The sequence below is a fragment of the Streptomyces sp. NPDC002276 genome (genome assembly GCF_053891435.1).
In genome coordinates this window covers 1-115,343 of sequence record NZ_JBSFCQ010000024.1, presented here as the reverse complement: position 1 = coordinate 115,343, position 115,343 = coordinate 1, and the positions used below count along the sequence as shown (strand labels likewise).

Here is a 115,343-nt window from a genome sequence, read left to right as displayed (position 1 = left end):
TGCATCAACCGGCCGCGCGCCGCCACCAGCGAAGCCGCGTCGGACAGCGTGAGCACCCCGGCCGCGTGGGCGGCGGCCAGGCTCCCGATCGAGTGCCCCGCGACGAGATCGGGCCGCACTCCCCAGGACTCCAACAGGCGGAGGAGAGCGACTTCCACGGCGAAGATCGCGGGCTGCGCGTATTCCGTACGGTCGAGCAGGTCGCCGTGCTCCTGGGACAGCACCGCGTCGCGCACGGAGTGGGTCAAGTGCCCGGCGCAGTACGGGTCCAGGGCGTCGGCCACCTCGTCGAAGGCACGGGCGTAGGCGGGGAACCGGGTGTGCAACTCCCTTCCCATTCCGGCCCGTTGACTGCCCTGGCCGGTGAAGAGGAACGCGGTTCGGCCGGAGTTGCGGGTGGTGGTGGCCGGGGTGCGGCCCTCGGCCAGCGCGCGCAGACCGGCGAGGACCTCCTCCCCCGTGTCGGCCACGACGACCGCGCGATGGTCGTGGCTCGCGCGGGTGGTGAGCAGGGACCAGGTCACATCGACCGGGTCGAGTTCGGGCCGGGCCTCCATGAACTCCGCGAGCAGCGCCGCCTGTTGGCGCAGTGCGCCCGCCGATCTGGCGGAGAGCAGCCAGGGCAGGGCTCCGGTGCGGGAGGCGGTCGGGGTCCGCTCGTCGGGGGCGGGCTCCTCCTCGGGTGCCTCCTCGACGATCACGTGTGAGTTGGTGCCGCTCACGCCGAACGCGGAGATCCCGGCCCGGCGCGGTCGGCCCGCGTCCGGCCACGGGCGGGCCTCGTCGAGCAGCCGTACCCCACCGCCCGTCCACTCGACATGCGGGGTGGGGGCGTCGACGTGGAGGGTCTTGGGCAGGACGCCGTGGCGCAGCGACTGGACCGCCTTGATCACACCGGCCACTCCGGCGGCAGCGGCCGTGTGTCCGATGTTGGACTTGAGGGAGCCCAGCCACAGGGGCCGGTCCTCGGGGCGTCCGGCGCCGTACACCTCCTGGAGCGCCTGGGCCTCGATCGGGTCGCCGAGTGTGGTGCCGGTGCCGTGGCCCTCGACCAGGTCGATGTCGTGCGGGGAGAGGCCCGCGGCCGTCAACGCCCGTCGGATGACGCGTTGTTGAGCCGGGCCATTCGGCGCGGTCAGCCCGTTCGAGGCACCGTCCTGGTTCACCGCCGTACCCCGCACCACCGCCAACACGGGATGCCCCTGGCGTCGCGCGTCCGACAGCCGCTCCACCAGCAGCAGCCCCACGCCCTCCGCCCAGCCGGTTCCGTCCGCCGAGGCGGCGAAGGCGCGGCAGCGGCCGTCGGGCGACAGACCGCGCTGGCGCGAGAACGCCACGAAGCCCGCCGGGGTCGACATCACCGTGGCACCGCCCGCGAGCGCGAGGTCGCACTCCCCCGACCGCAGCGCCCGTACCGCCAGATGCAGGGCCACCAGCGACGACGAGCACGCCGTGTCCACCGTCACCGCCGGACCCTCGAACCCGTACGTGTAGGAGATCCGCCCCGACGCCACGCTCGCGAGGTTGCCGATGCCCAGGTGGCCCTCCAGTTCGGCGGGCACCTCGTCGAGGCGGGTGTGGTAGTCCTGCCCGGCCAGTCCGACGAAGACGCCGGTGGCGCTGCCGCGCAGTGTGCCGGGGTCGATGCCCGCCCGCTCGAACACCTCCCACGAGGTCTCCAGCAGCAGCCGCTGCTGCGGATCCGTCGCCAGCGCCTCACGCGGCGAGATCCCGAAGAAGCCCGCGTCGAAGTCGGCCGCGTCGTACAGGAATCCGCCGTGCCGGGCATAGCTGGTGCCCGGCCGGTCGGGGTCGGGGTCGTAGAGCGCTTCGAGGTCCCAGCCGCGATCCTCCGGCCAGGGCGCGATCGCGTCGCCGCCCGTCGCCACCAGCTCCCACAGGTCCTCCGGCGAGGCCACGCCACCAGGGAGGCGGCAGCCCATGGCGACGACGGCGATCGGTTCGCGCTGCGCCGACTCCAGTTCCCGCAGGCGCTTCTGCGCCTCCCGGTTCTCGGCCAGGGCGCGCTTGAGGTAGTGGCGCAGCTTCTCGTCATCGGCCACTGTCGGCCACCTCCCGCGTCACTCGGTCGTCGTCCATCACGCCTCGCTGTCCATGAGTTCGAAGAGTTCGTCGTCGGTCGCGGACTCCAGGTCGATCTCGTCGCCGTCGTGCGGCCGGGGCAGGTCGCCGCCGAGGCGGGTGACCAACTCCCGTAGCCGGGTGAGGAGTTCAAGCCCGTCCGGGTCGGAGGCCGTGACGTCCGGTGCGACCCGTTCCAGCAGGGCGAGCGCGTCCCGGGCCGTGCCGGGGCCGGTTTCGGGACCGGCGGGCAGCAGCGTGGCGAGGTGTTCGGCGACGGCCTCGGGGGTGGGGTGGTCGAAGACCAGGGTCGCCGGGAGCTTGCGGCCGAGGGCTGCGGAGAGTCGGTTGCGCAGGTCCACGGCGGTCAGCGACTCCAGGCCGAGTTCCTTGAACGGCCGTTGCGCGCCCACCTCTTGGGGATCGTCGTGGCCCAGTACGTCGGCGGTCTGGCGGCGCACCAGGTCGAGCAGCGCCTCGGTGCGGTCGGCCGACCCGAGGGCCGTGAGCTGCGCCAGCAGGACGGCGGAGGGTTCGGGTCCCGTCTCGTCCTCGTCGACACCCACCAGGGCTTCGCCCGCACGGACGAGCGGTCCGGCCGGGGCCGCCGCCGCGTCCAGCCAGAACCGCCGCCGTTGGAAGGCGTACGTCGGCAACTCCACTCGCGCGGGGCGCAGTTGCCGGAAGGCCGGGGACCAGTCCACCGGTACGCCACGGGCGTGCAGGACGGCGGCCGAGGCGAGGAAGCGGTCGAGGCCGCCGTGGTCCCTGCGCAGGGTCTCGGTCACCACGACGCCGACGGCGTCCGCCTCCTCGACGGTGTCCTGAATGCTGCTCGCCAGCACGGGGTGCGGGCTGACCTCGACGAAGACCGTGTACCCGTCGTCGACCAACTCCCGTACGACAGGAGCGAAACGCACGGTCTGTCGGATGTTGCGGTACCAGTAGTCGCCGTCCAGCTCCGCCGGGTCGGCGAGCGCGGCGGTGACCGTGGAGTAGAGCGGCACGCTTCCCTGACGGGGCGTCACAAAGGCGAGGCGGTCGAGGAGTTCGTCTTTCGCCTCGTCGATCACCGGGGAGTGTCCGGCGACCGTGGCGGCCCTGATCCGCCGGGCGCGCTCGCCCCGTTCCTCGCACTCCGCGAGGAGTTCGTCCAAGGCGGTCTCGTCACCGGCGACCACGACGGCCGACGGCCCGTTGACCGTCGCCACCGAAAGCCGCCCCGACCAGGCCGCGAGGCGCCGCTCGGCCTCGGCGAGCGGCAGGGCCAGGGAGGCCATGCCGCCCTTCCCGACGAGACCGGCCAGGATCCGGCTGCGCTCCACGACGATCCGCGCGGCGTCCTCCAGGGTGAGGATCCCGGCCACGCACGCGGCGGCCACCTCTCCCTGGCTGTGCCCGACCACCGCGTCGGGCCGCACTCCGTAGCTCTGCCACTGCGCCGCGAGCGCCACCAGCACCGCCCACAGCGCCGGTTGGGCGACATCGACCCGGTCCAGCGTCGGCGCCCCCGCCACCTCGCGCAGGACATCCGTCAGCGACCAGTCGACGTACGGTGTCAGCGCCCGCGCGCAGTCCTCGATCCGCTCGGCGAACTCCGGGCAGGAGTCCAGGAGTTCGTGGGCCATTCCGGCCCACTGCGAGCCGTGTCCGGGGAAGACGAAGACCGTTTTGACGCCTTCGGTGGCGACTCCCCGGACGAGGTGTCCGGACGGTTCGCCGCGGACCAGCGACTCAAGGCCCTCGGTGACGGCGTCGGGGTCGGTGGCGACCACGACCGCGCGGTGGTCGAAGTGCGAGCGGTCGGTGAGCAGCGAGTGCGCGATGCCGGCCGCCGCCGACGGTCCTTCGGCGGGGTCCAGCACGGTGAGCAGGCGCGCGGCCTGGGCCGAGAGGGCGGCCGAGGTGCGCGCGGAGAGCAGCCAGGGCAGGGGCGGTGCCGTATCCGGGGCCGAGGCGTCGGCCAACTCCGTTTCCTCGGCCGACTGTTCAAGAATCACGTGCGCGTTGGTGCCGCTCACGCCGAAGGAGGAGACACCGGCGCGCAGTGGCCGTCCGTCCGCCTCCCAGCGTCGCTCCTCGGTCAGCAGTCGTACGCCACCCAAGGCCCAGTCCACGTCCGGGGACGGTTCGTCGACGTGCAGGGTCCTCGGCAGGACACCGTGCCGCATCGACTGCACCATCTTGATGATTCCGGCGACCCCGGCGGCGGCCTGGGTGTGTCCGATGTTGGACTTGAGGGAGCCGAGCCACAGGGGCCGGTCCTCGGGACGTCCGGCGCCGTACGCGGCCAGCAGGGCCTGGGCCTCGATCGGGTCGCCGAGCGTGGTGCCGGTGCCGTGGCCCTCCACCGCGTCGATGTCGTGCGGGGAGAGGCCCGCAGTCGCCAACGCCTGCCGGATGACGCGCTGTTGAGCCGGACCGTTCGGCGCGGTCAGCCCGTTCGAGGCACCGTCCTGGTTCACCGCCGTACCCCGCACCACCGCCAACACGGGATGACCCTGGCGCCGCGCGTCCGACAACCGCTCCACCAGCAGCAGCCCCACACCCTCCGCCCAACTCGTGCCGTCGGCCGTGGCCGCGTAGGCCTTGACCCTGCCGTCCGGGGCGAAGGCGCGGTGCCGGGAGGTGGCGACCATGCCCGAGGGCGAGGCCATCACCGTGACACCGCCGGCGAGCGCGAGGTCGCACTCCCCCGACCGCAGCGCCCGCACCGCCAGATGCAGGGCCACCAGCGACGACGAGCACGCCGTGTCCACCGTCACCGCCGGACCCTCGAACCCGTACGTGTAGGAGATCCGCCCCGATGCCACGCTGGCCGCGCTGCCGTTGTGGAGGTAGCCCTCCAACTCCGGCGGCAGATCGTGCAGTCGGGAGGCGTAGTCGTTGTACATCACCCCGACGAAGACACCGGTACGGCTGCCGCGCAGGGTGTCGGGGGCGATACCGGCCCGTTCGAACGCCTCCCACGAGGTCTCCAGGAGCAGCCGCTGCTGCGGATCCGTCGCCAGCGCCTCACGCGGCGAGATCCCGAAGAAGCCCGCGTCGAAGTCGGCCGCGTCGTGCAGGAATCCGCCGTGCTGGGTGTAGGTCCGGCCGGGGCGTTCGGGGTCGGGGTCGAAGAGGCCGTCGTTGTCCCAGCCCCGGTCGGTCGGCCAGGGGGTGATCGCGTCGCCGCCGGACGCGACCAGGTCCCACAGGTCCTCGGGCGAGGCGACCCCGCCGGGCAGGCGGCAGCCCATGCCGACGATGACGACCGGGTCGTCGTCCGTGTCCCGGGCCGGGGCGGCGGCGGGCCGCACGGGTTCGGCGGATTGCTCGGTGTGCCGCTCGGTGTGCTGCTCGCCGACCAGTTCGGTGAGCAGGTGGCGGGCCAGGGACTGGGGGGTGGGATGGTCGAAGACGAGCGCCGGCGACAGCCGCAGGCCGCTGGCCGTGCTCAGCCGGTTGCGCAGTTCCACGGCGGTGAGCGAGTCGAAGCCGAGATCCTTGAACGCCCGCGTGGCGGCGATGCCTTGACGGTCGTCACGGCCGAGGACGGTCGACGCCTCGGCCCTGATCAGCCCGATCAGAAGCTCCTCGCGGGCCGCCGCGTCGAGAGGGAGCAGACGTCCGGCGAGGGTGGAGCCCGTCGTCTCGGCCGCCGTCCGCGCGATCGGCCTGCGGGTGCGGACGAGGTCCCGCAGGACGGGCGGGAGTTGTGCGGGGTCGGCCTCGTGGAGCAGGGCGAGCGGGACGAGCAGGGGGTGGTCCGTCGTCCGGGCCGCGTCGAAGAGGGCGAGGCCCTCGGGGGTGGTGAGCGGGCGGGTGCCGTGGCGGGCGTTCCTGCGGTGGTCGGCGCCGTCCAGGTGTCCGGTCAGCTCGCCGCTCTCGGCCCACAGTCCCCAGGCGAGGGAGGTGGCCGCCAGCCCTCGCGAACGGCGGTGGGCCACCAGGGCGTCCAAGAAGGTGTTCGCGGCGGCGTAGTTGGCCTGGCCGGGAACGCCCAGGATGCCCGCGGCGGAGGAGAAGACGACGAACTCGGAGAGGTCCGTGTCCCGGGTGAGTTCGTGCAGGTTCCAGGCCGCGTCGGCCTTGGGCCGCAGCACGGTGTCCAGCCGGTCGGCGGTCAGACCGGCCAGGACCCCGTCGTCCAGGGCACCCGCCGCGTGGATCACGCCGGTCAGCGGATGTTCCGCCGGGATGCCGTCGAGCACCTTCCCTAGGGCGTCCCGGTCGGCCGCGTCGACCGCGTCCACGGTGACGCGGGCACCCAGGTCGGCGAGTTCGTCGAGGAACGCCGTCGCGCCGGGCGTCCGCGCACCCCGCCGTCCGGTCAACAGCAGGTGTCGTACGCCCAGTTCGGCGACGAGATGGCGGGCCACCAGTTTGCCGAGCAGCCCCAGGCCGCCGGTGATCAGGACCGTCCCGTGCGGGGGCGCGAACGCCCGGCCGGGGGAATCGGTGGCGGCGGACACGAGCCGTGGCACGAGCACGGCGCCTTCGCGCAGGGCGAGTTGGGGCTCCCCCGCGCCGAGGGCCGCCGCCACGGCCGTGGCGAAGGAGTCGTCCCGGTCGGGACCGTCCACGTCCACCAGCAGCAGCCGGCCGGGGTGTTCGGACTGCGCCGAGCGCAGCAGGCCCCAGACGGCGGCGGTCGTCAGATCGGGCGACTCCCCGTCGACGGACACCGAACCGGTGGTCACCAACGCCAGCCGTACCGCGGCCAGTTCGGGGTGGGCGAGCCAGTCCTGGACGAGGGCGAGCACACGGTCCAGCGTCGCCCGGGCGAGCACCGGCACCGGTTCGTCCGTCGCCTCCGCCTCCGTGCCGCGTCCCGAGGCCGGCACCTCGTACCGGACGACGTCCGGGACCTCACCGCCCGCGCGGACGGCCTCGGCGACGGCGGCGGGCGTGTCGAAGACCGGCTCATGTCCCCGCACCGGAGTGGACTCGGGATCGGCTGTCCGCAGTGCCCCGGTCGTCGCGACGCCCGGCCCGGTCGTCGACAGCTCGGTCCACCCAAGTCGGTACAGCGGAACGGCGGTTGCGGCGCCCGTGGCGAGCCGGTCCGCCGTCACCGGCCGGTACACGAGCGACTCGACGGACAGGACGGGGGCGCCCGCCGTGTCGAAGGCGTCCAGGGACAGTCCGCCGTCGGCGGCGGGCGCGAGCCGGACCCGCAGGCTCGTCGCCCCCGAGGCGTACAGCCGTATCCCGCGCCACGCGAACGGCAGCAGAGCCTCTCCCGGCTCCGCCCGGAACGTGTCGTCGAGTCCGGCCGCGTGGAAGGCTGCGTCGAGGAGCGCCGGATGCACCCCGAACTCCCCAGCCACCGACCGCAGTTCATCGTCGAGCGTGACGTCCGCGAGAATCTCCGTGCCGTGCCGCCAGGCGGCGCGCAGCCCTTGGAAGCGGGGGCCGTAGACCACACCGGAGTCGGCGAGCCGGTCGTAGAGACCCGTTAGGGGGAGGGAGTTGGCCCCCGGTGGCGGCCAACTCTTCGCCAGGGCAGTGGAGTTGACTGACTGATCCGATCGGGTCAGGGAGCCGGTGGCGTGACGGGTCCAGGGGGCGTCGTCGGGGGCATCCTGAGGCCGTGAGTGGAGAGTCACCGTGCGCCGGTCCTGTGCGTCGGGCGCGGTGACGGCGACCTGGATCCGGACGGCTCCGGTGGCGGGCAGGACGAGCGGGGCCTCGATCACCAGCTCGTCCACCGTGTCCCAGCCGGTCTCGTCGGCGGCTCGTACCGTCAACTCCACCAGGGCCGTGCCCGGTACGAGGATCCGGTCGAGCACCGTGTGGTCGGCGAGCCACGGTTGGGTCCCTACGGAGAGCAGACCGGTCAGCAGCAGGCCGTCACCCTCGGCGGGTCGCAGGGTCGCGCCGAGCAGGGGGTGTCCGGCGGGGCGCAGCCCGAGCCCGGAGACGTCGGCGGACCTGGCGGCGGCGGGTGCGAGCCAGTAGCGCTGCCGTTGGAACGGGTAGGTGGGCAGGTCGGCCTCGGCCGCGCGCGGTCCCGTCAGCACCGGGCTCCAGTCCACGTCGACCCCGCTGACCTGGGTCTGGGCCACGGAGGTGAGGAAGCGGAGAGGGCCGCCCTCGTCCCGGCGCAGCGATCCGGTGACGGTGACGGGCCGCGCGGTCTCCGTCTCCGTCGCCTCCGCCGTCTCCTGTACGGCGGCGGTCAGCACCGGGTGCGGGCTGGTCTCGACGAAGACGTCGTGGCCCTCGGCGACCAGCTTCCGGATCGCCGGTTCGAACAGCACGGTCTGCCGAAGGTTCGTGTACCAGTAACCGGCGTCCATCGTCGTGGTGTCGAGCCAGTCGCCGGTGACCGTCGAGAGAAGGGGGATCCGCGCGGCCCGGGGGGTGACGGGCGCGAGGACGTCCAGGAGTTCGCGGCGGATCAGTTCGACCTGAGGCGAGTGCGAGGCGTAGTCCACGGGGACCCTGCGGGCGCGAATGCCGTCCCGCTCGCAGGAGTTGACGAGTTCGTCCAAGGCGGCGGGTTCGCCCGCGACCACCACGGCGGAGGGCCCGTTGACCGTGGCGAGCGAGATACGGCCCTCCCACGCGACGATCAGGTCCGCGACCCGCGCCTCGGGCAGTGCCAGCGACACCATGCCACCGCCGCCCGAGAGGGCGCCGAGGGCCCGGCTGCGCAGCGCCACCACCAGGGCCGCGTCCTCCAGCGAGAGGGCACCCGCGATGTGGGCGGCGGCGATCTCGCCCTGGCTGTGCCCGACGACCGCGTCCGGCCGGACCCCGTACGACTGCCACAGCCGCGCGAGGGACACCATCACCGCCCACAGCGCGGGCTGTACGACGTCCACCCGGTCGTAGCCGGGCGCGCCCTCGGCGCCGCGCAGGACCTCCGTCAGGGACCAGTCGGTGTGGGGCTCCAGCGCACCGGCGCAGGCGGCGACGCTGTCGGCGAACACCGGTGCGGTGTCGAGGAGTTCGCGGGCCATGCCGATCCACTGCGAGCCCTGTCCGGGGAAGACGAACACGGCACGGGGGTCGGTGCCGGCGCTCCCGCGCACGACGCCCGGCGCGGGTTCGCCCGAGGCGAGCGCGTCGAGTCCGGCGAGCAGCGTGTCCTCGTCGGCGCCGACGACCACGGCCCGCTCCTCGAACTCGGCCCGGCCTACGACGAGTTCGAGGGCGGTGGCCGCAAGGTCGGGGCTGTCGGCGACTCCGTCTCCGGAGCGGAGGTGCGCGGCGAGCGTTGCGGCCCGGTCAGCGAGCGCTGTCGGGGTGCGGGCGGAAAGAACGAGGGGCAGGGCGGTAAAACCAGGCTCCGGCACGGCAGTTGAAATGGGCTCCGGTGAGGTCGCGGAGGTCTCCGTCGTAGCGGGCTCGGGAGCCTGTTCCAGGATGATGTGTGTGTTGGTGCCGCTCATGCCGAAGGCGGAGACCCCGGCCCGGCGCGGCTGTCCCGTCTCGGGCCACGGGCGGTGCTCGGTGAGGAGGGAGACGGCGCCGGACTCCCACTCCACGTGCGGGGAGGGTTCGTCCACGTGCAGGGTCTTCGGCAGGACGCCGTACCGCATGGCCTGCACCATCTTGATGATCCCGGCCACTCCGGCGGCGGCCTGGGTGTGCGCGATGTTCGACTTCACGGAGCCGAGCCACAACGGGCGGCCGTGGGTGCGGTCCTGGCCGTAGGTGGCGAGCAGTGCCTGTGCTTCGATCGGGTCGCCCAGGGTCGTCCCGGTGCCGTGCGCCTCGACCGCGTCGACGTCGGCGGCGGTCAGCCGGGCGTCGGCGAGTGCCTGGCGGATGACCCGTTGCTGGGCGGTGCCGTTCGGGGCGGTCAGGCCGTGCGAGGCGCCGTCCTGGTTGGCTGCGGTTCCCCTGATGACGGCCAGCACCCGGTGGCCGAGGCGCCGTGCGTCGGAGAGCCGTTCGACCAGCAGCAGCCCCACCCCCTCGGACCAGCCGGTCCCGTCGGCGGCGGACCCGAAGGCCTTGCAACGGCCGTCCGGGGAGAGTCCGTGCTGCCGGGAGAACTCCACGAAGGTCGACGGCGTGGTCATGACCGTCACTCCGCCCGCCAGCGCGAGGTCGCACTCGCCCGCGCGCAGCGACCGCACCGCCAGGTGCACGGCCACCGAGGATGCCGAGCAGGCCGTGTCGACGGTGACGGCGGGACCTTCGAGGCCGAAGGTGTACGAGATCCGTCCGGAGGCGACGCTCGCCGCGTTGCCGGGGAGGATGTAGCCCTCCAGGTCCTCGGGGACGGTTCCGGCGGGAGGCGCGTAGTCGTTGCCGTTGGAGCCGACGAAGACCCCGGTGGCACTGGCGCGAAGGGTGGCGGGGCGGATGCCCGCCCGCTCGAAGGTCTCCCAGGCGGTTTCGAGGAGCAGCCGGTGCTGGGGGTCCATGGCCAGCGCCTCGCGGGGCGAGATGCCGAAGAAGTCGGCGTCGAAGGCGCCCGGGTCGGTGAGGAACGCGCCGTGCCGGGTGGACGAGGTGCCGGGTCGGTCCGGGTCCGGGTCGAAGAGCGTGGTGGGGTCCCAGCCCCGGTCGTCGGGGAAGTCGCCGACGACGTCACCGCCTTGGGAGACCAACCGCCACAGGTCCTGCGGGGAGTTGATCCCGCCGGGGAAGTGGCAGCCCATTCCCACGATGGCGATCGGCTCCCGCTCGCTGTCCTCGGCCTCGCGCAACTTCCGCCGGGTGTCGTGGAGTTCGGCGGTGACCCGTTCCAGGAGGTGCCGCATGCGGCTGTCGTTCATGAATCCGTCCTTCGTGCGCGCTGCCCGGTTCAGGGGAGGCAGTCGAGGGGGTGACAAGGGTCAGGAGATGCCGAGTTCCTTGCCGATGAAGTCGATCAGCTCGTCGTCGGTGGCGGACGAGAGCAGCGTGTCGAGGCGGTCGGGCTCGGCCGGGGACTCGTGCGTCGCGCCTGGTGCCGCGCCCTCGCCCTCGTCCCCGGCCCCATCCCCGGCCCCGTCCTTGCCCTTGTCCGTCTCCGTGACGAGCCGTTCGTAGAGCAGTTCGGCGACCGCGTGCGGTGTGGGGTGGTCGAACACCACGGTGGTGGGCAGGCTCAGCCCGGTGCGCCGGTTGAGCCGGTTGCGCAGTTCGACGGTGGTGAGGGAGTCGAAGCCCTGTTCCTTGAAGCCCCGATGGACGTCCACGGAGTCGGCCGACCGGCCGCCCTGGACCTCGGCGACCTGCGTCCGCACGAAGCGGAGCAGCAGCCTGCGCCGATCCTGCTCGCCCTCAAGTGCGGCCAACTCCCCTACCAGGCCCGCGGGTTGGTCGTCCGTCTCCGGTACGACGCCGGTCGTGACGGCACCGGTGAGCGCTTCGAGAAGCGGGTGCGAACGCAACGCGGCGAGGGACTGCCAGTCGGCGCGGCAGACCACGAGGTGGGTCTCGTCCTGGTCAAGGGCCAATTCCAGTGCGCGGACGGCGAGTTCGGGCGCCATCGGTAGCAGTCCGTACCGTTCGCTACGGCGCGCGGTCTCGTCGTCGGCGATGCCCTCGCCCGCCCACAGGCCCCAGGAGACGGAGGTGGCCGGCAGTCCTGCGGCTCGCCGCCGGAAGGCGAGGGCGTCGAGATAGGCGTTGCCCGGCGCGTAGTTGGCCTGCCCGGGGGTGCCGGTGATGCCGGTGGCGGAGGAGAAGAGCACGAACGCCGACAGGTCGAGGTCGCGGGTGAGTTCGTCCAAGTTGCGGGCGCCGACGGCCTTTACGCGCAGAACCCGGTCGAGTCGCTCTGGGGTGAGCGCCGTGAGTGCGGTGTCGTCGAGGACGGCCGCGGTGTGGACGACCGCTGTCAGGGGGTGTTCCTCGGGGATCGAGTCGAGCACCCTGGCGAGAGCGTCACGATCGGAGACGTCGCAGGCGGCGAAGGTCACCTGGGCGCCCAGCGCGGCCAGTTCGGCGCGCGAGGTCTCCGCGCCCGGTGCGTCGGCGCCCCGCCTGCTGAGCAGCAGCAGATGATCGGCGCCCTTGCGGGCCAGCAGACGGGCGGTGTGCCGGGCCAGCGCTCCGGTGCCTCCGGTGACGAGGACCGTGCCCCGGGGTGTCCAGCCGTCCGTCTCCCCGTGGGCGTGGGCCGCGGGTGCCGCGACCAGCCGCCGGGCGAACAACCCCTCGGTCCGTACGGCGAGTTCGGCCTCCCGGTGACGGCCGGTGAGGGCGGCGAGCACCTTGGCGGCGGTGCCGGTGTCGGCCCGCTCCGGCAGGTCGACGACTCCGCCCCAGCCGGGAACCTCGGTGGCGGCGACGACAGCGAGCCCCCAGACGAGCGCCCCGGTCGGATCGGTCACCGGGTCGCCGGTGCCGGTGGTCACCGCGCCGCGCGTGGCGCACCACAGCGGCGCCTGGAGACCGACGTCGTCCAGGGCCTGGAGCAACGCCGTAGTCGCAGCGAACCCTCTTGGTACGGCAGGGAGTTCTGGGTCCGGGTCGTGCTCAAGCGAAAGCAAGGACAGCACACCGGTCACGGGTTCCTCCGCCGCCCGGCCGATCACGTCGGTGAGCCGCGCGGCCAACCAGGCACGGTCCGGGCGGAGTTCGGCGACGATGACACGGTCGACCCGGGCACCGGCCTCGGCGAGGGAGTTCTCCAGGAGCGGCCCCCAGCTGTCGTAGGGCCGTGTCCCGCCGTCGGCGCGGGCGGGCAGCAGGAGCAGCCAGCGCCCCCGCACACTGCGCGGCGCCGCTTCCGGCACCGGCTGCCAGCGCACCCGGTGTCGCCAACTGTCGGTCTCGGCCGCCTTGTTCCGCTCGCCGTGCCATGACGCCAGCAACGGCAGTACGGCGTCGAGTGCCTCGCGGCGGCCGGGATCGGAGATGCCGAGGGTGGCCGCGAGCGCATCGAGTTCTCCCTGGTCCACGAGTTTCCAGAAGCTGTCGTCGTGGGCCGGGGTGACATCGGGAGCCGATCGGTGCTCGGGCGGCTGGGACCAGTGGCGTTGGCGCTGGAAGGGATAGGTGGGCAGATCCACCCGGCTCGACCCCGAACGGCCTACCACCGCGCCCCAGTTCACGTCGACGCCCCGAACGTGGGCCGTGCCGAGGGCGGTGAGCAGGGTCTCCGGTTCGGGACGGCCTCGGCGCAGCAGTGCGGCGAGGGCAGGTGGGGGTGCGTCATCGGCGGCGGGTCCGTCAAGCAGGCTCTCCTGCACAAGTGCCGTGAGGACAGCGTCGGGGCCGAGTTCCAGATAGGTGGTGACTCCGTCTGCCTCCAACTGGCGTACGACGTCGAGGAAGCGGACCGCGCCCCGGGCGTGCGCCGCCCAGTACCCGGGCGGGATCGGCCGGTCGTGGGTGAACAGGGTGCCGTCGAGCGCGCTCAACAGGGGGATGTCCGGCGGGAGATGAGGGAGTCGTTCGGCGACCTCCCCCAGTCCCGCGGTCATCGGGTCCATGAGCGGGGAGTGGAAGGCGTGGCTGGTGCGCAGCCTGCTGGTCCGGCGGCCACAGGCCCGGAAACGCTCCGCCGTCGCGGTCACGGCCGCCTCCTCGCCCGAAATCACCGTCGAGGCAGGGCCGTTGACGGCGGCGATGTCGATCAGTCCTTCCTGACCGGCGAGTTCGGCCAGCACCTCGTCCTCGGACGCCTCGACGGCGACCATCGCGCCGCCCTCGGGGAGGTCCTGCATCAGACGGCCACGGGCCACGACCAGTTCGGCGGCCTCGGCGAGGCCGAGTGCGCCCGCGACATGTGCGGCCGCCAGCTCGCCGATCGAGTGACCGGCGACGACGTCGGGGCGTACGCCCCAGGACTCCAGCAGCCGGAACAGGGCCACTTCCAGGGCGAACAGGGCGGGTTGGGTGTACTGGGTGCGGTCGAGTTCGCCGGCCGCGTCCGTGAAGACGACGTCCCGCAGGCGCAGTGGGGCGGGTGCGTGAGCCGCCAGATGCGTGTCGAGCGCGGCGCAGACCTCGTCGAAGGCTGCGGCGAAGACGGGGTAGGCCTCGTACAACTCCCTTCCCATGCCTGGCCGTTGGCTGCCCTGGCCGGTGAAGAGGAACGCGAGTCTGCCGCGCGGGGTCGACTGCCCTTGCACGACTCCTTCGGTGGACTCGGCGTGGGACAACGCGCGTACGGCGGTGCGGAAGTCGGCCGGGTGCCGGGCCACCACGACGGCACGGTGGGCGAACAGCGGCCTCCGGGCGAGGGCGTGCCCCCACTCGGCGGGATCGGCGGCGGGTCCGGGTGCGAGTTCTGGCTCCGGTTCGGTCGATGCCGTCCGGTCCAGCAACACACCGAACCGCGTGGCCTGATCGCGGAGTGCCTGCGGAGTGCGGGCCGAGAGAACCCACGGGACGGGAAGCCCGCGATCCGGGCCGGGACGCGCGGGCTCCGCCGGAGCCGGGTCCGGGGGCGCCTCTTCGAGGACGAGGTGGGCGTTGGTCCCGCTGATGCCGAACGCGGAGACTCCCGCGCGACGGGGGCGCCCGGTGTCCGGCCAGGGCGTGTTGCGGGTGAGGAGTTCGACGGTGCCCGCGCTCCAGTCGACGTACGGGGTGGGCCGGTCGATGTGGAGGGTCGCGGGCAGCAGGCCGTGGTGCAGCGCCTGGGTCATCTTGATGACCGAGGTGACACCGGCCGCCGCCTGGGTGTGCCCGAGGTTGGACTTGAGGGAACCGAGGTGGAGCGGCTGCCCGGCCGGACGGTGTTGCCCGTAGGTGTTGATCAGCGCCTGCGCCTCGATGGGGTCGCCGAGCGTGGTGCCGGTGCCATGGGCCTCCACGGCGTCGATGTCGCCGGTGCTCAACCGGGCGTCCGCGAGCGCCTGTTGGACGACTCGTTCCTGGGAGGGGCCGTTCGGGGCGGTCAGTCCGTTGCTGGCGCCGTCCGAGTTGACCGCGCTGCCCCGGATCAGGGCGAGCACCCGGCGACCCGCACGGCGGGCGTCGGACAGCCGTTCCAGCAGGACCAGACCGACCCCCTCCGACCAGCCGGTGCCGTCGGCCGCGGCGGCGAACGGCTTGCACAGCCCGTCCGGGGCCAGGCCGCGCTGCCTGCTGAACTCGGTGAACATGCCCGGTGTGGACATCACGGTCACCCCGCCCGCCACCGCGAGGGCGCACTCGCCGGACCTGAGCGCCCGCACCGCCAGGTGGAGCGCCACCAGTGAGGAGGAGCAGGCGGTGTCGACCGTGAGCGTCGGCCCCTCGAAGCCGAACGCGTAGGCGATCCGGCCCGAGGCGACGCTGACACTCGCGCCGGTCAGCCGGTAACCGGCTCCCTCGCCCGTGCCGTCGTGCAGCCGGGGGCCGTACTCCTGCTGCGTGGCGCCCACGAAGACGCCGGTCCCGCTGCCACGCAGCTCGGCGGGATCGATGTCAGCCCGCTCCAACAGTTCCCAGGACGTTTCGAGGAGCAGTCGCTGCTGCGGGTCCGCCGCGTCGGCCTCACGGGGCGAGAGCCCGAAGAACTCCGCGTCGAACCGGTCCGCGTCGTGCAGGAATCCCCCTCGGCGCACATAGGAGGTACCGGACCGTTCGGGGGCGGGGTCGGGGTCGTACAGGTCCTCGTCCCACCCACGCCCGACCGGAAAACCGCTCGTCGCGTCCGTCCCGGACACGAGCAGATCCCAGAGCTGCTCGGGCGTGTCGGCACCGCCCGGCCAGCGTCCCGCGGTGGAGACGATGGCTATGGGGTCGTCATCCGGACCGTCCGCATCCTCCGCGTCGCCGGTCGCCCCGACGTACTCGGGCGTCTCTACGGCGGTGTCGGCGGCCTGTTCCGCCAGGTGCCGGGCGAGGGCGCGGGGCGTGGGACGGTCGTAGGTCAGGGTCGGCGACAGCCGCAGCCCCGTCGCCCGGGACAACCGGTCCGCGAACTCCACTGCGCCCAGCGAGTCCAGCCCGAGCGACTTGAACGTCCGGTCCGGGTCGAGATCTTGGCCCGGAGCCGCGCCGAGGACGTCCGCCGCGGCGGCGAGGACGAGGGGGAGGAGATCAGCGGACGGGGTGGGGGCCGCCAGGGAAGCCACGGGCGCCTGCGGAGCCGGCGAGATCTGCTGAGCCGTCGTCGCGAACCGGAACGGCCGACGCCGGAAGGCATACGTGGGCAGCGCCACGCGTTCTCGCCCGCTCCCCTCGAAGAAGCCTGACCAGTCCGTGTCGACGCCCGCGACATCGAGTTCGGCGAGCCCGCTGAGCAGGGAGAGCCGCTCGGGCACTCCGGGACGCAGCAGCGGGACGACGACGGTCGCGGGGGAAGCGTCCAGGCTGCCTCGGGTCAGTGCGGTGAGGACGTTGCCGGGCCCCAACTCGACATAGGCGGTGACACCCAGGTCGCCCAACTGCCGTACGCCGTCGTAGAAACGGACCGGGCGGCGGATGTGCTCGGCCCAGTAGTCGGGTGAGGTCAGCTCGGCCGGGTCGGCGGGCCGACCAGTGACGTCGGAGATCACGGTGCGGGTCGGGGGGCGGAAGTCGAGCGTGGCGGCGATACGGCGGAACTCGTCGACGGCGTCGTCCATGTGCGGTGAGTGGAAGGCATGGCTGACCCGCAGCCGTCGGGTCCTGCGGCCGAGCGCCGCGAACCGTGCGACGATCTCGTCCGCGGCGTCCGCGTCGCCCGAAATCACCGTCGCCCGGGGGCCGTTGACGGCGGCGAGTGCCAGTCGGCCGGCGTAGTCGGCGAGCGCCGGTTCGATCTCGTCGGCGGTGGCTTCGACCGCGATCATCGCTCCGCCGGAGCGGGCCTGCTCCATCAGGCGGCCCCTGGCAGCGACGAGGGTGACCGCGTCGGCGAGCGAGAGCACGCCCGCCGTGTGTGCGGCGGTGAGGCCGCCGATGGAGTGGCCGAGGACGAAGTCCGGTGCGGGCAGGCGGTGTTCGAGCAGTCGGTGCAGCGCCGCGCCGAGTGTGAACAGGGCCGCCTGGGTGTACTGGGTGCGGTCGAGGAGCGCCGCGTCGGGTGTGCCGGGTGCGGCGAAGAGGATGTCCCTTAGCGGGCGGGCGAGTTGGCCGTCGAAGTGTTCGCACACCTCGTCGAGGGCCTTGGCGAACGCCGGTGTGGAGTCGTGCAGTTGGCGGCCCGCGCCGGGCAACTGGCTGCCCTGGCCGGGGAAGAGGAAGGCGACGGGGCCGTCCGCGCGCGTGGGTGCGGCGCCGACCACGGCGCCCGGGTGAGGTGCACCGGCCGCGAGCGCGTCCAGCGCGCTCAGCAGGCTGTCCCGGTCGTGGCCGAGCGCCACCGCGCGGTGGGCGAACCGGGTGCGCGTGGTGGCGAGCGAGTGCCCGAGGTCGCCGGGCGCGACACCGACCCGGGCCCGGACATGACCGGCGAGTCGCTCGGCCTGCGCCCGCAGTGCGGTGGGGGTGGCACCGGACAGCGGCCAGGGGAGGACGACTCCAACGGCGTCGCTCGCGCCGCTCGGGGAACCGGTGGCCTCCGCGAGCGCGGGCCACTCCCCCAGCAGCACATGGCAGTTGGTGCCCCCCATGCCGAAGGAGCTCACCCCGGCGACCAGTCGCCGATCTGGGCGGGGCCACGGGCCCGCGTCCCGCTGGACGCGCAAGTGCAGTTCGTCCAGGGGGATCCGCGGGTTCGGTGTCTCGTGGTTGAGGGTCGCGGGCAGCCGCCGGTGGCGGATGCTGAGCACAGTCTTGAGCAGGCCCGCGATACCGGCCGCGCCCTCCAGGTGGCCGATGTTGGTCTTCACCGACCCCACCCGCAGGTGCTGGTCACCGGGGCGGCCGGTGCCGTACGCGGCGCCGAGTGCGGCGGCCTCCACGGGATCGCCGACTGGCGTGCCCGTGCCGTGCAGTTCGACGTACTGCACCTCGTGAGGGTCGACGCCGGCGTCCCGGGCCGCCTGGCGGAGCAGGTCCCGCTGAGCGTCGGCGCTCGGTACGGTCAGTCCGTCGGAGGCTCCGTCGTTGTTGACGGCGCTGCCGAGGATCACACTGTGCACCCGGTCGCCGTCGGCCAGGGCCGCCGTCAAAGGCTTGAGGAGTACGACGGCGCCGCCCTCGCCGCGTACGTAGCCGTTCGCGCGGGCGTCGAAGGTGAAGGAACGGCCGTCCGGCGAAAGACCGCCGAAGCGGGCGGCGGCCGAGGTGCTGTCGGGGGCCAGGTTGAGGTTGACCCCGCCGGCCAGCGCGAGCGCGCAGTCGCCGTCGCGCACCGCCCGGTAGGCCAGGTGGAGGGAGACCAGGGCCGACGACTGGGCGGAGTCGACGGTGAGGCTGGGGCCGCGCAGGCCGAGGGTGTACGACACGCGGTTGGCGAGGAGCCCGCGGCTCAGGCCGGTCAGGGTGTGGCGGGTGAGGGGGACGGCGTCCGGGCGGTGGCGGAGCGTCGCGTAGTCGTACGCCATGGCGCCCATGTAGACGCCCACGGCGCTGCCGGCGAGGGTGGCGGGGACGATTCCGGCCTCCTCCAGCGCCTCCCAGGCCAGTTCGAGGAGGAGCCGTTGCTGGGGGTCGGTCTCGGCGGCCTCGCGCGGTGAGACTCCGAAGAAGTCCGCGTCGAAGTGGTCGACGTCGTCGATGAATCCGCCGGGGAGCGCCGCGTCGCGCGGCTCACCGTGAGTCCCGGGTGCCCAACGGCCGCCGGGCGGTGGGCCGATCGCGCTCCCGCCCTCGCGCAGCAGGGCCCAGAAGGCGTCCGGATCCGGTGCTCCGGGCAGCCGACACGCCAGTCCGATCACGGCGACGGGGGCGGCCGTGCCGTGGCCCGCCCGGACCGTAGGGGTGTCAGCCTGCCTGCTCATCGTTTTTCGCCGAACCCTTCTCTCAGGCTGCGCGGAGAATTCCAGGATTGGTTTCACGAACCCCCGCCATTACCTGTCCCATTTTCTCCGCACACCCCATTCCACGCCCACCCCTAACCTCCCCCTAACACCCGAACGACCGCCAGGTGCTGCGGATTTGACGACGTCCCGCGAGACCGGAAGCAGGGTCGGCCGCAGAGACCCCTACCGCGAGAATTAGGGGTTCACATGAAGAAATGGACCACCATAGCGTCGGCCACATAATTCGGCACGGACATTTCCTTTTCACCCCGAGGAGAATGACAGATGGATTCACTGACCGAGGCGGTGCTCCGCGGAGCCTCCGCGGAGGAGCTGGAACGCGCCCCTGTCCCGGCGGACTTCGTCGCCGCCCACATCCGGCAGGAGGACGTCGGCATTTTCGACGGCGCCGCCGACCGCGACGTAAGGCGCTCGCTCAAGGTGGGCCGGGTGCCGATGCCCGAACTCGCCCCGGACGAGGTGCTGGTGGCGGTCATGGCCAGCTCCATCAACTTCAACACCGTCTGGTCGGCGACCTTCAAGCCGATCTCGACGTTCGACGCGCTGAGGCGCTTCGCCAGGGCCGGCGGTTACGCGGCCCGGCACGACCAGCCGTTCCAGGTCGTCGGTTCGGACGCGGCCGGGGTGGTCGTGCGCGTCGGTGTCGGGGTCCGCCGCTGGAAGGTGGGCGACCATGTGGCCGTCAACGCGGCGGTCGTGGACGACCAGGACCCGGTGACGCACTCGGACGGCATGCTCGGCGCCGACCAGAAGGCGTGGGGATACGAGACCAACTACGGCGGCCTCGCGCACTACACCGTCGTACGGGCCAGTCAACTGCTCCCCAAACCGGGCCACTTGACCTGGGAGGAGACGGCCTGTGTACCGCTGTGCGGTGGCACGGCGTACCGGATGCTGGTCAGTGACCGGGGTGCCCGGATCAAGCAGGGCGACATCGTCCTCATCTGGGGGGCGACCGGCGGACTCGGCGCGTTCGCCGTGCAGTTGGTCAAGAACGGCGGCGGTATTCCGGTCGGGGTGGTCAACTCCGAGGCGAAGGCGAAGCTGTTGGCGAAGCTGGGCTGCGACGTGGTGATCAACCGCGAGGAGATCGGCATCGGCGGTGTTCCGGCGCCGGGTGCCGAGACGGTGGAGCTGGCCAAGCGGCTCGGGCGGGCGGTCCGGAAGGAGGTGGGCGAGGACCCGCACGTCGTCTTCGACTACGTCGGCCAGGCCACCTTCGGGATCTCGGTCATCGTGGCCCGGCGCGGCGGCACCGTCGTCACCTGCGGATCGAGCACCGGGTACCAACACACCTTCGACAACCGGTATTTCTGGATGAACCTCAAGCGCATCGTCGGCAGCCACGGCATGAATCTCAACGAGGCCGCGGAGATGATGCGGCTGCTGAAACTCGGCAGCGTCGCGCCGATCCTGTCCGAGGTGTTCCCGCTCACCGAGGTCGGCGAGGCGGCCCGGCTGGTGCAGAACAACGGCCACACCGGCAAGGTCGGCGTCCTCGCCCTGGCGCCCGCGCCCGGCCTCGGTGTCACGGATCCCGGGCTGCGGGCCGCGATCGGCGAGGAGCGGCTCAATCCCCTGCGGTCCGCACCGAGTCCGGCACTTGTCGGATAGGCGACCCGCCCTCGACTCACCCCGCCCGCCCGTGCCTTGCTCGCCGCGCGGGCCACGTACCGAACGCACCACGCCACAGCGAGGAAAGGCCCGACACCCATGACCGCCACGGCCTTCGGCCCGCCGACGACCGCGCTGCCCTCTCTTCCCGACGTACTGCGGCTGCGCGGCAGGACCCGGCCCGACGACATCGCCTATGTCTTCCTGCGTGACGGCGAACACCCCGACCAGTCACTGACGTACCGTCAACTGGACGACACCGTACGCTCCTTGGCATCCGTTCTGCGTTCCAGGGGGCTCCGGGGCAGCGCCGTCGTGCTGCTCTTCCCGTCCGGCCTGGAGTTCGTCTCCACGCTGCTCGCCTGCATGTCCGCGGGGGTCGCGGGCGCTCCCGTGCAGGTACCGACCCGGCGCGGCGGTCTGACGCGGCTGCGGCGCATCGCCGACGACGCGGACACGAACACCGTGCTCACCACGGCGGCCGTCAAAGAGGACCTGGAGCAACGCTTCGGCGACACACCGGAGTTGGCCGGACTCACCCTGGTGGACGTCGCCTCGCTGGAACGACCGCCGGTCGAGGACCGGTCCGATCCCGAGGTCGGTCCCGAAGTCGGTCCCGACGACATCGCGCTGCTCCAGTACACGTCCGGCTCCACCGGAAACCCGAAGGGCGTGCGGGTCACCCACGCCAACTTCCGTGCCAACGTGGCCGAGACGGACCGGCTGTGGCCCTGCCGCCCCGACAGCGCCGTGGTCAACTGGCTGCCGCTCTTCCACGACATGGGCATGCTGTTCGGTGTCGTCCTGCCACTGTGGGCGGGGATCCCGGCCTATCTCATGGCCCCCGAGGCCTTCATCCGCCGTCCGGCCCGCTGGCTGGAGGCGATCTCGCGGTTCCGCGGCAGCCACACCGCCGCGCCGAGTTTCGCGTACGAGCTGTGTGTGCGGGACGCGACCGACAACGGGACGTCCGACGGACTGGACCTCTCCTCCCTGCGGGTGGCGGCCAACGGCGCCGAGCCCGTGCGATGGACGACTGTGCGCGCCTTCACCGAGACGTTCGCGGCGGCCGGGTTCCGGTCCCGGGCCATGTGCCCGGGCTACGGGCTGGCCGAGAACACGCTCAAGGTCACGGGTTCCCTGGAGGACCTGGAGCCCACGGTGCTGCGACTGTCCGCCGAAGCCCTGCGCGAGGGCCGCGTCGAGCACGCGCAGGGTTCCCCGGCGAACATCCTGGGCCATGTCGTCGACGCGGTCGGCTGCGGTACGACGGTGGGCGCGACCTCGGTCCGGATCGCCGACCCCGGGACACTGGCCGCTCTGCCGGACGACACGGTCGGCGAGATCTGGGTCAACGGCCCCTGTGTGGCGGACGGTTACCACGGTCGGCCCGAGGAGAGCGCGGAGACCTTCGGGGCCCGCCTCACGGGTGCGGAGGACCAGGGCACCTGGCTGCGCACCGGCGATCTCGGCTTCGTCCACGCCGGGGAGCTGTTCGTGACGGGCCGGCTCAAGGACGTGATCATCCGCAAGGGCCGCAACCACTACCCGCAGGACATCGAGGTGTCGGCCGAGAGCGCGGACGCCGCCCTGCGCCCGAACTGCGCGGCGGCGTTCTCCGTGGACGACGGCTCGGCCGAGCGGCTGGTGCTGGTGGTCGAGGCCGACGGGCGCGCGCTGCGCGAGGGCGGCCGGGAGGGTCTGCGCGAGCGGGTCCGGAACGCGGTGCTCGACGGCCAACGGCTCGCCCCGGACGAGATCCTGCTCGTCAGAAGGGGCGCGCTGCCGAAGACCTCCAGCGGCAAGGTGCAGCGCCGGGAGACCCGACGGCGTTATCTGGAGGGCGAGTTCGGGCCTCGTACGGTCGTGGTCGCGCGGGCGGAGACACGATGACCGGCGCGAGCGAAGTGACAGAGGTGTCGGAAGCCGTACGCGGGCTGAGGGCTCCGGCGGCCGTCCCCGGTTCCCGGATCCTCGGTGTCGGCGCCTACCGGCCCGCCCGTGTGGTGCCCAACTCCGAGGTGGCGGAGGCGATCGACTCCGGCGACGAGTGGATACGGCGTCGTTCGGGCATCGCCGGCAGGCGCTTCGCCGCCCCGGACGACACCGTCGTCAGCATGGCGGTGGCGGCCTCGGTGAAGGCGCTGGCCCAGGCGGGCATAGCGCCCGGAACGGTCGACACGGTGCTGCTGGCCTCCATGTCGTACCGGGAGCAGTCGCCCCCGGCGGCGCCCCGGGTCGCCCACGCAATGGGCGCGGTCGCGGCGGGCGCGATGGACCTGGGGGCCGCCTGCGCGGGTTTCTGCCACGCGCTCGCGACGGCCGACTCCCTGGTCAGGTCCGGCAACAGCCGGTATGTCGTGGTGGTGGGCTCGGAGCGGATGACCGACATCGTGGACCCCTACGACCGGGGTACGGCCTTCCTCTTCGGGGACGGCGCCGGTGCGATGGTCGTCGGTCCGGCCGACGATCCGGGTATCGGGCCGGTGGTCTGGGGCTCCGAGGGCGACCGGCACGAGGCCATCGCGCACTCCGCGCCCTGGCCTGCGCAGGGGGCGGCCGCCGAGGTGACGCCCACGCTCCGCATGGACGGGCCCGCCGTGTTCCGCTGGGCGGTGGCCACCGTACCGAGGGCGGCCCGGGCGGCCCTGACCGCCGCCGGGCTGACGGTCGCCGACCTGGCCGCGTTCGTGCCGCACCAGGCCAACCTGCGCATCATCGACGCGGCGGCCGACGCGCTGCGGCTGCCGCCCCATGTGGTGGTGGCCCGGGACGTCGTCCATACGGCCAACACCTCGGCGGCGTCCGTCCCGCTGGCGGTGGAGGAACTGCTCGCCCGGGGCGCGGTGCCCCGGGGCGGTCGCGCGCTGCTGGTGGGTTTCGGGGCTGGGCTCAGTCACGCGGCGCAGGTGGTGGTGCTCCCCTGAAGGACGCGGCTCAGGTGAGCCAGGGACCGGTGACGGCCTGGACGGCGGATCCGTCCAGGTCGCTCAGTTTGATCCCGGCGAGTTCCCGTGCCAGGTCGGAGGTCTGCACCCGGAAGGGCGGTCGCTCGGCGGTGAGGGTGGCGACGACTACGGCCGCCGCGTCGGCGGAGCTCTGGGCCTGTTCGAAGAGCGCGGCAGTGGTCTCGAAGTAGGCCTTGAAGGCGGCCTCGTAGGGTCCCGCGTTCTCGATCAGCCCGGGCACGGACGGCACGAGGTGGGCGACGAACTCGCTTGCCACCGGCCCGGGTTCGACCACGGAGACCTGAACTCCGGTGGTCGCCGCGACCGGTGCCAGCGACTCCAGGAACCCCTCGACGGCGAACTTGGCCGCGCAGTAGGCCTCGTTGAACGGCTGCCCGATCAGTCCCCCGAGGCTGGAGACCGTGATGACCCGTCCGCCACTGGCTCGCAGATGCGGCAACGCGACGCGGGTCAGCTCCACGACTCCGAAGAAGTTCGTCTCCAGTACGGCCCTGAAGGCCTCGACGCCGGTCTGCTCGACGGTGCCCAGCTGTCCGACCCCGGCGTTGTTGATCACGGCGTCGAGACGGCCGTACTCGGAGATCACACCGGACACGGCCGCGGCGACGGACGCGGGGTCGGTCACGTCGAGCGGCTCGACGCGGACCCGCTCGGTGACACCGGCCGCCGCGACGGCCGCGCGCAGGGCGTCGGCCCGGCCGGTGTCCCGGAGGGTGGCGACGACGGTCCAGCCCGCCTCGGCCGCCTGGACCGCGGTGGCCAGGCCGATGCCGGACGAGGTGCCGGTGATCAGGACGGTACGCAGGGCGGCGGTCATGGGCGTCTCTCCCGGTCAGCGTGAACGTTGCGCCCACCGTGTCATCGCTCCCGGGACCGGCCAACCCCTATCTTCCGGCTCCCCCACCCCTAGCTTCTCCCGCTGTCCGCCGGTCACTTGACAGTGCGTCGGCTCGCGGGCACCACACCACGACACCGCAGGTCACAGACGTACGGCGGTCGCCCGCGGCCCCACTTGTCCGGACAGGGAACAGCAGGTCAGAGCGATCCGGACGGCCCATCGCCCGGTGTTAGCGTGCGCCGCATGGGACCGGTCTTCGACATCATCGCGCTGCGCAGTCTGGTGGCCGTCGCGGACAAAGGCGGGTTTCACCGGGCCGCCGAGTCGCTGACGCTCAGCCAGTCCGCGGTCAGTCAGCATGTGCGGCGGCTGGAGAAGACACTCGGGCGGCCGGTGGTCGAACGGGCGGGCCGGGCCACCCGGTTCACCGCGGCGGGCGTCCTTCTCCTCGACGAGGCCCGCTGGATCCTCAACGTGCACGACGAGGCGGCGCGCCGACTGCTCGGCTCCGAACCGGCGATCGTCACCGTGGGGTGCGCCGAGCACGCGGCCGACCAGATGATCCCGAGGATCACCGAGGCCATCCACCGGACGCGCCCGTTCTGCCAGGTCAGGTTCCGCATCGACCGCTCCGCCCGGCTCGTCGAGGCCGTCGACCGCCGGTCGGTGGATCTGGCGGTGTACGTGACGGAGGCGGCGGGCGTCGAGGGAGTGCCGGTGGGCGGACTCCCCCTGAAGTGGTACGCCGCCCCGGGCTGGACGCCGTCGCCGACGGCACTGCCGCTGGTGGCGATCGAGGAGCCGTGCGCGGTCCGCCGACGGGCTCTGGAGGTGCTCTCCGCGCACGGTGTCCCCGCCGCGGTCGTCTGTGACGCCGGCTATCTGGCCGGGGTGTTGGACGCAGCCCGCGCCGGGCTCGGGGTGGCCCTGCTGGCGGACACCGGGCGCGGCCCGGACGGCCTGACCGCCTGCACCGGCCTGCCGCAGGCGCCCCCGATCCGTATGAGCGCCCACGCCCGTCCGGGCGCCGATCCGACCCTCGTCATGAACGTCGTCGAGGCGGTCCGTTCGCTGCTCGTCGAACTGGACTCGTCCCGTCCCGCGCCCCGGCCGGACCCGGCGGAGCATCCCGACCCGCCGTCCGGTGACCTCACCGACGACGAGTGGAAAGCGGTCGAGCCGTTGCTCCCGCTCGGGGAGCGGGGCCCGTACCCGGAAGCTCTGCGCCGGCAGTTCGACGGCGTGATGTGGCGGTTCCGCACCGGCAGCCCGTGGCGCAACATGCCCTCGCGCTACGGAGCTTGGCAGACGGTCCATCACCGCTTCCGCCAGTGGGCGCTGGCCGGAACCTTCCAGGTACTCACCGCGGCGGCCACCCAGGCAATCGGACGGGAGTCGGCCGCCCTGGAGAGGGCCGTCGACGAGGAACGGCGCCTCCGCGACAGAGTCGCGACGCACCGCTGAGGATATGCGTGGCCGCAATCAACTCTCCACAACGGCACGACAGTTGACCCCGGATATCGACTTGCGCAGGTGGCCACTTGGCGTAGAACACCGGCATCGCCAAGCACCAGCTACCGGCCGGGGCGCCCGCCGTCGACCCCGCCCTCCAGGCCGCCGTCGAGGAACTGCGCCGACTGGTAGAAACCCCGCGTGAGGGGAACCCTGTGCCACCCCTCCCTCCGGTCAAGCCTCTCCCGGGCCCGGGCCCGGGCCTCGCACCGCGCTGGTCAGCGGGGCCAGAACGCGCCATCCCACCGTCTCGTACAGGCCCCGGCCCTCCAGCGTCGCGCCCAGCACGCCGACCGCGGCCCCCTGTCCGGCCGCGGCGTCGGCGAGCGTGGCCATCACCAGGCGCCCCAGGCCGCGACGTCGGTGCGCCGGGTCGGTCTCCACCTGGTCGACAACGGCCGTGAATCCCGTGGCGGCGATCTGACCGCGCGCGGCGAAGGCGCCGTCCGCGGTGCGCACCAGGGCGCGGGTCACACCCGCGCGGTTCCAGGTGCGCAGCCGGTATCCGTCGGGCACCTCGGCGGGGGAAGCGCGCAGCGGCCCGGACATCAGGAAACTGGGACCACCCGACACGGACCAGCCGGAGGCGAGCCAGGGGGTGAGCGTCTCCGGTGGTACGAACGCCTTCAGCCAGACGTCCGGAGCGGTGGCGCTCTCGGTGATCTTGCGGACGGTCGCCTCGTCGGCGGCGGTCAGGACGTGGCGCATGACGTGCGTGGACAGGCCGACATCGATGGTGAAACCCCAGGTGCGGGGCGCCGGTTCGGCCGCGCCGCGCGAGACGGCCCAGCCTTCGACCCATGCCGTTACGGCTTCGGCCGTGTTCCTGAAAGACAAAGCCCCTCCCCGCGTAAGTAACACTTCCCTGTATCACCCATTACATCAGAGGGGAGGGCGACAGGGCAGTCCGCCTCGCGCAGCGCGGGGCGCCGTCCGCTACCCCGCCGTCGGCTCCCCCCACCCCTCCCAGGGCCTGGCCATTCCCACCAGCGCGGCTCCCGCCGCCGCCACGGCGATGAGCATGATCACCGCCATCGGCAGCGAACTGTCCTCCCCGAACAGCCCGACCAGCGGCGCCGCGAGGGCGCCGAACAGGAACTGAAGGCCGCCGAGGAGGGCGGAGGCCGCGCCGGGGGCGGCGCGGCCGAGGGCCTGGCCGATGCTGAGGGTCGACGGGAAGACCATGCCGATGCCGCCGGCCGTGACGAACAGGCTGATCCAGGTACCGGCGAGGGTCTCCCCCACGGTCAGCACCAGCACGACCTGCGTCAGGGCACCGACCCCGGCGACACCGACCGCCGCCGTGAGAAGGGTGTTCAGCCGTACGCGTCCGGCCAGTTGGGAGAAGGCCGCGCCGGCGATCAGCATGGCGACGGCGTTGCTCGCGAAGATGAGGGAGTACGTCGTGGCCGACACTCCGTGCAGGTTCTCGAAGACGAAGCTGGAGCCGCTGATGTAGGCGAACAGCGCCGCCGAGATGAACGCGAGGACGAGGACGTACCCCATGAACGTACGTCCGCCGAGCAGCGCGCCCATCGCACGGAAGGTCTGCGTGATCCCGCCCGCGTGCCGTCGCTCCGGCGGCAGGGTCTCCGGGACCTTGCGGAGGACGCCGAGCAGCAACAGGCCGCCCAGCACGGTGAGTACGACGAACACCGCGCGCCAGGTCGACACGGCCAGGACCGCCCCGCCGAGGACCGGTGCGGCGACCGGCGCGACGCCCATGATCTGGGAGAGCACCGCGAAGTGGCGCGGCAGGTCGGCGCCGTGGAAGCGGTCGGTGAGCACGGCGCGGGCCAGCACCATGCCGGCCGCGCCCGCCAGGCCCTGGAGGAATCGGGCGCCGGCGAGCAGGCCGACGTTGGGCGCGAGGGCGCAGGCGACGGAGAAGACGGTGAACGCGGCCGTCCCGGAGAGCAGCAGTCCGCGGCGGCCGAGGCTGTCGCTGATCGGGCCGATGAGCAGTTGTCCGACGACGAGTCCGGCCAGGAATGCGGTAATCGTCAGCTGTACGGCCGAGCTGCTCGCGCCGAGCGCGTCCCCCATGGCGGGGAACCCGGGGACGTACATGTCGGTCGCGAGCGGGGCGACCGCGGTCAGCGCGGCGAGGACGGCGACCAGGGCGACGGCGGCGCGCCGGGTCGGGTCGACGGAGGCCGGTGCCGCGGGGCGCGCGGCAGCGGAAGGGGAGGGGGACGGCGATACCATGACCGTAACGGTAACCGATGGTTCACCGGTTAACAATGACGGATCGGTGAAGGACCGCGAAGGACCAGCACCGACCTCCCCGAAGCCCCGATCGACGTCCCCGCAGCCCCGGAAGCGAGAAGACGAGCCGCATGTCCCTCTCCCCCCTCTACGTCCGCACGCAGTGGACCGAGCACAACCCCGGCCTCGACACCTCCCCCATGGAGCTGATCAGCCTGCTCAAGCAGGCCGCCGGGCTGCTGAACCGGGCGGTGGAACCCCTCTACGCGGGCGCCGCGCTCACCGCCCCCGAGGTCGACATGCTGGTCCCGCTGCGGCACGCGACCGAACCCGTGATCGCCCGACGTCTCGCCGAGTGGCTGGGCCTGTCCCGGGCGGGGGTCAGCAAGGCCCTGGGCAAGCTGGAGAAGCGCGGCTTCATCGCCCGTACGCCTAATCCGGCCGACCGGCGGGCCGCGCTGGTGACCATCACGCCGGCCGGGGCCAAGGCCGTGGACGATCTCTTCCCCCGCCAACTCGCCGCCGAAGTGAACCTGTTGGCGGGTCTCGGCGAGAACCGGGACCAGGTGCTGGACGCGCTGGGGCGACTGGTGGAGGCCATGGAGCGCCAAGTGGGCCGCGAGTGAAGGACCCTGACGAAGCGTCAGAACCGTCAGATCACAGCGTCCCAGCGCACATGAAGCGTCGGCGGCTTGCGGAAGACCAGCCCTTCCGGGGCCGTCGGGTGGTCCGGGTCGAGGCGCAGGGACGGGAGGCGGTCGAGCAGGTGGTGGAGGGCGATACGGGTCTCCAGGCGGGCGAGGTGCGCGGCGAGGCAGTAGTGCGGGCCGTGGGCGAAGGCGAGTTGGAGGCGGGCGTTCTCGCGGCGGACGTCGAAGCGGTCGGGGTCGGGGAAGACCGCCGGGTCGCGGTTGGCACCGGTGAGGGAGACGGTCACCAGGTCGCCCTCGCGGATCGTGGCCGGGCCGAGGACGGTGTCCCGGGTGGCGTAGCGGTCCACGACGGCCGCGCCGGGTTCGAGGCGCAGTGATTCCTCGATGGCGCCGTCGAGGAGGCCCATGTCGGCGCGGACGAGGGCGAGTTGGTCGGGGTGTCGGAGCAGGTGCAGCAGCGCGTTGGTGATCATCGCTTCGGTGGTCTCGATGCCGCCGAACATCAACACGGCCGCGTTGGAGGCGACTTCGGGCACCGTCAACTGCCCGGCGGCGGAGACCAGGAGTGAGGCAGCGTCCCGGTCGGCGACGGTGGCCTCGACGGCCGCGCGCAGTTCGGCGTAGGCGGCCGTACCGGCGGCTCCCGCCGTGTGTCCGGCGGTGATGTCCGAGACCGAGCGCACGATGGCGTCGTACCAGGAGAGCACGGTGGACGGGGTGGTGCCGGTCAGTCCGAGTGCGTGGGTCACGACGGCGACCGCGAGCGGGCCGGCGAAGGCGCGGCGCAGTTCGCCGGCGCCCGCCGGTCGCAGTGCGGTGACGAGCCGGTCGGTCTCCCGCTCGATGAACGAGGCGAAGCCGTCCCGTACTTCGCGCGGCCGGAAGGGCGCGGTGAAGGGTTCGCGGTGGCGGGTGTGCCGCTCCCCGTCGAGGGAGAGCATGCTCGGGCCGACGACCTGGGCGGTGGAAAAGCGGGGGTCGTCCACCGTGAACGTGGTCGCGTCCCGCATCACGGCGAGCGCGAGGTCGCGCCGGGTCACCAGCCAGCCGTCCAACTCGGGCAGCCAGGACACGGGTTCGCTCTCGCGGAGCCGCGCCAGGCGTGGATGCGGGTCGTCGGCGAGTTCGGCGAGGGTGGTCCCGGCGCCGAGCGGGTAGGCGGCGGCGACCGTACTCATCGCGCTCCAGGTCGGTGCAGAGGGAAACTGGCCATGGCCGAGGCTAACAATCCGGGCACGGCCGTCCGAGGGCAGGGGCCGTCCGACGGGACGGCCGTCACCGTACGGAAGTTTTCGGTCGCCGTGTGTTCCGCCGTCCCGTCCGTCGTCGCAGACGAATGCGGGCAACAGATCGAATTCGCCCCGCGCGGGGCGGAGTTTGCGCCATCCTGAACGCCACGAGACGCGGACCCGGTCACAGAAGCACGTCGGGCCTCAACTCCTTTGTCCCGACTGCCCACTTAAGGCGCCGGTCCGGTCTCCTCAGGCCGACCCGACGAGACCGCACCCCGCCCTGTACCCGACACCGACACTTGAGTCACTCTTGATCACTTCATCAGACCCCGACGGACCGGCGATACCCGTGCCCCTCCAGCCCATCCCGTCCGCCCAGGTGACCCCGGCCGCGTCCTGGCGCATTCTTGCTGTGTCACCCACCCGGCGCCACAGGGACGAGGTAGAGCCCCGATGACTGGGAGTGCCCAGCGCGAGAAGGGGACGCCCGGACGGCTCGCCGAGCTGCTCATCGACGCCTCGACGGAGGCGATCGACGCGGCCGGCGGCCACTCCGGGGGCGTCTACCTGCGGTCGAGCACGCCCGGACTGCTGCGTCTCGCGGTGCTGGCGGGACTGCCCGGTCCGCTGTTCCGCCCCTGGAACCGGCTGAGCGTCGACAACAAGTTCCCCGTCGCGGACGCCTTCCGGCTCGGCGTCCAGGTGGTCCTGCCGAACGCCGCGGAGTGCATGCGCCGCTACCCCCAGTTCGCCGCGAGTCTGCCCTTCCAGTTCGGCTCGCAGTACGTGCCGATCATGGGCGGGTCCACGACGTACGGCGTACTCACCGTGCTCCGGCCGTCCGCCGCGGACACCACCGAGGTGCTGTCCGGCCTGGACCGCATGACACGGCTGGCCGAGGAGCTGGGCGCGGCGCTGCGGGCCCTGGAGGACGAGCACAAGGACGCGGACGGGCCGTGCGTCGCCTGGGACGGCGAACCGGTGTGCATCCGGACGGCGGCCACGCACCGCCCCGAGGGCCGGATGGCCCGCTTCGTGTGGGACCCGGCGACGGCCGTCGTGACCGGGGACGGCGCTCTGCACACCCTGCTGGGTGTCGAGCCCGGCGAGTCGCCCGCCACGGCGCAAGCCGTCGCGGACGTCCTGGCGCCGGGCGACACGTACCAGGTCATGGCGGCGCTGCGGGCGACCGCCGCCGGGAAGCCGCCGCCGCTGCCCCTGCGGGTGCGGGCGGCGGACGGCTCGGTCCGGCTGCTGGACCTGTGGACGCCCGCCACCGGACCCGCCCCGCCCGGCGGCGGGCACCCCGTCAGCGGTGTCGTCCTGGACCCGGGTCCCGCTCCGGTCGCCGACAGCGCGGCCGACCTGCTGCCGGACGGCGTGTTCTGCCTGGACCGGCTGGGGCTGGTCACCTACGCCAATCCGCGCGCCGCCCAGCTGCTGGGCAGTCCGCGCGAGGAGCTGCTCGGGCGCCCGCTGTGGGAGGGCGTGCCCTGGCTGAACCAGATCGGCTGCGAGGACCAGCTGCGCGGCGCCCTGCTGTCGCTGGGGTCGGTGAACTTCCACGTCCGGCGGCCGGAGGGACAGAAGCAGCCGCCGGAGCCGTACGAGGGCGACTGGCTGGCGCTGGCGGTCCATCCGGGCCACGACCAGCTGACCTGCACGGTCGCGCCGTCGACCCGGGTGTCGGGCCCGCCGATCCCGCTGGTGCCGGTGCACCCCGAGGGCGCCGACGCGCCGGGCAACGGCGTCACCTCGCTCGCCCCGCTGTACCGGCCGATCGTGCTGGCCATCGCGCTGACCGAGGCGGTCACCGCCCGCCAGGTGTCGGCGGTGGTCATGAAGGAGCTGCTGCCCGCGTTCGGCGGCCGGCGCCTCGCGATCTACCTCCTCCAGGAACGGCATCTCTACCTGGCCTGGGAGACCGGCTTCCCGCAGGGCTTCCTCGCCCCCTTCGACGGGGTCGGACTCGACGCCCGGCTGCCCGGTGTCGAGACCCTCACCACCGGACGCCCGCTCTTCTTCGACTCCATGCAACAGCTCGCGGAGGCCTACCCGGGCATCCCGCTGGACGCGGAGGAGGGCGCCCGCGCGTTCCTGCCGCTGATCGCGTCCGGGCGCCCGGTCGGCTCGGCCATCCTCGGCTTCGACCGGTCCCGCAGCTTCAGCTCCGAGGAGCGCGCGGTACTGACCGCCCTCGCCGGACTGATCGCCCACGCGATGGAGAAGGCCCAGCGCTACGACTCGGAGGCCGCCCTCGCCCGGGGCCTCCAGCAGGCCCTGCTCCCGCGCCGGCTGTCGGTCCACCCGCAGGTGGAGACCGCGGGCCGCTATCTGCCGGGCACCCAGGGCATGGAGGTGGGCGGCGACTGGTACGACGTCGTCGAGTCCGGCGACGGGCTGGCGCTGGTGATCGGCGACGTCCAGGGGCACGGTGTGCAGGCCGCCGCCACCATGGGTCAACTCCGCAGCGCGGTAAGGGCGTTCGCGCTCGGGGACCGGCCGCCCGACGAGGTGATGAGCGGCACCAACCATCTGCTCATCGACCTCGACCCCGGCCAGTTCGCGAGCTGCTGCTACCTCCGTCTCGATCCGGCGAGCGGCCTGGTCCAGGTCGCCAGGGCCGGGCATCCCCCGCCGCTGATCCGTACCCCGGACGGCCGAACCCGCGTCTGGGACATCCCCGGGGGCGTCGTACTCGGGGTGGACCCGCACGCGCACTACCCGGTGACGGAACTCCAGCTGGAGCCCGACTCCATCCTGGCGCTCTACACCGACGGTCTCGTCGAGCGGCCCGGCGTCGACATCGACGACGGCATCGCCGCCCTGCGGGTCGCGCTCTCGAAGGCGGGCGGGCCCGCCGCACGGACGGGCGGGCGTTCCCTGGCCGGTGTCGCCGACCGCCTCACCACGGCCGCCCGGCACGCGGCCGACCGCCCCGACGACATCGCGCTGCTGCTCGCGGCCCGGCGCGCCAAGCCCGGCAGGCACCCTTGATCCCGGTTCGGCCCCGGCCTGTCACCGGGTGTGACGCCCCTCGCCTCCTGGGGTCGGGCAGTGTAGACATGGGCTCATGGTCCGCCTGACGGGTCGGCCAAGGGCCCGGTCGACCCACCGCCCCGACGGTCTGCGCGCGCAGCGCCCGTACGACCGTGCCCGTCGGGCGCGCGAACACCGGCACCGGCGGTCCGGTCTCGCCGCGCGCAGCGTCGCCGGACAGGTGTTCATGCTGCAAGTGGTGATCGTGCTGCTGCTGGTCGTGTCGGCCGTGGTGGCGCAGGTCCTCCAGGTGCGGCACGACAGCACGCAGGAGGCCCGCAACCGGTCGGTGGCCGTCGCCGAGACCTTCGCCAGCGCGCCGGGCACGGTCGCGGCCCTGAAGAGCGCCGACCCCACGGCGATCCTCCAGCCGAGCGCCGAGGCCGCCCGCAAGACGTCCAAGGTCGACTTCATCGTCGTCATGAACACCGACGGCATCCGCTACACCCACCCCAAGCCGGACCGCATCGGCAAGAAGTTCGTCGGGGACATCGCCCCCGCGCTGGCCGGGCACGTCGTCACCGAGGAGATCACCGGCACCATCGGGCCGCTGGTCCAGGCCGTGGTGCCGATCCGGGGCCCCGGCGGCAAGGTCGTGGGCCTGGTGTCGGCCGGGGTGACCAAGGCGAACGTCGGCGGCACCGCCGACCAGCAGCTGCCGCTCCTGCTGATCGCGGCGGGCGTGGCCCTGATCCTCGCCACCGGCGGCACCGCCCTGGTCAGCAGACGCCTTCAGCACCAGACCCACGGCCTGGGCCCGCACGAGATGACCCGGATGTACGAACACCACGACGCCGTCCTGCACGCCGTGCGGGAGGGCGTGATCATCGTCAGCGGCGAGGGCCGGCTGCTGCTCGCCAACGACGAGGCACGCCAGCTGCTCGACCTGCCCGAGAACGGCGAGGGACGCCTGATCCTCGACCTCGGTCTGGACACCGAGATGACGGCACTACTGGCCTCCGCGCGGGTCGCGACGGACGAGGTGCACCGCGTCGGCGGCCGGCTCCTCGCCGTCAACCAGCGCCCCACCGACCTGGAGGGCGGCCCGCCCGGCAGCGTCACCACGCTCCGCGACTCCACCGAACTGCGCGCCCTCTCCGGCCGCGCCGAGGTCGCCCGCGAGCGCCTCAACATGCTCTACGACGCCGGAGTCGGCATCGGCACCAGCCTCGACGTCACCCGCACCGCCGAGGAACTCGCCGAACTCGCCGTCCCCCGCTTCGCCGACTTCGTCACGGTCGACCTCTACGACGCCGTCCTGAGCGGCGAGGAACCCCAGCCCGGCACCGAGCTGCGCCGCACGGCGTACAGCGGGGTCCGCGACGACGCGCCGCTCTACCCGGTCGGCAAGCAGATCCAGTTCGTGGAGTCCGCCCCGCAGGCGCGCAGCCTCGACACCGGTGACGCCGTCGTCGAACCCCGGCTCGGCGAGGCCCCCGGCTGGCTCACCCAGGATCCGGAGCGCACCGCGCAGGTCGTGGAGTACGGCATCCACTCGCTGATCACCGTGCCGCTGCGGGCCGGGGCGCTGATCCTGGGCGTGGTCAACTTCTGGCGCTCCGAGAAGCCCGAGCCCTTCGACTCGGAGGAACTGGCCCTCGCCGAGGAACTGGTCGCCCGCGCGGCGGTGTCCATCGACAACTCCCGCCGCTACACCCGCGAGCACGGCATGGCGGTGACCCTCCAGCGCAGTCTGCTGCCCCGGCGCCTCCCCGAACAGACCGCGCTCGACGTCGCCTACCGCTATCTGCCCGCGAAGTCCGGGGTCGGCGGCGACTGGTTCGACGTCCTTCCCCTGTCCGGCGCCCGGGTCGCCCTGGTCGTCGGCGATGTCGTCGGCCACGGCCTGCACGCGGCGGCCACCATGGGACGCCTGCGCACCGCCGTCCTCAACTTCTCCGCCCTCGACCTGCCACCGGACGAACTCCTCGGCCTGCTCGACGAGTTGGTCGGCCGCATCGACCAGGACGAGACGACCGAGGACAGCGGTGCCCCGGTCACCGGCGCGACCTGCCTCTACGCCATCTACGACCCGGTGACCCTGCGCTGTACCGTCGCCCGCGCCGGGCATCCGCCCCCGGCGCTGATCCGCCCGGACGGTACCGTCGAGTACCCCGAGGTCCCCGCCGGGCCCCCGCTCGGCCTCGGCGGACTCCCTTTCGAGACCGCCGAGTTGAAGCTCGACGAGGGCAGCCGGCTGGTCCTCTACACGGACGGACTGGTCGAGGACCGGGAACGCGACATCGACGTGGGCCTGGAGATGCTCCGCACGGCACTCACCCGCGCGGGCGACTCCCCCGAGGACACCTGCCGGGCGGTCCTCGACTCGGAGTTGTCGGTGCGCCCGAGCGACGACATCGCCCTGATCGTCGCCCGCACCCGCGCCCTCGGCGCCGACCGCATCGCCGAATGGCGCGTACCGTCCGACCCCGCGGCCGTGGCCGACATGCGCGCCTCGGTCACCCGCCAACTGACCCACTGGGACCTGGACGAACTGACGTTCACCACCGAACTCATCCTCAGCGAACTGGTCACCAACGCCATCCGCTACGGCAACGACCCCGTCCGCGTCCGCCTGTTGCGCGACCGCACCCTGATCTGCGAGGTCTACGACGGCAGCACGACGTCACCGCATCTGCGGTACGCGGCGATGACGGACGAGGGCGGCCGGGGCCTGTTCCTGGTGGCCCAGCTCTCCGAACGCTGGGGCACCCGGTACACCCCTGCGGGCAAGGTCATCTGGGCCGAACAGGCCTTGTGAGTCCTAGACCTCGCCGAGTATCGGCACCATCACGTCGATGTCGTTCGCGAAGACGGCGATGAGCAGCGGCTCACCCGCCGCCTCGTACTCCAGGATCCGGGACGAAGGGTTGACGGCCATCGCCTCACGCCACCAGGACGGCTCGCGCGATCCGGTGCGGCGCAGCTCGGCCGGGAGGGCGACCTCGGCTCCGCGCGGTGCGGGCGTCCACGTCAGCCGACCGTCCGCGCCCTTCGAGAGCCGTCCGGGGCGCCAACGGCCTTCCCGTTCGGGCCACTTCAGCATGCACAGCGGTCCGCGTCCGGATCGTACGGCCCGGCGCAGTCGTACTCTCCGCCTCGTCCAGTCGGTGACGAACCCGACCAGCACGAGGACCACTGTCGCCATCAACATGCGCACATCAAACCAGGTCGCACGCGGTGCCCGCACCGGCTGCGGGCACCCGCGCACTCCCCCTACTCGTCGATGGCCGACCCGAACCCGGCACCCTTCGCCGTGCCGCCCAGGTCCGCCGCGCCGTAGAGCGAGGAGCCGTCCGCGAGCAGGCCGCCCGGGCCCGCGGGCAGCAACCACACATAGCCGTCACCGGAGTTCTCGCCGGGGGCGGAGGCGACGAGTTCGACGCGGCCGTCACGGTTCGTGTCGGCCAGGCGGACCTGGGCGCCCCAGGCGTCGTCGGCCTCGGCGGTGCCGGGGATGTTCGCGGTGTTCTGGTCGAAGGACTGGGCTCCGGTCGCGGTCACGCCGTCGCGCGAACCGCGCAACAGCCATACCGCGCCCGCGTCCTGGACGGTGCCGACGTCCTCGCCGGGCGCGCCGACGGCCACGTCCGCGTAGCCGTCGCCGTCCACGTCACCCACGGACAGGTCGTTGCCCCAGGCGTCGCCGTGCTCCGAAGTGCCGGGCACGCCCGGGGAGTTCTGCGACCACCAGTCCGCGGGACCGGCGGGGCCCTTCGAACTGCCGTAGTAAACAGCGATCTTGCCGCCGTCGTCGCCCTCGGCCCTGTCGTCGGCGCTGCTGAGCTGGCCGAGCACCAGGTCGTCGTAGCCGTCGTGGTCGATGTCGCCGGAGGCGGTGCCGAGGCCGCCGTTGAGGTCCTGACGGTACGTCAGGGAGGTCTCGCCGCCCGCGTAGAGGGCCGACCAGCCCTGCTGGTAGTCGTCGTCGGGGCTGTAGCCGGAGATGACCAGATCGGCGAAGCCGTTGCGGTCGTAGTCGCCGGTGGTGAGGTAGGCGGGCTGGAGGCGGTGGCCGCCGGGGTGGGTGGTCGTGTTCAGGGCGCCCATCGTGTGCAGGATGCCGGTGTGGTAGGTGAAGATCTGGGCGCCGTTGTCGTCGAGTACGGCCATCTCGTCGGTGTCGGTCGCCCCGGTGAAGCGGGCCGCCGCCACGGACTGGCCGAACCGGTCGCCCGCCTTCGGGGTGGCGGAGGTGAAGGAGTCGTTCGTCTCGGCACCGAGGCCGGCCTTGGAACCGTAGAGGACGGTGACGCGGCCCGCGTCCTCGACGCTGCCCTCGTCCTCGCCGGGCGCGCCGATGATCGCGTCGTCGTAGCCGTCGCCGTCCACGTCACCGGTGGCGATCGCCTGGCCGAAGGAGTCGTAGGTCTCCGAGGTGCCGGGGACGCCGGGCGTGGACTGGCTGATGACGGCCGTACGGCCCTTGGGGACCGTGTTGTTGGTGGCGATGCCGTTCGGGGCGCCGTACTGCACGGTGACGTATCCGGCGCCCTCCTTGCCGTCGACGGTGCCGCCCGGCGCGCCGATCAGGACGTCGTCGTAGCCGTCTCCGTTGAAGTCGCTGTTGCGGTCGACGGCGCTGGTGCCGCCCGGGACGCCCGCGTAGCTGGCCGGTGCGGCGACGATGCCCGCGCCGGCCAGGAGCAGGAAGGTCGCGGACGCGACGGCGGCGGAGACCTTCTTGCGTGACACGTTCGTCATGATGTGTTCCCCCGTGGGTCAAATCTGTTGCGGTCAGGGGGTTCGACACGAGACGTACGGCGGTAGTTGTGGTGCCACCGCGTGCTGTGACACCTCGGTGACGCTTGTTGCGCGCCCCGGACGAAATCAGCCGGGTCAGCCGAGCGCCCGGTCCAGGTTGAACGCGGCGCTGATCAGGGCGAGATGGGTGAACGCCTGGGGGAAGTTGCCCTGTTGCTCGCCGGTGCGGCCGATCTCCTCGGCGTACAGGCCGAGATGGTTGGCGTAGGTGAGCATCTTCTCGAAGGCGAGCCGGGCTTCGTCGACGCGGCCGGCGCGGACGAGGGCCTCGACGTACCAGAAGGAGCAGATGGAGAACGTGCCCTCGTCGCCGCGCAGTCCGTCGGGGCTGGCCTGCGGGTTGTAGCGGTAGACGAGGGAGTCGGAGACCAGTTCCTCGGTCAACGCGTCCAGTGTGGAGAGCCACTTGGGGTCGGTGGGGGCGATGAACTTCGCCAACGGCATCATCAGCAGCGCGGCGTCGAGGACGTCGCTGCCCTCGTACTGCACGAAGGCCTGACGGGTCTCGGACCAGCCGCGGTCCATGATGCGGCGGTAGATGGTGTCGCGGCAGCCGCCCCAGTACGGCAGGTTGGCGGGCAGGCCGCGGCGGTTGGCGAGGCGGATCGCGCGCTCGATCGCCACCCAGCACATCAGGCGCGAGTAGAGGAAGTTCTTGCGGCCGCCGCGGGTCTCCCAGACGCCCTCGTCGGGCTGGTCCCAGTTGACGCAGACCCAGTCGACGAGGGCGCAGACGTCGTCCCACTGGGCACTGGAGATGGGCTCGGCCCACTTGTCGTAGAGGTAGATGGAGTCGATCAAGGCGCCGTAGATGTCGAGTTGGAGCTGGTCGGCTGCGGCGTTGCCGACGCGGACCGGGGCGGATTTCTGGTGGCCTTCGAGGTGGGGGAGTTCGCGTTCGGTGAGTTCGGTGCGGCCGTCGATGCCGTACATGATCTGGAGCGGGCCCGAGGGGTTGCCGTCGCCGGGGCTGATGTAGCGGGACACGAACTCCATGAACGCCTTCGCCTCGGTGGTGAAGCCGAGACGCAGCATCGCGTAGACGCAGAAGGCGGCGTCGCGGATCCAGACGTAGCGGTAGTCCCAGTTGCGCTCGCCGCCGAGCTGTTCGGGGAGACTGGTGGTGGGGGCGGCGACGATCGCTCCCGTGGGGGCGTAGGTCAGCAGCTTCAGGGTGAGGGCGGAGCGGTGGACCATCTCGCGCCAGCGGCCCCGGTAGCGGGACTGGGAGAGCCAGCGGCGCCAGTAGGCGACCGTCGTGTTGAACTCGTCCTCGGCCTCCGTGCGCGCGCAGTTCCGGGGCGTGACCTCGCCGTCGACCTGGTCGAGGGCGAACACCTCGGACTCGCCCTCGTCGAGCTTGAAGTCGGCCCACACGTCGACCTCGTCGCACTCCAGGGGGACCGTGGCGGTCAGTGCGAGGGACTTCTCGGCGGACTCGAAGAGGGCCACGTCGCCGATCATCCGCGCGGTGTGCGGGCTGGCGCCGTAGTCGAACCTGGGCGCGACCTTGATCCGGAACGGGACCGAGCCGCGCACGCACACCACCCGGCGGATCAGCCGGTGCCGGGCCGACTCGTCCGATTCCCCGGTGACCGGCATGAAGTCCTGGACCTCGCCGACGCCGTCCTCAGTGAAGAACCGGGTGATCAGGACGTTGGTGTCGGGGAAGTAGAACTGCTTGGTGCGGGCGGGCACGGCGGCGGCCAGCTCGAAGGAGCCGCCGCGCTCCGCGTCCAGGATCGCGGCGAAGACGCTGGGGGCGTCGAAGGACGGGCAGCAGTACCAGTCGATCGTGCCGTTGCTGCCCACCAGGGCCACGCTCCGCAGATCGCCGATCAGTCCGTGCTCGGCGATGGGCAGATATCCGGGTCCGGTGGGGGTGTCCTGTTCGGGCGGGGTCTCGACCATCGCGGCAGCCTCCCTGGTTCGGGCCCGCGCGGGCCGGTTCCCAGCTTAGGTTCACGTTCTCGTTCGGCCACTCTTCCGGATGCACACTGGAGGTGGGCAGGGAATCGTGGGAAATGGGATCTACGGCACGTGTCCGGTCCCGGACGAGGAGGCACCATGTCGACAGCGCAACCCGATGAAGACGCCGAGCGCACCACTCCGGACGCCCTGCTGCACACCCGCACCGGTACCGAGGTGGCCCCGGAGGACGTGGTCCTGGCGGCCGGCCGGGATATCACCCCGGAGAACCTGGAGTGGGCCCGGCGGAGGATCGCCGCGAAGGGGGCGGCGGCGCTCGACGAACTGCTTCCCTAGCCGCCGTACGGGCATCCAGCTGCCGATTGACCGTCTTGTCGACACCCGGTTACCCGTTCACCCTTTCGGAGAAGGCGCTCCGGCTGACAGACTCCGGAGGTGCCCGACTTCGACATGCTTGTCATCGGTTCAGGACCGGGTGGCCAGAAGGCCGCCATCGCCGCGGCCAAGCTCGGCCGCCGGGTCGCCGTCGTCGACCGCCCGAACATGGTGGGCGGCGTCTCCATCCACACCGGAACCATCCCCTCCAAGACCCTGCGCGAGGCGGTGCTGTATCTCACCGGTCTCACCCAGCGCGATCTGTACGGGCAGAGCTACCGCCTGAAGGACGACATCACCGTCGGCGACCTCACCGCGCGGACCCAGCACGTGGTCAGCCGTGAAGTGGACGTCATCCGCAACCAGTTGTCCCGCAACCAGGTCTCACTGTTCGCCGGTACGGGCCGCTTCGTCGACCCGCACACCATCGCGCTGACCGAAGTCACCGGTCACGAACGGCTGTTGACCGCGGAGAACATCATCATCGCCACCGGTACGCGTCCCGCGCGGCCGGACACCGTCGAGTTCGACGGGCAGACCATCATGGACTCGGACAACGTCCTGGACCTGCCCAAGGTCCCCCGGTCCATGGTCATCGTCGGGGCCGGTGTCATCGGCATGGAGTACGCCTCCATGTTCGCCGCGCTCGGCAGCAAGATCACCGTGGTGGAGAAGCGCGCCGGGATGCTCGACTTCTGTGACCTTGAGGTCATCGAGTCGCTCAAGTACCACCTGCGGGACCTCGCCGTGACCTTCCGCTTCGGGGAGACCGTGGCCGCCGTCGAGCGGCACACCAACGGCACGCTGACGGTCCTGGAGAGCGGCAAGAAGATCCCGGCCGACGCGGTGATGTACTCCGCCGGACGGCAGGGCCTGACCGACGAACTCGACCTGGACAAGGCCGGGTTGTCCGCCGACAAGCGCGGCCGGATCGACGTCGACGAGAACTTCCGCACCTCGGTCCCGCACATCTACGCCGTCGGTGACGTCATCGGCTTCCCCGCGCTCGCGGCGACCTCGATGGAGCAGGGCCGTACGGCCGCGTACCACGCCTGCGGTGAGCCGGTGCACCGGATCGACGACCGGCAGCCGATCGGCATCTACACCATTCCGGAGATCAGTTTCATCGGGAAGACCGAGGACCAACTCACCGAGGAGTGCGTGCCGTTCGAGGTCGGTATCTCCCGCTACCGCGAACTCGCGCGCGGCCAGATCATCGGCGACTCGCACGGCATGCTGAAGCTGCTGGTCTCCCCCACCGACCGCACGCTGCTCGGCGTGCACTGTTTCGGTACGGGCGCCACGGAGCTCATTCACATCGGCCAGTCGGTGATGGGCTGCGGCGGAACGGTCGACTATCTCGTGGACGCCGTCTTCAACTACCCGACCCTTGCTGAGTCTTACAAGGTCGCCGCCCTCGACGCGACGAACAAACTGCGGCAGATCGACCGACTCGGCGACTGATCGTTCACAGGAGATTACTCGCTGGTCAATCTTGAAAGGTCAAGAGCTACGGCTATCATCACACCCACACACGGTGTGACCGTCCGCCGACGCAGCGGTTAAGCGGTATCCGCCATTCCCTTTCGTTGTTCCGACCGGCCGACGACCCGAGGCCACCCCTCTCCGGGTCCGGCGCCGGTCCGCTCAACTCCGCACGTCGTGCAAGACGGAAAGCAGCGCAACCATGAGCAACAACAGGGGCAGAGGGCTACAGGCCAACGCCCTCGGCACGTTCGACACCGTGGTGATGGCCGTGGCGGGCAGCGCCCCGGCGTACTCGATCGCCGCGACCACCGCGGTCCTGGTGGGGGCGGTGGGGCTGGCCAGTCCGGCGGCCCTCCTCTACTGCGCGATACCCATGCTGGGCATCGCGCTGGCCTTCAGCTATCTCGGCCGGATCGACGTGAACGCGGGCGCCAGTTACTCCTGGGTGGGGCGCACCCTGCATCCCTTTCTGGGCTTCATCAGCGGCTGGGCGCTGGTGATCTCCGCGACCATCTTCATGGTCGCCGGGTCGCTGCCCGCCGGGTCGATGACCCTGTCCCTGTTCGATCAAAGTCTCGCGGACAACACGGCGTTGTCGACGGTCGTCGGCGCGGCCTGGTTCGTGATCATGCTGCTCGTGGTGCTCGGCGGCGCCCGGCTCACGGTCCGGGCCCAGCTCGTCATGTCCGGTGTGGAGCTGGGGATCCTGGCCCTGTTCGCGGCCCTGGCGATCGTGCACACCGGCAACGCCCGGGTCTTCGACTGGTCCTGGCTGGGCTTCAGCCACTTCGACGGGGTGTCCGGCTTCGCGTCGGGCGCGCTCATCGCCGCGTTCTACTACTGGGGCTGGGACGTCACCAGCAACCTCAGCGAGGAGACCCGCAACAGCCGTCGTACGACCGGACTCGCGGGCCTGATCGGTGTCGGCATCGTGTTCCTGCTGTTCGAGGTGTTCACCATCGCGGTGAACGTCATCCTGTCCTCGCGGCAGATCGAGAGCAACGACGCCAATGTGCTGGCCGTGCTCGGCGACGAGATCTGGCCCGGCTGGGGCGGCAAGCTGCTGATCGTGTCGGTGATGCTGTCCACCATCGCCACCCTGGAGACCACCCTCATCCAGGTCACGCGCTCGCTGTTCGCGATGGGCCGGGACCGTACGATGCCGGCCGCGCTGGGCCGGGTGCACCGCACCTGGAACACGCCCTGGGTGGCGATCGTCGTGGTCGGCGGGGTGGCGCTGGCGATGTTCATCGCCTCCAACGCGCTCGGTTCGGTGGGCGAGATCCTCGCCGACGCGATCTCGGCGATCGGTCTCCAGATCGCCGTGTACTACGGCCTCGCGGGCCTCGCGGTGGTCGTCGCCTACCGCAAGATGCTGTTCAAGTCGGCGGGGAACTTCCTCTTCGGCGGGCTGTGGCCGCTGTTCGGCGCCCTGTTCATGTTCTGGATCTTCGTCGAGTCGCTGAGCAGCCTGAGCACCGCCGCGATCACCATCGGCATCGGCGGCCTCGCCGTGGGCCTGATCCCGATGCTCTGGTACTGGAAGCAGGGCAGCGACTACTACCGGCCGTCGCGGCTCGACGCCACCCACACCGTGGAAACCGACTACGTCCCCGACGACTTCGTGCCCGAACAGTCCCGGGTCCACCAGGGTCTCCCGACGGACTTCTGAGGGGCACCCGATGGCGCGAGACCGCTACACCCCCGACTTCGATCCCGACTGCGGTGACGCGCCGCTCAGTTCGGCCCGGCACGACATCGTCATCGGCCGCTGGCAGGGCCTGCGGGATCTGCTGCGGAACACCGGTGCGCACTGGCTCGCGCGCGGCCACCGCGTCCGGATGCTCGCACAGGCCTGCGCGAGCAGTTCGACGGTGGAGTCGTGGCTCGCCGCCGAGCCCGGCAGCGGCGACGCGCTCACCCTGCGGGCGGCCACGGAGACCGCCCGGGCCTTCAACCTGGCCATCGCGGCGGGCCGGGGCGTGCCCATCGACCGCAACCGCATCGACGCCGCCGTCATGGCCTGCCTCCAGGCCGCGGAGATCTATCCGGACGACCCCACGCCGTGGATCTCCCTGATCTCCGTCGCCCGTCTCTACCCGGCGGGCGTACGACGGCAGGAACTCGCCCGCTGGTGGGACGAGTTGCACCGGCGCGACCCCTACAGCGTCGAGGGCCACCTCCAGGTTCTGCACTACTACTCCTCCCGCTGGCACGGCAGTCACGGCCTGATGTACGACTTCGCCCGCGACGCGGCGGGCGTGGCACCGCCCGGCTGCGGGCTGCCGGTGCTGGTGCAGTACGCGCGGGTCGAGGAGTACCGCTACGTCCTCGACGCGGCCAAGGGCCAGCAGGCCGCCGTAGGACTCGGCCAGCACTGGACGCACGACGGCGCCGTCAGCGACGTACGCCGGACCTGGCAGCGCTGGATCGCGGCCCGCGAGGAGGGAGCCATCCCGCCCGGTGAACTCCGCGACCTCAACTACCTTGCCCACGCGGCCTGTTACGCGGGGACCAAGGACGTGGCGGCGGCCGTGCTCGGCATGATGGGGCGCCGGGCGACATCGACTCCGTGGTCGTACACCGGGGACGCGGAGAAGCAGATCATGAAGTCGCGGAAGGATCTGGGGGTCCGGACCTGACGGCCTACTCGGCGGGCCGCTCCGCCGACTGGGCCAGGCCCGCCGTCCACTTGTCCTCGATCCGGCCGAACTTCCACACCAGCAGGGCCACGGCCCAGGTCGCGAAGAAGAGGCCGACGATGACGAAGCCGATGACGTTCAGGTCGAGGCCCGCGACCCAGTCCCAGAAGAAGCCGTGCAGGTCGAGCTTCTCGGCGAACAGGCCCAGGAGTTCGACCGTGCCGATGATCAGGGCGACGGCGACGGACAGGCCGGTGATCGTGAGGTTGTAGTAGACCTTGCGGACCGGCTTGGAGAAGGCCCAGCCGTAGGCGAAGTTCATGAACGTGCCGTCGATCGTGTCCAGCAGCGACATGCCGGCCGCGAAGAGGACCGGCAGGCAGAGAATCGCGTACCAGGGCAGGCCGGAGGCGGCGCCCGAACCCGCGAGGACCAGCAGCGCGATCTCGGTCGCGGTGTCGAAGCCCAGGCCGAACAGCAGGCCCAGCGGGTACATCTGCCAGGACTTGGTGATGGACTTCATGAAGCGGCCCAGGATGCGGTTCATGAAGCCGCGGTTGTTCAGGTGCTCCTCAAGGGCGGCCTCGTCGAAGTCGCCCGAGCGCATCTGGCGGAACACCTTCCAGATGCCGGCCAGGATGACGAGGTTGATGCCGGCGATGACGTAGAGGAAGGTGCCCGAGACGGTCGTACCGATGAGGCCTGTGACGTCGTGGAGTTGGGAGTTGTCGTCGCGGACCGGGCCCGCGAGTGCCTTCACGCCGAGGGAGAGCAGGAGCGTCAGGCCGAAGACGATGCTGGAGTGGCCGAGCGAGAACCAGAAGCCCACCGACAGGGGCCGCTTCCCCTCGCTCATCAGCTTGCGGGTCGTGTTGTCGATGGCCGCGATGTGGTCGGCGTCGAACGCGTGCCGCATGCCGAGGGTGTACGCGGTGACGCCCATGCCGATGCCGAAGGACTTCTCGCCGACGCTGTAGTGCCCCGGCGCGACGATCCACACGAGGGTGAACCAGCCGATCACATGCAGCGCCAGGATGAAGCCGGCCATCCCGCCGACCCTGGTCCACTCCTGCCGCGTCATGGACGTACGGACGCGGTACCAGACCGACGGCCGCGAGGTCGCGGCCGTGACGGGGAGGGTCGGAGCGGACTCGGGGGCGGCCGTCATCGAGGGGGTCTTTCTGCCGGGGACGAGGTCGCGGACCGCGACCTCGTGCCATCCTCCCGTACCTGCAACCCATTCGCAGTAACGGTCGGCAAAGCCCACGGCAGGTCTTGGTCAAGGGAAGGGAAAATGCGAGGTCAGGACGCCAGCAGACCCCTTCCGAGCCAGTCCTTGGCATCCCGCACGCCGGGCAGCGCGTAGAAGTAGCCGCCGCCCGTCGGGGAGATGTAGTCGACGAGAGGCTCGTCGATCAGCCGGGTCTGGGTCGCCTCGAACTGCCGTTTCACGTCCTGCTGGTAGCAGCAGAAGACCAGGCCCATGTCGAGGTTGCCGACGGTGTCGATGCCCCGGTCGTAGTTGTAGCCGCGGCGCAGGATGCGCGAGGTGTCGGTGGCGGTGGTGCGCGGGTTGGCCAGACGGATATGGGCGTCGAGCGGGATCGCCGTGCCCTTGGGGTCCTTGGCGTAGTGCGGGATGTCCGTCTCCTTGGCGCCGTCCAGCGGGGCGCCGGTGTCCTTGCGGCGGCCGAACATCAACTCCTGCTCACTGAGCGAGACCCGGTCCCAGAACTCGACCAGCATGCGGATGATCCGGATCACCTGGTAGCTGCCGCCGCTCGCCCAGGCGGGCTCGCCCTGTCCGTCACCGACCCAGATCAGCCGGTCGGTCTCGCGCGCGGACTGCACGTCCGGGTTGGCGATGCCGTCCTTGAAGCCGAGCAGATTGCGCTGGGTGCCGGTGGGGCGCGGGGTGTTCTGGAAGCCGTCGATGCGCCACTTGATCTGCATGCCGCCCCGGGTGTGCCGGGCGATGTCGCGCAGCGCGTGCAGCACCGTGTCCTGACGGGCGGCGCACACCTGGAGCGACAGGTCGCCGTGGCACTCGGCGGCGCGCAGGTTGTCGTTCGGGAAGGTCTTCATGGGGGTCAGCCGACTCGGCTTGGCCTTGGCGAGGCCGTAGCGGTCGTCGAAGAGGGACGCGCCCACGCCGACGGTGACCGTGAGGGCGTCGGCGGGAACCTCGGGTCCGAGGATGCCGTTGTCGGCGGGCGGCGCGCCGACACCGAGGTCGGCGGGGGTGCCGCCGGAGGTGAGGAAGCGGGCCCGTTCGGTGATCGTCCGCAGCAGATCGGCGAGTTCGGCCCGGTTGTCGGCGATCACGTCGAGGGAGACGAAGGTCGCGGCGGCCGGGGCGGGGGTGAGGATGCCCGCCTGATGGGTGCCGTGGAAGGGCACCTTCGCCGCGTCGGTGGTGTCCGCGGCCTGCGCCTGGGCCGTGCCGCCGGTCTCGGCGAGCGCGAACGCCCCGCCGGCCAGCACCGCTCCGGCGGCCCCGGCACCGAGCGCCGTCCGGACGAAGGAGCGACGGCCGGCTCCGGCCGGGCAGCCCGGGGTTTCGGCAGTGGACATCGGACGGTTCCCTTCACTACGGCCAGTGCTGTTCGTGTTCTCGGCGCTCATCAGGCGGACTTCCTGATCTCCAGCAGGTCCGGCACCGGGGCCAGGTCCTCAAGCAACTGCCCAGCCGCACCGTTGAGTCGGGCCCTGTCCGGCTGGCTCAGCTGCTCGACCGGGGTCCAACTGCCGCCCTGGTGCGCCGAGTCGAGCAGCTTCTGCAACCGGGCCACCGCGGCGTCGACGGTCGGAAGCAGCGTCGAGGACTCCTTGGTCAGCAACGGCTTGAGTACGGTGAGGAGTTCGCGGGTGCCCGCGAGGTTGCTGTCGACGGTCGCGAGGTTGGTCCCGCTGCCCTCGTCGGTATCGCCGGTCAGCTCGAACTGAAGGGCGTTCTCCAGGATTTCGTGGGCCCTCAACGGGAGGTCACCCGGGTCGAAGTCCTGGGTGGGGAACGCCTTGCGCAACCCCACGACGGCGGTGGTGAGTTGCTGCGCGGGCACCTTCAACTCGCCCGCCGTCTGCCCGTGCCACAGCCCGTACTCGATGCGGTGGAAGCCCGCGAAGTCCTTGTCGTCGACTCCCCCGGCCAGCCCGTCGGCCCGGCCGTTGATCTTCTGGTCGAAGTCCTCGAAGGTTCCGTAGGCGGCACCGAGCGAGGAGTAGGTGCGGTGCGCGGTCAGCCAGTCGGTGCGCGCCTGGCCGAGGTGGTTGCCCGCGATGTCGGCGCTGAGCCGCCGGGTCTGGGTTTCGAGGGTGGCCAGGCCCTGGTCGACGTACACCTTGTAGGCCTTGAGGGGTGCGGCGAGGTCGTTCTCGGAGACGGGGACGACCGCCTTCACCGTCCCGCCCCCGCCGCTGACGCGCACGGTGGCGGAGGTGACGGCCTTCGCTCCGGTGGGGACGCAGCGCCAGGCGTACGATCCGCCCGCGACGGTGGCGACCAGGTCCCGGGTGGTGCCCGGCGCTATGCCCTCGACCTCGCCGTAGACCGCGCCCGAGGCCGGGTCGATGAGGTACACCTCGGACGTCTTGTCGCCGGTGTTGTGCATCTGGAAGGTCTGGCGGCCGGTGTCGGGCGCGGTGAAGCCCTTGCCGCACTCCGTCTCGGAGACGGCGACCGTCTGCGAACTCGCGGGCTTGGGGCGGGCGAGGGCGACAACGAGCCCTGCCACGACGGCGGGTACGGCGACCACGGCGACGGGCACCACCCAGACGGGGCGGCGGCGCGGGGACGACACGGCCTCCGGTGCGGGCGTGGGCTGCAATACCGGCTCCGGCTGCGGTGCCTTGACCCGCTCGCCGCGAACTCCCCCCAGGAACAGCGGCAGGACCACGGCGAGATAGCCGACGTAGCCGACCACCTGGAGCCAGGTCATCGTGGGCATCAGGTTGAACACGCCCTGGATGAGGGTGCTGTACCAGGAGCCGGCGTCGACGCTGCCGCTGAGGTCGAAGGCGTAGGTCGTCAGGCCGGGCAGGACACCGCCCTCCTGGAGGTCGCGCAGGCCGTAGCCGAGGACACCGGCGGCGATGACGATGAGGACGACGCCGGTGGCGGTGAAGAACTTCGTCAGGTTGATCCTGAGGACCCGGCGGTACAGGCCCCAGCACAGGCCCGCCGCGAGGACGAGGCCGATGGCCGCGCCGGTGAGGGGGCCGGAGGACTCGCCGGCCGCGCGGGCGGTGGTCCACAGGAAGAGGGCCGTCTCCAGGCCCTCGCGGCCCACCGCGAGGAAGGAGGTGAGCATCAGGACGCCCGCGCCCATGCCGAGGGCGCCGGTCACCTTCTCCCTGATCTCTCCGGAGAAGGTGCGGGCCGAGCGGCGCATCCAGAACACCATCGCGGTGACGAACGCGACGGCGATCACGCTGAGGACACCGCCGAACGCTTCCTGGGCGGTGGCGGAGAGGTTGGCCGCGGTGAACGTGAGCACGGCGCCGAAGCTCAGCGCGAGGGCGATCGCGGCCAGCACACCCGTCCACACCTGCGGCAGGCGGGACTTGGCATCGGCGCGGACGAGGGTGGCGACCAGGATCGAGACGATGAGTCCCGCTTCCAGTCCCTCCCGCAGCCCGATCAGAAAGCTCGGAAACGCGTCGTCCCACATTGGGTGCGACCCCTCCTGGGTTAGTGAAGGCATGCCTTACTTCGCGGACCATCATGACTACATGCGTGTAGTCCGTCAGTCATGAATCGGCAACGACCGGGCAAAAGTGCGGAACTCCTCGCGGGTCGCGATCGTCTACAGTTGAGTAGACCGTCTACAGATTTGTAGTCAGACACCGGCGAAGGGGCTCACGACGATGACCACACCCTTGGACCTGGCGTCCCAGCTCGCCGTCAACGTGCTGGACGCCAAGTCGCTGCTGGCCGCCTTCGGTGTGCTGGGGGTCGGCGTGGTGATGTTCGCCGAGACGGGGCTGCTGATCGGGTTCTTCCTGCCCGGCGACTCCCTGCTGTTCACGGCGGGCCTGCTCTGCACGGGCGGCGCGGACAGAGCCGTGAAGCTGTCGCTCCCGCCGCTCCTCGTCGCGGCGGCGGTCGGCGCGCTCGCCGGAGCGCAGTGCGGCTATCTGCTCGGCCGGAAGGCGGGCGGCGCGCTGCTCACCCGCAGCCGCTCGACCCGGCTGCACGAAGGCGCCCGGCGGGCCGAGGAGTTGCTCGACCGGTACGGCCACGCGAAGGCGGTCGTGCTGGCCCGCTTCGTGCCCGTGGTGCGGACGGTGCTCAACCCGATGGCGGGCGCGCTCGGGGTGCCCGTCCGGACGTTCACCGTGTGGCAGGTGGTCGGCGGTCTGGCGTGGAGCCTGGGGCTGACGCTCGCCGGGTACGCGCTCGGTTCCTCGGTCCCGAACGTCGACAAGTACCTGCTGCCCATGGTCGCCCTGATCGTGGTCGTGTCGCTGCTCCCCCTCGTCGTCGAGGTCCGCCGCTCCCGCCGGGCGGCCCGGGCGGCGAAGGCCGGGGAGGCGCACGGATGATCCTCGTCGCCTTCCAGGGGTCCTCGATCGACGGCTCGGCCTACGAGGACGTGGTGAACTCGGCGCAGCAGGCGCCGAGTTGGCTGGACGACACGGTCACGGCCTGGTCCACGTACGGGCTCGCGGTGTTCGCCGTGCTGATGCTCGTGGGCTGGTGGCGGGCGCGCCGGGTGGGTGCCGAGGCGGCGCTGACGGCGCTTGCTGTGCCGCTGGTCGTGGTGGCCGTGTACGGGATCGACACCCTGCTGAAGTCGTTGGTGCGGGAGAACCGCCCCTGTCAGAGCCTGCGGGTGGTCACGCTGGAGGCGTGTCCCGCGCGGGGCGACTGGTCCTTCCCCAGCAATCACGCGACGATCGCGGCGGCCGCGGCGGTCGCCCTGTTCTTCGTCTCCCGCCGGCTCGGCGCGCTCGCGGCCGTCGCCGCGCTCGCCATGGCGGTGTCCCGGGTGTGGGTCGGGGTGCACTATCCGCACGACGTCGTGGCGGGCGTCCTGGTCGGCACGCTCCTCGCGTTCGGCGCGATGGTCCTGGTGCGGCGCCGCCCGAAGTCCCTGGTACGGCGGATCACGGCCGGGCGGCTGCGACCGCTGGTGGTGTCATGAACCGCAAGGACGTCGCCGAGCTGGCGGGCAGTGTGGGGGTCGGGGCCTGGACCGCGTTCGGTGTGCTGAGCATGGTCGTGATCGGGCGCGAGGGCGTGCCGCTGTTCACGGACGAGGACCTGCTGTCGTGGTCCGTCGCCCACCGCCCGGACGTGGCGGTGGCGGTGGCACGCGGTGTGTCGGCGACGGGCACGGGCGTCGTCCCGTACGCCCTCGTCGTCCTCGCCGGACTCCTCACCGGCCGCACCGTGCGCCGGCGGCTGCTCGCCGCGGCTCTGGCCATGGCCTGCCTGGCCGCCGGGCAGGGGCTGCGCCACGGCGTGATGACGCTGATCGCGCGGCCCCGCCCGGCGCTGGCCGACTGGGCCGGACATGCCTCGGGCTGGTCGTTCCCCTCGGGTCACACCACGACGGCGGCGATCACCGCCGGGCTGGTGATCCTCGCGATAAGTGTGCGCGCCCCGCACGGACGGACCGCGCTCTGTCTGGCCGTCGGCTGCTGGGGCGCGCTGGTCGGGCTGACCCGGGTGTATCTGGGCGTGCACTGGTTCACCGATGTGGTCGGCGGCTGGCTGTTCGCCGTCGGCTGGCTCGGCGTGTGCCTGTGCGCGGCGGCCTGGTGGCTGCCGGCGTGGCTGCTCGCGGACTCGCCGGACGGAACCGTACCGCCACGGGAGGAGCCCGCGGCCCGGGGTCCCGTGTCGTAGCCGGTCGGCGTCTCGGGTCGGGGTGGGGGCGGTGCCGGGTGGTGGGTGCTGGCGTTCTCCGCGTTCTCCGGGCCGTCCGATGGGTCGAGTTCGAGCTCGAACCAGACCTCCTTGCCCTCCTCGACGAGACGGCTGCCCCAGCGGTGGGCGAGTGCGTCGACGAGGAGGAGACCGCGGCCGTTCTCGCTGTCGGCGTCGGCTTCGGGGAGCACGGCGCTCTCCGACTGCCGGTGCGACGGCCGGGGCAGGTACCGGTGCTCGTCCGCGACCTCGCAGCGCAGGGTGCCGACGCGCAGGGACAGGGTGAGCCGGTATCGGCCGCCGGCGTGCACGACCGCGTTGGTGGCGAGTTCGCTGACCAGCAGTTCCGTGATGTCCGTCAGGTCCGGGAGACCGTACTCGACCAGCCATTTGCGGACGGCCTCCCGGGCCTGGCGGACCGAGGATCTTCCTGGGCCGAGGATCGTGGTGCGGCCCTCGCCCACGGTCGGCAGGCCGCGCGGACGGTCGTTCGGCATGGTCGTTTCCCTTCGGCCCCGAGGACGTTCGGCCTCCGGGGGTGTTCGGCGCGTGCGGTGCGAGGCCGGGTCCGGCACCGGGCCCGGCCTCGTGTCCACCATGCGTCCGCCGTGCCCGTCCGGTCTCGGGGGGAACTACCCGAATCCGCGCGGCGGTTCGTCAACCCGACGCCACGAGGTCCGTCCCCACGAGGTCCGTCTCCATGCGGATCGTCCAGCCGCCGGTCGTCCCGTCGGCGGACCTCATGTCCACGAACTCGCAGACCTGGCGGGTCTCCCAGAGCCCGTCCTCCGGCCGGGTCTCGGGGCCGGGCGGCCTGAAGCCGAGGAACGGGTCGGTGATCCGGCCGCGCGTGGTGCGCAGTTCGCAGACGATCCGCCGAGGGGTCGACCACAACCGCAACAGCGCGCGGTCGCAGCCCTGGGCCGCCGCGTACCCTGTGGCGCCGGACACGGCCCGTCCGAAGCGGGCCGCCGCGTCGGGCGCCATGCCGCGGGCCCGTGCCTGGTCCGCCGCGAACCGGTGACCGGCGGTCAGGTCACCGTCGAGGCCGACTCCGACCGAGTCGACGGGCGGCGCGGGCAGCGGCCCGAGGCCGAGGGTCGCGTACGCGGCGGGCGCCATGAACAGCGGGCTGGGGCGGACGCCGTGCCGGTCCAGTTCCGTCGGATGGGTGTGCCGGGCGGCGTCGACGACGTCGGGCGGTGCGGTCCGGGTGTCGTAGAGGCACATCAGGTCGGGCGGGGCGCCGGTGAACAGTTCGGTGGCCAGGGCCTCGTACCGCTTCCACTCGGGGATCTGGCGCGGTGTACGGCCCTCCCAGACCGGCTCGCCCGCCATGTGGAGGCGGCCTTCGGGGTTCGCGTGGGTGAGGTAGTAGTCGAGGGCGGTGGCCATGCTGTTCGCGGGACTTCCGCGGTACCAGCGCGCGGAGTCACGGAAGTCGACGTGACGGGCGTCGGGGCCGAGTGCGTTCCGCAGCAGGTCCAGTTTGCGTGTGGTGGTGATGGCCACCGGGTCCGGTTCGTCCTCGGCGGCGATGGCCTCCCTGAGGAACGGCACCACCACCGCGAGGAACTCCTCGTCGGACGAGTGGATTCCGGCGTGGTGCTTGATGGGTGGGCCGGACGGGGTGGTTGTCGTGGGTTCTCCGTGTTCCATCGGTGTGCCTTTCTCTCGCTCGATTCACGGCCGTACGGCCCTGCGTGCATCGGCCCAGACGGCGACCTGGCTGCGGGAGGTGAAGCCCAACTTGCTGAGGATGCGCTCCACATGGCCCTCCGCCGTCCGCAGTGCGACCACCAGCCGGTCGGCGATCTGCTGGTTGGTCAGTCCTTCCGCGACCAGTTCGGCGACCTCGGTCTCCCGGCGGGTGAGCGGGGTTTCGGCCGACTGCCGGGCGGGTGACTCCCGTTCGCCCAGTGCGTGGCGCACCGCGTCGTCCGGGGTGAGCGCGAGGCCCTCGCGGTAGGCGTGGTCGAAGGCGGCGCCCAGCAGCGCGCGGGCGCCTTCCTCGGCCTCGGTGCGTACCGGGCCGTGGGACGGGGTGCGGTCGAGGGCGACATGGGCGTCCCGCCAGATCCGCTTGGCCGCGCCCAGCAGCACCGCGGCCGACTGGCCGTCCCCGTCGCGCGCGTGGACCGCGGCGAGCAGTTCCAGCGTCATGCCGATGCCGAACACGTCACCGACCACCCGCTTGAGCCGCAGGCACTCCCGGGCGTGGGTCCCGGCCGACGCCTGGTCTCCCTTGGCCCATTCGGCGAACGCGAGGATGCGCAGCAGGTAGGAGTGGATCCATTGTTCGCCGTGGCTGAGGCAGATCGGCCGGAACTCCTCGCACAGGGCCATGGCCCGGTCGAACTCGCCCTGGATGGCGAGGACATGGGCCAGTTCGACGTACTTGAAGCCGACCAGGCTCATCGACTCGCCCTCGCGCGGCGGTCGGGACAGGGCCTCCTCGTAGACGGCCCGGGCCCGGTCGTAGTCGCCGCTGATCAGACAGGCGCCGCCCCGGCCGAAGAACGTGTGGGCCGCCTCGGCCTCGGCGCCGAGCCGCAGGGACAGCTCACGGGACTCCTCTACGAGAGGTGCGGCCCGGACGGCGTCGCCCTGGCTGAGCAGCATCAGGGCCAGCGACCACAGGGCCCGGGCGCGGGCGACGGTCGGCTCGGGGGCGGCGGCGAGCAGCCGCTCCAGCCAGAACCGGCCCTCCATCAGGGCGCCGGTCGCGAACCAGAAGAACCACAGGTGTCCGGCCAGCTTCAGCCCCGCCCGCACCTCGCCGGGTGTGGTGAGGCAGTACTCCAGCGCGGAGCGGATCGTGTCCGACTCCGTGTGCAACCGCCGTACCAGCTCCGGCTGTTCGGGGCCGAACCAACGCCGCTCGCAGTCCTCGACGAAGTCCAGGCACCAGTCCCGGACCCGGCGCCGGGCCGTCTCCTCCGCGTCGGCGCCGTGCTCGCGGAGCCGGTCGAGGCCGTACTGCCGGATCGACTCCAGCATCCGGTACCGGGCGTGCACGGCGTCGCCGTCGCGGACCAGCAGCGACTTGTCGACCAGACCGGCCACGGCGTCCACCAACTCGTCGCGGTCCAGGCCGGGTTCGGCGCAGACCTCCTCCGCGGCGCCCAGGTCGAAGCTCCCGGGGAAGACCGAGGCGCTTGCCCACACCGCCTGTTCGTCGGGGGTGCACAGGTCGTGGCTCCAGTCGACGGCCGCGCGCAGGGTGCGGTGCCGGGGCAGGGCGTCCTCGTCGGCCGCCAGCAACCGGTGGCGGCGGTCGAGGCGTTCGAGCAACTGCTGTACGCCCAGGGCGCGCATCCGTACGGCGGCGAGTTCGATCGCGAGCGGCAGGCCGTCCAGGCGGCGGCACAGGGCGGCCACCGCGTCCTGGTTGGCGGCCGTGAGCGCGAACCCGGGCAGTACGACGGCGGCCCGGTCGGCGAACAGAGCCAGTGACGGGTACTCCAGTGCGGGCTTCAGGGGCAGCGGCTCGTCCGCCGGAGGGGTCGGCAACGGCTGTACTTCCAGGACGTGTTGGGCGCGGACGTCCAGCGGATGTCTGCTGGTGGCCAGTACGCGCACGCTCGTCGTCCCGGCGAGGAGCGTCTCGACGAGCCGGGCGCACGCGTCCGCGAGGTGTTCGCAGTTGTCGAGGACGAGCAGCGACTCCCGGTCCTGGAGGTGGTCGACGAGGACGCGCTCAGGTGAACGTCCGGACACGTCACGGATGTTGAGCGCCTCGATCAGCGCGAGCGGCACCAGTGACGCGTCCCGCACACCGGCCAGGTGGACGAGGTGCACCCCGTCGGCGAACGCCCGCGCCAGCCGGGGCACCGCGTGCAGCACCAGCCGGGTCTTGCCGACTCCGGCCGTACCGGTCAGGGTCACCAGTCGATGGGTGGCCATCAGGCGTCTGACCTCGGCGGTCTCCTGGCGCCTGCCGACGAAGCTCGTCGTCCTGACGGGCTGTCCGGTGTACGCCCCTGTCACGGATACCTGCGCATTCGGTCCCGCCTCCGAAAGTGGTACGCCCGGTGCCCGCCCGCCATGGCCTCGTCGCGCATGGGCTTCAGGAAACTCTAGAGGCGAGAAGCGGACGAAGCGCCCTCAGCCCGGCATTGCCGGTTGAAGGCGCCTTTCCGACGGAATACGTACGGAGTCTGTTCCCCGACGATCACCAATGGATCATCCGTGCCAGGCCGGACCGTCGGGTCAACTGCCGCCCAGCCGAACGAGAGCGGCGGTACCGGCCCGAGGCAGCGACACCGTCAGCCGCCCATCGGCCGAGTCCCACTCCACCCCGGCATCGGCGGTCGCCGGATACAGCACCACGGGGTCGACAAGAGCGCCGCGCAGGTGGGGGACGGCGAGCGCGCGGTCCACGGCGCCGTCCGACTCCCGACTCCCGCCGCCAGACGGTCACATAGGTGGCCTTGGTGCCGCGGAGCCCGTGCGCGATCCACTCGTCGTCCCAGCCGGGCAGGCCAAGCGGCCAGAACGGGTGCGCGGCAGCGATCTCGTCCAGGTTCTGGTCGGGCTGGGGGTAGGCCCACACTGCGGCTTGCTCGGGTGCTGCGGCGGTGCCGGCCGAGGCGGCGATGGGCGGGTAGCGCAGCGGGTCCTGCTGGTCGCTGGTGGACTGGATCTGCGCTACGGCGAGTTGGGCGTAGTCCATGCGCAGGCCGCCCGATCCGCAGTTCTCCAGGACCAGTTGAGGATGACGGTCGAGGAGTCCGGCCATCCAGTCGAGGTGGGCACGATGATGCCCAAGCAGTCCGGCGGCCGGGTGCCGCAGGTCCAGATGGTGCCGACCGTGTTCGGTGACGCGCAGCCCGCCGCGCCGCAAGAACGCCTCTGGCGGCAGAGTGTGCGCCAACGGGCTCCGGACGCCGACGGAGTCCCACCAGCCCTGGGCGTCGTCGTCGTACCAGCCCGCGTCGATCACGAACACCTCGGCACCGGCGCTCGCCGCCGCCTCGATGAGCGGCAGGAGCCGTTCGGTGGTGGGGTCGCCCATCAGGGTGTTCATGTAGTCGTTGTAGATCACCGGGAGTTGACGATGGTCGGGGTGGTCGCGTCGGATGCCGCGGCGGTGATCCGTGATCGTCCCGAAGGCGGCGTCCAGGCCACCGTTCTCCGCGCGGACCATGACGGCCGGGACGGTGTGGAACTCCTCGCCGGCGGCCAGGGTCTGCTGCCACTGGTGGTGGGCGTCGTCGGGCCCGAACAGGGCGACGTAGGCGGCGCCTTCGCGCTCTCCGGTCTCGAAGCGCCAGCCCGCGCTGGACTCGATCTGCCACAGCCACGCCCCGCCGTCGCGGTCGGTGAGCACGGCGACCGGCAGATGGCGCTCGGTGGACCAACTCCCCTGCGAATACCGCTCGAAGCAGCCGCGACCCTCATGCCCGTGCGCGGACCGGCTCAACGGCACGACCTCGTCGCGGAACCGGGCCCAGCGCCAACGGCACTCGGCGAGCCAGCTGTTGTCCGCCCAGTGCAGGGTCAGGCCGTCAACTCCGTTGCCGGGATCGGAGATACCGCCGAGCGTCAGGGTCGTCACGCTCTCCAACCGGACCGGTTCGACGCCCTAGTTGACCAGCCGTACCCGCGAGCGCAGGAAGCCCGAGCCGATGGCCGTCTCGATGAAGCGCTCCCCCGACCACAGACGCCCGTGCCCGGTCGCGGCCACCTCGACGAGCGGCACCAGACGGGCCCAGTCCTGACCGGGCGCTCCCAGCCGGACCGCTCCGGCGGCATCGACGACGGCGTGCAGCCCGAGCGTCGGATGCGACCAGACCCGGGACGGCTCGGTTGCCGCTACGGCACTGGTCAACGCGTTCTCCGCTTCCGCCCGGACAGTCTCCCTCAGGGTGCGACGGTCGGCCCGTCCGGGTGACTTTGGCGCTGTGCGACCATCTCGCGGGTCAGTGCCTCGGTCTCCGGTTCCGGCAGCCGTTCGAAGCCGTCCTCGGTGATGACCGAAACGATGGGGAAGATACGGCGGTTGATGTCGGGGCCGCCGGTGGCCGAGTCGTCGTCGGCCGCGTCGTAGAGGGCCTGGAGCGCGGTCAGGGCCGCGTCGCGCCGGGACATGCCCTGGCGGAACAGCTTCTTCAGGGCGCCCCTGGCGTACGGGGAGCCGGAGCCCTCGGCGTGGAAGTCCGGTTTCTCGTAGGTGCCGCCGACGACGTCGAAGGTGAAGATGCGGCCCTTGGCTCCCTCGGGGGCGGTGGGGTCGTAGCCGACGAGGAGCGGTACTACGGCGAGGCCCTGCATGGCCTGGCCGAGGTTCTGGCGGATCAGGCCGGCGAGGCGGGTGGCCTTGGCGTTGAGGGTCATCGGGATGCCCTCGATCTTCTCGAAGTGCGTCAGCTCGACCTGGTACAGCTTCACCATGTCGACGGCGAGGCCGACCGTACCGGCGAAGGCGACGGCCGTGTAGTCGTCCGCGGGGTGCACCTTCTCCAGGTCGCGTTGCGCGATGACGTTGCCCATGGTGGCCCTGCGGTCGCCGGCGATCAGTACGCCGTCGCGATAGGTGAGCGCCAACACTGTGGTGCCGTGCGGGAATTGGCCGTCCCTCGCGCGGACGCCGTCCGGGAAGGGGCGGCGGGTGGGCAGCAGCGTGGGCCGGTGCGCGGCAAGGAAGTCGGTGAAGGACGAGGTTCCAGGAGTGAAGAACTCCTCCGCAAGTCGGCCGTCGTTCTCGTTCCCTGCCATGCAACTCCCCCTAGCCCGTGGGTCGACAACGGTCTCCTACCTGAACCGGTGGGACGGGAAACGCCGTTCGGTGTCAGAGGTCCTTGCGGCGGACCAGTACCCCGAGCACCAACAGGCCGGGGATCAGCGGCAGCCACACGGTGAGCAGGCGGTAGCCGAGGACGACGGACGCGGCGGCCGACGCCGTGGTGCCCGAGGCGGTGAGGGCGAAGACCAGGGCGGCGTCGAGGGAGCCGATACCGCCCGGGGTGGGCAGCAGGGCGGCGGCGCTGCTCGCGGCGAGATACAGCAGCGCCACCCGGGCCGGGGACAGCGGCAGTTCGACGGCCTGCGTGACGCAGATCAGCACCAGCGAGTGCAGCGCGGCGAAGGCCAGTGAGCCGCCCCAGAGTGCCACCGCCCGCTGCGGCCTGGCGTGCACGGCCCGGATGTCGGCCAGCACCGCCACGAGGGCACGCCGACAGCGGGGCCACAGTGGGCAGTTGAGCAGTACGGCCACCAGCGCGACGACCGTGAGTGCGACGCCCACCACACCCATGGAGATGTGCGGGACGCGCAGCACACCCGGACAGGCGGTGGCGAGGACGCCGATGAGCACGATCCGGACGACCACGCCCGCGGTCGCCTTCACGGCGAGGGCACTGGCCGAACGGCCGACCGGCAGGCCGCAGCGCATCAGGAAACGCAGGTTGACGGCACCGGCGCCGAGCCCGGCGGGCAGCACGTGGTTGGCGGCCGACGCGGCGAACTGCGCGGCCACCAGGCGTCCGCCGGGCAGCCGTTGGGGCACCGCGCCCTGCTGGGCGAGCGCCGAGGACACCCAGGTCCCGAACGCGGCCGTCCCGGCCACCAGCAGCCACCCCTGGTCGGCGACGGCGAGTTGCCCGGCCCCGCTCGCGAGCACGGGCCAGTGCCGGCGGAGGAGACAGACCACGGCCACGAGAACGCAGAGCGTCAACGCGCCCTGCCAGTAACAGTGTCGGCGCCGGGTGCCGGTCGTCGCGGTCAGTTCGGGAGGTGCCGTCATGCGCCTCCGCCCGTCTTGGTGGTGGGAGCGACGCGGATGTCCAGTGTGCCGTAGTGGTGGACGGACCAGTCGTGGGCGTACGTGGGTGGGCGGCTGCCGGCCGGTGTGATGTCGGCGACGGGCATACGGCGGGCGGTGCGGTCGATGGCGGTCCGGCTGGTGTCGGCGTTGTGGCCCCCGGTCGCGGCGGAGGCGCAGCCCGTGTAGAAGGCGATCGGGATGGCGTCCTGCCCGGTGAGCAGGCAGGGTGTGCGCACGCCGAGGCGGTGGAGTTCGGCGGCGGTGCGGGACCAGTCGCGGTGCTGGGCGTTCGCGCGGCTCACCGTGCGTTCCAGGACGGCGAGTTGGACCGCCAGATGCCCGGCGAGTCCGACCGCGAGCAGGGTCACCGTGACCCGCCGCCATGCTCCGGTCGGCCTGGTGACCAGGTGGACGAGTGCGTCGGCGACCGGGATCGCCACCAGCGCGTAGGTGGGCAGCAGGAAGCGCGGGGCCGCGTAGCCGATCATGAAGAGGTACGGGAAGGCGGCCGTCGCGGCGCAGGCGAGCGGCACGAGGGTGGGCGCGGTGCGCCGGGCGCGGACCGCGACGACGAGTCCGGCGACGGCGAGCACGGGCAGCACGAGCCACCAGACGTCGACCGCCGGGTTGGGCATGGCACTCGTGCAGGGGCGGCACAGGGCGCGTCCGCCCAGGCTGCGCAGCTGGTCGGTGATCGCGAGGTGCCAGCCGAGGCCGCCCTCGATCGCCGAGGCGTCGTGCAGCCGCTGCCCCAGACCGCCGTAGCTGACGTACGCCTCGACCACCCACTCCACGGCGCCGGACGCGAGCCCGGCGAGGAGGACGGTGAGCAGCCGCCAGTGACGGGCGAGGAGACAGAGCGCGAGGAGGGGCAGGGTCGCCCACACGGCGTCGGTCGGCCGCATCCACGCCATGAGGGACGCGCTCGCCGCCAGACCCCACAGGGTCGAACGGCCGGAGTGGTCGGTCCCGTCGGCGCGGGCCCGCAGGAAGCAGCCCGTCGCGGCCAGGGCGGCCGCGGCGACCCAGTAGTTGGGCATGGCCTGCGGGCCGTAGAAGAGCGTCACCCAGAGGGAGGCGAAGAGGGTGCCCGCCAGGGCCAGGACGCGTACGGGGAACAGGGTGCGCCAGGTGCGGAGCGCGAGGAAGAGGGCGAGGCCGGAGAGGGCGGCGAGGTAGACGCGCAGCAGGGCGGTGGACGAGGACCAGGAGGTGATCGGTGCGACCAGGAGGGAGATGCCACGGGCCCGGGGTGCGCTGAAGAAGGCGGCGGGGGCGTGCGCGCTGATCTGGCTGACGTACACGGTCTCGTCCCAGCCGAGGCCCAACCCGGGGCGTACGAGCACCAGTTGTGCCACGGTGAAGGCAGCGGCCACCAGCGCGAGGGGGTACGTCGCCGAGCGGCCGGACGCGGTCGGCGCGCCGAGCCGTCGGATCCCGGCAAGTGTGGCGTACGTGCTGCCGGACATGGCCCACCCTCCCCCCTACGGTTTGTAGGGTTACTGGCACCCTACAGCCTGTAGGACTGGAGACGGGGGCCGGGGGAAACATGGACAAACTATCCCGCCGCGGGTGTGGTCGGGGTCTGGAATTCACCTCCTTCGTGCAACGACCGCGGGCGGCCCGGGCGGACGCGGGGGCGTTTCACCGCTGTACGTCGGCCACTTCGGCGTCGGCCGGAGGCTCGATTCCGTGCGGCGGGGCAGGCCCGAACGGGCGAACGAGCCACGCTTCAGCCGGTGCTCCATTTCTGGTTGTCCCCGCCGGTGCAGCTCCAGAGTTGCAGCTCCGCGCCGTTGGCCGTCCCCGCGTCGGTGACGTCGACGCACTTGTCGGCCTGGATGTTGACCAGATCGTCCGCGGCGGTGAGCCGGAACCGCTGGGCTCCGGTGCCGTTGCAGGTGACGAGCTTGATCCACGCGCCGTCCGTCCGCGAACCGCCGTCGACGTCCATGCACTTGCCCAGGGCGCGGACCGTTCCGTCCGACGCGAACCGCCACTTCTGCCGGGCGGCGCCCGAGCAGTCCCAGATCTGGAGGCGGGTGTGGTCCACCGGGTTGCCTCCGGTCACGTCGACGCAGCGGCCGGAGCCGTGACCCCGGAGCAGTACGCCCTTGGCAGCGGCGGTGGCGGAATCGGCGGCCGGGGAGGAACTCCCGGACGGCGCCCCGCCGTTCTTCGTACCGGCCTTCGCCGTGGCCTTGGCTTCACCGGTGTTCTTTCCGGATGCCGATGAACCGGGCTTCGGGGTCGGCTGCCGGGTGGAGTCGGCTTCGAGTGCGGACGATTCACTCGACGGCGAGGCGGAGTCGGACGAGTCGGTCGTGTCCTCGTTCTGTCCGCCGCTCCGGACGGTGTCCGATCCGCCGCCGGCCGCCGAGCGTCCCTTGCCGTCGTCGCCGTCCATGAGGAGCAGGGAGCCGGTCAGCAGGACGACGCCGGCAGCGGCTGCGGCGGCTGCAACGAGCAGCATCCTGCGGCGCTGTGCGGGTCGGGGCACGGACGGGCTCGGAGCGGCCGTGATGTCGACGCGACGGTCGGTCCCGTCCCCGGCCGGGGCGTCGGTACGCCCGCCTAACCTGCCGGTGTCCGGCACGCGTTCGGTGAATGCCGCGAACTCGGCCGCCACCGCGGACATGGGCGGCGGGGACGCGGGGCCGGGGTCGGAGCCGGGAGCGGGGCCGGAGACGGGAGCGGGGCCCAGCGCGGCAGCGGCCTCGGCGATCGCGGAGGGTCCCTTCGACCGGCGGGGCAGCGGCCCGGACAGGGGTCGGGACCGGGGCAGGGGCCGAGGCAGGGGCTGCGAGGTGGCGTCGGGCTGGTCGGTCCGGGCCGTGGCGTCCTCCGCCGTCGGATCCTCGGAGGAGGCCGTCATGTGGTCCTTCCGGTACGGGGTGGTGGTTTCCTGCGCGGCCGGTACGACGTCGAGGTGTCGAAGACGTCGTGGCCGTCCGTGGTCGTCCGTGGTCGCCGGTATCGCCTGCGGTGGTCGGCGACGGCTTTGTGCGGGCGCCGGCGATCGCCGTCCTCGCACCCGAGGGCGATTGTGTCGTGCTCACGACCGCCTAGGCAAAGAGCGACACGCGGTGCCAGCTTGGTGACACCGACGACTCGGTCATCCAACTGCCCGTCACGGCAACGTGGTTGAGGGTGGGACGCCGTCGGTGCACGATGGCGAGGGCGTGCGCTGGGCCTCGGTGCACCCGCTCAACTCACGCTTGTCGCACGGCAATCGACCGCGTGTCCGCCCTCTTCCTTCTTCACGGGCCGACTCCCGTGGCGGGGAGGTGAATTGTGTGGACGACCTGCCATGTGTAGGCGGCGTCCTCACGCCTCAGCTCGGCCAGCTCGACGCGGTCGACGAGCAGTTGGACGAGGGTGAGCAGTCGTAGTGGCTCAACAGCGGCCCGGACCGGGGCAGTCGTGGTCGGCCGGTTGCAGTATCCGATGCCGATGTGGGGCCGCAGGCGGCTGCTCGGCTTCATCGTGGGCAGTCCGGATGCCGCGGACGCCGCGACGAGCCGTTGGTGGAGATCGACGACGGGAGTCCACGGTGCCACGCTGTAGCGCAGGGCACCGCGGGACCCGCTGAGCGGGATCGCGGTGAGGGAGAAGGCCGGTGGGGCGTCGGCCTGTACGTTGCGGGCGAGTTGGTCCAACCGGCCTTGGTCCACGGTGTCGGCGGGAGCGATCCGGCCGAGTGTGGCGTGGTAGCCGTCCGAACCGATCAGATCGAAGGCGCCGAGGTCGCGAACGACGTTCTGGCAGTGGGCCGCCTGGTCGAGGAAACCTGGGTCGGTGACCTCCAACAGCCAGTAGTACGCGCGGGTGTTGGCCGACCATCCCGGCCGTTGCCAGTGATCACGCATCTCGGTGACGGCGCCGAACGCCGCCCAGTCGTGCTCGGCGATGACGCGCGGGTCGTCGAGGTCGGGAGGAGGGCTCACGGGAAATGCGTCCGGGTGCGTTGTCAGGAGGGGAGTCATCCCGTGGCGGTGTCCTTCCCGAGTCGTGCGTCGGCACAGGCAGGCATCGTGGCAGGACTGGTCAAGGGCCGAAGCACGCGAGCAGGTACCGACACGGTTCTGATCGCGGGCAAGCCGGTCAGGCGCGGAGGCGCTGCCCCGGCGGATCGCGCGGCCCGGCCCGCAGCACGTCCACATCCGACCGCGCGAGATCAGCCGTTTTCGCGGCCCGGCAAGAGCGCGCCCCTCAGGAAGGCGTGATAGGTCTCGGTGGCGTCCGGCTCGATTTCAGTGTTGGAGGGGCCGTAGCGAGTGTCGGTGCGGTCCCGCTTCGGTCCGGAGACCCAGAACTCCTCGTCGGTCCGCACGTCGTAGAAGTTCGCGTCGGACATTCCCCCTGCCCGGCGCAGTGTCCTCTCGTGGAAATACGCGGTGCTCCAGGTCTTCGAGAAGTCCACCCACCCGATCCAGGAGGGTCCTTGGTCGGTGCCGTGACCGGACTTCAACTGCACGAACATGAGACGACGAGGCATGCGCTCAGGGTCCTGGACGGGCCATGTCCGTGACCAGCCATTTTCCGGGCCCTGACCTCGTCCCGTGATGCGCAAGACTCCGGCGCCTCCGAATGACCCTCGTGGAGTGCCCCTCGTGCCCGGCACTCCACCTCAGCTACGCCCTACACGCTGTAAGGTGACGCCCATGGCTGGCACAGACCCGCGGGCCCGGGCGGAACGGCGCAGCGCCGGTGAGCTGGAGAGCGAGGTCCTCGCCGCGCTCTGGGCGACCGACCGGCCCCTGACACCGGCCGAGATCCAGGCCGAGATCGACGGCCCGCTCGCCTACAACACCGTGCACACCATCCTGAAGCGGCTCTACGACAAGGGGCTCGTCCTGCGTGACGCGTCCGGGCGGCGTGGGGCGTACCGGCCGGCGAAGAACGCGGCCGAGCTGACCGCCGAGGCGATGCACGAGGCGCTGGACCGGGGCCCGGATCCGATCGCCGCGCTCCAGCAGTTCGTGAGCGGACTGCGGCCGGAGGAGGAGCAGGCGCTGCGTGATCTGCTGGCCGGGGGCGCGGGGTGAGGTTCGACGTCTACACGCCGTTGCCGCTGTCGGTGCTGCTCGCCGTGATCAGCCCGGCCATCGGCAGACGGGTGGCTCCGGCGCTGGCGGCGCGGGTGCTGACGGTCGCCGCCGTGGTGACCGCGGCGGCCACCTGCTGGTCGCTGTTCCTGCTGAGCGCGACGCTCGTCGGTGACGCTCCGCCGGTCGTCGCCGAGGCCCGGCAGGACGGGTACCGGCTGGCCGAACCCGTGCCCGAGGTGATCGGGATCGCGGCCGGTGTCGCCCTCGCCGTGCTCCTCGTGTCCGTGCAGGGTGCCGTGAGCGCCGACCGTCGTACGCGGCGGGCGCTGCGGCGGCTGTGCGAGGGACACCCGGCGGACACCGAGCTGATCGTCGCCGCCTCCCCCGAGCCGCGGGCCTTCGCGATCCCCGGCACACCGGGCCGGATCCTGGTCACCGCCGGCATGCTGAGCGCCCTCGAACCGGCGGAACGCCGGGTCCTGCTCGCCCATGAACGTGCCCATCTCGCCCACCGGCACGCCCTGTTGGTGACCGCGACGACGCTCGCCGCCGCGGCCAACCCGCTGCTGCGGCCCGTGCGGGGCACGGTCGCGTTCCTGGTGGAACGGTGGGCGGACGAGCGGGCGGCGGAGGCGGTCGGCGACCGTGCCACCACCGCCCGCGCTCTGGCCCGCGCCGCCCTGAGCGCCGAACACCCGCGCCCCGCCTGCGCGTTGGGTTTCACGGACCGTGCGGTCACGCGGCGGATCGCGGCGCTCCGGACGACCCCGCCCCCGCGCCTGTGGCCCCTCGCGGCGGCCGTCCTCGCGCTGGGCGCGCTGCCCGCGCTCGGCGCGGCCGACGCGACGGACGATCTGTTCCGGATGCTGGCGGGAGTGCTCATCTAGATGGCGAGGGGCGGTTGCCGTCAGCGGCCTCGGGGCTTGCCGCGTTTCGTTCCCTTGGCGCCGCCGGAGGAGCCGCGCGGGTTCTTCCCCGTCGTGCCGGTCTTGCCGGTCGTTCCGGTCCTGCCGGTCGCCTTTCCGGCGGCGGGCTTGCGGCGCGCCGGGGCCTCGGTGCGCTTCCCCTTCGTCTTCGGCTGGGCCGGTGGCGGGGTACGGCCCCGGGTGCTGTTGACCGTGCGGCCCCGGACGATGCCGATGAAGTCCTCGACGAGGTCGGTGGTCGCGTCCTCGGGCCAGGAGAGGGCGACGTCCGACTGGGGGGCGTCCAGGACGGTCCGGTAGGTGAGGTCCTTGCGGTGGTGCAGCCGGGCCAGGGACTGGGGGACGTAGAGGATGCCGATGCCCGACGCCACGTGGTCGATCGCGTCCTCGGTGGTCGGCGGACGCTCGAACGCGGGCTCCCCGGGCGGCTGTTCCCAGCCGAGGACGTCGTCGAGGGGGTGGAGGACCACCTCGTCGGCGAGTTCGTCGAGGGACACCTCTTCGGCCGCCGCGACGACGTGGTCCTTGGGGGCCACGACCACGGTCGCCTCGGTGTAGAGGGGGATCGCGCTGAGCACCGTACGGTCGACCGGCAGCCGTACGAGACCGGCGTCGGCCTCGCCGCGCCGGAGGACATCGGACGCCTCGGCGGCCGGGACCGGTACGAGGGTCAGGGGGACGTCGGGCCGGCGCTCGTTCCAGATCCGCACCCACTTGGCGGGCGTCACCCCGGGGACGTACGCGAGCCGGAACGTGGGGGATGCTTCCGAGCCTGTCACCCCGCAAGGTTACCCGCCGTGGTCGGAGGCCTCTTACACGGTCGATACTCTTGACGGTATGAGTTCGCACCAGACCACCCAGACGATGAAGCCCGCCACGGCGGCCAAGAAGCTGGGTGTGTACCTAGAGGCCACGCCCGCCGAGTTCCAGGAGGGTGACGTCTCCCGCGCCGAGCTGAACGAGTTGCAGGCCAATCCGCCCGAGTGGCTGCGCGAGCTGCGCGCCAACGGCCCGCACCCGCGTCCGGTCGTCGCGGCCAAGCTCGGGGTGTCCATCGCCGGTCTCGCCCGCGGCGGGGTCACGGAGGCCCTCACCACCGAGCAGATCGAGGCGCTGAAGAAGGACGGCCCCGAGTGGCTGGAGAAGGAGCGCGCCACCCAGGCCGAGGTCCGCAAGGAAGCCGAGCGGATCAAGAACAAGAAGAACGCCGACAACGACTGACGGCCGCGGCGTGAGTGAATGGAGGGCATGCTCTCCGACTTCACACACGACCACGACGGTGAACGGCTCAGCGGTGTGTACGGCGGTGATCCGTCCGGGGTCACCGCCGTCGTGCTGCACGGCGCGGGCACCAGCAGCACGGAGCGATTGCTGCCGCTGGTACGGGAGTTCGTGGCCCACGGTTGTCGAGCGGTCGCCCTGGACTTCTCCGGGCACGGCGAAAGCACCGGCGAACTGGGCGAGTTGAGCCTGCGGCGACGGTTCGAGCAGGCCGTCGCGGTGATCGACGCGTACGCGGTGGCGGACGGGCCGCTGGTCCTGGTGGGCTTCAGCATGAGCGGGCAGACGGTGGCCGATCTCGTCCGGCACTACGGGGACCGGGTGGCGGCGCTGGGCCTGTGCGCGCCCGCCGTGTACACGGCCGAGGCGTGGGACGTGCCCTTCGGGGACGGGAACGGCCGGTTCAGCCAGCTCATCCGGCGACCGGACAGCTGGCGGCAGGCGCCCGCGCTTGAGGTGCTCCGGAGCTACGAGGGCCGGGCGGTGCTCGCCGTGCCGGGCACGGACGCGGTGATCCCGTCGGCGGTGACCGAGGCCGTGCAGGATGCGCTGGCCGCGCGTGCCCAGTACTCGCGGTTCGATCTTCCGGACGCGCAGCACCAGTTGGGAACGTGGTTCCGCGAACATGGCGCGGACCGGCGGGAGTTCGTGGCGGCGGTGCTGACCGGCGTCGCCGACCGTGGCTGGACGGCCACGCGTGCATGGGTGGACAAGCAACTGGGCGACGGCCGGTCGGTCACCAACACCCGCCAGCTGGCGGGTGGTTGGAGTTCCCAGATGCGTCGGCTCACGCTCGACGACGACACGGCCCTGGTGCAACGGACCTTCGTGAAGCCGTTCTTCCGCCACCACGGGCCCGGGCTGCTGGCCCGCGAGGCGTCCGTCCTGGCGCTGCTCGCCGGGCAGGAGGGCATCCCGGCTCCCGGGTTCGTCGCCGTGGACGCCACGGCCGAACACTGCGACCACCCGACCCTGTTGATGTCCGCGCTGCCCGGCCGCGTCCGCGTGGACGGTGACAACCTCGACCGGCGCCTGGATCTGCTCGCGGCCCAACTCGTCCGCGTCCACGACGTCGTACCGGCCGAGAGACCGCGCACGTACCAGGCGTGGACGTCTCCGGAGCGTGTCCGCACCCCGGACGGACCGCTGTGGGAGCGCGCCGTGGACGTGATCCGCCGCGATCCGCCGCCGTACGAAGGCTGCTTCCTGCACCGGGACTTCCACCCCGGGAACGTGCTCTTCACCGGAGCCGGGCCGGGGCTGCGGATCAGCGGGGTCGTCGACTGGGTCGAGACCTCGTGGGGACCCGCCGACCTGGATGTGGCGCACTGCTCGACCGCGCTCGCGCTGTTGCACGGGCCGGCGTACGGGCTGGACTTCCGTGAGCGGTACGAGGCACACGGCGGCCGTGTCCTCGCCGACGGCGCCGACCACCTGTACTGGCGGCTGCTGGACGCCCTGCACTACTGCCCCGACGGGGCGAAGTTCGCCGGGCCCTGGCGTGACCTGGGGCGGGACGATCTGACGTCCGGGGTCCTCGGGGCACGGCTGGAGGCGTACGTGGACGGCCTGTTGCGGCGCTACGGCTGACCGGCGGCTGAACGTGGCCTCGCGGGAACCGGACCGACGTCAGCGCGGCAGGCGCAGGCCCGCGACGAGGACGTCTACCAGCCGGAGCGCGTCGTAGCGGTCGTCACCCTCCGCGCCGACGCACAAGTTGCCGACGCCGCGCATGAGTTCGTAGGCGGTGAGGTCGGACCGGACCTCGCCGGCCGTGGCCGCCGCGTCGAAGAGTTCGGCGCACACGGGCAGGAGGCGGTCGAGGAAGTAGGAGTGCAGCGACTCGAAACCGGCGGTGTCGGACCTCAGCACCGCGGCGAGTCCGTGCTTGGTGACCAGGAAGTCGACGAAGAGGCCGATCCACTCCCGTAGCGCGGCGTACGGGGTGGCGCTGCTCGCCAGCAGCGTCGGACCCGCCTCGGCGCAGGCCTCGACCTGGTGCCGGTAGACGGCGATGACGAGATCCGCCCGTGTCGGGAAGTGGCGGTAGATCGTGCCGAGGCCGACGCCGGCCTCGCGCGCGATGTCGCGCACCGGAGCGTCCACGCCCGACGCGACGAAGATCTTGGCGGCGGCGTCGAGCAGGGTCTCCTTGTTGCGCCGGGCGTCGGCCCGCTTCGACTGGCCGTCCCCCTTCTTGGGTTGGGTCGCGCGTCCCGTGTCCGCGTCGTTCTCACTCACCGCGCACTTCCTCCACCCTCGAGGCCTGCCAACCGGAACAGCGTTCCGTATCGTTCCGGAACGAGGTTCCGTTTGACCATGATGTCATGCCGGAGCCCGGCCGGGCGACCGAGCCACGCCTCCCATCCCACCACCCCGCGTTGTCGAAGGACGGACGGCACCATGCCCCACACCCCGCGACCCAGCTTCGGCATCATGACCGCCCCCATGCAGGTCGAGTACGACGACATCCTGCGCGTGTGGCAGGAAGCCGACACCGTCCCGGAGATCGAGCACGCCTGGCTGTTCGATCACCTCATGCCGATCGGCGGCGATCCGGACGGACCGGCCCACGAAGGCTGGACCCTCCTCTCGGCGCTCGCCGCGCAGACCCGCCGGCTGCGGCTCGGCGTGATGGTGAGCAGCAACCGTTTCCGGCCGCCCGCGCTGCTGGCCAAGATCGCCACGACCGTCGACATCGTCTCCGGCGGCCGGCTCGACTTCGGCATCGGTGTCGGCTCCCGCCCGGACCATCCGCTGGCCCGGCGGGAGTACGCGGCACACGGCCTCCCCTTCCACGACTCCGCGGACGCCGTGGCGAGCCTCGCCGAGGCCTGCACGGTGATCCGGCGGCTGTGGACCGAGGAGAAACCGTTCGACTTCGACGGCACCCACCACCATCTCACCGGCGCGTTCGGCAACCCCAAACCCGTCCAGCGGCCCCACCCGCCGATCCTCATCGGCGGACGCTCGGCCGCGACGCTCCGCGTGGTCGCCGAGCACGCCGACCTGTGGAACATCCCCGGCGGCGACATCGAGGACGCCGTCGGCCGCAGCGCGCTCCTCGACCGCTACTGCGCCGACATCGGCCGCGACCCCGCCTCCGTCACGCGCTCGATCCACCTCCCGGTGTCCTACGACAGGCCCGAAGTCACCCGGGACGCGATCCGCGAGGCCGTCGACGCGGGCTTCCACCACATCGTGCTCGGCCTTTCGGCGCCCTACCCCGCAGGTGTCGCACGCTGGGTCGCCGACGAGTTGACGTAGATCCCCCTGCGGTGCGGTCGGTCAGTGTGCCGGGGTGCGGCGCACGACCTCGCCCTGTCCGTCCGCCTCAAGCGAGGCCGTACCGTCGGCGCCGGTCACGCCAACGCGGATGGCGAGACGGTCGGCCGTGATCTGCCAGCTCTGTGGGGAGCGGATACCGAGGGAGGCTCTGGCCTCCGCGACGAGGCCGGGGAAGCGTTCGTACGGCAGGGAATCAGGGTCGAACCCTGTGGCCTCCGTCCCGGTGGGGGCGAACACCACCGACAACAGGCGTTCCTGTACGACGACGGTGAGCGCCTGGCCCGTTGCCTTGCCCTTGGTGAGTGAGTCGACGGCGCGGCGCAGTTCGCCCTTGTCGAGAAACGACTGGCCGGGGCCGAGGGCGACCGTGCCGGACGCCGACGACACGACCGTGGTCGACGACGTGGAGGAGACGGGGGGCCCGGCGCCGGGCGACCGCGCTGTCGTGTCGCGGTCGAACAGGTCGGCGCGGAACAGCAGGAGGACAACGGCCGCGCCGAGCAGCAGACCGAGGAGCCCGACGAAGCCGACGACACAGCCTCCGGACGGTTTGCTCACCATGGCGGACAGGGGCGCCGAGTCGAGGCCGGCCGCCGCGGCCCGGTCCCGCCAGTCCGTCGTCGGCCGCTGCACGATCTTCGCCCGCCACGGCCGGTCGGGCGGGTACTGGACCACCACGATGCCGCGCGGCCGGTACTGGGGCAGGTCGACGAGGTTGATGTCCTGGGTGAGTCCGACGCGGAACGCCGGCGCGTCGTCCGGCGCGACCGTGAGGTGGAACCGCACCGGTACGTCGCTCGACTCACCCCCGACGGCCCGCAGACTCTCGATCATCGCGAGGGCCGTGCGCGGTGGGACAGCCGCCTCGCGGGCCCGCCTCGGCGCACCGGTGAGGAACAACAGCAGACTGTGGACCGCGGGCAGGCCCACACCCGCGATACACAGCGGCACGCTCTCGATGACGCAGCCCGCGACGAAGGCGGCCAGCGACGTCCCGATCACACCACCCGTCAGAAACCCTCGCGCGAGGGCGACAGGGGTGTTGGCCTTGGGCGGCGGGCCCGTCGTGATCGTCATACGGGCGATTGTGTCGGGCCCAGGTGACGGCCGGTAGATCCCGAAGCGTCCTGAGCTGGTCAGTCGTGCGGGAACGAGTGGTGTTCGTGCGCGACCCGCCACCGGCCGTGCTCCTTGCGCAGGCCGAAGGTGAGCCGCAGGCGCAGGGTGGGGTCTGAGGCGAGTTCCTCCGGGGTGCCGCAGCGGAGCAGGGCATGGGCGTAGGCGACATCCGTACCGGCCGTGATGTCGAGGGTGTCGATGTCGAAGCGGGCGCCCTGTGCCTGCCACGCGAAGAACGGCGGCCAGCTGGCGCTGTAGGCGGTGAGACCGTGGATGCCGGCGTGGGGCGGCGGGACGTCGTACATGACGAGGTCGTCCGTGTGGTCCGCCAGTACGCCGTCGAGGTCGCCGCGGTGGACGGCTGCGGCCCAGTCGGTGATCAGGGCGCGGATCTGTGTCGCGTCGTCGGGCATGGACGGCTCCTGTTCCTGTCCCCCACTCCATGGTCTCTCTTCGGACGGCTCCCCGATCTTCGGCGCATCATCGCCCCGGCCGGGCGACCGAGACGGATGGCACACTCTCCCTGTGCCGCTGACCTTCGACGACCTCCTCACCCGTGCCACCGCGCTCGCCCGCCCCGGCAGCCGTGCCGTTCTCGGCATCACGGGCAGTCCGGGCGCGGGCAAGACGACCCTGGCCGAGCAGCTGGTGCGGGATCTCAACGGCGCCGGGGAGCCCTGGGTCGCACATGTCCCCATGGACGGCTTCCACCTCGCCGACGTCGAGCTGGACCGGCTCGGGCGCCGCGAGCGCAAGGGCGCGCCCGACACCTTCGACGCGGCCGGGTACGCGGCGCTGCTGCGGAGGCTGCGGGAGGAGACCGACGAGATCGTGTACGCGCCGGGCTTCGAGCGGGTCCTGGAGCAGCCGATCGCCGGTGCGATCCCCGTGCCGCCCTCGGCCCGGCTGGTGGTGACGGAGGGCAACTACCTGCTGCTGGAGGCGGGTTCATGGGCGCGAGTGCGGCCGGGTCTGGACGAGGTGTGGTTCTGCGAGGTCGATGAAGGCGAGCGCGTCCGGCGACTCGTCGCCCGGCACGAGGAGTTCGGCAAGGACCACGAGACCGCCGTGGCCTGGGTGTTGGGCACAGATCAGCGCAACGCCGACCTGGTCGCCACGACGCGCGGCCGGGCGGATCTGGTGATCCCCCCGGCCGCGCTGCCCGCGCCGTACGGCGTTCGGCGCGGCTGACGGCTCAGGCGTGGAGCGTCAGCTCCGGTTCCCCGTGGGCGTCGCCCGTCGCGTCGCCGATCACCGCGGTGAACGCCTCGGTGCGGACGGTCAGTTCACCGTGCTCGCCGCTCGTGAACTCGGCGGTGAGCGGTTCGGTTCCGGGGCCGTAGCGGACGACGAACACGTTCAGGTCCTCCGGTGCGCCCGGTGCCGGGTCGGCCTCCAGGGCCGTGGAGGTGACCAGGTGGCTCCAGCCCTCGTCGGGGTTGCCGTACCCGCGCGGGTCCGCGGCGAGGGCGAACGCCGCCTCCTGCTGGGAGAGTTCGGAGCGGGCGTCGAAGTGGTCCGGGCCCTCGCCGGTCGGGTGGGTGAGGCGCAGGGTGCCCGCGGAGGTGACATCGCCCTCGGCCGTCCGACGCACCCGGTCGCCGTCGTCCGCCGCGTAGGGCAGTCCGGCGAGCAAGTACGGTGCTCCGTCGAGCCGTTCGACGGCGACCGTCGTCCACAGACGCGTGCCGTCGGTGACGTACAGGGAACGGATGTGCCGCAGGACCTGGTCGCGGCCGACGACCGGCTTGGTGACCAGCTTGGCGGTGAGGCCGTCGGCGCGGACGTCACGGACCCGCACCTCGCCCATCGGGCGGCACAGCAGGAAGCCGTCGAGCACCGGGCCGAAGCCGTGCTGCCGGTTCACGGCCGCGGGCAGGTAGTACGTGCCGTCGGCCTCGACGACCGCCGGGGTCATCTTCTTGTCGAAGGCCACCGAGACGCTGCCGGCGCGGAGTTGATGGCGGACCGCCGCCGTCGACGGGGTGCGGTGCCAGGGCGTGGTGTCCTGGATCTGCCAGACCAGCATCCACGCGAAGTGGCCGTCCACTCCCCCGTCGGGCTTGACCGCGTGCCGGGCCCAGCGGCTGTCGCCCCGGTAGCGGCCGATGTCCGCGCCGATACGGGCGCCGAAGTAGCGCAGGCCGAGGACCGACTCGAAGGCGGAGTGCTGCTCGCTGTAGCGCGGACCGCCGTTGTCGAAGCCGCCGTTGGTGAGGCGGGCGTCGATGTAGCGGGCCAGCGCCTCGCCGTCCTCGGCGAAGACGTCCTCGCCGCTGACGATGTGGGCCTTGGCGAGGAAGGAGAGGGAGATCGGGCCGTAGTTGTTGTCGTACGCGCCGCCGTGCTCGGGCGGGAGCAGTGCGCCGCGGTCGCCCACACGGTGGGCGCGGATCTCGTCCGCGTACACGGTGAGCGCGCGTTCGCGCACCAACTCACCGTCCGTGGAAGGGAGGTGACGGGCCAACAGCAGGCCGCCCACCACACACCCGATGGCCTGGTTACCGGCCTCCTGCGGGTTGAAGAAGGTCGCCTCGGTGAGCCAGCGCCAGTAGCCGTGCGCCAACTCCACGACAGCGGTGCGCTGTTCGTCGTCGACGAGTCCGTCCGTCGCGTCCAGGATGTTGACCGCCTGGAGCAGCGCCCACACCGTGCTCGGCCAGTCGCCGATGGGGTGCGCGCCCGCCTCCAGGACGTAACGGGCATACGGGAGGCCGGAGTTGCGGACCCTCAGGTTCGGGTAGCCGGGGTTGTCCTCGGTGTACACACGCTCCCGGAGGTGGAAGGCGAGGCTGTGCCGTACCGCCTCCGGCAGCCGCGGGTCCTTGCCCCGCTGCCAGGCGAAGGCCAGCAGGGACGTGATGCCGAGCGAGGTGTCCCCGATGTCGTCGTAGCAGTCGGGGTGTTCGAGGTTGCCCTCCGGTGTGATGCGCCGCAGGGCCTGCTCGACGACGTCGGCGAGGACCGCGTCGTAGGCCTCCGGGGTGTCGGGGAGGTCGTGCAGCGGGCCGCGCTGGTGGAGGAGGTGCACGGGTGGATCAGCCCTTCGTACCGGAGATGGCCGTGGCGTGGGTCGTCGAGGTCAGGATGCAGGTGCGGGGCGCCTGGTGCGCAGGGCAACACTCAGTGTTTGAGGGCCGTTTCCGCCGATGTAGACCCGGTTCCCGGTCGTCGCGTCGGTGCCGCCCACCACCGTGTGGTCCTGCCCCGGGTCGTACCGTAGTACGTCGCCGCGGTCCGGTCCGGCGAGGGGTTCGCCCGCCTCGACGTCGGCCTCGACGCGGATCTCGTCGTCGCCGACGCGGTAGGTCATCGGCCCGGTGGTCAGGCACCAGCGTCCGTCGCCGATCGGGGCGGCGCCTTCTACGACTCCCCCTGGCCGGAAGGTCAGTTCGAGGGACCAGGGCACCTGTGGTCCGCTGATGTCGATCCGCAGGTCGGCGCCGTCGTCCCGCAGGTCGACCTCGACCCGGGTCGTGTGGGAGACCTCGTCCTGAGGGCGGTCGGGGAAGGCCATCGCCGCGGAGAAGCGGCCCTCGTCCACCAGGGCGTAGGCGCCGTCGGCGCGCCTCCGGTCCTTCGGGAGCGGCTGGTAGTAGGCGGTTGTGAGGGTCTGAGTGAGCCGGTACCGGTTGTCGGCGAGTTGTTCCATGTCGGCGGCACGGAACGGGCCCAGGTCGAAGAACACCCGCGAGAGCCGGACCGCGTCGAGGACGGCGGCACCGGCGAACAGGCGCAGGAAGGTGGGGTTGCAGGCGAGGCCCGAGCGGATGCGCCGGTGCTCGGGCACGTCGGAGCCGCCGTACACCACGGTGTGCGCGGTGGCCGAGACATGTGCGGCGAGGCGTGCGGTGGGGAGGTACCGGTCGCGCGGGAGCTTCTCCGCGTCCGGGGCCGGCAGGGCGCGGCACAGATCCGGGGTGAGGAGGGTCTGGGCGAGCAGGTCGGGGTCGTGGATGCCGTCGGCGGCCGCCAGGCGGGCCGCGCGGGCGAAGTCGCCCCGGCCGGTGCGGATCGCCAGCAGCCGGTAGTGCGGCAGGTAGGGCCACAGCGCGAACGAAAGCCTCTGGTCCTGGCGGCGCGAGTGGACGGTCTCCACCGTGCCGTCCGGCCTGATCAGGTCCAGGGTCGCGGCGAGGTTGCGTTCGACGGCGTCCCGCAGGTCGGGGCGGTCGAGGACGTCGGCCAGGAGCAGCAGCGACGGGTTGGTCACGATGGACGCGTAGACGGCGCTGCGTTCCGAGTACAGGCCCTCCGTGTCGATGTCGACGCCCTCGGCGAGCCACTCCTCGGCACGGTCGAGCAGCCGGTCGTCGGGGAACGACCGGTGCAGACGGGCGAGCGCCGCGCTCAGCTCCCAGCGGTGGTTCGGGGTGTGCACGCCGCCGGTCAGGAGACTGGCGGTGGCGGCGCCGGCGATCTCGGCGAGCACGGCCGTCACCTCGCCCAGTTCCGGTCCCGCGTCGGCGGCGAGGACGTACGCGTCGCACACGTCGTTGACGGTGAAGGCGGAGTCCGGCGGTGACTGCACGTTGTCGCCGCCCGCGAAGAGGCCGGAGGCCGTCTGCACGGCCCGCAGAGCGCGCAGGTGGGTCATCGCGGCGGCGACCGCCTGTCCGCTGCCGTGCAGTGCCGAGTCCGGGGAACGGTAGGCCGCTGTCAGCGTTTTCACCCGTCGCGCGAGATCGCGGTGCTGCTCACCGAAGGGTCGCGCGTCCGGGTCGGCCGCCTGCGGGTCGGTCGCCAGCGGGACGGCCGACCGGTCGGCGGCGGCGGCCGCCGCGCGGACGAACTCGTGGTCGAGCGGGATGGACAAGGTCAGTCCTTGAGTCCGGCGTTGATGTCGGCGCCCATGACGTAGCGCTGGAAGACCAGGAAGATCACGATCAGCGGGATCATCGAGATGACCGAAGCGCCCAGCAGGACCGACCAGTTGATGTTCTGCGCGCCGACGATGCTCTGGATGCCGATCTGCACGGTGAACTTGTTCGGGTCGTTCAGCATGAGCAGCGGCCAGATGTAGTCGTTCCACCGCCACTGGAAGGACAGGATGGCGAGGGTCAGCATGATGGGCCGGGAGAGCGGCACCATGATCCGCAGGAAGATCGACAGTTCGCGGGCGCCGTCGATGCGGGCGGCCTCCACGAGTTCGTCGGGGACCGTGATGAAGAACTGGCGGAACATGAAGCAGCCGGTCGCGGTGAGCACGGCCGGGAGGATGATGCCGGCGAACGAGTTGTAGAGGCCGAGGTTGCGGACCACCAGGAACTCGGGGGCGAGCATGACCTCGCCGGGCAGCATCGTGGTGGCCAGGATGCAGATGAAGAACGCCTTGAGCCACCTGTTGTCGTACTTGGCCAGCGCGTATCCGGTGCAGCAGCTGACGCCCACCGTGAGGATCGTCGTGATGACGCACACGATGGTCGTGTTGATGAAGTACTGGGAGAAGTTGGCGCTGCGCCAGGCCGCGGAGTAACCCGAGAAGGTGGGGTTGTGCGGAATGAAGGTCAGCGGATACGAGAACAGGTCACTGGCCGGCTTGAGGGAGCTGAGGATGAACCACAGCACCGGCAGGCCGTAGAGGCACGCCAGGATCCACAGCAGTGTCGTCGCGGGTACGGCCCGCCGGAGCCCGCCGTCGCGCGCGTTGCGGGCCTTCCTCGGGGATACGGTGCGTCGGGAACCGGCGTCGACCTTGCGTGGCGTGTCTGTGGTTGTCATCGGTTCTCCACCCGCCGGTTGACGATCAGCTGGATGATCGCGACGGCCATCAGGATGAGCATGAGCACGAACGACGCGGCGCTCGCGTAGCCGATCTGGCCCCGTTGAAAGCCGGTCTGATAGATGTACTGGACCAGCAGGTTGTTCGAGGTTCCGGGTCCGCCGTTGTTGAGGGAGACGAACACCGGATATTCCTTCATCGCGTTGATCGTGTTGAGCAGGATCACGATGAACGAGGTGGGCGCGATGCTCGGCAGCGTGATGCTGATGAACTGGCGCCAGGGACCGGCGCCGTCGAGCGAGGCGGCCTCGTAGTAGGACACCGGCACGTTCTTGATCGCCGCGATGAACAGCAGCATCGAGAAGCCCGTCCAGGCCCAGGACGCCGCGAACACCACCACGATCAGCGAGAGGTCCGCGTTCGACTGCCACGGAACGGCCGAGCCGCCCAGCTTCTCGATGATGTAGTTGACCAGTCCGAAGTTCTCACCGAACAGCCAGCGCCACAGGACACCCACGACGATGGGCGACAGCAGCCACGGGATGAAGAAGATGACCCGGGCGACGGACGCGCCCTTGGCGTGCTTGTTCACCACCAGGTTGGCGGCGAGCAGCGAGAGCGCGAAGTTCAGCGGCACGAAGAGCACGGCGTACAGCAGCGTCCGGGTCAGCGCGTCGTAGAAGGTGGAGTCCCCGAACAGGTTGTGGTAATTGTCCAGTCCGATGAACTGGAACGCGCCCACACCGGTGTAGTTCGTGAAGGAGTAGACGAGCCCGATCACCGCCGGCCACACGAAGAACAGTGCGAAGAGCACGACATTGGCCGCGATGAGGACGAGCGGCGCGAGGGTGTAGGTGCTGCGTCGTTTCCTGGGCGGCCTCACGGACACGTCCGCGGCGCTTTTTGTCATCTTCCTGACTTCCGTGCTGGTGGATGGATTGCTGTGGGCTCACGCCGTGAGCCCGGCATCACGTGGCGGCCAGGGCCGGGCGGCGGTGTTCGATCCCGCCGCCCGGGCCCTTGGCCCTACGATCAGCCGCCGACCGCCGTGTTGTAGCCGTCCACGATGTTCTGCAGGGCCTTGTCGACCGACTGCTGGCCGTTGATCGCCTTGCCGAGTTCCGTCTTGGTCGGGTCGGTGGCGAGGCTCTTGCCCTTCAGCACCCAGTTGGTCTGGGCGTTGTTGAAGTAGCCGGAGATCGGCGCGTACAGCGGGATCTCCTCGTTGTAGAGCTTGAACGCCGCCTGCGCCGCAGCCGACTTGAACGGGTACTTCGGGCTCAGGCCGCTTTCCACCGGGAGGAAGCCGGAGGTCTCGACCAGCTCGGTGTACTGCTTGGGCTCGTAGACCCAGGACAGGAACTTCTTGGCGGCGGCGGAGGCCGCGCTGTTGTTGTTGAAGCCGACCATCATGCCGCCGCTGTTGACGTCACTGGCCTGCACCGGCTGGGCCGGGGTCGGGACGCTCGCCCAGTCGAACTTCTTGATGCTGTCCGCGAAGGAGGCGACCTGCCAGACACCGGACCAGTAGGCGACGACGTCACCGCTCTGGAACATGGCCGACGGGTCGGCGCCGCTCGTCCACACCGACTTCGGCATGGTCTTGTCGTCGTTCAGACCGACGAAGTACTTGACGGCCTTCTTGGTCGCGTCGTCCACCGAGAACTTGCCGGAGGAGTCCGCGTGGACGTACTGGCCGCCCATCTCGTACACCATGGCGCGCAGCCGGGACGGCGACTGGTCGAAGGTCAGGGAGTACTTGGCGCCGGTCTTCTCGCGGACCTTGTTGGCCGCCGCGATGAACTCGGTCCAGGTCCAGGTGTTCGAGGGGGAGCTCGGGACGGCGACGCCGGCCTTCTCGAACAGGGACTTGTTGATGAACAGGCCGGACGCGGTGACGTCCGAGGGGATGGCCAGCACCTTGCCGGAGGAGTCCTTGGCGAGGAAGTTGGAGTTGATGTTGTTGGCCTTGTTGCTGGTGATGGAGCTGAGGTCGATCAGCTTGCTCGACCAGATCGGGTCGAGGGCCGGGACGTCGGCGACATCGGGCAGCGAGTTCGCCTGGGCGGCGTTGTGCAGCTTCGTCGGGTACCCGTCGTAGGGGATGTTGACGAGCTTGACGCTGACGCCCTCTTCCTTCTTGTACTGCGCCACCAGCTTCTTCCAGCCCGCGTCCTGGCCCGGGACCGTGGAGATCCAGAAGGTCAGCGACTTGGAGGTGCCGCCGGAGCCGGAGCCCGAACCGCAGGCGGTCAGGAGCAGGGCCCCTGCCGAGGCCGCGGCAGCGAGAGGAACCATCCGGCGCATGCCGCCGCGGACGAGTCGGCGGGAGCTCCGCACACTCACTCTGGTCATCTTTCGATCCCTTTTCTTCGTAGCGGAGGAAGCACGGCGCCATCCGAGGCGGCACAGGTGCATTCTGCAGAAAGGTTCGCTTTCAGGGGGTTTGGCCTCGCCCGGCCTCGCCATTCTGACGGGTGGCATCCCCGGCCCTCTCGGCCGCTGCCGCACAAGCACACCCTGGTGCGGTTGCCGTACTTCTCGTACGGGCGGGAGGCTCACTCCGAGTCGACGTCCCGGCCGACTTAGAAAGCGCTTGTCCGGACATTGGCAGACCGAGTCCGAGGCCGTCAATCCTTCACCCCCGCGGCATCGGTCACGGTTTGGACTCCTCTGGCGACCGCGAGCCGCGCGGCGCCCACCACGGTGCCGAGATCGCCGACCGTGCTGCTCACCACCTCGGTGGGCCAGCTCAGTCGCCCCAGCTCGGTGCGCACCCCGGGCAGCAGCTGCGGGTCCGTGCCCGTGCTGCCGCCCAGGACGATCAGTCCCGGGTCCAGTACGGCGGCCACGGCCGCGGCGAGTCGGCCCACGTCGGCGGCGTGTCGGCCGACCAGGGCGGACGCCGTGCGCTGCCCCCGCGCGGCCAGGGCGAACAGCTGGTCGACGGTGTCCGGGCAGGGCCCGTCGGCGTTCATGTCGGCCCGCCACGCCGCCGCGGCCCGGCGCAGCAGCGAGCGCGCGCCGACGTACTCCTCCAGGGCCTCTCTACGGGGCTCCACGGCGTCGTCCCACGGGTAGGGCAGCCGGGCCAGCTCACCGGCCGCGCCGTTCGCGCCGCGCAGCACATGGCCGCCGACGACGATGCCGAGACCGATACCGACGCCGATCCGCAGATAGCCGAAGGTGTCACGGCCCCGCGCCGCGCCCTCGTGCAGTTCGGCGAGCGCGGCGCAGTTGACGTTGTTCTCCAGGTGGACCGGCACACCGGGCGGCAGGGCGACCGTCATGGCGTCGAACACCGGTCCGGCCTTGGCGGTCGCCGGGCGCATCCCGGCGCCCGCCCGGTTCCGCGCGGCGACGTCACCGACGGCGACGACGACGGTGCGCAGCGGGGTGCCCGCGGGCAGTGCGTCGAGGGCCTCGCGCACGGCGTCGGCCGCGTCCTCGCGGGACTCGGTGGCCTCGGCGAGCAGTGTGCCGTCGAGGGCGCAGCCGCGCACCCGGGTGAGGGCGGGGCCGAGGTCGACGGCGAGTACGGCACCGGCGGCCGGGCCCAGCCTGTATACGGCCGCGTTGCGGCCGGTGCCGCCGGAGGCGGTGCCGGAGTGGGCGGCGAGCTGGACGTTCTCCAGTTCCACGACGGCGGAGGACACCGTCGGCTTGGACAGGCCGGCCAGGCTCGCGAGCTGCGGGCGGGTCGCACTGCCGGCTCCGGCCAGCACCTCGAACACCGCGCTCGCGCTCTCGGTCAGCCGAGACGCCCGCGCCACGACGTGTTCCACACTTCCCCCAGTTCACAGGCCGCGCGCCCGACGGGTGTCCATGGGCTGCGGCGATGGGATGTCCTGGCGTCACGCGGGCTTGGACGTTACGTCCCGTTGTCCGATGTGTGATGCCTCTTGACGCACTGTACTTCGTTAGTTAACTTCCTAACGAACGTCACGGTACTCGCCTGCCGTGGTCCGACAGAAGCCCGTCCCGGGGCTTCCCTAGTGCTTCAACTTCCGTCCCCCCGGACACGGTTCGCCCACCGTCGCAGCACAGCGCAACGACGAAAGAGGTTCCGTGCAGGACTCCACGCCCCTCGTGGTCGGCATCGACGTGGGTGGCACCAAGACACATCTGCGCGCCTGCGCGGGCACGGATGTCGTCGCCGACCACATCCGTGCCAGCAGCGGCTGGCGGCCGCACGACATCGCGACCGCCGCCGACTGGCTGACCGCACTGGTCCATGACTCCCTGCCCGCACACGCGCGCCCGTCCGCGGTCGCCGTGGGCGGGCACGCCTGTGAGACGCCCCGCCAGTGCGCCGAGATCCGGGCCGCGCTGGAGAAGCGTCTCGGGATTCCCGCGCTCGTCGTGGGGGACGCCGAACTGCTCGTCCCCGCGGCCGGGTTGGACAAGGGGGTCGGCCTGGTGGCCGGCACCGGTTCCGTCGCGGTGGGTCTGCTCGCCGACGGCAGCCGGCTCCAAGTGGGCGGCTGGGGCGCCGTACTCGGCGACGAGGGCGGCGCCGCCGGTCTCGTCCGCGAGGCGGCCCGCGCCGCCTGGGCCGCGCACGATCGCGGCGAGGCCCCGGACCCGCTCGCCCTGGGACTCGTCGAGGCGTTCGCCGTGGCCGAAGTGCCCGCGCTCGGCGCCGCGTTGGAAAGCGCTTCCGACGTCTCCGCCGACTGGGGCCGCCACGCCCGCGTCGTCTTCACCGCCGCCGACACCGGCTCGCTCCTCGCGCGCGAGGTGATAGCGGAGGCGGGTCGGTCCCTCGCCGCACTCGTCGTACGGCTCGCCGAACGCGGCGTCCCCGTCGACGACGTGGTGGTCGCGGGCGGCACCGTCCTCGCCCAGCCCCGCCTGTACGAAGCCTTCACCACGGCGCTCGCCGAACGGGTGCCGGGGGCACGGCCGCAGCCCATCCGGGTACCGCCCGTCGAGGGCGCGGTGGCACTGGCCCGATCGATCCTGTGAACCGCGCAACTCCCGTTCACCCGGGGGTCATGTGACGGACGCCGAACCCCCTCCGCGGGGACACGGCTCGCCGTAAACCTTCGCACGTACGCGTCAGTAGACGTATGCGCTTTCATACGTCACACGCGTACCCCGAACCACAGCAGATCGCACGACCCCACCGGCCCCAGGGGCCGTAGAACTCAAGAGTAGAACTCAAGAGAGGCACACTCCCATGCCGTCACCCGCCGGGCACCGCACCGATGCCGGTCGACTCGCCGTGAACAGACGTGGATTCCTCAAGACCTCGCTCGGCGCCTCGGCCGGTGTGGTCGCCGCGCCGACGCTGGTCGGCTGGCTGGCGGCGGCCGACGCCAAGGCCGCCACGGCTCCGCTCGCGTTCGTGGACGACTACAAGACGAACCTCATCACGAACCTCACGCCCGAGACCAACGCCGTGGTCCGGGTCCTCGGCGGCATGGCCCGGATATGGAAGACGGGGTCCGCCTGGAACACCGGCACCCCGCTGCGCCCCGAGATCCTGCGCGCCAACATGCGGTACTGCATCGACCTCACCGCCCGCCGCACCCAGGCGCAGGCCAAGGAGGCGTTCCTCTACGACCGGCAGCACCAGAGCTACGCGATGATCGCGGGCCTGGGTCCGCTGGCCGACCTCTACAAGTCCGGTGCCCTGGCGGTCACTTCGATCACCAGCGCCCCGGACTCCACCCCGGCCACCACCATCAACGACGCCGTCCCGGCCGACGCGCCCGCCGGATCCGCGCTCGGCGCCGGTTCGCACGCCTCCGCGCTCGGCAAGGTGGCCGAACTCGTCGACACCGTGCGCGGCAACTACGCGTCGGGCAACCCGGGCAAGTACGCCTACCAGTACCCGCGTCCGTGGCGCATGAACGAGAAGAGCGAGGTCGTCGACACCGGCACGGTCGACGCGCTCGGCTACCCGGTCTACGACTCCAAGGTGATCGTCGCGCCCCAACTCCTGCGCCAGCGCAGCACGTCACCGACCGACGACGCCGGTTACCCCAGCGGCCACACCAACGCCTTCCACCTGGCGGGCCTCGCCTACGCGTACGCCGTACCGGAGCGTTTCCAGGAACTGGTCACCCGCACCCTGGAGTTGAGCCACACCCGGATCATGGCCGGCATGCACTCCACGGTCGACGTCATCGGCGGTCGCATCATGGCCACCGCGCTGGCCGCCGCCACCCTCGCCGACCCGGCCAACGCCGAACTCAAGGCCGCCGCCCGCGCCCAGGCCCTCGCCTACTTCGAGGCGCAGACCGGCACGACCGCGGACACCCTGTACGCCTACGCGCACTCGGCGACCACCGCGACCGACCCGTACGCGGACCGGACCGCCAACTCCCGTGTCGTACAGCCCAAGTTCACCTACGTCCTGACCCGCGGCGGCCGGGACACGGCGCTGACCGTGCCCAAGGGCGCGGAGGTGCTGCTGGAGACCCGGCAGCCGTACCTCTCCGCGGCCCAGCGACGCGAGGTGCTGCGCACCACCGCGCTGCCCTCCGGCTACGTCCTGCTCGACGGCTTCGAGCAGTGGGGCCGCCTCAACCTCTTCGCGGCGGCGGACGGTTACGGCTCCTTCGACTCCGACGTCGTCGTCGCCCTCGACGCGGCGGCCGGGGGCTTCGGCGCAACTGACACCTGGCACAACGACATCGACGGCTGCGGCGGCCTGACCAAGCAGGGCACCGGGACGCTCACCCTGACCGGGCACAACGCCTACACCGGCGGAACCGTCCTCAAGTCCGGTGCGCTGGTGGCCGGTTCGGCGCACGCGCTCGGCCACGGTGACGTGAGCGTGCTCGGCGGTTCGCTGCGGGTCTCCGAGTCCGTGCAGATCCACGGCACCTACGCCCAGCAGTCCGCCGGCCTGGAGGTCACCCTGCGCTCGGGCCACCAGCCCGCCGTCGAGGTCACCCGGCGCGCGACGCTCGGCAAGGGCAGCACGCTGTCCCTGCGGCTCGACACCGAGCACCCGCCGACCGCGGGCTCCACGGTGCGCGTCCTGGGTGCCTCGGCGCTGCGCGGGCAGTTCGACAGCATCACGCTGAACTCGGACAAGCTGCGGGCCGTACCCGTGTATACGGCGGAAGGTCTGTCGGTACGACTCCTGAAGCGGTGACGCCCCTGGTGGCGGGTGCGATGCGACAGTGGGGCCATGACCCGGCTCCGCATCGCTCCCGCCACCGAACGGCCGGCCTCACCGCAGGGCGGATGATGGCGCGCGAACAGCACTCGGTCCTCGACCCCGGCACGCTCGGCGACGGCGACGGCGGGCCTTCCCTGCCGCGCGCGGCGGAGAGCCGGCCGGCCCGTCTCCGCTCCGGGCTGCGGCGCCACCGGCGGTGGCTGCTGCCGCTCCTCGTGGCGCTGCTCCTGGCGCAGATGGCCGCCGTGATGGTCACGACCGCCGTCCAGCAGACACCGACCATCGACGAGCCGGTGTACGTGGCCACCGCCACCGTCTATCTGCGCGAGCACAGCCTCGACTACAACCCCGAGCACCCGCCCCTCGGGAAGCTGGTGATCGCCTCCGGGATCGCCTTGGCCGACCCGCACTTCGACGCGAACTACCGCGGCGATCAGGGTGAGTTGGGCCGCCACCTGCTGTACGAGTCGGGCAACGACCCCTGGCGGCTGATGTTCTGGGCCCGGCTCCCGGTGATCGTACTGACGCTGCTGTTCGGGCTGGTCGTGTTCGCCTTCGCCCGTGAACTCGTGGGCGCGGCAAGGGGGTTGGCGGCACTCGCGCTCTACGCGTTCTCCCCCGACGTGATCGCCCACGGCTCGCTGGCCACCCTGGACGTGCCGCAGGCGGGCTTCCTGCTGACGTCGGTGTGGCTGCTGTGGCGGGCCCGGCGGCGGCCCCGGCTGTACGTCCCGCTGGCGGGCGCCGCGCTCGGCGCCGCCGTGGCCACGAAGATGAGCGCCCTGCCCGCCGTACCCGTGCTGATGCTCCTGGCGGTGGCGTCGGTGTGGTCCGCCCGCCGCCCGGCCGAACGGGCCGCGCGGCGGCGGGCGTTGCTCCTCGGCGCCGCGAGCGCGGTGGTCGTCGCGCTGGTGGCCGTCGCCGTCGTATGGGCGTCGTATCTCGTGGTGGACCCGCGGTTGCGGTTCACGTCGACGGAACCCGTGCCCGCCATCCACGGGTTGCGCGGGCGGGTGGTCGAACTGCTGCCGTTCCCGCGGGCGTTCCTCGACGGGATGCGCATCCAGTTCGGTCTGGAGGACTACCCGTGGCAGGGCTTCCTTTTCGGGCACCTCTACACCGGGTCCCGCTGGTACTACCTGCCGGTGGCCCTCGTGGTGAAGACCCCGCTCGGCATGCTCGCGCTGTGGGCGGCGGGCGCCGTCACGGTCGTGGCGGTACGACGGCTGCGGCCGGCGGCGCCCTATCTGCTCGGGCCCACCGCGGTGCTGCTGGCCGCGGCGATGGACGGCTCGCGGGACTTCGGTACGCGGTACGCGATCTTCGTGCCGATGTTCCTGGCGGTCGCGGCGGCCTGTGTGCCGGTGCTGCGGTGGCAGTGGGCCGCGCTGTCCACGGGGGTGCTGGTGGTGTTCGTCGCGGTGAGTTCGCTGCGGACGTTTCCCTACTATCTGCCGTACTCCAACGAGGCGTTCGGCGGTCCGGCGAAGACCTATCTGCGGCTGCACGACTCGAACGTGGACTGGGGCCAGGACCTCGGCAGGCTCGCCGACCTGCTCCGGGAGCGGTACGCGGGCGAGCGGATCTGGCTGGTCTACAAGGGCAGCGGTGTGCCGTCGTACTACGGCATCGAGTCGTCCGATCCACGCAAGGCAGGCGTGCGCGAGGTGCACGGTCTGCTGGTCGTCTCGGACACCGCGATCGACAAGGCACGGGGGAAACTGGCCGAGTTGATCGACAGCAGTCGTCCGATCGATCAAGTCGGTCATTCGATCACCATTTACCGGCGCTGATCGCCCGCTGGTCACAACGCTCTGTGAGCTATGTTGAGTGACCGTGGGAGACAAAGGAGGCGGATCCGTGCCATCGCCGCAGCAGGCACGAGCCCAGGCATCCGCGATCACCTCGGGAAAGACCGACCCGGAAGTCGGGGCGGCGCCGACTTCCCAGCTCCGCGAACTCTTCGACGGGCCACGGCTGTCGCCGGGTCAGCGGCGCATCGCCCAGTACCTCATCGAGCACATCACCGAGGCCGCGTTCCTCTCCATCACCGACCTCGCGGAACGCGTCGGCGTCAGCCAGCCCTCGGTGACCCGGTTCGCCGCGGCGGTCGGCTTCAGCGGTTACCCGGCGCTACGGGAACGGCTCCAGGCGATCGCCCTGAGCACCCTCGCGGGCGGCCCGGCGGCGCCCGAGGTCAACCGCAGCAACGAACTCCAGGCCGCCGTCGACGCCGAGATCGAGAACCTGGAGAACCTGCGCCGGGACTTCGCCGACCCCGACCGGCTGATCGACCTCGGCCGCCAACTGTCGGCGTCCACCCCGCTGACCGTCCTCGGCCTGCGCATCTCCGTCTCGCTGGCCGAGTACTTCGCGTACGCCGCACGCCGTATCCACCCCGACGTACGGCTGGTGACCAGGGGCGGCAGCGTCGCCTACGACGCGATCCTCCAGTCCCGCGAGGCGGGCGGCACCTGGCTGCTGGCCTTCGACATGCCGCGGCACGCGCACGAGACGCTGACCGCGCTCCGGGTGGCCCGCAGCGCCGGGCTCAAGGTGGCCCTCGTGACCGATCTCGCGCTCGGCGCGCTGGCCGACGAGGCCGACATCACCTTCGCCATCGGCACCGGCTCCCGCCTGGTCTTCGACTCCTACGCGGCGCCGGGCGTGATGGCCGCAGCGCTGCTCCAGGCCATGACGGACGCCGATCCCGAGCGCACCCAGGCCCGCCTGGAGGACTACGAGCAGATCGCCGAGCAGCACCAGTTCTTCATGCGGGAATGACCCGCCCCTCCCCCCTTGAATCACTTCAGACTGGGACCATTCCACCCATTTCACGCATGAATGTTTTCATACGTCTTGCAAAGCGGACGGCATATATAAATACTGCTCACGGATCGCGTCCGGCCCACTCCTGACCCGTTCCGCACCCGTGAGCCCAGCGCTCGCACCCGCCCCGAGAAAGCACCGGTCCGCCCATGCGCACGCCGCTCCACCTGCCGCGCCGGCGACACCCGTCCTCCGGGGTTCCTGCACGGACACCCGCAGCCGCCGTCTCCTACCCGCGTCGGCGCCACGGGTGTTCGGTCGGGCATCGCCTGCGCGAGCGCCCAGGGCGGCCCCGGTCATCCCCTAGACCGGGGCCGCCCCACACCGTCGGACCACCCCCCGCGCCGCACACCGGGAAGCGATGACATGCAACTCACCACCACCCGCATCAGCCAGGACTGGCCCTGTCAGGTCAAGACCCCCGGCAGCTACGACTGGGAGCGCTCGGCCGCCAAGTGGCTGCGCGAGCTGGTGCCGGCCCGCTACGCCAGCTACCCCGCGTTCATCCGCCACCCCGTGCTGCTCGCCCGCCATGCGCAGATCCAGGTCCAGCACGAGATCCGCGTGGCCCGCACCGCGCTGCAAACCGCACGCGCCGACCTGCCCGGCATCGGCCTGCCGGAGTCGGTCATCGAGCACACCATCAAGCTGTACGCCGCCGAACTCCTCCAGTTGCAGCACATCGCGCGCAGCGTCCGCGCGGTGACCGAGGCACTGGTCGGGCACAGCACGGGACGCTGACCCGCGTCGAGCCGCTTCGGGCGCGGGCCCTACTGGCCCGCGTCGAGCGTGGTGCGCGACTCCAGGTCCTTGCGGGTGTCGTCGCCGTAGACGCCGTTCTCGTCGCCGCGGATGCCGTACCAGAGCTGGAAGCGGGCGACCGCCTCCTTGAGGGTCGCGTCGTACTGGCCGCTGGTGGAGCCGTTCTCGTAGACGTTGGGGATGCGCAGCAGGCGTTGTTCGAGTTCCTTCACCTGGGCGCCGCTGTCTCCCTCGCGGAGGGTGCCGGCGCCGTCGGGGTCGGACTCGGCGGCGCTCGTGGCGGGGGCCGAGGTCACCGGGGTGGGTGTGGTGACAGATTGCGCGGTGCTGGCCTCGCCTCGGCCGGGCAGCAGGAGGGCGCAGGCGAAGCCGACCAGGGCGGCGGCGCTGACGCCGATCGTGATGGCGGCCCGCCGGAGCCCGGGGCCGAAGGGGCTGTCGCTCTGTAGCGGGCGCAAGTCGCCGCGTACGGGCGGCAGTTCCTGCGTCTCGTCGTCGGAGCCGAAGAACGGCCGGGGCAGCGGGACCGACTCGAAGACGGAGGAGTCCCGGCGGGGCTCCCGCATCAGCTCCGCGAGATTGTCTGAGCGGCGGCGGCGCAGGACCCGGGCGGGTTCCAGGACCGGGCCGCCGGACGAGGCTCCCGGTTCGGGCGGTGTAGACACACTGCTCTCCTTCCGTTCCGCGCGCACGGATCTCCGCCATCCTCCTGGAGAGATACGCGCGCACGGCCTCAGGAGTTCAGGTCACGCTCCGACGAACCGGTGCAGGGATGCCTTCAGCGCGGCGACGAACGCGTCCCGGCGCGTGTCGTCGAGTGCCTCCAGGGACAAGTAGGGGTTCAGGTCCTCCAGTTCGACCAGCAGCAGTCCGCCGTCCGGGGCGCGGCAGGCGTCGACGCGCTGGATGCCGTGGTCGATGGTGTTCCAGTCCACGAACCGCTGCGCGAACTCCAGGTCGGCGGGGGCGGGTTCATAGGTTTCGAGCCGCCAGCGCTGCTCGGTGTCCGGGGCGTAGAGGGCGTACTGGAAGTCGTGGTCGACGAAGTAGAAGGACACCTCGTAGGCGAAGTCGACGCACGGCTGGACCAGGACGCTTCCGTCGGCGAGGGCCGGCAACCGGTCCGCCGGGACAATCTGGAGGCCGATCGAGTCCGCGCCGAGCTTGGGCTTGACCACGTAGCGGTCCGTGCGCGGCAGCCGGTCCAGGTCCTCGATCCGGTCGACGGTCGGGATGACCGGGAACCCGGCGGCACTCAGGTCGAGGAGGTACTGCTTGCCCGCCATGTCCGCCCGGCCCGAGAGCTGGTTGTAGACGCGGGCTCCGGCCTGGGTCGCGCGCTCACGGAACGCGTCGTACTCCGTCTGGTAGGCGAGGACGGGACCGCTGTTGCGGACCACGACCGCGTCGAATCCGTCCATCAGTCCGGCCGCGTCCAGCGGGTGACACAGTGCCAGGTCGAAGTCCTCGCGCAGCCGGGAGGTCAGGTCGATGTCCTCGTCGCAGTAGCGGCGCCCGCGTGCCTGGTAGGCCAGGTCGGTGACGTAGAGGATGCGGGGGCGGGCCGGAGGCAGGGAGGGCATGCCGGTTCTTCTCCTTGGCTGGGGGTGTGGAGAGCGTTCGCGCGTAATGATCAAAACGGTCGGACCGTGTTCACCAGGTGGGCGGCCCGTCTCCGCAGGAGGCGCGGATCCTCAACTCGGGGAGGAGTTCCACATGTTGACGAGGGGCCGGGCGCGCTCCGCTGCCGCGCTCGGCGAGCCGGCCCAGCAGCAGTTTCGCGGCCAGCTCCCCCACCGACCGTTTCGGCGGGGCGACGGCGGTGAGCGGGACGTCGGCGAGCGGGGCGACCTCGTCGTCGTAGGCGATGAGCGCCAGGTCGTCGGGGACGCGGATGCCGCGGGCCTGGAGCCGGGGCACGAGCACGATCGCGTCCTCGTCGCTGTGCACGAGGGCGGCGGTGACCCCGCGTTCGCGTACCGCGTCGGCCAGGAAGTCCACGCTCGCCTCGTAGTCGCCGTGTTCGCGGACCGAGGGGGCGCCCGGGACGGCTTCGAGACCGAGGGAGCGTACGGCCGACCCGTAGCCGTCGATGATCCGGGCGGCGTGCGGGCCTTCCTGGAGCACCGCGGTGATCCTGCGGTGGCCGAGGGCGGCGAAGCGGCCGACGGCGACCGCGGCGCCGTGGGCGCGGTCGGTGCGCACCCGGTCGAGGGCGGCGGCCGGGGTGCCGGGCGGGGCGGAGCGTTCGACCAGAACGGTGGGCACGCCCCGGTCCACGAGCCACCGCTCCTGACCGTCGACGGGCACACCGCCGGACCAACTGGGCGCCACGAGCAGCCCTTCCGCACCGCCCGCGAGCAGATGCCCAGCCTGTACGGCGTCTTCCGTGTCGACGTATCCGGACACCCCGAGCACCAGCCGGCCGCCCTGGGCCCGTACCGCCTCGCGGGCGCCGCGCACGATGTCGGCGAAGATCGAGGCGGTGGTCGGCACGATCATTCCGATCACCGGGCCCTCGGCGGGCTCCCGCCGCACCGGCGGCTCCACGACCGCCCCGCCCGGCCACACCACCGCGCCGTGCAGTCGCCGCACCCGCCCCTGCGTGGCCAGCGTCTCCACGTCGCGCCGCAGGGTGACGGCGGAGACGCCCAGTTCCGCGGCGAGTTCGGCGACGCGGAGGCTGCCGCGCTCCTTGACGAGTTCGAGCACCCGCTCATGGCGCTGGTCGACGTGAAGTCGCATGGATCCCCCTGAAGGCACTGCTGGTCGCCGTCACTCTATGCCTCGGACCGTATCGACCGTCTCGATCGTCTCGACCGCATCGGCTGTCGCAATCCGACCTGGGTTCACGGACGTGCCTCAGGGGACTCAGTGCCCTTTTGGCAGCGCACTGAGTGCCATCCGTGTCGGCCTGGTGCTACGTTCCCGTCCATGAGCTCCAAGCCGCCCATGCGGGACGCCCTGGTCGCGGCCGCCTTCCAGCTGTTCCTGGAGCGGGGCTACGAACAGACCACCATCGACGACATCGTGGCACTGGCCGGGGTCGGACGACGCTCCTTCTTCCGCTACTTCCCGTCGAAGGAGGACGTGGTCTTCCCCGACCACGAGCGCTGCCTCGCCGACATGACGGCGTTCCTCGCGTCCGGCGGCGACGAGCACGAACCCGTGCAGCGGGTCTGCGACGCGGCCCGGCTCGTGCTGCGGATGTACAACGAGAACCCGACGTTCTCGGTCCAGCGCTACCGCCTCACCAAGAAGGTGCCCGGACTGCGCGCGTACGAACTGTCGGTGGTGTGGCGCTACGAGCGAGCCCTCGCCGACTATCTGCGCGGCCGCTTCGCCGGGCGGCCCGACGGCACCCTCCAGGCCGATGTGATCGCCGCCGCCGTGGTCGCGGCGCACAACAACGCGCTGCGTTCCTGGCTGCGTTCGGACGGACAGCGCGACGCGGCCACCGAGGTGGACCACGCGCTGGGGTACGTGCAGTCGGCCTTCGGGAATCCACCGCTACCCGTCGCCGTGCTGCGACAGCAGCCCGAGGACGTCGTGGTGGTCGTCTCCCGGCGTGACGCGCCGCTGTGGCGCGTGGTCCAGGAGATAGAGTCCGCGCTCGGCCGCGACTGAACCGGAAAAATACGAGGGTACGCAGTATCTTTACGCCTGGCACTGAGTGCCATACGCTGTGGTCGTGCACGGTGGCACGGCGGGCCGCGCACATGCGTGCCCGGCTCGGCCGCGCACGCGGGATTCCGGCCGAGCGCAGGGAGTTGACAGCGTGTACCACCACTCAGGATTCGCGACCCGTCCGGCAGCCGGCTCCCCGGCGGGCGTACTCGAACCGCACGCCCCGGACGGGGACACCATCCACTTCCAGCGCTGCACCTGGTGCGGCACCGCCATGTACCACCGGCTCCTGTGCCCGGTCTGCCAGGGCGGCGACCTGCGCACGGAGCGCAGCGAGGGGACCGGCACGGTGCGGCACTCGACGGTCGTGCACCGCAACACCCCCGCGGCCCGCAATGTGTCGCTGATAGAGCTGGCCGAGGGCTTCGTGGTGCGCGGCCGGGTCATCGGCCATCCCCTCGGCATCCACAGCGGCGACCGCGTCCGGCTGTCCACGGCCAAGGACCCGGTGCGGGGCGAACCGGTCTTCCAGCTGCTCGACGAGCCGTACCGCGCCTGGCACTGACCGTCGACCCGGTCGGCACCGGTCGGCAGACGGTTCCCGAACGGCCGCACCGCACGGCCGAGTTCGGGCCCGCCCGCCGAAGATCGACCGAATCCTCCTCCACAGGCAACCCACAGCCGCCGCTTCCCGTCCTCCGGGGCGCGAGGGGCTCCCGGGACCGACGGGACGCCCGCGTCTGGGGTTCGAGGAGGAGAACACATTGTTCCGTGCCCGGCGAATATGGGTCACGGCCGCGGCGGTGCTCGCGGTGGCGGGTGGGGTGTCCGGGTCCGCGCAGGCGGTACCACCCTCGGACACCGGACCGTTCACGGCGACGGCCGACGACGGCACTCTGCCACCGGGTTGGCGGATCACCGGGAAGGGATCCGCGCAGCAGTTGGTGTGGCGCTCGGGCAGGCAGGTGCCCATGGGGGACGCCCGGGTCGAGTTCCACGCAGGTGGACGGCTCCTCGGCGTACCGAGTCCTGCGAAGGACGGACGGACCTTCCGGCTCGGCCTCGACGCCGCCTCGCCCGAGAAACTGACGGACCTTCAAGTGGTGGCCGGTGGACGGCGGTTGGACGACGCCGGTGACAACAGTGGTTCCGGCAACGGCCGTTCGGGGGCCGTCGCCCGGCCCGCGGCCCAGCTCCCGGCCGCCGCCGTCGATCCCGGCAAGCCGGGCACGTACCGCACGACGACCGGTGAGTACACGCTCGACTCGGTCCGGCTGCCCGGGTATCCCACGCCGATCGAGATGAAGGCCGTCGTGGTCGCGCCGAAGGGTGCCACCGGCAAGCGGCCGCTCGCGCTGTTCCTGCACGGCCGCCACTACACCTGCTACAAGCCGGGCACCGAGGACATCACCGGGGACTGGCCCTGCCCGACCGGCACCAAGTCCGTCCCGAGCTACCGGGGTTATCTGCGCGACCAGCAACTCCTCGCCTCCCAGGGCTACATGACCGTGTCGATCTCCGCGAACGGCATCAACGCCCAGGACGCCGAGGCCGAGGACGCGGGCGCGCAGGCCCGTTCGTCGCTGGTCCGGCTCCACCTGGCCCACTGGGCCGACTGGTCCGCCCACCCGGGGACCGCTCCGGCGGTCGTCCGCGACGCGCCACCGGCCGACCTCTCCCGCGTGCTGCTGATCGGCCACTCGCGCGGTGGCGAGGGCGTCAACCGGGCGGCGATGGACAGCCTCTACCCGCCGCCGGCCGCACAGGACGGCTATCACGGCCCGGTGCGCTGGAAGATCCGCGGCGCCGTCCTCATCGGCCCCACGATCTTCGGCCAGAACCCGGTGGCCGACGTGCCGTCGGTGACGCTGCTGCCCGGCTGCGACGGTGACGTCTCCGACCTCCAGGGCGAGGTGTACGTCGACGGGACCCGCGGCGTCAGCCGAGGCACCGCGCTGCACAGCGCGGTGTACATCGAGGGCGCCGACCACAACTTTTTCAACACCGAGTGGACCCCGGGCCAGGCGCAGGCGCCCGCCGAGGACGACTTCTACAACGACCCCGACCAGCGGGACGCGGTGTGCTCGCCGGGCACCGCGACCCGGCTGACCGCCGACCAGCAGCACAAGGCGGGCTCCACCTACATCGCCACCGCGGCCCGGCTGTTCGTCGCCGGTGACGACCGGGCGCGCGAGCTGCTCGACGGTTCGGGGCGCCGGGCGCCCTCGGCGGACCCCGCGCGGGTCCTCACCCACGCGGTGGGCGCGAACCGCGGCGCGGGCTTCCTGCCGGACGGTCAAGTCACCGTGTCCGGCGGCAAGTTGTGCTCCGCGGTGGATCCCGACCCGGCCGCCGCCTGCCTGAGCGACAGCAGCCGGGGCATCTCCCCGCACTTCGCGCAGTGGGACACCAGCAAGGAGATCGGCCGCCGTGCCGTAGCGCTGCGCTGGTCCGCGGCCGGTTCACCGACGACGGTGAGTCCGCGCGTTCCGGTCTCCCTGAGCGGCGCCAAGTCCCTCACCCTGCGGGTGATCGTGCCGCCCAACACCACCGGCACCCAGCTCGACGTGTCCCTCACCGATGCCTCCGGCCGCCGCGCGACCCTCGGCCGGGTCCGTGTCGACGGACTGCCCGGCACCGGGCGCACCGCCTCCTACTGGGCGCGCGAGATCCGGGTACCGCTGACCGCCGCCACCCGCGCCGGACTCGACCTGCGCCACGTCAAGTCCCTTGCCCTGACCCCGCGTTCGCGCTCCGGCCAGGCATGGCTGATGGACGCCTGGGGCTGGCGCCCCGGCACTCCGGCGGCCGTCGCGGCCCCGCTCCCGCGCATTGACATCGGCCGACTGACGGTCAAGGAAGGTGACTCGGGCGTCAAGACGTACCGGGTGCCCGTCCAGGTCTCCGGCCGGGGCAGCGGCCAGGTACGGGTCTACGTCTCCGACCCGGCCACCGGCCGGGACACCTCACGCCTGGTGACGGTACGGCCCGGCGGCCACGACCTCGACGTGTCCATCGAAGTGAAGGGCAACACCCGCTTCGACTACGGCGCCCAGCACGACCTGTTCGTGAAGGCGGTGCACGGCGCGGTGGTCGGCGCCCATCACGGTGGCGTGACCACCGAGAACGACGACCCGATGCCCACGTACACCGTCACCCCGATCGCGGACCGGGTCACCGAGGGACAGCCCCTCAAGTGGAAGGTGACGCTGTCGACGCCCGCGGACGTGGACATCAACCCCGTGTTCGCCGTCCAACCGGTCACCACGGGGCCGGAGTTGTCCACCCTCGACGTCGACCCGCAGTGGTTGCGCGAGAACTCCGGTGAGGAGCCCGCCCCGGAGCGGCCCCTGTCCAAGGTGCCGGGCCTGGCCGTCTGGACGACCGTTCCGCCGGGGCGGACCGGTGCGGAACTCAGCCTGCCCACGATCACCGACCAGGTGACCGAGCAGCCCGAGTCCGTGCTCTTCCGGGCCATGGACGACAACGGCGACCCGTTGCCCAACGACCTGGTGCTGACCGGCACGGTGCTCGACCCGTCGTAGCCGAACGCTGTACGTAGTGAAGGGGCCGCAGCCCGAAGGCTGCGGCCCCTTCTCCGTGCGGTGGGTCAACTCGACTGTTTCGTCCCGCCGTTCATCTTGGCGCGGTTCTCGGTGAGGAGTTCCTGGACGCGTTGTTCGATCTCGCGGGGGTCAAGGCCCAGGGCCGCTCCGATGTGGGCCGACCACACCTCGGAGCGGAGGTTGGTCTCGAAGTCGAGGTCGGCGCGGACGTTCTCGCGGGTCGCCTGCCGGTTCTGGCTGACCATGACGAAGGTCGACAGGAAGATGGCCTCCAGGCTGACGATCATCGTGAGCAGTCCGTACGGGTACGGGTCGAAGATCCCGGCGTGCCCGAGGAGCCCTTCGTTGAGGGCGATCCAGACGGCGAACCACAGGGCGTGCAGATAGACGAAGAGCATGGTGCCGGCGAAGGCCGTGATGGCGTCGGCGACCCTGTCCTGGGTGCTGCGCATCCGGGCGAAGACGATCCGCTCCTGCCGCAGCCGCAGGTCGGCCGGGTTCAGCGCGGGGTCCACGGGCGCTCCCTGGGTTCGGTGTGCACGGGTCCGCCCTCAGGCTTTGAGGGTAACGCGGATGCCGACGGTGCCGTCGACCCCACGGCGCAGTCGACTGCCCAGGAGCGTGAGGCGGCCGGTGAGCCCGTACTTGCGCTTGATAAGGGCGCGGTAGCGGGCGGTGGTCTCGGCGTCGGTGAGTTCCGCGGTGCCGGGGACCTGGTCGCCGGTCGGGTTGCCGCGCAGGTCGCAGGGGCCCACGAGGACATCGCCTCGGGCCCGGATGCGCTTCACCTTCCAGGAGTCGGCGACCGTCCACACCCCGAGGGTGTCGCCGTCGCGCACCACCCACACCGGGGTGGGGACCGGGGAGCCGTTCTTGCGGTAGCTGGTGATCAGCAGGTACTGGCCTGCGCCGAGCCGGTCCAGCGGGGTCTCGTCCATGGTCGGCAGTCTAAGCACCCGAGGGTGCCCGCAGGAGATCGAGATACCGGCGGGCGAAAAGGTAGGCGTCTCCGGGCCAGCGCGCCGACAAGTAGTTGCCGTCCTCCACGACGAACGCGTGGGTGTCGTCGCTCGCGGTGCCGCGCCGGGTGAGTTCCCTGGGGCCGCGTGCGAACTGCGTGCCCGGGGCGTCGAGGGCGGCGCGCACCTCGTCCTCCACATAGGCCGGGTAGGTGCGGTAGTAGCGGCCGAGCCGCCAGGCGGTGGTCAAGTAGGCGGTGCGTTCCATGTACTTGGGCAGGCAGGTCGTACGGCGTCCGGCGAGGACGCTCCGGCCGGTGGCCTGGTCCTGGGTACGGGCCAGGACGAGGACGCCGTGGCAGATCGCGCCGACCGGGCGGCCCAGGGCCCAGAACTCCCCCACTTTCGCCCGCAGTTGGGCCGACCCGAGGTACTGGCGCATGCCGGGCGCGTGGCCGCCGGGCAGCAGCAGGCCGTCGAAGCCGGTCACGTCCACGTCCACCCAGGCGACCGTGGCGCCGAACTCCGGTGCTTCGGTGAGCTGTTGGTAGAACCGCTTGGGTTCGTCCTCGGCCCCGAGCTGCCCGAAGAGGACGCCGGTGAGCAGTCGGGGGTCCGCGGCGGGCCGCGTCCCGGCCCGCTCGGTGGCGAGGACGACCTCGTGCCCGGCGTCGGTGAGCAGCCGCCAGGGCACGGCGACCTCGGTGACGTCGAAGTCGCGGTCGGGGACCGGCATCAGCACGCGCATGGGCCCATGATGGCAGCCGGGTCGGGTGTTCATGACAGCACGGCACTGTTCAGCCGAGCGCCGCCGCCATCCGCCCCACGGCTTCCGTGATCACTTCCGGAGACGTCGCCAGATTGAGCCGTACGTGCCCCGCGCCACCGGTCCCGAAGTCGCTGCCGGGACTCAGCGCGACCCTGCCCCGGTCGAGGAAGACCCGCGCCGGATCGTCGCCCAGGCCGAGTTCACGGCAGTCGAGCCAGGCGAGGTAGGTGGCCTCGCCGGGTCGGTACCCCACGGTGGGCAGGTGCTCGGCCAGCAGGCCGGTCAGCAATCGGCGATTGTCGTCGAGGCCGGTCAGCAGCGCGTCCAGCCAGGCGGTGCCGTCGCTCAGGGCGGCGGTGTGGGCGATGACGCCGACGTGACTCGGGCCGTGCCCGACCTCCTCGGGCAGGCGGGCCAGGTCGACGGCGGACGCGGGGCCCGCGACGGCCAGGGCGGCCTTGAGTCCGGCGAGGTTCCAGGCCTTCGACGCCGACATGAGCGACAGCCCGCGCTCCGCGCCCGGGACGCTCAGGTAGGGGACGAAGGCGGCGCCCGCGGCGAGGACCGGTGCGTGGATCTCGTCGGCCACGACCCGCACGCCGTACCGCTCGGCGAGGGCGGCGACGGCGGCCAGTTCGGCGGCGGAGTGCACGGTGCCGGTCGGGTTGTGCGGGCTGCACAGCAGATACGCGGCCCGCCGCCCGCCCGCGACCGCGCGCCGGAAGGCGTCCTCCAGGGCGCCGAGGTCGAGGCGCAGGTCCACGCCGAGCGGCGCTTCCACCACCTGCCGGTCCAGGTGGGTCACGAACTGGAAGAACGGCGGATACACGGGCGGGTTCAGCACCACCGGATCGCCCGGTCCGGTGACCAGCCGGAGCATCTCGACGACGCCCAGCATGACGTCCGGCACGATCCGCGTCCGTTCCACGGCGAGCCCGTCCCAGCCCCACCGCTTCTCCGCGAACGCGGCGAGCGCCTCCGCGTAGGCCGTTCCGGCGGGATAGCCGGTGTCCCCGAGGACGAGCGCGTCCGTGACCGCGCGGACCACCGCGTCGGCGAGCGGCACGTCCATCTCGGCCACCCAGACCGGCAGCACGTCCTCGGGGTAGGTGCGCCATTTCATGCTGGTACGGCGGCGGAGGCGGTCGAGGGTGAGCGCGCGCAGGGGATTCGGTTCACCGGCCGCGGCCTGCGGGTTGCTGGTCATGAGGCTCAAGATAGGGGGACCGCGGCGCGTGGGCGACGGGCCGCGCCGGGCGCCGCCGGGGCCAACTCGGCGGTCCGGAGAGCCTGTTGTGGCCGGCGGCTGAAGCCGATCCTCCAGACGGTGAACGGGAGGGTGCCGGGCCACGTATGGAGGAAGGGCACCTCAACGACCGGAGGTCCTCGCGGTGTTCGGCACCGCACGTTCGGGGTTCGGGAGCCAGGCATGAGGCACGCACGACGACGGGTCGTCCGGCGAGTGACACGGTTGACGGCCGTCGGCGGACTCCTGCTGGGAGGTGCCATGGTCACCCAGGCGGCCATGGCTAGTGACACCCCGGCCAGGGACGCCGCCACGCTCAGCGCGCCACAGACGCCCGCGGACAAGGGTTCCGCCCTGGTGGCGAAGCTCGGTTCGGCCCGTACGGCGGGCAGTTGGGTCGACTCCGGCGGCCGTACGGTCGTCGCGGTGACCGACAAGGCGACGGCGGCCGAGGTGACGAAGGCGGGCGCCGAGGCGAAGGTCGTGCCGTACAGCATGAACCAGCTGAAGTCGGCTGCCACCACGCTGAGTTCGGCGCCCAAGATCGCGGGCACCGCGTGGGCGATGGACTACCGGAACAACAAGGTGCTCGTGGAGGCCGACAGCAGTGTCTCCGCGACCAGTTGGGCCGCGATGACGAAGGTCGCGAAGAGCATCGGCGCCTCGGTGGAGATGCAGCGCACGCAGGGCAAGTTCACCACCCGGATCAATGGGGCGCAGCCCATCCTGTCGACCGGCGGCCGTTGCTCGGCGGGCTACAACGTGACCAACGGCCAGACCGACTTCATCCTCACGGCCGGGCACTGCGGTCCGGTCGGCTCCATCTGGTTCGCGGACAACCAGGGCGACCAGCAGCTCGGTAAGACGGTCTCCGACAACTTCCCCGGCAGCGACTTCTCGCTGGTGCAGTACGCGAGCGGTTCGGCGGGCGAGGGCGCGGACGTCGTCGCGATCGGCAACGGCAGCGGGGTGACCATCACCGGCCTGGCCGACGCGGCCGTGGGCGAGAAGGTCTTCCGCAGCGGCAGCACCAGCGGGCTGCACGACGGCGAGGTGACCGCGCTCGACGCGACGGTGAACTACCCCGAGGGCACGGTCACCGGTCTCATCCAGACCACGGTGTGTGCCGAACCGGGCGACAGCGGCGGCCCGTTGTTCTCCAACGGCATCGCGCTCGGGGTGACCTCGGGCGGCAGTGGTGACTGCAAGGCGGGCGGTACGACGTTCTTCCAGCCGCTGACCAAGGCGCTGGCCGCGCTCAACGTCAAGCTGCTGGTGGCGCCGAAGACGGCCGCCTCGCCCGCGCCGTCCGCCTCGGCGGCAGGCAGCGCGGCGGGTACCGGCTCGGTCACGCCCGGGACGTCGGCTCCGGCGACGAACACCACGGCGGGCACGACGACCCTGGCGTCCCGGCTCACCGACCCCAAGAACGTGGGGCCGGGTCTGCTGGTGATCGCGGGAAGTCTGATCGCGCTGGTGGCGACGCGCTGGATCCGCGCGGAGCAGGACCGCAAGGCCTTCCAGCGGCACTATTCGGCGATGTGGGGCTGATCACGCGGGACCGCGCGGGTAACGCAGATCATGCGGGGAGTTCGTCGCGGGTGATCGTGGGTTGTTGGTCGGGTCGACGGGGGCTCGACCGGCTGGACCGAGGGTCACGAGGAAGGCCGGGCGACGGGATCCGAACGACAGCTGCGCGTCGGCCGGGCGGCTGCTCTCAGGCCGCCGTGGCCGGCTGGGGAGCCGCGGTGGCCCACTCCATCACCAGCCGCCGGTACTCCTCGCGCTGTTCGACGCTCAGTGTCCCGCCCGATCGGAGCCACAGGGCTCTGATCTCCTCGTTGACCTCGGCTGCCGATCGCTCGGTGGCTGATTCAACACGGGTGGACATGGTGTGAAGCATACGTCGCCGTAGGTGAAGGCGATGTGAGTAATCACGAGCCAATCGGACATATCGGACCGTGTTACTGATCACGTCCATCTGTCAAGCCCCGTAACGCATTTCACACCCTGGCCACACCAGACCCAGCACCGATGCGCGCGGTCGCGGAATCGTGTTCCCTCGTAACTGACATATCCCGGCAGAGAAGGACACGCACCTATGACGTTCTCCCTCGGCATCGTCGGAGCAGGCCAGTTCTCCGGCCAGTTCGCCAGGCTGTTCCAGGCCCACCCGGGCGTGAGCGAGGTCTTCGTGACCGACCTCCTGCCGGAGCGGGCGGAGCAACTGGTCGCCGAACAAGGGCTGGCGGGCACCTTCCCCTCGTACGACGCGATGCTGGAGTCGACGGCCGTGGACGCCGTCGCGATCTTCACCCAGCGCTGGACGCACGGCCCGCTGGTCCTCCAGGGACTCGGCGCGGGCAAGCACGTGTACTCGGCGGTCCCGATGGCGATCAGCGCCGAGGAGATCGGGGCCATCATCGACGCGGTCAAGGCGACCGGACTGACGTACATGATGGGCGAGACCAGCCAGTACAACCCGGCGACCGTGCACGCCCGCAACCAGATCGCGGAAGGTGCCTTCGGGCGGATCTTCTACGCCGAGGGCGACTACGTCCACGACATGGATCTGGGGTTCTACGAGGCGTACCGGTACAGCGGCGGCGACAACTGGAAGGCCACCGCCAGCTATCCGCCGCTGCTGTACCCGACGCACTCGGTGGGCGGGGTCCTCGGCGCCTGGCAGACGCACGCGGTGAGCGTGTCCGCGATCGGGGTGGTGGACGAGCGCGGGGACGGGGTCTTCGACCGGGAGGTCAGCCAGTTCGGCAACGACTTCTCCAACGCGACCGCACTGTTCGAGGTGGCGGGCGGCGGTTCGTTCCGTACGAACGAGTTCCGGCGCGTGGGCTATCCCTCGCAGATCCGGGAGTCGCGTTTCCGGTTCTTCGGCACGGACGCGAGCATGGAGCAGCTCGCGACGGTGGCCTTCTGGCAGGACAAGAAGGGGGTGAAGGACATCAGCGAGCTGCTGGAACCCAAGCCCACCATGTCTCCTGACGATCCGTCACTCCAGCACATCGCGCCGGACCTGCGGGCCGCGTTCACCTCCGGCTCGGCACCGGTGCACGACCGGTCGCGGCTGCCGCGGGAGTTCGACAACCTGCACAACGGCCATGAGGGCAGCCACCACTTCCTGGCGGACGACTTCGTGACCGCGGTCAACTCCCGCACCCTGCCCACCGTGAACGCGTGGGTCGCGGCCCGCTACACCCTGCCGGGCATCGTCGCGCACGACTCGGCACGGCAGGGCGGGGCAAGGCTGGAGATCCCGGACTTCGGGGACGCACCCGAGTAACGGAGCGTTTTTCCAAGGGGGTTGCGCGAGCCGGGTGACTGACCGTCAGGTGCCCGGCTTGCGGCCGTAGACGAAGACGTCGTCGCCGTTCTTCAGGAGCGTCCAGTACTTCTTGGCGGTGGCCGGGGTCATGTTGACGCAGCCGTGCGAGCCGGGCGGGTTCCACATGCTGAGGTTGACCGAGTGGAAGGCCTGGCCGCCGTCGAAGAACTGGCTGTAGGGCATGGGCACGTTGTAGATGTTCGAGACGTGGTCGATGTCCCGCCAGTAGATCTTCTTCAGTCCGGTGCGGGTCTCGTAGCCGTTGCGGCCGGTGCGCACGGGGACCGGGCCGTAGACGAGCCGGCTGCCGTCCTGGATCCAGCTGATCTGGAGCGTGAGGTTGACGCAGGCGATCCGGCCCTTGTTGGTCGGGCACTTGCGGGCCGCGTTGGGCTTGTTGCCCACGGCCTTCTGCTTGTTCATCAGGTCCATCACGCCCCAGGTGACGGATCCCGCGTAGCCGATGTTCGGCGTGATGCCGTGCTTGGTCTGGAAGGCCCGTATGGCCTTGCAGTCGGCGGCGGACTGCTTGCCGTCGACGGGCCGGCCGAGGAACTTCTCCACCTGCTTCTGGTACGGCCCGGCCTGCGTCGTACAGCTGGCCGCCGCCTGCGCCGGAACGCTGCCCAGCGCGAGTGTGAGCGGTGCCACCAGCCCGGTGACGCCGAGCACCACGGCACCTCGTCTGCGTATGTCCCCCATGACCTGCCCTTTCCCTTGCCCCGGAACTGCGATCTCTGCCATCTAGACAGGTGCGCAAGGGTAGGGGTTGTAGGACGGGTCACGCTGCGACGAAACGGTGACATTCCTCGCCTTCGAGGTGCCCCGGTGGCAGGCGGCGGCCGTACGCGACCAGAAGCAGGTCCTGCGCCAGGCCGCGCAGGGGTGTGCCGGTGCCGAAGGACCAGTCGAGGTCGTCGGCGCACAGCCGTACGCCGTCGAGGTCGGTGCCGAAGAGGCGGAACGCCCTGGGGTCGACGGCGTTCAGGACGATCCGCAGGCGGTCCTCGGGGACGCGGCGGCCGAGGCCGAGCGCGACCGTGATGTCCAGACCGTGGACGACGTCGTGGCCGAGGGCCGCCGCGATGCCGCCGACGGGCGGTTTCCAGGGGTGGTGGGCGTGCTCGCGGAGGAAACCGGCGAGTTCCCGGTCGGTGTGGTCGGCCGCGTCCCGGCGGGCCAGCCGGTCGGTCGTGCGGTGCAGGCTGCCGCGCGACTTGACCAGCTCCCACAGCACCCGCCCGGTCGAGTACCGGAACCCCATGGACAGATGCGCCACCACCTCACGCACCCGCCATCCCGCGCACAGACTCGGCGCCTCCCACTGCGCGGGCGTCAAGGTGTCCAACAGGTCGGCCAGTTCCCGGCGTTCGGCCGCGATGGCCGTGGTGATGTCGTTCGTCGTGGTCCCCATGTGTCCAGGGTTCCGGTGCCTGATCCATAAGTCCAAGACCGGGTCCGTCTCGCAACTAGCATTGCTGGTTATGGAGTTGAGGCAGCTGCGGTATTTCGTGACGGTCGTCGAGGAGGCCAACTTCACCCGGGCCGCCGAGCGGTTGCATCTCGCGCAGCCCGGGGTGAGCGCGCAGATCCGGCGGCTGGAACGGGAGTTGGGCCAGCCCCTGCTCGACCGGTCGGGGCGGACGGTGCGGCCGACGGAGGTCGGTGCGGCCGTGCTGCCGTACGCGCGGGCGGCTCTCGCGGCCGTCGAGGGGGTGCGGCAGACGGCGGCTGAGTTCGGCGGGCTGCTGCGCGGGCGGGTCGCGATCGGGCTGGTGCCCGGAGCCCTCGGCCATCACATGGACGTGCCCGCGCTGCTCGCCGACTTCCACGACGCGCATCCCCAGGTGGAGATCACCCTCACCGAGGACACCTCGGACCGGATGCTCGCCGCGCTGCGCCACGGGGAGCTGGACATCGCCGTGGCGGGCCTGCCGGACCCCGAGCCGGTACCCGGTCTCGCCCTCCGGATCGTGGTCGACGAACCGCTGGTCGCGGCGGTGGCGCCGGGTCATCCGCTGCTCGACGAACACCGGGGTCGTACGTCCGTCCCGCTGACGGCGTTGCGCGGGCACCGGTTGATCAGTCTGCCCCGGGGGACGGGGGTGCGCGGAGTGCTGGACCGGTTGTGCGCGGACGCGGGCTTCCGGCCCCGCGTGACGTGTGAGGCGGCGGCCCCGGACGCGCTGCTGCGGCTCGCGGAACGGGGGCTCGGGGTGGCCGTGGTCCCCTACCCGCGGGGCGCCTCCGGGACGACGACATCGCGGGCGCTGCGGATGCTCCGCATCGACGACGCCCGGGCACGAGGGCGGGTCGCGGTGGTCTGGCGTACGGACGGCCCCGCGGGACCTGCCGCGCGAGCGTTCCTGGCGGCCTTGCGGGAGCGGTTGCCCGGACGGGAGTAGTACGGACTGTCGGTCCACTTTCCTCGGAGTGGACCGATACCCGGGCCACCGCCCCCGCCTACGCTGCCGCCCATGCACCGCACTCTCGCCGACGACCTCTCCCGGCTCCCCGAACTCCTCCAGTCCGCCCGTGACTTCGCCGCCCGTGAGCTGGGCGGGGTGGCCGAGCGGCCGGTCGTGCACCCCGGGAAGGCGCCCGATCAGAATCCGCTGCCGGTCGACGGGACCGGTGCCGAGGGCGCGCTCGCGCGGTTCGCCGAGCGGTGGGCGCCCGGTTTCTCGGGGTCGGCGGGACCGCGCTACCTCGGGTTCGTGACGGGTGGCGCGACGCCCGCGTCGGTCACCGGGGACTGGCTGACGAGCGCGTACGACCAGAATGTGTCCGGCGCGGCCGGTTCCTGGGCGGCGGCTCTGGAGCGGGAGACGGTGGGCTGGCTGCGCGAGCTGTTCGGGCTGGGCGAGGCGCACTCCGGGGCGTTCGTGACCGGCGCGACCGTGTCGAACACGGTGGGGCTCGCCGTCGCCCGCGAGTGGTTCGGCGAGCGGCTGGGCGTGGACGTGTCCCGGGACGGCGTCTCCGCGCTCGGCCCGGTCGACGTGCTCTCCGGCAGCCCGCACTCCAGCGTCGCCAAGGCGCTGTCCGTGCTGGGCATGGGCCGGGACCGGCTGCGGCCGGTGCCCGTGCTGGCCGGAGGCCGCGAGGCCGTCGACGTGGCTCAACTCGACGCCGCCCTGGCCGAGTTGGGCGGCCGTCCGGCGATCGTCGTGGCGAACGCCGGAACCGTGAACACCGTGGACTTCGACGACCTGCGCGCCATCGCGGCCCTCAAGGAACGGCACGACTTCTGGCTGCACGTGGACGCCGCGTTCGGCGGTTTCGCCGCCCTCTCCCCCGCCCACGCCCACCTCGTCGACGGACTGGACGCGGCGGACTCGGTCTGCGTCGACCTGCACAAGTGGCTCAACGTGCCCTATGACGCGGCCGTCCAGTTCACCCGCCGCCGCGACCTCCAGACCCGCGTGTTCCACAACGCCTCCCCGTACCTCGGCCTGCCGACCGGCGACCCGGACTTCCTCCACCTCACCCCCGAGAACTCCCGCCGACTGCGCGCCCTCCCGGCCTGGTTCTCCCTCCTGGCCTACGGCAGCGCCGGGCACCGCGAGATCGTCGAGCGCAACGTCGCCCTCGCCCACCGCCTCGGCGCGGGCATCGACGCGCTCCCGGGCCTGCGGCTGTCGGCACCGGTCCGGCTGAACGTCGTCTGCTTCACCCTCGCCGACGACCCGACACAGGAACGGGTGGCCGCACTGGCGGAGGCCGTCGCCGCGTCCGGCGAGGCGTTCCTGACCCCGACGGTGTACGACGGGACGCCCGCCCTGCGCGCCGCGTTCAGCAACTGGCGTACGTCCGAGGCCGATACGGACCGGGTGCTGGCGACGCTGGCTTCACTGTCCGTCTGAAATGGCCTGCCGGAAACCGGTGTTGACGACGGCTCCGCGTCCGGAGGCGGCCAGGTGCGGGAGTGCGGCACGGCAGCAGCGGTACGGTCCGGTGAGCGTGATGTCGATGTCGCGGGCCCACTCGTCGTCCGGCTGGTCCTCGAAAAGCGGGTGGTCGGGGGTGCAGTGGGCCGCACTGTTGACCAGGACGTCGAGCGCCCCGAACGTCGCCACGGCATGGGCGACAGCGCGCTCCACCGCCTCCTGGTCCCCCACGTCGCACCCGAACGCCTCGGCCCCGAGCCCGAGTTCACGCAGTGCCGCCGCCGTCTTCTCCGCCTCGGCCGGATCGGCGTCGGTCACCAGCACCCGCGCCCCCTCCTCGGCGAGCCGCCGGGCGACGGCCGCGCCGATGCCGCGTGCCGCACCGGTGACGAGAACTCCGTACCCCTCGAAGCGCCTTGAGTCAGTCATGGTCCAGAACGTACTGCCGTGACGATCAACTCGGCAGATAGCGTGCGGACATGAACGCGTTCATACAGCAACTGCCCGCGCTGATCGGTGTGGTGATCGGGGCGCTCGGCTCCTACCTGGCGATCGTGCGGGGCGACCGGGCGAGGTTCCGGCGCGAGCGGGACGCCCGTTGGGAGGAGCGGCGGCTGGAGGTGTACGCCGAGTACGCCCGGACGTTGAAGAAGTCCGTGACCCTGACGTACCGGGTCGCGTCCCATCTGCGCAACGACCCCCATCCGCACCCGCTGTCCCCGGCGGAGGCGGAACCCCTGCTGGCCCAGGCGACGGTGGACCGTGACCCGTCCGGCGAGGCGCTGATCCTGTTGGGCAGCCCGGAGGTGGTGGAGAAGGCACGGGCATGGGTCGGCGCGGTGATGGAGATGGAGCGGTTCATGCGCGCGGGGACCCATGACCCGGACGCCTGGCGGGAGTTGCTGGAGCGGCAGCGCGCCGGTCGCGAGGGCTACTACGCGGCCGTACGGGACGATCTGGCGCTGCCGCCGGGCCATTCGGCGCGCTGGCCGGTGACCGGGGTCTGATCTCGCCTCACCGGTACCCGGTCACGTCCGCCGCCTTCCCCACGTCCTGCACCTCCACCAGATACCGCCACGCGTCCGGCCGACTCCCGTCGAGGTCCGTGAAGCCGTAGACCGGGGCGAGCTGGCCGCTGGACAGTGACTGCCCGTTCCAGCGGGCCAGTTGAGGATCGGCCGCGAGGGCCGCCACCGCGCGGCCGACGTAGCGCGGGGTCTCCGAGATGGCGAAGTGGGGGACGCGGTCGAGGGCGTCGCGCCAGTTCTCCTCGCGGACGCCGAACTGGTCGAGCATGATCTCCGAGCGCAGCCAGCCCGGGGTGAGCGCCACGGCGGTGGCGCCGCGTGGGCCGAGTTCGTGGCCGAGGGCGAAGGCCATGCGTAGGACGGAGGCCTTGGCGAGGTCGTAGAAGAAGGAGACGCGGTAGGTGTCGCGGTTGTACTCGGCGGTGCCGTCGGTCATTTCGACGACCAGGCCGCCGGGGCGGCGCAGCAGCAAGGGTAGGGCGTGGTGGCTGGTGATCGCGTGTGTCTCCACCGCGAGCCTGAGGAGCCGGAGTCCCTTGTCGAGGTCGTGTTCCCAGAGCGGGGTGTCCCAGGCGAAGAGGTGCTCGCCGCCCCAGATGTCGTTGACGAGGATGTCGAGGCGGCCCTGTTCGCCGTCGATGCGGTCGACGAGGGCCCGTACGGCCGAGGGGTCCAGGTGGTCGGTGGGTACGGCGATACCCCGGCCGCCGGCCGCGGTGACGAGGTCGGCGGTGTCCTCGATCGTCTCGGGCCGGTCGTACTCGGAGCGCCGGGCACGGGTGGTGCGGCCGGTGACGTAGACGGTGGCGCCTGCCGCGCCCAGCTCCACGGCGATCCCGCGTCCCGCTCCGCGCGTCGCCCCCGCGACCAGCGCGACCTTGCCTTCCAGTGGGCCCGGCATGTCCGACCTCCCGTGCTCGTTCGACGTGTCTCATGTCGATCGTGCACGGGAAGCCGGACATCTTCTGTCGGGATTGCGCGCGGGGCGTCAGTGGCCCCGCGCGATCCACTCCTCCAGGTGTGCGGCCTCGGCCCCGACGGTCGTCGAGTCCCCGTGTCCGGTGAGCACCTTCGTCTCCGACGGGAGGGTCAGGAGGCGGTCGCGGATGGAGTCGATGATGGTCGGGAAGTGGGAGTACGAGCGTCCCGTGGCGCCCGGGCCGCCGTGGAAGAGGGTGTCGCCGGTGAAGACCGTGCCGAGTGCGGGGTCGTAGAGGCAGACCGCGCCGGGCGCGTGACCGGGTGTGTGCAGGACCTTCAGGTCGGCGCCCGCGGTCTCGATGACCTGGCCGTCGGCGAGATGGGCGTCGGGGTCGCGGTCGGGGTGGGTCTGCTTCCACAGGGGCAGGTCGTCGGGGTGCAGCCAGATCGTGGCGCCGGTGCGGTCCGCGAGGGCGGGGGCGGCGTCGATGTGGTCGTTGTGGGCGTGGGTGCAGATGATGGCGGTCAGTCTGCGGTCGCCGATCGCCGCGAGGATGGCGTCGGCGTCATGGGCCGCGTCGATGACGACGACCTCGTGGTCGTCGCCGACGATCCACACGTTGTTGTCGACGTCCCAGGTGCCGCCGTCGAGCGTGAACTGCCCCGAGGTGACGAGGTGTTCGATGCGCGCGGCCATCAGAGCACCACCACCGAACGCAGCACGTCCCCGCCGTGCATCCGCTCGAACGCCTTCTCCACCTCGTCGAGTTGGACCGTCTCGGTGACGAACGCGCCCAGGTCCAGGCGGCCTTGCTGGTGCAGGTCGATCAGCATCGGGAAGTCGCGGGAGGGCAGACAGTCGCCGTACCAGGACGACTTGAGGGAACCGCCGCGCCCGAAGACATCGAGGAGCGGGAGTTCGAGCTTCATCTCCGGCGTCGGAACACCGACGAGGACGACCGTGCCGGCGAGATCACGGCCGTAGAAGGCCTGCTTGTACGTCTCGGGGCGGCCGACCGCCTCGATGACGACGTCGGCGCCGAAACCGCCGGTCAGTTCGCGGATCGCCTCGACGGCGTCGGACGTCTTGGAGTTCACGGTGTGGGTGGCGCCCATCGTGAGGGCCTTCTCCAGCTTGCGGTCGTCGATGTCGACGGCGATGATCCGCGCCGCGCCCGCGAGCCGGGCCCCGGCGATGGCGGCGTCGCCGACCCCGCCGCAACCGATGACGGCGACGGTGTCGCCGCGCCCGACGTTCCCGGTGTTGATCGCCGCGCCGATACCGGCCATCACCCCGCAGCCGAGCAGCCCGGCGACGGCCGGGGAAACGGTCGGGTCGACCTTGGTGCACTGGCCCGCCGCGACCAGCGTCTTGTCGGCGAAGGCGCCGATACCCAGGGCCGGGGAGAGCTCCTGGCCGGTCGAGGCGAGGGTCATCTTCTGCTTCGCGTTGTGGGTGTTGAAGCAGTACTGCGGCCGGCCGCGCAGACAGGCCCGGCAATTCCCGCACACCGCACGCCAGTTGAGGATCACGAAGTCACCGGGGGCGACATCGGTGACGCCCTGGCCGACCGACTCCACGATGCCCGCCGCCTCGTGCCCGAGCAGGAAGGGGAAGTCGTCGCTGATGCCGCCCTGCTTGTAGTGCAGGTCGGTGTGACAGACCCCGCAGGCCTGTACCTTCACCACGGCCTCACCGGGGCCGGGGTCGGGTACGACGATCGTCTCGACCCGGACCGGTTCGTTCTTTCCCGGCGCGATCACGCCGCGCACTTCCTGCGCCATGGTCCTGAACCCTTTCGTCGATCGTTGTCCCTGCCTGAGACCCTACGCGTGACTGATCGGTAAGGGCACGACGGCGGCTCGACACCGTCGGCGGCGGCCGACGTAGCCTGACTGCTTCCAACGCATCCCAAGGAGCGACGTGAGCATTGCAGGGACTGAGAGCAGACCTCCGGCCTGGCGGCTTCTTTTCGACTACGTACGGCCGCACCGCTGGGCCCTGTTAGCGGGCGCGCTGCTCTCGCTGGTGACCGGGGGCACCGGGCTGCTGCTGCCGCTGGTGGCGCGGGGACTCATCGACGACCTCTCGCACGACCGGACGATCACCGGGGCGTTGCTCGCGATGTCGGCGCTGGTGGTCGCCAACGCGGCGCTGGGCGCGCTGGGTTCGTATGTTCTGCGGCGCACCGCCGAGTCGGTGGTGCTCGGTGCGCGGCGCGCCCTGTCGTCGTATCTGCTGCGGCTGCGGATCAGCGCGGTGGACCGCAGCGAGCCCGGCGACCTGATGGCCCGCATCACCTCCGACACCACCCTGCTGCGCGAGGTCACCACCGACTCGCTGGTCGGTCTCGGCACGGGCGGGCTCACCCTGGTCGCAACTGTCGTGATGATGGGCCTCGTTGACCCCGTTCTGCTGGGCGTCACCCTCGCCGTGATCGTGGGCGCGGGCGCTGTCCTCAGTGTGATCGTGCCGCGCGTCAAGCGGGCCAGCAGGCAGGCGCAGGACGCGGTCGGTGTGATGGGCGCGTCGCTGGAGCGGATACTCGGCGCGCTGCGCACCGTGAAGGCGTCCGGCGCGGAGTATCGCGAGGAGCACACCCTGCACGCGGCGGCGGAGGAGTCGTGGAGGCAGAGCGTGCGCGCCGCCAAGTGGACCGCGGCGGCGGGCAACACGGCCGGTCTGTCGATGCAGATCGCGTTCATCACCGTCCTCGCGGTGGGCGGGGCACGGGTGGCGACGGGCGCGATCGACATCGGCACCCTGGTCGCGTTCCTCCTCTACGTCTTCTATCTGATGCAGCCGATCCAGCAGGTCGTCAGCGCGATCATGCAGTACCAGACGGGCGCCGCGGCCCTCTCCCGCATCCAGGAGGCCCTGGAACTCCCGGCCGAACCCCCGTCCCTGCCCGCCGAGTTGCCCTCCCCCGGCGCCGAGCCCGCGGCCCTCTCCTTCGACGACGTGCGCTTCCGCTACGCCGACGACCTGCCCTACGTCCACCACGGCGTGACCTTCGAGGTACCGGCCCAGGGCATGACGGCGTTCGTCGGCCCGTCCGGCGCGGGCAAGACCACCGTGTTCTCCCTCATCGAGCGCTTCTACGACCCCGAGTCCGGCTCCATCACCCTCGACGGCCGGGACCTCGCGGACTGGGAGCTGTCCGGGCTCCGCTCCGCCATCGGCTACGTGGAGCAGGACGCGCCGGTCCTGTCGGGCTCCCTGCGCGACAACCTGCTGCTCGGCAATCCGGACGCGGGCGACGACGCCGTCACCCGGGTGCTGAAGACGACCCGCCTGGACGGTCTGGTCGCCCGGCTGCCGAAGGGCGTCGACACCCTGGTCGGCCACCGCGGCACCCGCCTGTCCGGCGGCGAACGCCAGCGCGTCGCGATCGCCCGCGCCCTGCTGCGCCACCCCCGACTGCTGCTTCTGGACGAGGCGACCTCGCAGCTGGACGCGGTCAACGAGGCGGCCCTGCGCGACACCGTCGCCGATGTGGCCCGTACGACGACGGTGCTGGTCGTCGCGCACCGGCTGTCCACGGTGACGATGGCGGACCGGATCGTCGTCATGGACGCGGGCCGGGTCCGCACGGTGGGCACGCACCGGGAACTGGTGAGCGCCGACCCGCTGTACGCGGAGCTGGCGGCGACGCAGTTCCTGGCCACAACGGGCTGACCCGCGGCACGACTGAGGGCCGCCCGTTTCCGGACGGCCCTCAAGGTCTGCGCGGTACGGCTACTCGACCGCGGGGAGGAGTCCCGTGACCGGCGCGGCCATGTCGGTGACCTGGTGCAGCTGCTGGAGGTCGTTCAGATGGTTCAGCGCCTTCATCTGGTCGGCGACCTTGGGGAGCTGCGCCTGGTGCTCGGCGGGGATCTCGCTCACCGCGAGCGAGTCCAGCAAAGCGACCGGGCTGACCTTGCCGTCCTTGAAGGCGGGCGCGTCGGCGGCGTTCGCCATCGGCGCGACGAGGCCGGTGACCCCGACGGCGAGACCAACGGCGGCGGCGATACGTCGTGTTGAGATCATGCTTGCAGCAACGCGGACGGCGGCCGCACGGTCACGGGCGCCGGGCGCCGCTCACCCGTCAGGAGGAGTGCGCCCCTGCGTTTGCCGACCCCGGCACGGCGGAGGAGTCTCGTAGGAGAGGCCCGCCGCGGCTCGCTCCTGTTCGGGCCGCGGCCCTCCGAGGAGGTCACCATGGGCACCGCGGCACGCCCCGGCTTCGACACCGAAGCCCTGCGCCGGGGCATCGAAGATCACACAGCGGCGACACTTCTGTCGCTCTACGCCGACGACGCGGAGATCCACGTCGTCGACCACCAGACCCAGCCCAGCAACCCCAAGGTCCTGCACGGCCGGGACGAGATCGGCGCCATGCTCGCCGACGTCTACAGCCGCGACATGACGCACAAACTGGAGGAGTGCGTCGTACAGGGCGATCGAGTCGCCTACAGCGAGTCCTGTCAGTACGCCGACGGGACCCGGGTCCTCGCCGAGTCGATGCTCGTACTGGACGACGGCAAGATCACCCGGCAGACCATGATCCAGGCATGGGACGGCTAGCGAGGATGGCGCCGAAGGTCCGGGTCACCACCCGGCTGACCTGGACCTTCTCGGCGAGCACGGTACCGGCCGTCACCGCTGGGTCTCGACGGCGAGGACCAGTTTCCGCAGCAGGTCTGCGAGCGTCCGCCGCTCTGCTGGGGTCAGTGCTGCGAGCAGCGCGAGCTCGCCCGCTTCCTCCGCCGCCACATGCTCCTCAAGGACTGCGTATCCGGCGTCGGTGAGCCGTACCCGCACCCGCCGCCGGTCCCCCGTCTCATGAGTACGGGCGATCAGCCCCGCCTCCTCGACGGCCGCCAGCCGCGCGGAGAGCGCCCCGCGAGTCAGTCCCAGGAGTTCCGCCAGCTGTGACGGGCTCGTCTCGTACGGCGGCCCGAGCCTGCGCAGCATGAGCAGCACCTTGAACTGCCACTGCTTGAGCCCGTCGGCGTCTAGCACGTCCCGCCGCGCCTGACCGGCATGGCGCGACAGGATCGCCAGCCGGAAGAAGATCTCCTCCTTCACCGGGTCCATCCAGGCGAGTTCCTTCACCCAGTGCGCCACATGCCGGTCGACCGAGTCCTCCACCGTCTGCCTCCCGCAGTGGTTTTCTTGTGGATAGTTTTTCGCATAACTACCTTCCCCGTCATGACATCCCCAGCGAACGTGGTCATACCCGTCGAGGAACTCATCGCCGCCGCCCACGAGTTGAGCGTGACGGGACGATGGGAGCGCGCCTCGCGCCTGCTGGACGCGTGCACCGCCGTCGAACCGGACCCCCGGGCGCGGATCGCCCGCGCCGCCGCTCAAGTGGCCCTGGAACAGGACTGGTTCGCGGGCACGGACACCGCGACGGCACGTATCGAAGCGGCCGGGAAGGAGTTCCCGGGCGGCGACTGGGACGTGGACTTCGCGCGGCTGCGGAACACCTACCGACGGCTGCTCGTCGTCGACGGCCGGCTCCGGTTGGGCCCGGACGGGAAGGACCCGGAAGCCCTCACGTCTCTGCTCCGCGAGGCGACGGCACTGCGGGACGACGCCCCGGACGAGGGGCGCCGGGGCTGGGCGGAGATGTACCTCGGTCTGATCACGGACAACCACTTCGCCGACCTGGCGGGAGCACCCCCGCACTACACGTCCGCACTGCGCGCCGCCGAGTCGCGCGACGACCCGTTGCTGGCGCGCGAGGCCCTGCGCCACCTCGGCGACCACGACCACGACGCCGGTGACCACGACCTGGCCCTGCACCGCTGGCGCCGAGCGACCACGCTGGGCGCCGGCGCGGGCACGGTCCCCGGCACCCTGTCCCAGCTACTGCTGCTCGCCGTGCTGGCCCGGGACTCCGGCGACGAGGCGGGGGCCAGGGCACTCACGACGGAGGTCGCCCGCTGGGCGGAGGCCATCGGGGCGCCACGTCTCGCGGCGCAGGCCCGGGACTTCCTGGCAGGTGTCGACCCGACTGCACCGCCCGCGGAGAGCGGGTCCTGACGGCCGTAGGACCGGGTATGGGACCGGTCGTGGAGCCTCGGTTACGCTGTTCGTGGGTCGTGACTGGCGCTGAGGTGGAGCACCACCGTGGAGCGGCCCACGCGGAGTGAATGCCGTGCGCCTGGGCGATCGGTCAACCAGCTCAGGAGTGGATCATGTCCCAGGCACGGCTCATGGAGGGTACGGCGCTCGCCCGACGTATCGTCGAGGACACCGCGAAGCAGGCCGCCGACCTCACGGAACGCACCGGTACGGCACCCTGTCTCGCAACGGTCCTGGTCGGCGCGGACCCGGCCTCCGTCACCTACGTCCGGATGAAGCAGAACCGCAGCCGCAAGGCCGGCATCGAGTCCCGGCACGTCGAACTCCCCGCCACCACGACCACCGCCGAACTGGTCGCCACCCTCACCGCGCTCTCCGCCGACCCCACCGTCCACGGCATCCTGCTCCAGCACCCGATGGGTGAACACATCGACGAGCGGGCCGCGTTCGAGGCGATCGCGCCGGAGAAGGACGTCGACGGCGTGACCTTCGCGTCCTTCGCGGCGATGAGCTTCGGGCTGCCGGGCTTCGTGTCCTGCACGCCCGGCGGCATCATGCGGCTGCTCGACGAGTACGACGTCGACCCGTCCGGCAAGCGGGCCGTCGTCGTGGGCCGCAGCGCGATCCTCGGCAAGCCGGTCGGCATGCTGCTCCTGGCCCGCGACGCGACGGTCACCTACTGCCACTCCCGCACCCGGGACCTGTCTTCGGTGGTCCGCGAGGCGGACATCGTGGTCGCCGCCGTGGGCCGCCCCCGGCTGATCCGCGGCGAGGACATCAAGCCGGGCGCGGTCGTGCTCGACGCGGGCTACAACGCGGGCAACGTCGGCGATGTCGACTTCGACTCCGCCGCCGAGCGCGCCTCGCTGATCACGCCGGTGCCGGGCGGCGTCGGCCCGATGACGATCGCCACGCTCCTGGAACAGACCGTGACGGCCGCGGCCCGGCAGCTCGGGGTGTGATCAGCGTGTCCACGCGCTGTAGTCCATGACGTCCCCGGCCTTGACGCCGTACTCGGGCTGGTCCTTCGTGAAGGTGCTCTCCAGCCCGAGAACGGCGCCGGTCGCCGGGTCCATGATCAGCATCAGACGGCTGCCCGACTGCCGATACACATAGGCCTCCCCGCGCCGCCCGAGCCGGTCCGTCACCTCCCCCACCGGCCGCAGCCCCTCCGCCCCCGCGAGCAACCGCGCCAACGCGGCCGACTCACGCGCCCCGAGCGTCCAGTGGTCCAGCAACTCCTCGACGGCGGCGAGGAGTTCGGGAGTCGTCAACGGCGTCTTGCTGTACGCCGTCTCCCGGAGATACGCCCGCAGCCCCGCCACGTCGTGCGGGGGCCGGGCCTCGGGCGGGACATCGCTCCAACTCGGCGGATACGTCGTCTCCTTGACCACATGCCCGTCCTCGACGACACGCTCGGTGTGACTGTCGTCCGCGTTCCAGCGCACGATGCGTTCCTCGGGGATGGTGACCGGCGGTTTGTCGTCGGACATGCCGAGACTCCACGACTGCACGTGAGTTCCCTTGCGCAGCACGGGAGTTCCGTCGACCGCGACCGCCGCGGCGAGAGCGGCGAGCTGTTTCAGGGACACGGGCGTGGAGTGCGCCTGCACGACCAGGGGGCGGGGCGCCGCCACGGCGGGAGTACCGCTGGGCCCGCCCAGCAACAGCGTGAACACGGTCGCCAGCACGGCGACTCCGGCCACGAGACTCCAGAGCAGCCGACGACGCCGTTCGTGGAGCAGCCGGTTGAGCCGACGTGAGGCGTGGTGGTCGAGCGGTCCGTCACCGTAGAGGGGGCCGTCGGCCGTGAACGGGTTGGCGCCACGCAGGAGTTCAAGTTCATCGACCATGGCGTCGATCCTCCGGTCCAGCTGTGGCGCCCCTTAGGGGCGCGGGGAACTGCGCGACCAGCCACGACGGCGCGGCAGAATACTGATTCATCGCCCCGCCCCTCCCAGCACCACGAGACGATCAATCTCCGCTCTCAACCGTCGCCGCGCCCGATGCAATCGCATGGCCGCAGCCCGCACACCGCACCCCAGGACAACGGCGACCTCTTCCACACCCAGTTCCTCCCACGCCGTCAACCGCAGCACCTCCTGGTCGGCGGCCGACAACCGCGCGAGCGCCTCGTGCACCCACCCACCGGGCGCCTCCGCATCGGGCCCCACCGCGATCTGCCGCCCATGCGCGCTCTCGTCGTTGCCCAGCCGGTCGACAAGCCGCCGCCGGCGCCCATACCCCCGTACCGCGTTGGCCAGGCAGTTCCGGGCCACGCCGTACAACCACGGCAGCGGAGCCGACGGCAGATCCGCACGGCGGCGCCAGGCGACGGTGAAGACCTCCGCCACCACTTCCTCCACCTCACCGCTCCGCCCGTCCAGTCGCCGGGCAACGTAGCGGCTGACCGCCCAGTAGTGCTCGCGATAGGCAGCGGCGAAGATCTCGTCGTTGCTCATGTTCCGTTCGTGTCCGGCACCCGGGCGATCGTCACACCCGATTTCGTGATTCTCGTCGCGCCCGTCGAGTGTGACGGGCGGGCGGGGCGCGGACACAGGCGGGGCGTGAGAGACCTCAAGAGCATCAAGTGGCTGACGACCACGGATCACAAGACGATCGGCACGCTGTATCTGGTCACGTCGTTCGCGTTCTTCCTGATCGGCGGCGTCATGGCGCTGCTCATGCGCGCCGAACTCGCCAGACCCGGGCTACAGATCATGTCCAACGAGCAGTTCAACCAGGCGTTCACGATGCACGGCACGATCATGCTGCTGATGTTCGCGACGCCCCTGTTCGCCGGTTTCACCAACTGGATCATGCCGCTCCAGATAGGCGCCCCGGATGTCGCCTTTCCCCGCCTCAACATGTTCGCCTACTGGCTGTATCTCTTCGGCTCGACCATCGCCGTCGGGGGCTTCCTCACCCCCCAAGGCGCGGCCGACTTCGGCTGGTTCGCCTACAGCCCGCTGTCGGACGCGGTCCGCTCGCCGGGCATCGGCGCCGACATGTGGATCATGGGTCTGGCCTTCTCCGGCTTCGGCACGATCCTCGGCGCGGTCAACTTCATCACCACGATCATCTGCAT

The 115,343-nt window shown here is 71.6% G+C and carries 86 protein-coding genes, 3 pseudogenes and 1 riboswitch (1 of these 90 running past the window's edge); of the genes and pseudogenes, 38 read left to right on the top strand and 51 right to left on the bottom strand.

Features of this window, described 5'->3' with window-relative positions; translation table 11 throughout:
* The 3 genes in view from ACWIHT_RS41095 to ACWIHT_RS41085 are tightly spaced (at most 60 nt apart) and all read right to left on the bottom strand, a layout consistent with a single transcriptional unit that may run on beyond the window.
* A protein-coding gene (locus tag ACWIHT_RS41095) for a type I polyketide synthase (protein WP_456173680.1) crosses the window boundary here: on the bottom strand, window positions 1-2,063 show its 5' portion. 1,921 nt of this gene lie to the left of the window's left edge; only the first 2,063 of its 3,984 coding nucleotides appear in the window; it begins with the start codon at window positions 2,061-2,063; its stop codon lies beyond the left edge, outside the window.
* Window positions 2,064-2,099: 36 nt separating this feature from the next.
* Window positions 2,100-10,805 (bottom strand): type I polyketide synthase, encoded by an 8,706-nt coding sequence (locus tag ACWIHT_RS41090; protein ID WP_456173679.1) that lies wholly within the window; start codon window positions 10,803-10,805, stop codon window positions 2,100-2,102.
* Between the two features lie 60 nt (window positions 10,806-10,865).
* Window positions 10,866-18,764 carry a type I polyketide synthase gene (locus ACWIHT_RS41085; RefSeq protein WP_456173678.1) on the bottom strand — a complete coding sequence of 2,633 codons (7,899 nt, stop codon included), beginning with the start codon at window positions 18,762-18,764 and terminating at the stop codon, window positions 10,866-10,868.
* Window positions 18,765-19,070: 306 nt separating this feature from the next.
* On the opposite strand from ACWIHT_RS41085, the gene ccrA reads away from it, so the two are divergent.
* The 3 genes from ccrA (at window position 19,071) to ACWIHT_RS41070 (ending at window position 23,347) form a co-directional block, all read left to right on the top strand.
* Complete coding sequence (gene ccrA, locus ACWIHT_RS41080) at window positions 19,071-20,420, top strand: crotonyl-CoA carboxylase/reductase (RefSeq protein WP_456173677.1); 1,350 nt, start codon at window positions 19,071-19,073, stop codon at window positions 20,418-20,420.
* Between the two features lie 99 nt (window positions 20,421-20,519).
* Entirely contained in the window at window positions 20,520-22,313 is a 1,794-nt protein-coding gene (locus ACWIHT_RS41075; protein WP_456173676.1) for a fatty acyl-AMP ligase, read from the top strand.
* Window positions 22,310-23,347, top strand: a complete 1,038-nt coding sequence (locus ACWIHT_RS41070) for a beta-ketoacyl-ACP synthase 3 (protein WP_456173675.1) — start codon at window positions 22,310-22,312, stop codon at window positions 23,345-23,347. The genes ACWIHT_RS41075 and ACWIHT_RS41070 overlap by 4 nt, the downstream gene beginning before the upstream one ends.
* A gap of 10 nt (window positions 23,348-23,357) precedes the next feature.
* Here ACWIHT_RS41070 and ACWIHT_RS41065 read toward each other — a convergent pair whose 3' ends face one another.
* Entirely contained in the window at window positions 23,358-24,206 is an 849-nt protein-coding gene (locus ACWIHT_RS41065) for an SDR family oxidoreductase (RefSeq protein WP_456173673.1), read from the bottom strand.
* Between the two features lie 264 nt (window positions 24,207-24,470).
* Here ACWIHT_RS41065 and ACWIHT_RS41060 point away from each other — a divergent pair, with 264 nt between their 5' ends.
* Window positions 24,471-25,691, top strand: a complete 1,221-nt coding sequence (locus ACWIHT_RS41060) for a transposase (RefSeq protein WP_456173672.1) — start codon at window positions 24,471-24,473, stop codon at window positions 25,689-25,691.
* A 222-nt stretch (window positions 25,692-25,913) separates the two neighbouring features.
* Here the strand turns inward: ACWIHT_RS41060 and ACWIHT_RS41055 are convergent, their stop codons facing one another.
* The gene (locus tag ACWIHT_RS41055) at window positions 25,914-26,576 is read right to left on the bottom strand and encodes a GNAT family N-acetyltransferase (protein ID WP_456173671.1); all 663 of its coding nucleotides are present in this window, start codon (window positions 26,574-26,576) and stop codon (window positions 25,914-25,916) included.
* Between the two features lie 99 nt (window positions 26,577-26,675).
* A complete protein-coding gene (locus tag ACWIHT_RS41050) occupies window positions 26,676-27,947 on the bottom strand; it encodes a multidrug effflux MFS transporter (RefSeq protein WP_456173670.1) in 1,272 nt (423 codons plus the stop codon).
* A gap of 131 nt (window positions 27,948-28,078) precedes the next feature.
* On the opposite strand from ACWIHT_RS41050, the gene ACWIHT_RS41045 reads away from it, so the two are divergent.
* The gene (locus ACWIHT_RS41045) at window positions 28,079-28,573 is read left to right on the top strand and encodes a MarR family winged helix-turn-helix transcriptional regulator (protein WP_456173669.1); all 495 of its coding nucleotides are present in this window, start codon (window positions 28,079-28,081) and stop codon (window positions 28,571-28,573) included.
* A 26-nt stretch (window positions 28,574-28,599) separates the two neighbouring features.
* On the opposite strand, the gene ACWIHT_RS41040 is transcribed toward ACWIHT_RS41045, so the two are convergent.
* Entirely contained in the window at window positions 28,600-29,778 is a 1,179-nt protein-coding gene (locus ACWIHT_RS41040) for a cytochrome P450 (RefSeq protein ID WP_456173668.1), read from the bottom strand.
* Window positions 29,779-30,285: 507 nt separating this feature from the next.
* Between ACWIHT_RS41040 and ACWIHT_RS41035 the strand changes: the two genes are divergently transcribed.
* Together ACWIHT_RS41035 and ACWIHT_RS41030 are read left to right on the top strand one after the other, a co-directional pair.
* Window positions 30,286-32,829, top strand: a complete 2,544-nt coding sequence (locus tag ACWIHT_RS41035; protein ID WP_456173667.1) for a SpoIIE family protein phosphatase — start codon at window positions 30,286-30,288, stop codon at window positions 32,827-32,829.
* 76 nt (window positions 32,830-32,905) lie between these two features.
* A complete protein-coding gene (locus tag ACWIHT_RS41030) occupies window positions 32,906-35,632 on the top strand; it encodes a SpoIIE family protein phosphatase (protein WP_456173666.1) in 2,727 nt (908 codons plus the stop codon).
* 3 nt (window positions 35,633-35,635) lie between these two features.
* Here ACWIHT_RS41030 and ACWIHT_RS41025 read toward each other — a convergent pair whose 3' ends face one another.
* From ACWIHT_RS41025 to ACWIHT_RS41015, 3 genes are all read right to left on the bottom strand, one after another.
* Window positions 35,636-36,025 carry a hypothetical protein gene (locus ACWIHT_RS41025; RefSeq protein ID WP_456173665.1) on the bottom strand — a complete coding sequence of 130 codons (390 nt, stop codon included), beginning with the start codon at window positions 36,023-36,025 and terminating at the stop codon, window positions 35,636-35,638.
* Between the two features lie 62 nt (window positions 36,026-36,087).
* A complete protein-coding gene (locus tag ACWIHT_RS41020; protein ID WP_456173664.1) occupies window positions 36,088-37,575 on the bottom strand; it encodes an esterase in 1,488 nt (495 codons plus the stop codon).
* Window positions 37,576-37,710: 135 nt separating this feature from the next.
* The gene (locus ACWIHT_RS41015; protein WP_456173663.1) at window positions 37,711-39,546 is read right to left on the bottom strand and encodes a glycoside hydrolase family 15 protein; all 1,836 of its coding nucleotides are present in this window, start codon (window positions 39,544-39,546) and stop codon (window positions 37,711-37,713) included.
* Between the two features lie 156 nt (window positions 39,547-39,702).
* Between ACWIHT_RS41015 and ACWIHT_RS41010 the strand changes: the two genes are divergently transcribed.
* The 4 genes from ACWIHT_RS41010 to ACWIHT_RS40995 all read left to right on the top strand — a co-directional run bounded on the left by ACWIHT_RS41010 (window position 39,703) and on the right by ACWIHT_RS40995 (window position 44,069).
* Entirely contained in the window at window positions 39,703-39,900 is a 198-nt protein-coding gene (locus ACWIHT_RS41010; RefSeq protein ID WP_456173662.1) for a hypothetical protein, read from the top strand.
* A gap of 99 nt (window positions 39,901-39,999) precedes the next feature.
* Window positions 40,000-41,403 (top strand): Si-specific NAD(P)(+) transhydrogenase, encoded by a 1,404-nt coding sequence (gene sthA, locus ACWIHT_RS41005; protein WP_456173661.1) that lies wholly within the window; start codon window positions 40,000-40,002, stop codon window positions 41,401-41,403.
* 223 nt (window positions 41,404-41,626) lie between these two features.
* Window positions 41,627-43,099, top strand: a complete 1,473-nt coding sequence (locus ACWIHT_RS41000) for an APC family permease (RefSeq protein ID WP_456173660.1) — start codon at window positions 41,627-41,629, stop codon at window positions 43,097-43,099.
* A 10-nt stretch (window positions 43,100-43,109) separates the two neighbouring features.
* Window positions 43,110-44,069, top strand: coding sequence for a hypothetical protein (locus tag ACWIHT_RS40995; RefSeq protein WP_456173659.1), 960 nt, complete (start codon window positions 43,110-43,112; stop codon window positions 44,067-44,069).
* Between the two features lie 4 nt (window positions 44,070-44,073).
* On the opposite strand, the gene nicT is transcribed toward ACWIHT_RS40995, so the two are convergent.
* From nicT to efeU, 3 genes are all read right to left on the bottom strand, one after another.
* Window positions 44,074-45,237: a Nickel transporter NicT gene (gene nicT, locus ACWIHT_RS40990; RefSeq protein WP_456173658.1), complete on the bottom strand. Its 1,164-nt coding sequence runs from the start codon at window positions 45,235-45,237 to the stop codon at window positions 44,074-44,076.
* Window positions 45,238-45,371: 134 nt separating this feature from the next.
* Window positions 45,372-46,643, bottom strand: coding sequence for an iron uptake transporter deferrochelatase/peroxidase subunit (efeB, locus tag ACWIHT_RS40985; protein WP_456173657.1), 1,272 nt, complete (start codon window positions 46,641-46,643; stop codon window positions 45,372-45,374).
* Window positions 46,644-46,693: 50 nt separating this feature from the next.
* Complete coding sequence (efeU, locus tag ACWIHT_RS40980) at window positions 46,694-48,739, bottom strand: iron uptake transporter permease EfeU (RefSeq protein ID WP_456173656.1); 2,046 nt, start codon at window positions 48,737-48,739, stop codon at window positions 46,694-46,696.
* A gap of 196 nt (window positions 48,740-48,935) precedes the next feature.
* Here efeU and ACWIHT_RS40975 point away from each other — a divergent pair, with 196 nt between their 5' ends.
* The 3 genes from ACWIHT_RS40975 to ACWIHT_RS40965 are packed head-to-tail and all read left to right on the top strand — an operon-like array spanning window position 48,936 to window position 50,922.
* On the top strand, window positions 48,936-49,613 hold the full coding sequence (locus tag ACWIHT_RS40975) for a DedA family protein (RefSeq protein WP_456173655.1): 678 nt from the start codon (window positions 48,936-48,938) through the stop codon (window positions 49,611-49,613).
* Window positions 49,613-50,215: a phosphatase PAP2 family protein gene (locus tag ACWIHT_RS40970; protein WP_456173696.1), complete on the top strand. Its 603-nt coding sequence runs from the start codon at window positions 49,613-49,615 to the stop codon at window positions 50,213-50,215. Before ACWIHT_RS40975 ends, ACWIHT_RS40970 begins: the two co-directional genes overlap by 1 nt.
* Entirely contained in the window at window positions 50,212-50,922 is a 711-nt protein-coding gene (locus tag ACWIHT_RS40965; RefSeq protein ID WP_456173654.1) for a phosphatase PAP2 family protein, read from the top strand. The genes ACWIHT_RS40970 and ACWIHT_RS40965 overlap by 4 nt, the downstream gene beginning before the upstream one ends.
* 110 nt (window positions 50,923-51,032) lie before the next feature.
* On the opposite strand, the pseudogene ACWIHT_RS40960 reads toward ACWIHT_RS40965, so the two are convergent.
* From ACWIHT_RS40960 to ACWIHT_RS40915, 10 genes and pseudogenes are all read right to left on the bottom strand, one after another.
* Window positions 51,033-51,440, bottom strand: a pseudogene (locus ACWIHT_RS40960) (ATP-binding protein); the annotation flags it as partial.
* Between the two features lie 160 nt (window positions 51,441-51,600).
* Window positions 51,601-52,602, bottom strand: a complete 1,002-nt coding sequence (locus ACWIHT_RS40955) for an anti-sigma factor RsbA family regulatory protein (protein ID WP_456173653.1) — start codon at window positions 52,600-52,602, stop codon at window positions 51,601-51,603.
* Between the two features lie 24 nt (window positions 52,603-52,626).
* A complete protein-coding gene (locus tag ACWIHT_RS40950; RefSeq protein ID WP_456173652.1) occupies window positions 52,627-54,933 on the bottom strand; it encodes an ATP-binding protein in 2,307 nt (768 codons plus the stop codon).
* Window positions 54,934-55,155: 222 nt separating this feature from the next.
* Window positions 55,156-56,776 (bottom strand): annotated as a pseudogene (locus tag ACWIHT_RS40945) (alpha-galactosidase).
* Between the two features lie 32 nt (window positions 56,777-56,808).
* Entirely contained in the window at window positions 56,809-57,663 is an 855-nt protein-coding gene (gene prcB / locus ACWIHT_RS40940; RefSeq protein ID WP_456173651.1) for a proteasome subunit beta, read from the bottom strand.
* Between the two features lie 73 nt (window positions 57,664-57,736).
* The gene (locus ACWIHT_RS40935; protein WP_456173650.1) at window positions 57,737-58,690 is read right to left on the bottom strand and encodes a lysylphosphatidylglycerol synthase transmembrane domain-containing protein; all 954 of its coding nucleotides are present in this window, start codon (window positions 58,688-58,690) and stop codon (window positions 57,737-57,739) included.
* Entirely contained in the window at window positions 58,687-60,180 is a 1,494-nt protein-coding gene (locus tag ACWIHT_RS40930; RefSeq protein ID WP_456173649.1) for a hypothetical protein, read from the bottom strand. Before ACWIHT_RS40930 ends, ACWIHT_RS40935 begins: the two co-directional genes overlap by 4 nt.
* 263 nt (window positions 60,181-60,443) lie before the next feature.
* Window positions 60,444-61,586 carry a ricin-type beta-trefoil lectin domain protein gene (locus tag ACWIHT_RS40925; RefSeq protein WP_456173648.1) on the bottom strand — a complete coding sequence of 381 codons (1,143 nt, stop codon included), beginning with the start codon at window positions 61,584-61,586 and terminating at the stop codon, window positions 60,444-60,446.
* Window positions 61,587-61,971: 385 nt separating this feature from the next.
* Window positions 61,972-62,658, bottom strand: a complete 687-nt coding sequence (locus ACWIHT_RS40920) for a 2'-5' RNA ligase family protein (protein WP_456173647.1) — start codon at window positions 62,656-62,658, stop codon at window positions 61,972-61,974.
* 230 nt (window positions 62,659-62,888) lie between these two features.
* Window positions 62,889-63,209 (bottom strand): hypothetical protein, encoded by a 321-nt coding sequence (locus ACWIHT_RS40915; protein WP_456173645.1) that lies wholly within the window; start codon window positions 63,207-63,209, stop codon window positions 62,889-62,891.
* Window positions 63,210-63,375: 166 nt separating this feature from the next.
* Between ACWIHT_RS40915 and ACWIHT_RS40910 the strand changes: the two genes are divergently transcribed.
* Both ACWIHT_RS40910 and ACWIHT_RS40905 read left to right on the top strand, forming a co-directional pair.
* Entirely contained in the window at window positions 63,376-63,759 is a 384-nt protein-coding gene (locus ACWIHT_RS40910) for a BlaI/MecI/CopY family transcriptional regulator (protein WP_456173644.1), read from the top strand.
* Window positions 63,756-64,649, top strand: a complete 894-nt coding sequence (locus ACWIHT_RS40905) for a M48 family metalloprotease (RefSeq protein WP_456173643.1) — start codon at window positions 63,756-63,758, stop codon at window positions 64,647-64,649. Before ACWIHT_RS40910 ends, ACWIHT_RS40905 begins: the two co-directional genes overlap by 4 nt.
* A 20-nt stretch (window positions 64,650-64,669) precedes the next feature.
* Here ACWIHT_RS40905 and ACWIHT_RS40900 read toward each other — a convergent pair whose 3' ends face one another.
* On the bottom strand, window positions 64,670-65,467 hold the full coding sequence (locus ACWIHT_RS40900) for a LysR family transcriptional regulator substrate-binding protein (RefSeq protein WP_456173641.1): 798 nt from the start codon (window positions 65,465-65,467) through the stop codon (window positions 64,670-64,672).
* A 58-nt stretch (window positions 65,468-65,525) separates the two neighbouring features.
* Between ACWIHT_RS40900 and ACWIHT_RS40895 the strand changes: the two genes are divergently transcribed.
* A complete protein-coding gene (locus tag ACWIHT_RS40895) occupies window positions 65,526-65,909 on the top strand; it encodes a DUF5997 family protein (RefSeq protein ID WP_456173640.1) in 384 nt (127 codons plus the stop codon).
* Window positions 65,910-65,936: 27 nt separating this feature from the next.
* A complete protein-coding gene (locus tag ACWIHT_RS40890; protein ID WP_456173639.1) occupies window positions 65,937-67,559 on the top strand; it encodes an alpha/beta fold hydrolase in 1,623 nt (540 codons plus the stop codon).
* A 39-nt stretch (window positions 67,560-67,598) separates the two neighbouring features.
* On the opposite strand, the gene ACWIHT_RS40885 is transcribed toward ACWIHT_RS40890, so the two are convergent.
* Window positions 67,599-68,210 carry a TetR/AcrR family transcriptional regulator gene (locus tag ACWIHT_RS40885; RefSeq protein WP_456173638.1) on the bottom strand — a complete coding sequence of 204 codons (612 nt, stop codon included), beginning with the start codon at window positions 68,208-68,210 and terminating at the stop codon, window positions 67,599-67,601.
* A gap of 162 nt (window positions 68,211-68,372) precedes the next feature.
* On the opposite strand from ACWIHT_RS40885, the gene ACWIHT_RS40880 reads away from it, so the two are divergent.
* A complete protein-coding gene (locus ACWIHT_RS40880; protein ID WP_456173637.1) occupies window positions 68,373-69,236 on the top strand; it encodes an LLM class flavin-dependent oxidoreductase in 864 nt (287 codons plus the stop codon).
* Window positions 69,237-69,257: 21 nt separating this feature from the next.
* On the opposite strand, the gene ACWIHT_RS40875 is transcribed toward ACWIHT_RS40880, so the two are convergent.
* Both ACWIHT_RS40875 and ACWIHT_RS40870 read right to left on the bottom strand, forming a co-directional pair.
* Entirely contained in the window at window positions 69,258-70,334 is a 1,077-nt protein-coding gene (locus ACWIHT_RS40875; protein ID WP_456173636.1) for a hypothetical protein, read from the bottom strand.
* 59 nt (window positions 70,335-70,393) lie between these two features.
* A complete protein-coding gene (locus ACWIHT_RS40870) occupies window positions 70,394-70,789 on the bottom strand; it encodes a YybH family protein (protein WP_456173635.1) in 396 nt (131 codons plus the stop codon).
* 112 nt (window positions 70,790-70,901) lie between these two features.
* Between ACWIHT_RS40870 and ACWIHT_RS40865 the strand changes: the two genes are divergently transcribed.
* Window positions 70,902-71,567, top strand: a complete 666-nt coding sequence (locus ACWIHT_RS40865; protein WP_456173634.1) for a nucleoside/nucleotide kinase family protein — start codon at window positions 70,902-70,904, stop codon at window positions 71,565-71,567.
* Window positions 71,568-71,571: 4 nt separating this feature from the next.
* Here ACWIHT_RS40865 and ACWIHT_RS40860 read toward each other — a convergent pair whose 3' ends face one another.
* The 6 genes from ACWIHT_RS40860 to ACWIHT_RS40835 all read right to left on the bottom strand — a co-directional run bounded on the left by ACWIHT_RS40860 (window position 71,572) and on the right by ACWIHT_RS40835 (window position 79,871).
* Complete coding sequence (locus tag ACWIHT_RS40860; RefSeq protein WP_456173632.1) at window positions 71,572-73,407, bottom strand: hypothetical protein; 1,836 nt, start codon at window positions 73,405-73,407, stop codon at window positions 71,572-71,574.
* Between the two features lie 51 nt (window positions 73,408-73,458).
* On the bottom strand, window positions 73,459-75,192 hold the full coding sequence (locus tag ACWIHT_RS40855) for a hypothetical protein (RefSeq protein ID WP_456173631.1): 1,734 nt from the start codon (window positions 75,190-75,192) through the stop codon (window positions 73,459-73,461).
* 2 nt (window positions 75,193-75,194) lie between these two features.
* Window positions 75,195-76,097, bottom strand: coding sequence for a carbohydrate ABC transporter permease (locus ACWIHT_RS40850; protein WP_456173630.1), 903 nt, complete (start codon window positions 76,095-76,097; stop codon window positions 75,195-75,197).
* Entirely contained in the window at window positions 76,094-77,008 is a 915-nt protein-coding gene (locus tag ACWIHT_RS40845; protein ID WP_456173629.1) for a carbohydrate ABC transporter permease, read from the bottom strand. The genes ACWIHT_RS40850 and ACWIHT_RS40845 overlap by 4 nt, the downstream gene beginning before the upstream one ends.
* Before the next feature lie 122 nt (window positions 77,009-77,130).
* Entirely contained in the window at window positions 77,131-78,453 is a 1,323-nt protein-coding gene (locus ACWIHT_RS40840) for an extracellular solute-binding protein (RefSeq protein WP_456173628.1), read from the bottom strand.
* 275 nt (window positions 78,454-78,728) lie between these two features.
* Entirely contained in the window at window positions 78,729-79,871 is a 1,143-nt protein-coding gene (locus ACWIHT_RS40835) for an ROK family protein (protein WP_456173627.1), read from the bottom strand.
* Between the two features lie 295 nt (window positions 79,872-80,166).
* Between ACWIHT_RS40835 and ACWIHT_RS40830 the strand changes: the two genes are divergently transcribed.
* The 5 genes from ACWIHT_RS40830 to ACWIHT_RS40810 all read left to right on the top strand — a co-directional run bounded on the left by ACWIHT_RS40830 (window position 80,167) and on the right by ACWIHT_RS40810 (window position 86,806).
* Complete coding sequence (locus tag ACWIHT_RS40830) at window positions 80,167-81,066, top strand: N-acetylglucosamine kinase (protein ID WP_456173626.1); 900 nt, start codon at window positions 80,167-80,169, stop codon at window positions 81,064-81,066.
* A gap of 214 nt (window positions 81,067-81,280) precedes the next feature.
* On the top strand, window positions 81,281-83,209 hold the full coding sequence (locus ACWIHT_RS40825; protein ID WP_456173625.1) for a phosphatase PAP2 family protein: 1,929 nt from the start codon (window positions 81,281-81,283) through the stop codon (window positions 83,207-83,209).
* A 92-nt stretch (window positions 83,210-83,301) separates the two neighbouring features.
* A complete protein-coding gene (locus ACWIHT_RS40820) occupies window positions 83,302-85,029 on the top strand; it encodes a phospholipid carrier-dependent glycosyltransferase (RefSeq protein ID WP_456173624.1) in 1,728 nt (575 codons plus the stop codon).
* A gap of 67 nt (window positions 85,030-85,096) precedes the next feature.
* Window positions 85,097-86,020 carry a MurR/RpiR family transcriptional regulator gene (locus ACWIHT_RS40815; protein WP_456173623.1) on the top strand — a complete coding sequence of 308 codons (924 nt, stop codon included), beginning with the start codon at window positions 85,097-85,099 and terminating at the stop codon, window positions 86,018-86,020.
* 411 nt (window positions 86,021-86,431) lie between these two features.
* Window positions 86,432-86,806 carry a hypothetical protein gene (locus tag ACWIHT_RS40810; RefSeq protein ID WP_093623389.1) on the top strand — a complete coding sequence of 125 codons (375 nt, stop codon included), beginning with the start codon at window positions 86,432-86,434 and terminating at the stop codon, window positions 86,804-86,806.
* A 29-nt stretch (window positions 86,807-86,835) separates the two neighbouring features.
* Here the strand turns inward: ACWIHT_RS40810 and ACWIHT_RS40805 are convergent, their stop codons facing one another.
* The 3 genes from ACWIHT_RS40805 to ACWIHT_RS40795 all read right to left on the bottom strand — a co-directional run bounded on the left by ACWIHT_RS40805 (window position 86,836) and on the right by ACWIHT_RS40795 (window position 89,572).
* Window positions 86,836-87,492 (bottom strand): peptidoglycan-binding domain-containing protein, encoded by a 657-nt coding sequence (locus ACWIHT_RS40805; RefSeq protein WP_456173622.1) that lies wholly within the window; start codon window positions 87,490-87,492, stop codon window positions 86,836-86,838.
* 81 nt (window positions 87,493-87,573) lie between these two features.
* Window positions 87,574-88,401: a hypothetical protein gene (locus tag ACWIHT_RS40800; RefSeq protein ID WP_456173695.1), complete on the bottom strand. Its 828-nt coding sequence runs from the start codon at window positions 88,399-88,401 to the stop codon at window positions 87,574-87,576.
* A gap of 79 nt (window positions 88,402-88,480) precedes the next feature.
* The gene (locus tag ACWIHT_RS40795) at window positions 88,481-89,572 is read right to left on the bottom strand and encodes a substrate-binding domain-containing protein (RefSeq protein WP_456173621.1); all 1,092 of its coding nucleotides are present in this window, start codon (window positions 89,570-89,572) and stop codon (window positions 88,481-88,483) included.
* A gap of 207 nt (window positions 89,573-89,779) precedes the next feature.
* On the opposite strand from ACWIHT_RS40795, the gene ACWIHT_RS40790 reads away from it, so the two are divergent.
* The 3 genes from ACWIHT_RS40790 to ACWIHT_RS40780 all read left to right on the top strand — a co-directional run bounded on the left by ACWIHT_RS40790 (window position 89,780) and on the right by ACWIHT_RS40780 (window position 93,999).
* A complete protein-coding gene (locus ACWIHT_RS40790; RefSeq protein ID WP_456173694.1) occupies window positions 89,780-90,454 on the top strand; it encodes a TetR family transcriptional regulator in 675 nt (224 codons plus the stop codon).
* A gap of 151 nt (window positions 90,455-90,605) precedes the next feature.
* Window positions 90,606-91,019 (top strand): Zn-ribbon domain-containing OB-fold protein, encoded by a 414-nt coding sequence (locus ACWIHT_RS40785; protein WP_456173620.1) that lies wholly within the window; start codon window positions 90,606-90,608, stop codon window positions 91,017-91,019.
* 199 nt (window positions 91,020-91,218) lie between these two features.
* Window positions 91,219-93,999, top strand: coding sequence for a hypothetical protein (locus ACWIHT_RS40780; protein ID WP_456173619.1), 2,781 nt, complete (start codon window positions 91,219-91,221; stop codon window positions 93,997-93,999).
* A 65-nt stretch (window positions 94,000-94,064) separates the two neighbouring features.
* On the opposite strand, the gene ACWIHT_RS40775 is transcribed toward ACWIHT_RS40780, so the two are convergent.
* The 4 genes from ACWIHT_RS40775 to ACWIHT_RS40760 are packed head-to-tail and all read right to left on the bottom strand — an operon-like array spanning window position 94,065 to window position 96,955.
* Complete coding sequence (locus ACWIHT_RS40775; RefSeq protein WP_456173618.1) at window positions 94,065-94,535, bottom strand: DUF1003 domain-containing protein; 471 nt, start codon at window positions 94,533-94,535, stop codon at window positions 94,065-94,067.
* Between the two features lie 36 nt (window positions 94,536-94,571).
* Window positions 94,572-94,958 (bottom strand): PPOX class F420-dependent oxidoreductase, encoded by a 387-nt coding sequence (locus ACWIHT_RS40770; protein ID WP_456173617.1) that lies wholly within the window; start codon window positions 94,956-94,958, stop codon window positions 94,572-94,574.
* A 10-nt stretch (window positions 94,959-94,968) separates the two neighbouring features.
* Window positions 94,969-95,727, bottom strand: coding sequence for a type 1 glutamine amidotransferase domain-containing protein (locus ACWIHT_RS40765; RefSeq protein ID WP_456173616.1), 759 nt, complete (start codon window positions 95,725-95,727; stop codon window positions 94,969-94,971).
* Between the two features lie 49 nt (window positions 95,728-95,776).
* Window positions 95,777-96,955, bottom strand: a complete 1,179-nt coding sequence (locus ACWIHT_RS40760) for a MalY/PatB family protein (protein WP_456173615.1) — start codon at window positions 96,953-96,955, stop codon at window positions 95,777-95,779.
* A 222-nt stretch (window positions 96,956-97,177) separates the two neighbouring features.
* On the opposite strand from ACWIHT_RS40760, the gene ACWIHT_RS40755 reads away from it, so the two are divergent.
* Window positions 97,178-98,545 carry a S1 family peptidase gene (locus ACWIHT_RS40755; protein WP_456173614.1) on the top strand — a complete coding sequence of 456 codons (1,368 nt, stop codon included), beginning with the start codon at window positions 97,178-97,180 and terminating at the stop codon, window positions 98,543-98,545.
* Between the two features lie 166 nt (window positions 98,546-98,711).
* Here the strand turns inward: ACWIHT_RS40755 and ACWIHT_RS40750 are convergent, their stop codons facing one another.
* Entirely contained in the window at window positions 98,712-98,897 is a 186-nt protein-coding gene (locus ACWIHT_RS40750; protein ID WP_019067850.1) for a hypothetical protein, read from the bottom strand.
* Window positions 98,898-99,095: 198 nt separating this feature from the next.
* Here ACWIHT_RS40750 and ACWIHT_RS40745 point away from each other — a divergent pair, with 198 nt between their 5' ends.
* Window positions 99,096-100,295, top strand: a complete 1,200-nt coding sequence (locus tag ACWIHT_RS40745; RefSeq protein WP_456173613.1) for a Gfo/Idh/MocA family protein — start codon at window positions 99,096-99,098, stop codon at window positions 100,293-100,295.
* Between the two features lie 45 nt (window positions 100,296-100,340).
* On the opposite strand, the gene ACWIHT_RS40740 is transcribed toward ACWIHT_RS40745, so the two are convergent.
* Both ACWIHT_RS40740 and ACWIHT_RS40735 read right to left on the bottom strand, forming a co-directional pair.
* Complete coding sequence (locus ACWIHT_RS40740; RefSeq protein ID WP_456173612.1) at window positions 100,341-101,039, bottom strand: L,D-transpeptidase family protein; 699 nt, start codon at window positions 101,037-101,039, stop codon at window positions 100,341-100,343.
* Between the two features lie 79 nt (window positions 101,040-101,118).
* Window positions 101,119-101,751, bottom strand: a complete 633-nt coding sequence (locus ACWIHT_RS40735; RefSeq protein ID WP_456173611.1) for a maleylpyruvate isomerase family mycothiol-dependent enzyme — start codon at window positions 101,749-101,751, stop codon at window positions 101,119-101,121.
* A 70-nt stretch (window positions 101,752-101,821) separates the two neighbouring features.
* Between ACWIHT_RS40735 and ACWIHT_RS40730 the strand changes: the two genes are divergently transcribed.
* Window positions 101,822-102,742, top strand: a complete 921-nt coding sequence (locus tag ACWIHT_RS40730) for a LysR family transcriptional regulator (RefSeq protein ID WP_456173610.1) — start codon at window positions 101,822-101,824, stop codon at window positions 102,740-102,742.
* A gap of 72 nt (window positions 102,743-102,814) precedes the next feature.
* Window positions 102,815-104,203 (top strand): pyridoxal phosphate-dependent decarboxylase family protein, encoded by a 1,389-nt coding sequence (locus ACWIHT_RS40725; protein ID WP_456173609.1) that lies wholly within the window; start codon window positions 102,815-102,817, stop codon window positions 104,201-104,203.
* Here the strand turns inward: ACWIHT_RS40725 and ACWIHT_RS40720 are convergent.
* Window positions 104,198-104,656, bottom strand: a pseudogene (locus ACWIHT_RS40720) (SDR family NAD(P)-dependent oxidoreductase); the annotation flags it as partial. The gene ACWIHT_RS40725 and the pseudogene ACWIHT_RS40720 sit on opposite strands and share 6 nt — an antisense overlap.
* A 50-nt stretch (window positions 104,657-104,706) precedes the next feature.
* Between ACWIHT_RS40720 and ACWIHT_RS40715 the strand changes: the two are divergent.
* Window positions 104,707-105,234, top strand: coding sequence for a hypothetical protein (locus tag ACWIHT_RS40715; RefSeq protein ID WP_456173608.1), 528 nt, complete (start codon window positions 104,707-104,709; stop codon window positions 105,232-105,234).
* Window positions 105,235-105,241: 7 nt separating this feature from the next.
* On the opposite strand, the gene ACWIHT_RS40710 is transcribed toward ACWIHT_RS40715, so the two are convergent.
* The 3 genes from ACWIHT_RS40710 to ACWIHT_RS40700 all read right to left on the bottom strand — a co-directional run bounded on the left by ACWIHT_RS40710 (window position 105,242) and on the right by ACWIHT_RS40700 (window position 107,961).
* On the bottom strand, window positions 105,242-106,156 hold the full coding sequence (locus ACWIHT_RS40710; RefSeq protein ID WP_456173607.1) for an SDR family oxidoreductase: 915 nt from the start codon (window positions 106,154-106,156) through the stop codon (window positions 105,242-105,244).
* An 87-nt stretch (window positions 106,157-106,243) separates the two neighbouring features.
* Window positions 106,244-106,873, bottom strand: coding sequence for an MBL fold metallo-hydrolase (locus ACWIHT_RS40705; protein ID WP_456173606.1), 630 nt, complete (start codon window positions 106,871-106,873; stop codon window positions 106,244-106,246).
* Window positions 106,873-107,961 (bottom strand): S-(hydroxymethyl)mycothiol dehydrogenase, encoded by a 1,089-nt coding sequence (locus ACWIHT_RS40700; RefSeq protein WP_456173605.1) that lies wholly within the window; start codon window positions 107,959-107,961, stop codon window positions 106,873-106,875. The genes ACWIHT_RS40705 and ACWIHT_RS40700 overlap by 1 nt, the downstream gene beginning before the upstream one ends.
* A gap of 139 nt (window positions 107,962-108,100) precedes the next feature.
* On the opposite strand from ACWIHT_RS40700, the gene ACWIHT_RS40695 reads away from it, so the two are divergent.
* Window positions 108,101-109,855, top strand: coding sequence for an ABC transporter ATP-binding protein (locus tag ACWIHT_RS40695; protein WP_456173604.1), 1,755 nt, complete (start codon window positions 108,101-108,103; stop codon window positions 109,853-109,855).
* Between the two features lie 60 nt (window positions 109,856-109,915).
* On the opposite strand, the gene ACWIHT_RS40690 is transcribed toward ACWIHT_RS40695, so the two are convergent.
* Window positions 109,916-110,209, bottom strand: a complete 294-nt coding sequence (locus tag ACWIHT_RS40690) for a hypothetical protein (RefSeq protein WP_359608693.1) — start codon at window positions 110,207-110,209, stop codon at window positions 109,916-109,918.
* Between the two features lie 171 nt (window positions 110,210-110,380).
* Here ACWIHT_RS40690 and ACWIHT_RS40685 point away from each other — a divergent pair, with 171 nt between their 5' ends.
* Window positions 110,381-110,746: a nuclear transport factor 2 family protein gene (locus tag ACWIHT_RS40685; RefSeq protein WP_317884542.1), complete on the top strand. Its 366-nt coding sequence runs from the start codon at window positions 110,381-110,383 to the stop codon at window positions 110,744-110,746.
* Window positions 110,747-110,818: 72 nt separating this feature from the next.
* Here the strand turns inward: ACWIHT_RS40685 and ACWIHT_RS40680 are convergent, their stop codons facing one another.
* The gene (locus ACWIHT_RS40680; RefSeq protein ID WP_456173603.1) at window positions 110,819-111,313 is read right to left on the bottom strand and encodes a MarR family winged helix-turn-helix transcriptional regulator; all 495 of its coding nucleotides are present in this window, start codon (window positions 111,311-111,313) and stop codon (window positions 110,819-110,821) included.
* Window positions 111,314-111,373: 60 nt separating this feature from the next.
* Here ACWIHT_RS40680 and ACWIHT_RS40675 point away from each other — a divergent pair, with 60 nt between their 5' ends.
* A complete protein-coding gene (locus ACWIHT_RS40675; RefSeq protein WP_456173602.1) occupies window positions 111,374-112,213 on the top strand; it encodes a hypothetical protein in 840 nt (279 codons plus the stop codon).
* Window positions 112,214-112,262: 49 nt separating this feature from the next.
* Window positions 112,263-112,347, top strand: a riboswitch (ZMP/ZTP riboswitch).
* 21 nt (window positions 112,348-112,368) lie between these two features.
* The gene (locus ACWIHT_RS40670; protein ID WP_456173601.1) at window positions 112,369-113,217 is read left to right on the top strand and encodes a bifunctional 5,10-methylenetetrahydrofolate dehydrogenase/5,10-methenyltetrahydrofolate cyclohydrolase; all 849 of its coding nucleotides are present in this window, start codon (window positions 112,369-112,371) and stop codon (window positions 113,215-113,217) included.
* Here ACWIHT_RS40670 and ACWIHT_RS40665 read toward each other — a convergent pair whose 3' ends face one another.
* Both ACWIHT_RS40665 and ACWIHT_RS40660 read right to left on the bottom strand, forming a co-directional pair.
* The gene (locus ACWIHT_RS40665; RefSeq protein WP_456173600.1) at window positions 113,218-114,108 is read right to left on the bottom strand and encodes a CU044_5270 family protein; all 891 of its coding nucleotides are present in this window, start codon (window positions 114,106-114,108) and stop codon (window positions 113,218-113,220) included. It lies immediately after the preceding gene.
* Between the two features lie 87 nt (window positions 114,109-114,195).
* On the bottom strand, window positions 114,196-114,717 hold the full coding sequence (locus ACWIHT_RS40660; RefSeq protein ID WP_456173598.1) for an RNA polymerase sigma factor: 522 nt from the start codon (window positions 114,715-114,717) through the stop codon (window positions 114,196-114,198).
* Between the two features lie 105 nt (window positions 114,718-114,822).
* On the opposite strand from ACWIHT_RS40660, the gene ACWIHT_RS40655 reads away from it, so the two are divergent.
* The coding region (locus ACWIHT_RS40655; RefSeq protein WP_456173597.1) for a cbb3-type cytochrome c oxidase subunit I at window positions 114,823-115,343 on the top strand (521 nt) is incomplete at its 3' end.

Bases quoted from the DNA above. Each gene is read 5' to 3' on its own strand.
- ACWIHT_RS40975 (WP_456173655.1), top strand. From the start codon at position 48,936: ATGACCACACCCTTGGACCTGGCGTCCCAGCTCGCCGTCAACGTGCTG.
- ACWIHT_RS41035 (WP_456173667.1), top strand. From the start codon at position 30,286: ATGACTGGGAGTGCCCAGCGCGAGAAGGGGACGCCCGGACGGCTCGCC.
- ACWIHT_RS40710 (WP_456173607.1), bottom strand. From the start codon at position 106,156: ATGCCGGGCCCACTGGAAGGCAAGGTCGCGCTGGTCGCGGGGGCGACG.
- ACWIHT_RS41045 (WP_456173669.1), top strand. From the start codon at position 28,079: ATGTCCCTCTCCCCCCTCTACGTCCGCACGCAGTGGACCGAGCACAAC.
- ACWIHT_RS41000 (WP_456173660.1), top strand. From the start codon at position 41,627: ATGAGCAACAACAGGGGCAGAGGGCTACAGGCCAACGCCCTCGGCACG.
- efeU (WP_456173656.1), bottom strand. From the start codon at position 48,739: ATGTGGGACGACGCGTTTCCGAGCTTTCTGATCGGGCTGCGGGAGGGA.
- nicT (WP_456173658.1), bottom strand. From the start codon at position 45,237: ATGACGGCCGCCCCCGAGTCCGCTCCGACCCTCCCCGTCACGGCCGCG.
- ACWIHT_RS40925 (WP_456173648.1), bottom strand. From the start codon at position 61,586: ATGACGGCCTCCTCCGAGGATCCGACGGCGGAGGACGCCACGGCCCGG.
- ACWIHT_RS40895 (WP_456173640.1), top strand. From the start codon at position 65,526: ATGAGTTCGCACCAGACCACCCAGACGATGAAGCCCGCCACGGCGGCC.
- ACWIHT_RS41040 (WP_456173668.1), bottom strand. From the start codon at position 29,778: ATGAGTACGGTCGCCGCCGCCTACCCGCTCGGCGCCGGGACCACCCTC.
- ACWIHT_RS41090 (WP_456173679.1), bottom strand. From the start codon at position 10,805: ATGAACGACAGCCGCATGCGGCACCTCCTGGAACGGGTCACCGCCGAA.
- ACWIHT_RS40935 (WP_456173650.1), bottom strand. From the start codon at position 58,690: ATGACGGCACCTCCCGAACTGACCGCGACGACCGGCACCCGGCGCCGA.
- ACWIHT_RS41050 (WP_456173670.1), bottom strand. From the start codon at position 27,947: ATGGTATCGCCGTCCCCCTCCCCTTCCGCTGCCGCGCGCCCCGCGGCA.
- ACWIHT_RS40745 (WP_456173613.1), top strand. From the start codon at position 99,096: ATGACGTTCTCCCTCGGCATCGTCGGAGCAGGCCAGTTCTCCGGCCAG.
- ACWIHT_RS40910 (WP_456173644.1), top strand. From the start codon at position 63,376: ATGGCTGGCACAGACCCGCGGGCCCGGGCGGAACGGCGCAGCGCCGGT.
- ACWIHT_RS41085 (WP_456173678.1), bottom strand. From the start codon at position 18,764: ATGAGCAGGCAGGCTGACACCCCTACGGTCCGGGCGGGCCACGGCACG.
- ACWIHT_RS40795 (WP_456173621.1), bottom strand. From the start codon at position 89,572: ATGCGACTTCACGTCGACCAGCGCCATGAGCGGGTGCTCGAACTCGTC.
- ACWIHT_RS41060 (WP_456173672.1), top strand. From the start codon at position 24,471: ATGGGACCGGTCTTCGACATCATCGCGCTGCGCAGTCTGGTGGCCGTC.
- ACWIHT_RS41010 (WP_456173662.1), top strand. From the start codon at position 39,703: ATGTCGACAGCGCAACCCGATGAAGACGCCGAGCGCACCACTCCGGAC.
- ACWIHT_RS40870 (WP_456173635.1), bottom strand. From the start codon at position 70,789: ATGCCCGACGACGCGACACAGATCCGCGCCCTGATCACCGACTGGGCC.
- ACWIHT_RS41015 (WP_456173663.1), bottom strand. From the start codon at position 39,546: ATGGTCGAGACCCCGCCCGAACAGGACACCCCCACCGGACCCGGATAT.
- ACWIHT_RS40740 (WP_456173612.1), bottom strand. From the start codon at position 101,039: ATGGGGGACATACGCAGACGAGGTGCCGTGGTGCTCGGCGTCACCGGG.
- ACWIHT_RS40715 (WP_456173608.1), top strand. From the start codon at position 104,707: ATGAACGCGTTCATACAGCAACTGCCCGCGCTGATCGGTGTGGTGATC.
- ACWIHT_RS41065 (WP_456173673.1), bottom strand. From the start codon at position 24,206: ATGACCGCCGCCCTGCGTACCGTCCTGATCACCGGCACCTCGTCCGGC.
- ACWIHT_RS40770 (WP_456173617.1), bottom strand. From the start codon at position 94,958: ATGGACGAGACCCCGCTGGACCGGCTCGGCGCAGGCCAGTACCTGCTG.
- ACWIHT_RS41030 (WP_456173666.1), top strand. From the start codon at position 32,906: ATGGTCCGCCTGACGGGTCGGCCAAGGGCCCGGTCGACCCACCGCCCC.
- ACWIHT_RS40845 (WP_456173629.1), bottom strand. From the start codon at position 77,008: ATGACAAAAAGCGCCGCGGACGTGTCCGTGAGGCCGCCCAGGAAACGA.
- ACWIHT_RS40690 (WP_359608693.1), bottom strand. From the start codon at position 110,209: ATGATCTCAACACGACGTATCGCCGCCGCCGTTGGTCTCGCCGTCGGG.
- ACWIHT_RS40930 (WP_456173649.1), bottom strand. From the start codon at position 60,180: ATGTCCGGCAGCACGTACGCCACACTTGCCGGGATCCGACGGCTCGGC.
- ACWIHT_RS40965 (WP_456173654.1), top strand. From the start codon at position 50,212: ATGAACCGCAAGGACGTCGCCGAGCTGGCGGGCAGTGTGGGGGTCGGG.
- ACWIHT_RS40875 (WP_456173636.1), bottom strand. From the start codon at position 70,334: ATGACGATCACGACGGGCCCGCCGCCCAAGGCCAACACCCCTGTCGCC.
- ACWIHT_RS40840 (WP_456173628.1), bottom strand. From the start codon at position 78,453: ATGACCAGAGTGAGTGTGCGGAGCTCCCGCCGACTCGTCCGCGGCGGC.
- ACWIHT_RS40755 (WP_456173614.1), top strand. From the start codon at position 97,178: ATGAGGCACGCACGACGACGGGTCGTCCGGCGAGTGACACGGTTGACG.
- ACWIHT_RS41070 (WP_456173675.1), top strand. From the start codon at position 22,310: ATGACCGGCGCGAGCGAAGTGACAGAGGTGTCGGAAGCCGTACGCGGG.
- ccrA (WP_456173677.1), top strand. From the start codon at position 19,071: ATGGATTCACTGACCGAGGCGGTGCTCCGCGGAGCCTCCGCGGAGGAG.
- ACWIHT_RS41075 (WP_456173676.1), top strand. From the start codon at position 20,520: ATGACCGCCACGGCCTTCGGCCCGCCGACGACCGCGCTGCCCTCTCTT.
- efeB (WP_456173657.1), bottom strand. From the start codon at position 46,643: ATGTCCACTGCCGAAACCCCGGGCTGCCCGGCCGGAGCCGGCCGTCGC.
- ACWIHT_RS40765 (WP_456173616.1), bottom strand. From the start codon at position 95,727: ATGCGCGTGCTGATGCCGGTCCCCGACCGCGACTTCGACGTCACCGAG.
- ACWIHT_RS40750 (WP_019067850.1), bottom strand. From the start codon at position 98,897: ATGCTTCACACCATGTCCACCCGTGTTGAATCAGCCACCGAGCGATCG.
- ACWIHT_RS41020 (WP_456173664.1), bottom strand. From the start codon at position 37,575: ATGACGAACGTGTCACGCAAGAAGGTCTCCGCCGCCGTCGCGTCCGCG.
- prcB (WP_456173651.1), bottom strand. From the start codon at position 57,663: ATGGCAGGGAACGAGAACGACGGCCGACTTGCGGAGGAGTTCTTCACT.
- ACWIHT_RS40880 (WP_456173637.1), top strand. From the start codon at position 68,373: ATGCCCCACACCCCGCGACCCAGCTTCGGCATCATGACCGCCCCCATG.
- ACWIHT_RS40675 (WP_456173602.1), top strand. From the start codon at position 111,374: ATGACATCCCCAGCGAACGTGGTCATACCCGTCGAGGAACTCATCGCC.
- ACWIHT_RS40700 (WP_456173605.1), bottom strand. From the start codon at position 107,961: ATGGCGCAGGAAGTGCGCGGCGTGATCGCGCCGGGAAAGAACGAACCG.
- ACWIHT_RS40735 (WP_456173611.1), bottom strand. From the start codon at position 101,751: ATGGGGACCACGACGAACGACATCACCACGGCCATCGCGGCCGAACGC.
- ACWIHT_RS40760 (WP_456173615.1), bottom strand. From the start codon at position 96,955: ATGACCAGCAACCCGCAGGCCGCGGCCGGTGAACCGAATCCCCTGCGC.
- ACWIHT_RS40915 (WP_456173645.1), bottom strand. From the start codon at position 63,209: ATGCCTCGTCGTCTCATGTTCGTGCAGTTGAAGTCCGGTCACGGCACC.
- ACWIHT_RS40665 (WP_456173600.1), bottom strand. From the start codon at position 114,108: ATGGTCGATGAACTTGAACTCCTGCGTGGCGCCAACCCGTTCACGGCC.
- ACWIHT_RS40810 (WP_093623389.1), top strand. From the start codon at position 86,432: ATGCAACTCACCACCACCCGCATCAGCCAGGACTGGCCCTGTCAGGTC.
- ACWIHT_RS40705 (WP_456173606.1), bottom strand. From the start codon at position 106,873: ATGGCCGCGCGCATCGAACACCTCGTCACCTCGGGGCAGTTCACGCTC.
- ACWIHT_RS40995 (WP_456173659.1), top strand. From the start codon at position 43,110: ATGGCGCGAGACCGCTACACCCCCGACTTCGATCCCGACTGCGGTGAC.
- ACWIHT_RS40685 (WP_317884542.1), top strand. From the start codon at position 110,381: ATGGGCACCGCGGCACGCCCCGGCTTCGACACCGAAGCCCTGCGCCGG.
- ACWIHT_RS40825 (WP_456173625.1), top strand. From the start codon at position 81,281: ATGCCGTCACCCGCCGGGCACCGCACCGATGCCGGTCGACTCGCCGTG.
- ACWIHT_RS40790 (WP_456173694.1), top strand. From the start codon at position 89,780: ATGCGGGACGCCCTGGTCGCGGCCGCCTTCCAGCTGTTCCTGGAGCGG.
- ACWIHT_RS40660 (WP_456173598.1), bottom strand. From the start codon at position 114,717: ATGAGCAACGACGAGATCTTCGCCGCTGCCTATCGCGAGCACTACTGG.
- ACWIHT_RS40820 (WP_456173624.1), top strand. From the start codon at position 83,302: ATGATGGCGCGCGAACAGCACTCGGTCCTCGACCCCGGCACGCTCGGC.
- ACWIHT_RS40730 (WP_456173610.1), top strand. From the start codon at position 101,822: ATGGAGTTGAGGCAGCTGCGGTATTTCGTGACGGTCGTCGAGGAGGCC.
- ACWIHT_RS40670 (WP_456173601.1), top strand. From the start codon at position 112,369: ATGTCCCAGGCACGGCTCATGGAGGGTACGGCGCTCGCCCGACGTATC.
- ACWIHT_RS41025 (WP_456173665.1), bottom strand. From the start codon at position 36,025: ATGTTGATGGCGACAGTGGTCCTCGTGCTGGTCGGGTTCGTCACCGAC.
- ACWIHT_RS40850 (WP_456173630.1), bottom strand. From the start codon at position 76,097: ATGACAACCACAGACACGCCACGCAAGGTCGACGCCGGTTCCCGACGC.
- ACWIHT_RS40725 (WP_456173609.1), top strand. From the start codon at position 102,815: ATGCACCGCACTCTCGCCGACGACCTCTCCCGGCTCCCCGAACTCCTC.
- ACWIHT_RS40955 (WP_456173653.1), bottom strand. From the start codon at position 52,602: ATGGAACACGGAGAACCCACGACAACCACCCCGTCCGGCCCACCCATC.
- ACWIHT_RS40890 (WP_456173639.1), top strand. From the start codon at position 65,937: ATGCTCTCCGACTTCACACACGACCACGACGGTGAACGGCTCAGCGGT.